The sequence below is a fragment of the Microbacterium sp. EB106-03-03-XG65 genome, assembly GCF_058791955.1.
Map to the genome: position 1 here is coordinate 1781630 of NZ_JBYTEB010000001.1, position 111752 is coordinate 1893381.

General features: G+C 67.7%; 106 protein-coding genes (1 of these 106 cut by a window edge). 52 read left to right on the forward strand and 54 right to left on the reverse strand.

Going from position 1 to position 111752, the window contains the following annotated elements; translation table 11 throughout:
• On the reverse strand, positions 1-412 hold the 5' end (the start) of the coding sequence (locus tag AC3WS6_RS08320) for a hypothetical protein (protein WP_492500570.1). 1667 nt of this gene lie to the left of the window's left edge; the window shows 412 of its 2079 coding nt (coding positions 1-412); the start codon lies at positions 410-412; its stop codon lies off the left edge, out of view.
• Between the two features lie 109 nt (positions 413-521).
• Here AC3WS6_RS08320 and rfbA point away from each other — a divergent pair, with 109 nt between their 5' ends.
• The 9 genes from rfbA (at position 522) to AC3WS6_RS08365 (ending at position 12790) form a co-directional block, all read left to right on the forward strand.
• Entirely contained in the window at positions 522-1394 is an 873-nt protein-coding gene (gene rfbA / locus AC3WS6_RS08325) for a glucose-1-phosphate thymidylyltransferase RfbA (protein ID WP_492500571.1), read from the forward strand.
• Positions 1391-2389 (forward strand): dTDP-glucose 4,6-dehydratase, encoded by a 999-nt coding sequence (gene rfbB, locus AC3WS6_RS08330; protein ID WP_492500572.1) that lies wholly within the window; start codon positions 1391-1393, stop codon positions 2387-2389. The genes rfbA and rfbB overlap by 4 nt, the downstream gene beginning before the upstream one ends.
• Positions 2390-2394: 5 nt before the next feature.
• Positions 2395-3810 (forward strand): dTDP-4-dehydrorhamnose reductase, encoded by a 1416-nt coding sequence (rfbD, locus tag AC3WS6_RS08335; protein ID WP_492500573.1) that lies wholly within the window; start codon positions 2395-2397, stop codon positions 3808-3810.
• Positions 3807-5933 (forward strand): acyltransferase family protein, encoded by a 2127-nt coding sequence (locus AC3WS6_RS08340; protein ID WP_492500574.1) that lies wholly within the window; start codon positions 3807-3809, stop codon positions 5931-5933. Before rfbD ends, AC3WS6_RS08340 begins: the two co-directional genes overlap by 4 nt.
• 102 nt (positions 5934-6035) lie before the next feature.
• Positions 6036-8078: an acyltransferase family protein gene (locus tag AC3WS6_RS08345; protein WP_492500575.1), complete on the forward strand. Its 2043-nt coding sequence runs from the start codon at positions 6036-6038 to the stop codon at positions 8076-8078.
• An 89-nt stretch (positions 8079-8167) separates the two neighbouring features.
• On the forward strand, positions 8168-9304 hold the full coding sequence (gene glf, locus AC3WS6_RS08350; RefSeq protein WP_492500576.1) for a UDP-galactopyranose mutase: 1137 nt from the start codon (positions 8168-8170) through the stop codon (positions 9302-9304).
• Between the two features lie 11 nt (positions 9305-9315).
• On the forward strand, positions 9316-11220 hold the full coding sequence (locus AC3WS6_RS08355) for a glycosyltransferase (RefSeq protein WP_492500577.1): 1905 nt from the start codon (positions 9316-9318) through the stop codon (positions 11218-11220).
• A 44-nt stretch (positions 11221-11264) separates the two neighbouring features.
• The gene (locus AC3WS6_RS08360) at positions 11265-12056 is read left to right on the forward strand and encodes an ABC transporter permease (RefSeq protein WP_492500578.1); all 792 of its coding nucleotides are present in this window, start codon (positions 11265-11267) and stop codon (positions 12054-12056) included.
• Complete coding sequence (locus tag AC3WS6_RS08365) at positions 12056-12790, forward strand: ABC transporter ATP-binding protein (RefSeq protein WP_492500579.1); 735 nt, start codon at positions 12056-12058, stop codon at positions 12788-12790. Before AC3WS6_RS08360 ends, AC3WS6_RS08365 begins: the two co-directional genes overlap by 1 nt.
• Before the next feature lie 34 nt (positions 12791-12824).
• On the opposite strand, the gene AC3WS6_RS08370 is transcribed toward AC3WS6_RS08365, so the two are convergent.
• The 4 genes from AC3WS6_RS08370 to AC3WS6_RS08385 form a co-directional block, all read right to left on the reverse strand.
• Entirely contained in the window at positions 12825-13469 is a 645-nt protein-coding gene (locus AC3WS6_RS08370; RefSeq protein WP_492500580.1) for a hypothetical protein, read from the reverse strand.
• 5 nt (positions 13470-13474) lie between these two features.
• A complete protein-coding gene (locus AC3WS6_RS08375) occupies positions 13475-14431 on the reverse strand; it encodes a glycosyltransferase family 2 protein (protein WP_492500581.1) in 957 nt (318 codons plus the stop codon).
• 101 nt (positions 14432-14532) lie between these two features.
• Positions 14533-15831 carry an O-antigen ligase family protein gene (locus AC3WS6_RS08380; RefSeq protein ID WP_492500582.1) on the reverse strand — a complete coding sequence of 433 codons (1299 nt, stop codon included), beginning with the start codon at positions 15829-15831 and terminating at the stop codon, positions 14533-14535.
• Entirely contained in the window at positions 15828-17243 is a 1416-nt protein-coding gene (locus AC3WS6_RS08385; RefSeq protein ID WP_492500583.1) for an O-antigen ligase family protein, read from the reverse strand. The genes AC3WS6_RS08380 and AC3WS6_RS08385 overlap by 4 nt, the downstream gene beginning before the upstream one ends.
• Positions 17244-17329: 86 nt before the next feature.
• Here AC3WS6_RS08385 and manA point away from each other — a divergent pair, with 86 nt between their 5' ends.
• The 4 genes from manA (at position 17330) to AC3WS6_RS08405 (ending at position 23396) form a co-directional block, all read left to right on the forward strand.
• The gene (gene manA, locus AC3WS6_RS08390) at positions 17330-18469 is read left to right on the forward strand and encodes a mannose-6-phosphate isomerase, class I (protein WP_492500584.1); all 1140 of its coding nucleotides are present in this window, start codon (positions 17330-17332) and stop codon (positions 18467-18469) included.
• Positions 18470-18618: 149 nt separating this feature from the next.
• Positions 18619-18936 (forward strand): WhiB family transcriptional regulator, encoded by a 318-nt coding sequence (locus AC3WS6_RS08395; protein WP_201469374.1) that lies wholly within the window; start codon positions 18619-18621, stop codon positions 18934-18936.
• 78 nt (positions 18937-19014) lie between these two features.
• Positions 19015-22020: a glycosyltransferase gene (locus tag AC3WS6_RS08400; RefSeq protein ID WP_492500585.1), complete on the forward strand. Its 3006-nt coding sequence runs from the start codon at positions 19015-19017 to the stop codon at positions 22018-22020.
• On the forward strand, positions 22017-23396 hold the full coding sequence (locus AC3WS6_RS08405) for a DUF5719 family protein (protein ID WP_492500586.1): 1380 nt from the start codon (positions 22017-22019) through the stop codon (positions 23394-23396). Before AC3WS6_RS08400 ends, AC3WS6_RS08405 begins: the two co-directional genes overlap by 4 nt.
• Positions 23397-23426: 30 nt before the next feature.
• On the opposite strand, the gene AC3WS6_RS08410 is transcribed toward AC3WS6_RS08405, so the two are convergent.
• Entirely contained in the window at positions 23427-23768 is a 342-nt protein-coding gene (locus AC3WS6_RS08410) for a metallopeptidase family protein (protein WP_492501471.1), read from the reverse strand.
• A 162-nt stretch (positions 23769-23930) separates the two neighbouring features.
• On the opposite strand from AC3WS6_RS08410, the gene AC3WS6_RS08415 reads away from it, so the two are divergent.
• On the forward strand, positions 23931-24137 hold the full coding sequence (locus AC3WS6_RS08415) for a DUF3499 family protein (protein WP_492500587.1): 207 nt from the start codon (positions 23931-23933) through the stop codon (positions 24135-24137).
• Here the strand turns inward: AC3WS6_RS08415 and AC3WS6_RS08420 are convergent.
• Positions 24112-24942, reverse strand: a complete 831-nt coding sequence (locus AC3WS6_RS08420; RefSeq protein WP_492500588.1) for an RDD family protein — start codon at positions 24940-24942, stop codon at positions 24112-24114. The two genes, AC3WS6_RS08415 and AC3WS6_RS08420, sit on opposite strands and share 26 nt — an antisense overlap.
• Before the next feature lie 16 nt (positions 24943-24958).
• Here AC3WS6_RS08420 and AC3WS6_RS08425 point away from each other — a divergent pair, with 16 nt between their 5' ends.
• Positions 24959-25951 (forward strand): stage II sporulation protein M, encoded by a 993-nt coding sequence (locus AC3WS6_RS08425; protein ID WP_492501472.1) that lies wholly within the window; start codon positions 24959-24961, stop codon positions 25949-25951.
• 12 nt (positions 25952-25963) lie between these two features.
• On the opposite strand, the gene AC3WS6_RS08430 is transcribed toward AC3WS6_RS08425, so the two are convergent.
• From AC3WS6_RS08430 to AC3WS6_RS08450, 5 genes are all read right to left on the reverse strand, one after another.
• Positions 25964-27271, reverse strand: a complete 1308-nt coding sequence (locus AC3WS6_RS08430) for a DUF58 domain-containing protein (RefSeq protein ID WP_492500589.1) — start codon at positions 27269-27271, stop codon at positions 25964-25966.
• Positions 27272-28195, reverse strand: a complete 924-nt coding sequence (locus AC3WS6_RS08435; RefSeq protein WP_492501473.1) for an AAA family ATPase — start codon at positions 28193-28195, stop codon at positions 27272-27274. It lies immediately after the preceding gene.
• A gap of 82 nt (positions 28196-28277) precedes the next feature.
• Positions 28278-29471 carry a DUF4350 domain-containing protein gene (locus AC3WS6_RS08440; RefSeq protein ID WP_492500590.1) on the reverse strand — a complete coding sequence of 398 codons (1194 nt, stop codon included), beginning with the start codon at positions 29469-29471 and terminating at the stop codon, positions 28278-28280.
• Positions 29468-30109 carry a DUF4129 domain-containing protein gene (locus AC3WS6_RS08445; RefSeq protein WP_492500591.1) on the reverse strand — a complete coding sequence of 214 codons (642 nt, stop codon included), beginning with the start codon at positions 30107-30109 and terminating at the stop codon, positions 29468-29470. Before AC3WS6_RS08445 ends, AC3WS6_RS08440 begins: the two co-directional genes overlap by 4 nt.
• On the reverse strand, positions 30106-31461 hold the full coding sequence (locus AC3WS6_RS08450) for a glycerophosphoryl diester phosphodiesterase membrane domain-containing protein (RefSeq protein ID WP_492500592.1): 1356 nt from the start codon (positions 31459-31461) through the stop codon (positions 30106-30108). The genes AC3WS6_RS08445 and AC3WS6_RS08450 overlap by 4 nt, the downstream gene beginning before the upstream one ends.
• A gap of 96 nt (positions 31462-31557) precedes the next feature.
• Here AC3WS6_RS08450 and mtrA point away from each other — a divergent pair, with 96 nt between their 5' ends.
• From mtrA to hpf, 5 genes are all read left to right on the forward strand, one after another.
• Positions 31558-32238, forward strand: a complete 681-nt coding sequence (gene mtrA / locus AC3WS6_RS08455; protein WP_201469383.1) for an MtrAB system response regulator MtrA — start codon at positions 31558-31560, stop codon at positions 32236-32238.
• 7 nt (positions 32239-32245) lie between these two features.
• On the forward strand, positions 32246-33928 hold the full coding sequence (mtrB, locus tag AC3WS6_RS08460; protein ID WP_492500594.1) for an MtrAB system histidine kinase MtrB: 1683 nt from the start codon (positions 32246-32248) through the stop codon (positions 33926-33928).
• A complete protein-coding gene (locus tag AC3WS6_RS08465) occupies positions 33925-35643 on the forward strand; it encodes an LpqB family beta-propeller domain-containing protein (protein ID WP_492500595.1) in 1719 nt (572 codons plus the stop codon). The genes mtrB and AC3WS6_RS08465 overlap by 4 nt, the downstream gene beginning before the upstream one ends.
• 104 nt (positions 35644-35747) lie before the next feature.
• On the forward strand, positions 35748-36440 hold the full coding sequence (locus AC3WS6_RS08470) for a ComF family protein (RefSeq protein WP_492500596.1): 693 nt from the start codon (positions 35748-35750) through the stop codon (positions 36438-36440).
• Between the two features lie 92 nt (positions 36441-36532).
• Entirely contained in the window at positions 36533-37189 is a 657-nt protein-coding gene (gene hpf / locus AC3WS6_RS08475) for a ribosome hibernation-promoting factor, HPF/YfiA family (protein ID WP_492500597.1), read from the forward strand.
• A 67-nt stretch (positions 37190-37256) separates the two neighbouring features.
• Here hpf and AC3WS6_RS08480 read toward each other — a convergent pair whose 3' ends face one another.
• Complete coding sequence (locus AC3WS6_RS08480; RefSeq protein WP_492500598.1) at positions 37257-38597, reverse strand: coiled-coil domain-containing protein; 1341 nt, start codon at positions 38595-38597, stop codon at positions 37257-37259.
• A gap of 61 nt (positions 38598-38658) precedes the next feature.
• Entirely contained in the window at positions 38659-39261 is a 603-nt protein-coding gene (locus tag AC3WS6_RS08485; protein WP_492500599.1) for a PadR family transcriptional regulator, read from the reverse strand.
• Positions 39262-39424: 163 nt separating this feature from the next.
• Between AC3WS6_RS08485 and secA the strand changes: the two genes are divergently transcribed.
• Both secA and AC3WS6_RS08495 read left to right on the forward strand, forming a co-directional pair.
• On the forward strand, positions 39425-42235 hold the full coding sequence (gene secA / locus AC3WS6_RS08490; RefSeq protein ID WP_492500600.1) for a preprotein translocase subunit SecA: 2811 nt from the start codon (positions 39425-39427) through the stop codon (positions 42233-42235).
• Between the two features lie 70 nt (positions 42236-42305).
• Positions 42306-43532, forward strand: coding sequence for a pyridoxal phosphate-dependent aminotransferase (locus AC3WS6_RS08495; RefSeq protein WP_492500602.1), 1227 nt, complete (start codon positions 42306-42308; stop codon positions 43530-43532).
• Here AC3WS6_RS08495 and AC3WS6_RS08500 read toward each other — a convergent pair.
• Both AC3WS6_RS08500 and AC3WS6_RS08505 read right to left on the reverse strand, forming a co-directional pair.
• Complete coding sequence (locus AC3WS6_RS08500; protein WP_492500603.1) at positions 43456-44694, reverse strand: CpaE/TadZ family protein; 1239 nt, start codon at positions 44692-44694, stop codon at positions 43456-43458. The genes AC3WS6_RS08495 and AC3WS6_RS08500 overlap by 77 nt on opposite strands.
• Entirely contained in the window at positions 44691-45314 is a 624-nt protein-coding gene (locus AC3WS6_RS08505; protein ID WP_492500604.1) for a CpaB family protein, read from the reverse strand. The genes AC3WS6_RS08500 and AC3WS6_RS08505 overlap by 4 nt, the downstream gene beginning before the upstream one ends.
• 97 nt (positions 45315-45411) lie before the next feature.
• Here AC3WS6_RS08505 and AC3WS6_RS08510 point away from each other — a divergent pair, with 97 nt between their 5' ends.
• The gene (locus AC3WS6_RS08510; RefSeq protein ID WP_492500605.1) at positions 45412-45690 is read left to right on the forward strand and encodes a helix-turn-helix domain-containing protein; all 279 of its coding nucleotides are present in this window, start codon (positions 45412-45414) and stop codon (positions 45688-45690) included.
• Here the strand turns inward: AC3WS6_RS08510 and AC3WS6_RS08515 are convergent.
• Entirely contained in the window at positions 45678-46283 is a 606-nt protein-coding gene (locus AC3WS6_RS08515) for a hypothetical protein (protein WP_492500606.1), read from the reverse strand. The two genes, AC3WS6_RS08510 and AC3WS6_RS08515, sit on opposite strands and share 13 nt — an antisense overlap.
• A gap of 125 nt (positions 46284-46408) precedes the next feature.
• On the opposite strand from AC3WS6_RS08515, the gene AC3WS6_RS08520 reads away from it, so the two are divergent.
• Positions 46409-46795: an Rv3235 family protein gene (locus AC3WS6_RS08520; RefSeq protein WP_492500607.1), complete on the forward strand. Its 387-nt coding sequence runs from the start codon at positions 46409-46411 to the stop codon at positions 46793-46795.
• 24 nt (positions 46796-46819) lie between these two features.
• Positions 46820-48301: a sensor histidine kinase gene (locus AC3WS6_RS08525; protein ID WP_492500608.1), complete on the forward strand. Its 1482-nt coding sequence runs from the start codon at positions 46820-46822 to the stop codon at positions 48299-48301.
• Positions 48302-48370: 69 nt separating this feature from the next.
• On the opposite strand, the gene AC3WS6_RS08530 is transcribed toward AC3WS6_RS08525, so the two are convergent.
• Positions 48371-48619: a WhiB family transcriptional regulator gene (locus AC3WS6_RS08530; RefSeq protein WP_017203224.1), complete on the reverse strand. Its 249-nt coding sequence runs from the start codon at positions 48617-48619 to the stop codon at positions 48371-48373.
• A gap of 233 nt (positions 48620-48852) precedes the next feature.
• Here AC3WS6_RS08530 and AC3WS6_RS08535 point away from each other — a divergent pair, with 233 nt between their 5' ends.
• Complete coding sequence (locus AC3WS6_RS08535; protein WP_492500609.1) at positions 48853-49236, forward strand: hypothetical protein; 384 nt, start codon at positions 48853-48855, stop codon at positions 49234-49236.
• Positions 49237-49251: 15 nt separating this feature from the next.
• Here the strand turns inward: AC3WS6_RS08535 and bcp are convergent, their stop codons facing one another.
• The 3 genes from bcp to aroA are packed head-to-tail and all read right to left on the reverse strand — an operon-like array spanning position 49252 to position 52127.
• Positions 49252-49725, reverse strand: a complete 474-nt coding sequence (gene bcp, locus AC3WS6_RS08540) for a thioredoxin-dependent thiol peroxidase (RefSeq protein WP_492500610.1) — start codon at positions 49723-49725, stop codon at positions 49252-49254.
• A gap of 9 nt (positions 49726-49734) precedes the next feature.
• Positions 49735-50805 (reverse strand): ribosome small subunit-dependent GTPase A, encoded by a 1071-nt coding sequence (gene rsgA, locus AC3WS6_RS08545; protein WP_492500611.1) that lies wholly within the window; start codon positions 50803-50805, stop codon positions 49735-49737.
• Entirely contained in the window at positions 50802-52127 is a 1326-nt protein-coding gene (aroA, locus tag AC3WS6_RS08550; protein WP_492500612.1) for a 3-phosphoshikimate 1-carboxyvinyltransferase, read from the reverse strand. Before aroA ends, rsgA begins: the two co-directional genes overlap by 4 nt.
• A 69-nt stretch (positions 52128-52196) precedes the next feature.
• On the opposite strand from aroA, the gene AC3WS6_RS08555 reads away from it, so the two are divergent.
• From AC3WS6_RS08555 to AC3WS6_RS08565, 3 genes are read left to right on the forward strand one after another with little or no spacing between them, the layout of a single operon-like run.
• Positions 52197-52859: a sigma-70 family RNA polymerase sigma factor gene (locus AC3WS6_RS08555; RefSeq protein WP_201469401.1), complete on the forward strand. Its 663-nt coding sequence runs from the start codon at positions 52197-52199 to the stop codon at positions 52857-52859.
• Positions 52856-53101: a zf-HC2 domain-containing protein gene (locus AC3WS6_RS08560; RefSeq protein WP_042541911.1), complete on the forward strand. Its 246-nt coding sequence runs from the start codon at positions 52856-52858 to the stop codon at positions 53099-53101. Before AC3WS6_RS08555 ends, AC3WS6_RS08560 begins: the two co-directional genes overlap by 4 nt.
• A gap of 34 nt (positions 53102-53135) precedes the next feature.
• Positions 53136-54440, forward strand: coding sequence for a GNAT family N-acetyltransferase (locus AC3WS6_RS08565; protein ID WP_492500613.1), 1305 nt, complete (start codon positions 53136-53138; stop codon positions 54438-54440).
• An 86-nt stretch (positions 54441-54526) separates the two neighbouring features.
• On the opposite strand, the gene AC3WS6_RS08570 is transcribed toward AC3WS6_RS08565, so the two are convergent.
• On the reverse strand, positions 54527-58207 hold the full coding sequence (locus tag AC3WS6_RS08570; RefSeq protein ID WP_492500614.1) for a multifunctional oxoglutarate decarboxylase/oxoglutarate dehydrogenase thiamine pyrophosphate-binding subunit/dihydrolipoyllysine-residue succinyltransferase subunit: 3681 nt from the start codon (positions 58205-58207) through the stop codon (positions 54527-54529).
• 160 nt (positions 58208-58367) lie between these two features.
• Here AC3WS6_RS08570 and guaB1 point away from each other — a divergent pair, with 160 nt between their 5' ends.
• The 3 genes from guaB1 to AC3WS6_RS08585 all read left to right on the forward strand — a co-directional run bounded on the left by guaB1 (position 58368) and on the right by AC3WS6_RS08585 (position 62339).
• Entirely contained in the window at positions 58368-59822 is a 1455-nt protein-coding gene (guaB1, locus tag AC3WS6_RS08575) for a GMP reductase (RefSeq protein ID WP_492500615.1), read from the forward strand.
• Positions 59823-59964: 142 nt separating this feature from the next.
• Positions 59965-61281 (forward strand): hemolysin family protein, encoded by a 1317-nt coding sequence (locus AC3WS6_RS08580; RefSeq protein WP_492500616.1) that lies wholly within the window; start codon positions 59965-59967, stop codon positions 61279-61281.
• Positions 61278-62339, forward strand: coding sequence for a hemolysin family protein (locus AC3WS6_RS08585; protein ID WP_492500617.1), 1062 nt, complete (start codon positions 61278-61280; stop codon positions 62337-62339). The genes AC3WS6_RS08580 and AC3WS6_RS08585 overlap by 4 nt, the downstream gene beginning before the upstream one ends.
• Positions 62340-62408: 69 nt before the next feature.
• Here the strand turns inward: AC3WS6_RS08585 and AC3WS6_RS08590 are convergent, their stop codons facing one another.
• Positions 62409-63476 carry an NADH:flavin oxidoreductase/NADH oxidase gene (locus AC3WS6_RS08590; protein ID WP_492500618.1) on the reverse strand — a complete coding sequence of 356 codons (1068 nt, stop codon included), beginning with the start codon at positions 63474-63476 and terminating at the stop codon, positions 62409-62411.
• Between the two features lie 56 nt (positions 63477-63532).
• Here AC3WS6_RS08590 and AC3WS6_RS08595 point away from each other — a divergent pair, with 56 nt between their 5' ends.
• The 5 genes from AC3WS6_RS08595 to AC3WS6_RS08615 are packed head-to-tail and all read left to right on the forward strand — an operon-like array spanning position 63533 to position 67825.
• A complete protein-coding gene (locus tag AC3WS6_RS08595; protein ID WP_492500619.1) occupies positions 63533-64369 on the forward strand; it encodes an NAD(P)H-hydrate dehydratase in 837 nt (278 codons plus the stop codon).
• Positions 64370-64392: 23 nt separating this feature from the next.
• A complete protein-coding gene (locus AC3WS6_RS08600) occupies positions 64393-65607 on the forward strand; it encodes a hypothetical protein (RefSeq protein WP_492500620.1) in 1215 nt (404 codons plus the stop codon).
• Between the two features lie 3 nt (positions 65608-65610).
• The gene (locus AC3WS6_RS08605) at positions 65611-65943 is read left to right on the forward strand and encodes a thiamine-binding protein (RefSeq protein ID WP_492500621.1); all 333 of its coding nucleotides are present in this window, start codon (positions 65611-65613) and stop codon (positions 65941-65943) included.
• Between the two features lie 9 nt (positions 65944-65952).
• Positions 65953-67170 (forward strand): MFS transporter, encoded by a 1218-nt coding sequence (locus AC3WS6_RS08610; protein ID WP_492500622.1) that lies wholly within the window; start codon positions 65953-65955, stop codon positions 67168-67170.
• A gap of 28 nt (positions 67171-67198) precedes the next feature.
• Entirely contained in the window at positions 67199-67825 is a 627-nt protein-coding gene (locus AC3WS6_RS08615) for an NUDIX hydrolase (RefSeq protein WP_492500623.1), read from the forward strand.
• Here AC3WS6_RS08615 and metX read toward each other — a convergent pair.
• The 3 genes from metX to AC3WS6_RS08630 all read right to left on the reverse strand — a co-directional run bounded on the left by metX (position 67822) and on the right by AC3WS6_RS08630 (position 71202).
• Positions 67822-69030 carry a homoserine O-acetyltransferase MetX gene (gene metX, locus AC3WS6_RS08620; RefSeq protein WP_492500624.1) on the reverse strand — a complete coding sequence of 403 codons (1209 nt, stop codon included), beginning with the start codon at positions 69028-69030 and terminating at the stop codon, positions 67822-67824. The genes AC3WS6_RS08615 and metX overlap by 4 nt on opposite strands.
• Before the next feature lie 118 nt (positions 69031-69148).
• A complete protein-coding gene (locus AC3WS6_RS08625; protein WP_492500625.1) occupies positions 69149-70471 on the reverse strand; it encodes a bifunctional o-acetylhomoserine/o-acetylserine sulfhydrylase in 1323 nt (440 codons plus the stop codon).
• Between the two features lie 140 nt (positions 70472-70611).
• Entirely contained in the window at positions 70612-71202 is a 591-nt protein-coding gene (locus AC3WS6_RS08630; protein ID WP_492500626.1) for a TetR/AcrR family transcriptional regulator, read from the reverse strand.
• A 32-nt stretch (positions 71203-71234) separates the two neighbouring features.
• Between AC3WS6_RS08630 and AC3WS6_RS08635 the strand changes: the two genes are divergently transcribed.
• Genes AC3WS6_RS08635 through AC3WS6_RS08650 form a run of 4 tightly spaced genes read left to right on the forward strand, consistent with a single transcriptional unit; the run spans position 71235 to position 74330 of the window.
• Positions 71235-72185, forward strand: a complete 951-nt coding sequence (locus AC3WS6_RS08635; RefSeq protein ID WP_492500627.1) for a DMT family transporter — start codon at positions 71235-71237, stop codon at positions 72183-72185.
• Between the two features lie 26 nt (positions 72186-72211).
• Positions 72212-72994: an SDR family oxidoreductase gene (locus AC3WS6_RS08640; RefSeq protein ID WP_492500628.1), complete on the forward strand. Its 783-nt coding sequence runs from the start codon at positions 72212-72214 to the stop codon at positions 72992-72994.
• A gap of 3 nt (positions 72995-72997) precedes the next feature.
• Entirely contained in the window at positions 72998-73708 is a 711-nt protein-coding gene (locus tag AC3WS6_RS08645) for a uracil-DNA glycosylase (protein WP_492500629.1), read from the forward strand.
• Positions 73709-73712: 4 nt separating this feature from the next.
• Positions 73713-74330, forward strand: a complete 618-nt coding sequence (locus AC3WS6_RS08650) for a GNAT family N-acetyltransferase (RefSeq protein WP_492500630.1) — start codon at positions 73713-73715, stop codon at positions 74328-74330.
• A 19-nt stretch (positions 74331-74349) separates the two neighbouring features.
• Here AC3WS6_RS08650 and AC3WS6_RS08655 read toward each other — a convergent pair whose 3' ends face one another.
• The 6 genes from AC3WS6_RS08655 to AC3WS6_RS08680 form a co-directional block, all read right to left on the reverse strand.
• Complete coding sequence (locus AC3WS6_RS08655) at positions 74350-75144, reverse strand: ABC transporter ATP-binding protein (protein ID WP_492500631.1); 795 nt, start codon at positions 75142-75144, stop codon at positions 74350-74352.
• On the reverse strand, positions 75141-76001 hold the full coding sequence (locus tag AC3WS6_RS08660) for an ATP-binding cassette domain-containing protein (RefSeq protein ID WP_492500632.1): 861 nt from the start codon (positions 75999-76001) through the stop codon (positions 75141-75143). Before AC3WS6_RS08660 ends, AC3WS6_RS08655 begins: the two co-directional genes overlap by 4 nt.
• Entirely contained in the window at positions 75998-76864 is an 867-nt protein-coding gene (locus AC3WS6_RS08665; RefSeq protein ID WP_492500633.1) for an ABC transporter permease, read from the reverse strand. Before AC3WS6_RS08665 ends, AC3WS6_RS08660 begins: the two co-directional genes overlap by 4 nt.
• A complete protein-coding gene (locus tag AC3WS6_RS08670; RefSeq protein ID WP_492500634.1) occupies positions 76864-77811 on the reverse strand; it encodes an ABC transporter permease in 948 nt (315 codons plus the stop codon). The genes AC3WS6_RS08665 and AC3WS6_RS08670 overlap by 1 nt, the downstream gene beginning before the upstream one ends.
• A gap of 16 nt (positions 77812-77827) precedes the next feature.
• Positions 77828-79342 (reverse strand): ABC transporter substrate-binding protein, encoded by a 1515-nt coding sequence (locus tag AC3WS6_RS08675; RefSeq protein WP_492500635.1) that lies wholly within the window; start codon positions 79340-79342, stop codon positions 77828-77830.
• Between the two features lie 93 nt (positions 79343-79435).
• On the reverse strand, positions 79436-80356 hold the full coding sequence (locus AC3WS6_RS08680; protein WP_492501474.1) for an alpha/beta fold hydrolase: 921 nt from the start codon (positions 80354-80356) through the stop codon (positions 79436-79438).
• A gap of 171 nt (positions 80357-80527) precedes the next feature.
• On the opposite strand from AC3WS6_RS08680, the gene AC3WS6_RS08685 reads away from it, so the two are divergent.
• The 3 genes from AC3WS6_RS08685 to AC3WS6_RS08695 are packed head-to-tail and all read left to right on the forward strand — an operon-like array spanning position 80528 to position 82239.
• A complete protein-coding gene (locus tag AC3WS6_RS08685; protein WP_492500636.1) occupies positions 80528-81004 on the forward strand; it encodes a carboxymuconolactone decarboxylase family protein in 477 nt (158 codons plus the stop codon).
• On the forward strand, positions 81001-81735 hold the full coding sequence (locus AC3WS6_RS08690; protein WP_492500637.1) for a tyrosine-protein phosphatase: 735 nt from the start codon (positions 81001-81003) through the stop codon (positions 81733-81735). The genes AC3WS6_RS08685 and AC3WS6_RS08690 overlap by 4 nt, the downstream gene beginning before the upstream one ends.
• A gap of 33 nt (positions 81736-81768) precedes the next feature.
• Positions 81769-82239, forward strand: a complete 471-nt coding sequence (locus AC3WS6_RS08695) for an SIP domain-containing protein (protein WP_492500638.1) — start codon at positions 81769-81771, stop codon at positions 82237-82239.
• On the opposite strand, the gene AC3WS6_RS08700 is transcribed toward AC3WS6_RS08695, so the two are convergent.
• The 4 genes from AC3WS6_RS08700 to AC3WS6_RS08715 all read right to left on the reverse strand — a co-directional run bounded on the left by AC3WS6_RS08700 (position 82197) and on the right by AC3WS6_RS08715 (position 86387).
• A complete protein-coding gene (locus AC3WS6_RS08700) occupies positions 82197-82676 on the reverse strand; it encodes a Fe-S oxidoreductase (protein ID WP_492500639.1) in 480 nt (159 codons plus the stop codon). The two genes, AC3WS6_RS08695 and AC3WS6_RS08700, sit on opposite strands and share 43 nt — an antisense overlap.
• Complete coding sequence (locus AC3WS6_RS08705) at positions 82673-83476, reverse strand: arginase family protein (RefSeq protein ID WP_492500640.1); 804 nt, start codon at positions 83474-83476, stop codon at positions 82673-82675. The genes AC3WS6_RS08700 and AC3WS6_RS08705 overlap by 4 nt, the downstream gene beginning before the upstream one ends.
• Before the next feature lie 66 nt (positions 83477-83542).
• Positions 83543-84286 carry a PspA/IM30 family protein gene (locus AC3WS6_RS08710; protein WP_201469425.1) on the reverse strand — a complete coding sequence of 248 codons (744 nt, stop codon included), beginning with the start codon at positions 84284-84286 and terminating at the stop codon, positions 83543-83545.
• A 55-nt stretch (positions 84287-84341) separates the two neighbouring features.
• Positions 84342-86387 (reverse strand): TPM domain-containing protein, encoded by a 2046-nt coding sequence (locus AC3WS6_RS08715; protein ID WP_492500641.1) that lies wholly within the window; start codon positions 86385-86387, stop codon positions 84342-84344.
• Positions 86388-86509: 122 nt separating this feature from the next.
• Here AC3WS6_RS08715 and AC3WS6_RS08720 point away from each other — a divergent pair, with 122 nt between their 5' ends.
• The 5 genes from AC3WS6_RS08720 to AC3WS6_RS08740 all read left to right on the forward strand — a co-directional run bounded on the left by AC3WS6_RS08720 (position 86510) and on the right by AC3WS6_RS08740 (position 90526).
• Complete coding sequence (locus tag AC3WS6_RS08720; protein ID WP_492500642.1) at positions 86510-87349, forward strand: DUF3097 domain-containing protein; 840 nt, start codon at positions 86510-86512, stop codon at positions 87347-87349.
• A gap of 43 nt (positions 87350-87392) precedes the next feature.
• Positions 87393-88118 (forward strand): tRNA (guanosine(46)-N7)-methyltransferase TrmB, encoded by a 726-nt coding sequence (gene trmB / locus AC3WS6_RS08725; protein ID WP_492500643.1) that lies wholly within the window; start codon positions 87393-87395, stop codon positions 88116-88118.
• A gap of 47 nt (positions 88119-88165) precedes the next feature.
• The gene (locus AC3WS6_RS08730; protein ID WP_492501475.1) at positions 88166-88963 is read left to right on the forward strand and encodes a CPBP family intramembrane glutamic endopeptidase; all 798 of its coding nucleotides are present in this window, start codon (positions 88166-88168) and stop codon (positions 88961-88963) included.
• Between the two features lie 28 nt (positions 88964-88991).
• On the forward strand, positions 88992-89384 hold the full coding sequence (locus AC3WS6_RS08735) for a DUF1304 domain-containing protein (RefSeq protein WP_492500644.1): 393 nt from the start codon (positions 88992-88994) through the stop codon (positions 89382-89384).
• A gap of 65 nt (positions 89385-89449) precedes the next feature.
• Positions 89450-90526: a DNA polymerase IV gene (locus tag AC3WS6_RS08740; RefSeq protein WP_492500645.1), complete on the forward strand. Its 1077-nt coding sequence runs from the start codon at positions 89450-89452 to the stop codon at positions 90524-90526.
• Positions 90527-90543: 17 nt separating this feature from the next.
• Here AC3WS6_RS08740 and AC3WS6_RS08745 read toward each other — a convergent pair whose 3' ends face one another.
• The 10 genes from AC3WS6_RS08745 to aztB all read right to left on the reverse strand — a co-directional run bounded on the left by AC3WS6_RS08745 (position 90544) and on the right by aztB (position 98580).
• Positions 90544-90945: a RidA family protein gene (locus tag AC3WS6_RS08745; protein ID WP_492500646.1), complete on the reverse strand. Its 402-nt coding sequence runs from the start codon at positions 90943-90945 to the stop codon at positions 90544-90546.
• A gap of 54 nt (positions 90946-90999) precedes the next feature.
• Positions 91000-91977, reverse strand: a complete 978-nt coding sequence (locus AC3WS6_RS08750) for a zinc-binding dehydrogenase (RefSeq protein WP_492500647.1) — start codon at positions 91975-91977, stop codon at positions 91000-91002.
• Positions 91978-92021: 44 nt separating this feature from the next.
• A complete protein-coding gene (locus AC3WS6_RS08755) occupies positions 92022-92444 on the reverse strand; it encodes an organic hydroperoxide resistance protein (protein WP_492500648.1) in 423 nt (140 codons plus the stop codon).
• Positions 92445-92469: 25 nt separating this feature from the next.
• Positions 92470-92898: a MarR family winged helix-turn-helix transcriptional regulator gene (locus tag AC3WS6_RS08760; RefSeq protein WP_053095719.1), complete on the reverse strand. Its 429-nt coding sequence runs from the start codon at positions 92896-92898 to the stop codon at positions 92470-92472.
• A 91-nt stretch (positions 92899-92989) separates the two neighbouring features.
• A complete protein-coding gene (locus AC3WS6_RS08765) occupies positions 92990-93790 on the reverse strand; it encodes a hypothetical protein (RefSeq protein ID WP_492500649.1) in 801 nt (266 codons plus the stop codon).
• Between the two features lie 146 nt (positions 93791-93936).
• The gene (locus tag AC3WS6_RS08770) at positions 93937-94239 is read right to left on the reverse strand and encodes a hypothetical protein (protein WP_492500650.1); all 303 of its coding nucleotides are present in this window, start codon (positions 94237-94239) and stop codon (positions 93937-93939) included.
• A 93-nt stretch (positions 94240-94332) separates the two neighbouring features.
• Positions 94333-95541 (reverse strand): zinc metallochaperone AztD, encoded by a 1209-nt coding sequence (gene aztD, locus AC3WS6_RS08775; RefSeq protein ID WP_492500651.1) that lies wholly within the window; start codon positions 95539-95541, stop codon positions 94333-94335.
• 31 nt (positions 95542-95572) lie between these two features.
• Entirely contained in the window at positions 95573-96490 is a 918-nt protein-coding gene (aztC, locus tag AC3WS6_RS08780; RefSeq protein WP_492500652.1) for a zinc ABC transporter substrate-binding protein AztC, read from the reverse strand.
• Positions 96491-96493: 3 nt separating this feature from the next.
• On the reverse strand, positions 96494-97738 hold the full coding sequence (locus AC3WS6_RS08785; protein WP_492500653.1) for an ABC transporter: 1245 nt from the start codon (positions 97736-97738) through the stop codon (positions 96494-96496).
• Between the two features lie 32 nt (positions 97739-97770).
• The gene (aztB, locus tag AC3WS6_RS08790) at positions 97771-98580 is read right to left on the reverse strand and encodes a zinc ABC transporter permease AztB (protein ID WP_492501476.1); all 810 of its coding nucleotides are present in this window, start codon (positions 98578-98580) and stop codon (positions 97771-97773) included.
• A gap of 115 nt (positions 98581-98695) precedes the next feature.
• Between aztB and aztA the strand changes: the two genes are divergently transcribed.
• On the forward strand, positions 98696-99373 hold the full coding sequence (gene aztA / locus AC3WS6_RS08795) for a zinc ABC transporter ATP-binding protein AztA (protein ID WP_492500654.1): 678 nt from the start codon (positions 98696-98698) through the stop codon (positions 99371-99373).
• 10 nt (positions 99374-99383) lie between these two features.
• Positions 99384-101012, forward strand: a complete 1629-nt coding sequence (locus AC3WS6_RS08800; RefSeq protein WP_492500655.1) for a DHA2 family efflux MFS transporter permease subunit — start codon at positions 99384-99386, stop codon at positions 101010-101012.
• Positions 101013-101057: 45 nt separating this feature from the next.
• Here the strand turns inward: AC3WS6_RS08800 and AC3WS6_RS08805 are convergent, their stop codons facing one another.
• From AC3WS6_RS08805 to AC3WS6_RS08830, 6 genes are all read right to left on the reverse strand, one after another.
• Entirely contained in the window at positions 101058-101549 is a 492-nt protein-coding gene (locus AC3WS6_RS08805; RefSeq protein ID WP_492500656.1) for a DUF1269 domain-containing protein, read from the reverse strand.
• A 107-nt stretch (positions 101550-101656) separates the two neighbouring features.
• Complete coding sequence (locus AC3WS6_RS08810) at positions 101657-103090, reverse strand: PepSY-associated TM helix domain-containing protein (RefSeq protein ID WP_492500657.1); 1434 nt, start codon at positions 103088-103090, stop codon at positions 101657-101659.
• Positions 103091-103102: 12 nt separating this feature from the next.
• On the reverse strand, positions 103103-104332 hold the full coding sequence (locus AC3WS6_RS08815) for a Dyp-type peroxidase (RefSeq protein ID WP_492500658.1): 1230 nt from the start codon (positions 104330-104332) through the stop codon (positions 103103-103105).
• Positions 104332-104865, reverse strand: coding sequence for a copper chaperone PCu(A)C (locus AC3WS6_RS08820; protein WP_492500659.1), 534 nt, complete (start codon positions 104863-104865; stop codon positions 104332-104334). The genes AC3WS6_RS08815 and AC3WS6_RS08820 overlap by 1 nt, the downstream gene beginning before the upstream one ends.
• Positions 104866-104876: 11 nt before the next feature.
• Positions 104877-105461: a copper resistance CopC family protein gene (locus AC3WS6_RS08825; RefSeq protein ID WP_492500660.1), complete on the reverse strand. Its 585-nt coding sequence runs from the start codon at positions 105459-105461 to the stop codon at positions 104877-104879.
• Positions 105462-105618: 157 nt separating this feature from the next.
• On the reverse strand, positions 105619-106191 hold the full coding sequence (locus tag AC3WS6_RS08830; RefSeq protein ID WP_492500661.1) for a hypothetical protein: 573 nt from the start codon (positions 106189-106191) through the stop codon (positions 105619-105621).
• Positions 106192-106683: 492 nt separating this feature from the next.
• Here AC3WS6_RS08830 and AC3WS6_RS08835 point away from each other — a divergent pair, with 492 nt between their 5' ends.
• Entirely contained in the window at positions 106684-108969 is a 2286-nt protein-coding gene (locus tag AC3WS6_RS08835; protein ID WP_492500662.1) for a KAP family P-loop NTPase fold protein, read from the forward strand.
• A gap of 175 nt (positions 108970-109144) precedes the next feature.
• Here AC3WS6_RS08835 and AC3WS6_RS08840 read toward each other — a convergent pair whose 3' ends face one another.
• Both AC3WS6_RS08840 and AC3WS6_RS08845 read right to left on the reverse strand, forming a co-directional pair.
• On the reverse strand, positions 109145-109318 hold the full coding sequence (locus tag AC3WS6_RS08840; RefSeq protein WP_492500663.1) for a hypothetical protein: 174 nt from the start codon (positions 109316-109318) through the stop codon (positions 109145-109147).
• Positions 109302-111716 carry a P-loop ATPase, Sll1717 family gene (locus AC3WS6_RS08845; protein WP_492500664.1) on the reverse strand — a complete coding sequence of 805 codons (2415 nt, stop codon included), beginning with the start codon at positions 111714-111716 and terminating at the stop codon, positions 109302-109304. Before AC3WS6_RS08845 ends, AC3WS6_RS08840 begins: the two co-directional genes overlap by 17 nt.
• Between the last annotated feature and the right edge of the window lie 36 nt (positions 111717-111752).

Below are 111752 nucleotides of genomic sequence, written 5' to 3' on the forward strand. Positions count from 1 at the left end.
TGGCCGCGGACTCGTTGCCCGACCCCTGGTAGCCGTTGCAGTACTGGTCGGCCGCACGGTTGGGGGTGTTCTGACGGTAGTCCTTGAGGCAGACGTAGCCGGAACGGCACGACGCCACCTTCGACCGGAAGAACGAGTCGATGCTCGCTGCGCTCATCGTCGAGCTGTCGAAGAAGACCTCGTTCGAGATGATCTTGCCGGCACGGAAGCCGTCGGTGATCAGCGCCTTGACGGGCGATGCGGCGCGCGCGGCCGGGGCGGTCGTCGAGAAGCCCGCCGTGACCGATGCGTCGACTGTCGGGGCCGTCGCGCTCGCCGGGCTGGCGACGAGCAGAGAGACGGCGAAGGTGACGGCGGCGGTGCTCGCGAGGAGCGCGCGCAGGCGAGAGCGTGAGGACGTGGGGCGGGTCACACTGCCCATTGTGACGGAAAGACACTGATGATGCCACTGTGATTGATGTGAAGCAAGTCAAGAATCGGCGTGGCCGAACCTCGCAGCCGGGATGTGGCACGATGTTGGGGTGAAAGGCATCATTCTCGCGGGCGGCTCCGGAACTCGACTTCATCCCATCACCCTGGGTGTGTCGAAGCAGCTGATTCCCGTCTACGACAAGCCCATGGTCTATTACCCGCTGTCCACGCTGATGCTCGCGGGCATCCGGGACATCCTGGTGATCACGACCCCGCACGATGCCGCGCACTTCGAGCGGCTGCTCGGCGACGGCTCTCAGTTCGGCATCAATCTCACGTTCGCTCAGCAGCCGTCTCCCGACGGTCTCGCCCAGGCCTTCACGATCGGCGCCGACTTCATCGGCGACGACAGCGTCGCACTGGTGCTCGGCGACAATCTGCTCTACGGCCCCGGCCTCGGCAACAAGCTGCAGCGCTTCGGTGACATCGATGGCGGCGCGATCTTCGCCTACTGGGTCGCCGAGCCCGAGGCATACGGCGTCGTCGAGTTCGATGCCGACGGCACCGCGGTGTCGCTCGAGGAGAAGCCCGCGCAGCCGAAGAGCAACTACGCGGTGCCCGGTCTGTACTTCTACGACAACGAGGTCGTCGAGATCGCTCGCAACCTCGAGCCGTCGGCGCGCGGCGAGTACGAGATCACCGACGTCAACCGCGCCTATCTCGAGCGCGGCAAGCTGCAGGTCGAGGTGCTGCCGCGCGGCACGGCCTGGCTCGACACCGGCACGTTCGACCAGATGACGGATGCCGCCGAGTACGTGCGCACGATGGAGCGACGGACCTCGCTCAAGATCGGAGTGCCGGAAGAGGTCGCGTGGCGACAGGGCTTCCTGTCCGACGACGAGCTGCGTGTGCGGGCTGAGAAGCTCGTGAAGAGCGGCTACGGCGCCTACCTGCTGGATCTGCTCAAGAGAGGGAACGCATGACCCGCCTGCTCGTGACGGGAGGTGCCGGATTCATCGGATCCAACTTCGTGCACTATGTCGTCGAGAACACCGATTACGACGTGACCGTGCTCGATGCGCTCACCTACGCCGGCAACCGCGACTCGCTCGCAGGTCTGCCCGAGGACCGCGTGCAGTTCGTGCAGGGTGACATCACGGATGCCGAGCTCGTGGACCGGCTGACCGAAGAGGCGAATGCCGTGGTGCACTATGCCGCGGAGTCGCACAACGACAACTCGCTGCACAGCCCGCGCCCCTTCCTCGACACGAACATCATCGGCACCTACACCCTGCTCGAGGCGGCTCGTCGTCATGATCGTCGGTTCCACCACATCTCGACCGACGAGGTGTACGGCGACCTCGAGCTCGACGATCCTGAGCGTTTCACCGAGCAGACCCCGTACAACCCCTCGTCGCCGTACTCGTCGACCAAGGCCGGCAGCGACCTGCTCGTGCGCGCCTGGGTGCGCTCGTTCGGTGTCAAGGCGACGATCTCCAACTGCTCGAACAACTACGGCCCGTATCAGCACGTCGAGAAGTTCATCCCGCGTCAGATCACGAACGTCATCCGCGGCATCCGTCCCAAGCTGTACGGCGCGGGGGAGAACGTGCGCGACTGGATCCACGCCAACGACCACTCCTCGGCGGTCCTCACGATCCTCGAGAAGGGCCGCATCGGCGAGACCTACCTGATCGGCGCCGACGGCGAGCGCAACAACAAGGACGTCGTGGAGCTCATCCTCGAAGGCATGGGACAGCCGCGAGACGCGTACGACCACGTCACGGACCGAGCCGGGCACGATCTGCGCTATGCGATCGACTCGACGAAGCTCCGCACCGAGCTCGGCTGGACGCCGCAGTTCGAGGACTTCGAATCGGGGCTCGCGGCCACGATCCAGTGGTATAAGGACAACGAGTCCTGGTGGGCGCCGTCGAAGGACTCGACCGAGGCCTTCTACGCGTCGAAGGGACAGTAAGCGGCGTGGGCGACATCGACTTCGGCAAAAAGCTGGGCGTCACCGAGACCGGGATCCCCGGACTCGTGGTGTTCGATCTTCCCGTGCACGGCGATTCCCGCGGCTGGTTCAAGGAGAACTGGCAGCGCGAGAAGATGACGGCGCTCGGTCTGCCCGACTTCGGGCCGGTGCAGAACAACATCTCGTTCAACGACGCGATCGGCACGACCCGCGGCATCCATGCGGAGCCGTGGGACAAGTGGGTCTCCGTCGCGACAGGACGCATCTTCGGCGCGTGGGTCGACCTGCGCGAGGGGCCGTCGTTCGGGGCCGTGTTCACGACCGAGCTCGATGCATCGAAGGCGATCTTCGTGCCCAGGGGAGTGGGTAACTCCTATCAGACCCTCGAAGCCGACACCGCCTACACGTATCTGGTGAACGATCACTGGTCGCCCGATGCGTCGTACTCGTTCCTGAACCTCGCCGACGAGACCGCCGCCATCGACTGGCCGATCCCGCTGGCAGACGTCGAGATCTCCGCGAAGGACCTCGCGCACCCCCGCCTCGCGGACGTGACGCCGATCGCTGCGAAGAAGATCCTGGTCGTGGGTGCTGGCGGTCAGCTCGGGCGCGCGCTGCGCGAGGAGCTCGGCGACGCTCCGCACGTGGAGTGGACGACCCGCGCCGAGTTCGATCTCGCAGATGCAGACGTCCGAGCCGCGCGACGCTGGCGCGACTACGAGGCGATCGTCAACGCCGGTGCCTATACGGCTGTGGACCTGGCGGAGACCGCGGACGGGCGTCGTGACGCGTGGGCCGCGAACGCCGCAGGTCCCGCTCGGCTGGCGGCGATCGCGGCGGAGTTCGGGGTGACGCTCATCCACGTGTCGAGCGACTACGTGTTCGACGGCACCGCGGAGCGTCCGTACCGCGAAGACGACCCGACCTGCCCGTTGGGGGTCTACGGACAGTCGAAGGCTGCGGGCGACCTCGCCGTGAGCACGGCTTCGCGTCACTACATCCTGCGCACCTCCTGGGTGATCGGCGACGGCAAGAACTTCGTCCGGACCATGGCGTCGCTCGCCGAGCGCGGCATCGATCCGAAGGTGGTGGACGATCAGCGAGGTCGGCTGACATTCGCATCCGAGATCGCACGCGCCATCGTTCATCTCCTCGACACGCATGCGCCCTACGGGACGTACAACGTGACCGGGAGCGGCGATGAGCGCACGTGGGCCGAGATCGCGAGCGACATCTTCGCGATCACCGGTGCAGATCGGACACGGGTCTCCGGGGTGAGCACCGCCGAGTACTTCGCGAACGCCGATGGTCCTGTGGCTCCTCGCCCGCTGAACAGCGTGCTCGACCTCTCGAAGATCGAGTCCACCGGGTTCACTCCGCGCGACGCGAATGAACAGCTCGAGGAGTATCTGAGGTCGTGACCGCGCCCGCCTCGGCGGTCTCGATCTCTCGAGTGTCGGCGCGCACCGGCAGGTTCCGCACCGACATCCAGGCGCTGCGTGCCGTCGCCATCGGCCTTGTGGTGCTCAACCACCTGTGGCCGGAGCAGATCACCGGCGGCTACGTCGGTGTCGACGTCTTCTTCGTCATCTCCGGATTCCTGATCACCGGACATCTGCTCTCGGAGCTCGACCGCACCGGCCGGGTCCGCCTCGCAGCGTTCTACGCTCGGCGGATCCGGCGGCTGCTGCCGGCGGCGCTCCTCGTGATCCTCGTCACGTTGATCGGAGTGTGGGCGCTGCTTCCGTTCACACGATGGACGGACAACGCCCTCCAGTCGTTGGCGAGCGTGTTCTACGTCGAGAACTGGACGCTCGCATCGCTCTCTGTGAACTACTCGGCTCACAATGCGGCGGCAAGCGCCGTGCAGCACTACTGGTCGCTGTCGGTCGAGGAGCAGTTCTACCTCGTGTGGCCGCTCCTCGTGCTGGGGGCCGCCATGGTCGCAGCTCGGCGGGACGCGACGGGAGAGCGCAGGCGATTCGTTCTCGGGGCCGTCTCGGCGGTCGCAGTCCTGTCCTTCGTCGCGGCGGTGATCTACACAGCGGACTCGCCGGCGCAGGCCTACTTCGTCACCTTCACTCGCGCGTGGCAGTTCGCGGTGGGTGCGGCGATCGCGTCGATTCCCGTCGCGCTCTTCGGCCGGCTCAATGCGCTGGCCGCATCGGCCCTCGCCCTCGCGGGGTTCGGGGGGATCGCGGTGGCGGCATTCGTCTTCGGTCCGCAGACTCCATACCCCGGTGTCGCGGCGCTGCTCCCGGTCGCGGCGACCGCTGCGGTGATCGTCGCGGGCACGGGGCGCCGTGCGCCTCTGCTCGTGGTGTCCGCCGTCATCGATGCTCGTCCGGTGCAGTGGCTCGGAGACGTGTCGTACTCGCTGTATCTGTGGCACTGGCCGCTCATCGTGCTCACGCCCTTCGCCATCGGGGCGCCGCTGTCGTGGTGGTCGCGCCTCGGCATCCTGGTTCTGGCGCTGATTCTCGCGTGGGCGAGTCGGCGATGGGTCGAGACGCCGGCGCAACGCGCGCCGTGGTGGCGGCCGGTTCGTCGTGCGTACCTCGGCGGGGCCGCGATGATGGCCGTCGTCGCGCTGCTCTCGGCGGTGCTCCTGATCGCGGCGTCCGCTCGCGATGCTGCCGCCGAGGACGCCGGTCCGCGCGGCGGGTCATGTCACGGAGCCGCCGCCCTCGTCGACGCTACGGGTTGTGATCCGTCGGTCGCCGTGTCGGATCCGGTCGTGACGAGGTCCGATGCGTACTTCGAGCTCGCTCCCGAATGCGGCGATCTCAGTTCCCGACTCGTGTTCGACGGCCGCGAGACCACCCGCGAGTGCGATTTCTCTGAGGAGGGTCGGGGTCCCCGCGTGTGGTTGGTGGGCGACTCGCACGCCGAGCAGTGGCAGGCGGCACTCTTTCCGATCGCCCGAGATCAGGGGTGGCGACTCACGATCAGTTCGTTCCCGGGATGCCCCCCGGCCGATGTGGCGTTCATCGGTTTCGATGCCGCGTGGGGGCCGGTGGACTACACGCGCTGTCGTGACTGGGCGGCGGCGCTCACCGACCAGCTGGTCGCCGAGAAGCCGGATCTCGTCGTGACGTCGATGGCGGCGCGGCAGCAGCTCGTCGATGACGGCAGCGGCCGCGCGCACGACGACCAGTTCGTCGACGGCCTCAGGAGTACCTGGGCGCGTTGGACCGGCGCGGGGATGTCGGTGGTGGCGATCGCCGACACGCCCCTGAACGGAGACGTTCGCGATCTCGACTGCCTCGTGCTGAACCCCGCCGAGCCGCAGGAGTGCGCAGTGCCGAGGGAGAGGGCGATCCCGCCCGACCCGGTGGCGCTCGCCGCGGAGCAGCCACTGCCGGGCCTCTGGCAGGCAGACCTCACGTCGCTCCTGTGCGATGACGACGACTGCTTCGCGGCGGTCGGAGGAGTGCCGGTCTACTACGACGCCGACCATCTGAGCGGCTCGTATGCCGAGACCCTCAGCGATCGCCTGCGCGCGGTCGTGGATCAGGCGCTGGGCGCTCCCGTCGCCCCGTGACCAGCCAGTAATCCAAAATTCTGGGATAGTCTCGGGACGAGTCTCCGTCTGCCCGAACAGACGAGGCCCCTTGCCCGACGACGTCTGAACGAGGTGTTCGGAGTGCCCACGACAGGAACGGCTGCGACGCCGCGGACGGTGTCGGAGCGATATCGCGCCGACATAGACGGCCTGCGCACGCTCGCGATCGTGCTCGTCGTCGTGTACCACGTGTGGCTCGGGCGAGTGTCGGGCGGAGTCGATGTCTTCCTGATGATCTCGGCGTTCCTGCTGACCGGGTCGCTTTCCCGACGTGCAATCGACGGCACTCCGCTGGCGCTGGGCTCGTTCTGGAGCCGCCGATTCCGCCGACTCGTCCCGGCCGCTGCGGTGACGTTGCTCGCGGTGCTCGGCGCGGCCTATGCGTTGATGCCGCCGACCCAGTGGCCGAGGATCTGGACCGAGACGCTCGCAAGCCTCTTCTACGTCGAGAACTGGCACCTCGCGTTCTCGGAGGTCGACTACTACGCCAGGGACAGTGCCGAGACCAGCCCGCTGCAGCACTTCTGGTCGCTGTCGATCCAGGGTCAGGTGTTCCTGCTCTGGCCCGTGCTGATCGGTCTCGTCGCGGTGCTGCTCCGCCGCAGGCGTCATCTCATCCGCCCGACCCTGGTAGCGGTGTTCCTGGTCATCTTCGTCTGCTCGCTCTGGTTCTCGATCGTCGAGACCCGAGGGGCTCAGGCCTTCGCGTACTTCGACACACGCACCCGCCTCTGGGAGTTCGCGGCAGGTTCGCTCCTTGCGCTTCTCCTTCCGGTCGTCCGGCTGCCGGCGGTGGTCGCCGCGGTGCTCGGCTGGGCCGGTGTGGCGGGGATCGTCCTCTGCGGGATCGTGCTCGACGTGCGCGGCGGCTTCCCGGGATATCTGGCGCTGTGGCCGGTGCTGTGCACCGCTGCCGTGATCGTCTCCGGAGCGGCCCCGCAGACGCGGGGAGGTCCGGCGGCGCTCCTCGCATCCAAGCCTCTGGCGTCGCTGTCGAGCGACGCCTACGCCCTCTATCTGGTGCACTGGCCGATCCTGGTCATGTGGATGGTCGCGACCGAGACCGACCGCGTCGGCGCCTGGGAAGGGCTGCTCATCGTCGGGGCGTCCTTCCTGGCAGCACGACTGCTGTCTCGGGCCGTCGAACGCCCTCTTCGGGGTCCGTCGCGCACTGACCGCGCCACGGCTCTCCGAGGGATCGCCGTGGTCGCAGCGTCCGTCGTGCTCGTCGCCGGTGCGACGGGTGGCTGGCGGTGGAGCGAGCAGCAGCGTGCCGCCGAGTTCGCGGCGGCAGCGGAGGATTCGGACTATCCCGGCGCGACGCAGGTCGAGTCGGCGTTCGACATCGCGGGCACCGACGCCCCGATGATCCCGTTGGCGACCGACCTGAACTCCGAGTGGGCGGCGGTGGGGCCCGCGTGCGAAGGGCGGTTCGAGCCCTCGTCAGCGGTGCTCAAGGACTCGTGCAATCAGAGCGTCGACGCGGACGAGGCGGCCGCGCGGGTGCTCGTGATCGGCGACTCGCATGCACAGCAGCTCTCCGCGCCGCTGATCGCGCTCTCGGAGGAGCGCGATCTCGCTGTCCTCACGCTGCTGCGAGGGGGGTGCACGGTGGGTCTGTTCGAAGAGTCGCGCAACGCGTCTCAGGAGTCCTGTGAGCCCTGGGTACGTGCGTCGCTCGACTATGCGGCCGACATCCGCCCCGATGCGGTCTACATCGTCATGACGCGTGCCGACGCCGACGAACCCGAGCGTCTGCTCGACGGCATCGATGAGGCGGTCGAAGCACTGCGGGCCGCGGAGATACCCGTGATCGGGGTGCGCGACAACCCGCGGTTCTCCTTCGACATGTTCGAGTGCGCGACCGACGACACGACCGTGTGCGATGTGCCGAGGGAAGACGTCCTGGCCGAGGAGAACCCGGCCGAGGCGTTCTCGGATGTGATCACGGTCGTCGATTTCACACCGTGGCTGTGCCCCTGGGACATGTGCCGCGCCACGATCGGCAACATCGCGGTCTACATCGACGACAACCACCTCTCTCGCACCTACGCCCGCACCCTCGCCCCTTTCCTCGACAGAATTCTGGCCGAATCCGCCCAGGTGGCCCTGCCCTCAGCATGATCGCAACTCGCGCCAGCTAAAATGTGGAGGCGCGTGCCTCTGCAGGTGCGTCGAAAGTCTTGTCGGTCAGCATCAGGAAAGTTGCATCAATGGATCTCCTCGTCGTCGGGTCGGGCTTCTTCGGGCTCACCATCGCTGAACGCGCAGCTGCCGCAGGCCGCAAGGTGACGGTGATCGACCGTCGTCACCACATCGGAGGCAACGCCTACAGCGAGAACGAGCCGGAGACCGGGATCGAGGTGCACCGCTACGGGGCGCACCTCTTCCACACCTCGAACCCCACGGTGTGGGAGTACGTCAACCGCTTCACTTCTTTCACGAACTATGTGCACCGCGTGTACACGAACCACAACGGCGTCGTGTTCCCGCTGCCGATCAACCTCGGCACGATCAACCAGTTCTTCAACGCCGCGCACTCTCCGGATGACGCCCGGGCACTCATCACCGAGCTCGCGGGCGAGTTCGACCCGAAGGACGCGCAGAACCTCGAGGAGCGCGGCATCGGCCTGATCGGCCGCCCCCTGTACGAGGCGTTCATCCGCGACTACACCGCGAAGCAGTGGCAGACCGATCCCAAGGATCTCCCGGCCGAGATCATCAGCCGGCTTCCCGTGCGCTACACGTACGACAACCGCTACTTCAACGACCGGTGGGAGGGACTCCCCACCGACGGCTACACCGCCTGGATCGAGCGCATGGCCGATCACGAGAACATCGAGGTGAAGCTCGATGTGGACTTCTTCGATGAGTCGCAGCCGCTCAACAAGAAGTCGACGGTCGGTCAGGTTCCCGTGGTCTACACCGGACCCGTCGACCGCTACTTCGACTACGCGGAGGGGGAGCTGTCGTGGCGCACCCTGGACTTCGAGGAGGAGGTGCTGCTGACCGGCGACTTCCAGGGCACTCCCGTCATGAACTATGCGGACGCCGACGTGCCGTACACGCGCATCCACGAGTTCCGTCACTTCCACCCGGAGCGCGAGGACCGCTACCCCAAGGACAAGACGGTCATCATGCGCGAATACTCCCGGTTCGCCACTCGTGACGATGAGCCGTACTACCCCGTGAACACGCCGACCGACCGTGCCGGGCTCCTCGCGTACCGCGAGCTGACCAAGGGGGAGCACGACGTGCACTTCGGTGGACGCCTCGGCACGTACCAGTACCTCGACATGCACATGGCCATCGGCTCTGCGCTGTCGATGTGGAACAACGACCTGGCCTGACGGGAACCGCAATGACTGAGAACACCAGCACGGGCTTCGTCGCCGTCAATCACACCGTCTTCCCGACCGAGGGCGTCGCCGAGGTCTCGGCGCTGTACGTCGACACCGGCTCCGGTGACGGCTCGCAGCCCGGCGAGGCGTACGAGATCGTCGGACGCCGCAGCATCAAGGTCTACGCTCACCGACGTGTCTCGCTGAGCACGTACTTCAACGCCTTCCCGGCGAGCTACTGGCAGCACGGGACCAAGGTCCGCTCGGTGCGCCTCGTCGCCACGGTCGAGGGCAAGGGCCTGATCTCGGTCTACAAGTCGAGCGCGCGCGGCCGCGCATCGGCACTCGCATCGAAGTCGTTCTCGGATGAGACCGTGGCCTTCGACCTGCCGATCACGTCGTTCATCGATGGCGGCTCGTACTGGTTCGACATCGCCGCGGGCAACTCCGACGCGACTCTGGTCAGCGCCGAGTGGCAGGTGGCGATCCCCGAGGGGTGGACGCCAGGAAAGACGACCGTCGGCATCACGACCTTCAATCGTCCGTCGTACTGCCTGAATCAGATCATCGCCGTCGGCCAGAACGAGCATGTCCACGAGGTCCTCGACCGCGTGATCGTGGTCGATCAGGGAACCGACCTCGTCTCCGACCAGCCCGGCTTCGCCGAGGCGGCGGCCCAGCTCGGCGACAAGCTCGAGATCCTCCGCCAGCCGAATCTCGGTGGGTCGGGCGGATTCTCCCGGGCCATGCTCGAATCGCTCTCCTCGGAGGAGAGCCGGTACGTGCTGCTTCTCGATGACGACGCGATCTCCGAGCCGGAGGCCATCGTCCGCGCCGTGCGTTTCGGAGACTTCGCCGTGACGCCCACGATCGTCGGCGGAGGAATGCTCCACCTCGACGACCGCTCTGTCCTGTACACGCAGGGCGAAGTATGGGATCAGCGGAAGTCGTGGATGCGCCCGTCGGGCGCCAGCGAGTACGACCACGACTTCGCGGAGGAGCCGCTGCGCGAGACTCCTGAGCTGCACCGCTACCTCGGCGCGGACTTCAACGGCTGGTGGATGTGTCTCATCCCCACCGCGATCCTGCGCGAGATCGGTCTCTCGTTGCCCGTGTTCCTCAAATTCGACGACATCGAGTACTCGCTTCGGGCGCGTGAGCACGGCTATCCGACCGTCTGCCTGCCCGGAGTGGCGGTCTGGCACATGGCCTGGCACGACAAGGACCCCACGCGCACGTGGGAGGAGTACTTCATCCATCGCAACCGCGTGATCACGGGGCTCCTGCACTCGCACGTGCCCAATGGCGGCATCCTTCCCCTGCACTCGTTCCTCGGTGACATCAAGCTGCTCTTCATGCTGCAGTACTCGGCTGTCCGACTGCGGCATGAAGCGCTGCGCGATGTCATGCGCGGTCCCGGGGCGCTCCCCGAGATGCTCCCCGGCAAGCAGGCGGAGATCCGCGAGATGCGGACCGCGTACATCGACTCGAAGGTCGTGGAGGATCTCTCGGCGCTCCCTCCGATCCGACGTTCGTCGGTCGCGATCCTCGGGGGCGTGCGCAAGCCGACCAACCCGGTCGCGGCGCTCATCCTCGCGGCGCGGGTCGGCGTGCGACAGCTCGTCATCAAGCAGTCGCCGGGCAGCCGTCGCAATCCGGAGCGCATCATCCCGGCTCAGGACATCAACTGGTGGCGCTTCGCCGACATCGATTCCGCACTCGTGACGTCTCCCGACGGCCTCGGCGTGGCGTGGTATCAGCGTGACCGCGCATTGATGCACCGCTTCCTCTGGCGCAGCATCCGGCTGAACCTCCGGCTCGCGCGCGGCTGGAAGAAGCTCTCGTCCGACTATGCGGTCGGCACGCCGAAGGTCACTTCGCCCGAGCAGTGGCGGAAGACCTTCGAGAGCGTCCAGCAGGGCTGAGCCTCGCCCGCGGGCTGGGCGCGCGGTCTGATCACAGGAGTCACATGAGCGGTTCGACGGTCGGGGAGCCCGGCACGCCTCGGCGATATGCGCATTCGCTGTGGCTGCTGTCGGCGCGCGACCTGAAGGTGCGCTACGCCACGAGCTTCCTCGGCTACCTGTGGTCGATCCTGGATCCGCTCGTGATGAGCGCGATCTACTGGTTCGTGTTCACCCAGGTCTTCCATCGCAGCGTCGGCGAGGATCCGTACATCGTGTTCCTGATCGTCGCGCTGCTGCCGTGGGTGTGGTTCAACTCCTCGGTCGGCGACTTCACACGCGCGTTCCGCAAGGACTCGCGGCTCGTGAAGTCCACCGCGATCCCTCGCTCGATCTGGGTCAACCGCATCGTCTTGAGCAAGGGGATCGAGTTCCTCTTCTCGTTGCCCGTGCTGGTGCTGTTCGCGGTGTTCAGCGGAGCGACCGTGAGCTGGTCGCTGCTGTGGTTCCCGGTCGCGATGGTGATGCAGGTCGTCCTCCTCGTGGGACTGGGGCTGCTCGTCGCGCCGCTGTGCGTGCTCTACGCCGACCTGGAGCGCACGACGGCGCTCGTGCTCCGTGCGCTCTTCTACGCATCGCCCGTCATCTACAGCTTCGGCGACCTGCCCGCGCCGTTCCACACCATCGGCGCGTTCAATCCGCTGGCCGGGATCTTCACTCTGTACCGTGTGGGGTTCTTCCCCGATCTGTGGGACCCCGTGCCCGTGCTGATCAGCGCCATCATGTGCGTGCTGATCCTCGCGCTCGGCATCTGGACCTTCCGCGCGCTCGAGCGCCCCGTACTCAAGGAGCTGTGATGCCGGCTGCAATCGAGGTCTCGGGACTCGGCGTCCGCTTCCGTCGCAACCGCCGAGGGCGTCGCAACTTCAAAGACCTCTTCGGGGGAGCATCGCGACGCTCGCGTCCGGGGGAGTTCTGGGCGCTGCGCGACGTCAGCTTCTCGGTGCAGCCCGGCGAGTCCATCGGAGTGGTCGGTCGTAACGGCCAGGGCAAGTCGACGCTGCTGCGACTCGTCGCGGGTGTGCTGCTCGCAGACGAGGGAACCGTCGCGGTGAACGGGGGAGTCGCCCCGCTGATCGAGATCACCGGAGGATTCGTCGGCGACCTCACCGTGCGCGAGAACGTGCGTCTGACCGCGGGGCTGCATGGGATGGGCCGGGAGGAGATCTCGCGACGCTACGACGGCATCATCGCCTTCGCAGAACTCGCCGGATTCGAGGACACCCCCTACAAGCACCTGTCGAACGGTATGAAGGTGCGCCTCGCATTCTCGGTCGTGTCCCAGCTCGACGAGCCGATCCTGCTCGTCGACGAAGTGCTGGCGGTGGGCGACAAGGCGTTCCGCGACAAATGCTACAAGCGCATCGACGAGCTGCTCGCCGAAGGGCGCACGCTGTTCTTCGTCAGCCACAACGAGAGGGACCTGCGCCGTTTCTGCACGCGCGGACTGTACCTCGACAAGGGCTCGCTCGTCCTGGACGCACCGATCGCCGACGTGCTCGATCGCTACAACGCGGACTACAACTCCTGAACCCCGCCGAGGGGTGTCTGCCCTCGAACGCCGCTCAGAGCCCTACGAGGCTCCGCACTTCCTCGGCCGCTGACAGCGCCGACGACGCGGCACCCGAGGAGTCCCCGCCCGCTTCGGCGGCTGACCGGAGATCGCTCAAGGCCTGCGCGTAGGCGGCGACCGCGGCGTGCCAATCCGACTCGATCGAGGCCGGAGGAGCGGACTGGGACAGTCGCTGTGCGTCGTTCTGCAGGGTGTCGACGACGTCGACGGCATCCTGTCCGCTGGTTCCGCTCACGATGTCGAGACCGGTCAGCGCGTCGTCGAGCCACCCCTGCACGGTGTCGCGGAACACGCCCACGCTGGGGTCGGCGGGAGGCGGCGGCGTCGTGATCGGGGTCATCGTCGGATCCGGCGTCGGGGTCGGAGCGGCGGTCTCCGTCTCAGACGGGGACGGAGACGGCGACGGGGTCGCTGTCGCGCTGGCGGTCGGCGAGGCGGATGCGGACGGCGAGGGCGTCGGCGAGCCGCTCGCACCCGGCTCCGCGGCGTCGCCGCGGGGCAGCAGGAAGAGGAGCAGCACGGCCGCGACGACGAGCGCGGCGACGGTGAGTCCCACGATCAGCCAGATACGGCCGCGATTGCTCGGCTTCGGGGGCAGCGGCGCCCAGCGCAGTTCCGGCTGCTGCTCGTCAGTCATCTGCCTCAGCCCTCCAGGGGTGCCATCGGCTGCCAGGAGCGGTCGCGACTGATCCGAGCGCCCTCCTTGAGCCCGCGGAACAGGTTGCTGGTGCCGCGCACGGTGCGCTCGACGAAGACGAGGCGGATGAGTTCCTTGGCGAACGTCATCGCCGTGCCCAGGCCGAACAGCACCGGGTTGTAGACGTGGTGCACCCGGTAGTAATTCTTGATGTAGGCGCGGTTTCGCATGATGTAGAAGCGGTACGCATTGCTCGAGGCGTTCATGTGGCGGATGCCCATGTCCCACTGCTTGATCTCGCGCGTGCGACGAAGCACGAACTCGTCGACGATGACGGCCGTCGTCTTGCGGGACGCGAGCCAACCGTACATCTGGTCATCCCAGTAGATGAAGAACCGGGGGTCGGGGAGTCCGATCTGCCGGACGATCGAGCGATGGATGAACATCCCCTCGAAGCATCCGCTGTTCATCTCCTTGTAGCCGGAGGCGTCGAAGCCAGACGGGGCGAACGGGATCGGGATGCCCATCCGCTCGGCGATGCGGTACTGCCAGTAGAACTCGCTGCCGTCGTAGTCGTAACGGCGCCCCTGGATGCTCTTGAAGCGCGGTGCCCATGCACCCATCTTCGCGAGTCCGTCGGGCACGACCTCGACGTCGTCGTCCATCATCCAGATCCACTCGGAACCGAGTTCGTATGCGGTGCGCATGCCCTCGCTGAACCCACCCGACCCGCCCGTGTTCGTCTCCAGGCGGCGGTACACGAGTTCCATGCCGAGACGCGGGCGGAACGCCTCGACGACCTCGGTCGTGTCATCGGACGAGGCGTTGTCGATGATCACGACGTGCCCCGGTGCAGGTTCCATGGCCGCGATGCTCTCGAGGAGTCCGGTCAGGAGATGCGAACGGTTGTAGGTGACGATGACGATCGTCGCGGACGCCGGTTCGAAGGGGACGTGTGTCACGAGGTGAGATCTCCGGAAGCTGTGGGCCCCGCGGGTCGCCGCGAGCTGACACCAGCCTACCTGGCGTAGTTCGGAATCCTCCGAGGGCGCGAGGGATCGCCTCAGTACTCGGACCGGAGCGTCGGGATCGCCCCGGTGTGCGCCGCATCGATGTTCTCGCGCCAGGATCGTGCCTGTCCCGCTCGGAGGGCGCACAGCACGAGCATGAACCATCCCGCGCCCTCGATCGTGAAGCTCTCGAACATGGACTCGACGGCCAAGGTCACCAGCATCAGCGGGGTCCACGCGTAGACCACGGACCGCCGCACGCTCGCGACCAGCCAGGAGCGGACGAGGGCGATTCCTCCCAGCAGGAGGAAGAGCACGAGTCCCGCGGAGCCGATCTGCAGCAGCACGTCGAAATAGGCGTTCAGGGCGCTCTGGTGTCGATCGTCGAGCTGGAAGTTGATGAACGTGAAGGGATACTCGCCGCGCGCCCAGGAGCCGAACCATCCCCACCCCTCGATCGGCTTCAGCGCGACGAAGTCGAGGATCTTGTTCCACAGCGTCGCGCGGATCGAGAAGTCCGAGCCGGCGTTCATCAGCGCGATGATCGAGTGCCTGAGCAGGAATGCCGCGGAGAGAGCGAGCGCAACGAGCACGCCGAGGACCCATTGCACGAGCGACCGTCGTTCGGGCGGAGCATGCCGCACGATCATGAGAGCGACGGCGACGGTGCCCACGGCGGCGGCGAGCACGAGCACGGTCGGTGACGCCGACAGGAACGCGAGCAACAGGGCGAGGCCCATCGAGGGAACGGCGATGCGCGCGCTGAGGGATTGCGATCGCCACTCGACGAAGAAGGTGATGAGCGCGATGACGGTGACGAAGCCGAGCATGTTGCGACTGCCGAAGATCCCCTGCACCGGACCGCCGACCGCCAGATCGCCCTGGATGCCGAGGAACACGAAGGGGACGTCGAGCAGAACCCCGGAGAGGATCTCGAGTCCCAGTGAGAGTGCGAGAAGCGCGCGCAGTGTGTCGCCGAGCGCGCGCACCGTCTGAAGGGTGTCGCGGATGTGACCCACGGTGATCGCGAGCAGCGCGAAGGAGAGAAGTTCCAGCCAGCCGAAGAACGTGTCGCTCTTGTCGGTCGTCCACACGATGCTCACGAGTGCCCAGGCCAGGAAGGCGAGCAGCGACGAGGGAGCGATCCGCAGCGCCGACAGCTCATCTCGGCGCACCCACAGGATGCCGAGGCCGAGCACGCAGAGGCCGCCGATGATCGTCGCGATCGTGACGCGCGAGGTCATCCGCTCGATGAGGTACGACCCGAAGACGGCAGCCAGGACGGCGATGGTGAAGGCGCGCGCCAGCTCTGCAGAACCGAGCAGCCGACCGAGACGGCGTCCTGGCGTCACGGAACCCGCCGCGCTCTCTCGCCGCGCTCGATCACGCGTTCGCGCTCGCCGACGCCGACGAGGGGCACCGCCTTGATCTTGAAGGACAGCAGGATGAGGAGCATCCACCCCCACAGCATGATCGGTGTGGACTCGGTGAGCCCCTGCACGAGCAGCACGACGGTGAAGAGGCTGGGGAGCAGAGTCAGGGGGGAGTAGCGCCGGTCTGACTGCAGGTCCCATCGCGGCCGGTCGACGGCGAAGAACCACGATCGCCAGAGCAGGCTGAGGTACGCGACCGCCATGAGGGCGACCCCTGCCACTCCGAGCTGCATCAGCACGTCCAGCCACATGTTGTGGGCGTGGAAGACGGTGATGCCGTGATCCTCGATCCACCCCGCGAAGGCGGGATCGAACGGGACCCAGGGGCTCGAGAAACCGTTGCCGAACAGCGGATGCTCGGCGGCGCGCTCGAGAACCTTGTCCCAGATCTTGTCGGAACGCCCGGTGAGGTCGGTGCTGCGACCGAGCAGACCGAGCAGCGGCTTCTGCAGCAGCCACACGGCGGCACCGATGACCACGGCGCCGCCGATGAAGATCACGTAGAGCCGGGTCCGCGCGCCCGGGGTGGTCGTGCGCCGCATCAGCAGCGCGACGACGAGAACCACGACGGCAGCCGCGGCGCACGCGAAGGCGGTGGCGGATCCTGCTCGGACGAAGAAGAATGCGGCGAGCAGTGCCCACAGGGCCAGGGTGGTGCGCCAACGCACGCGTGCGGCGAAGAGCACGCCGAAGGTGATCATCGCGAACAGGCCGATGATGGCGAGAAGGTTGGAGTTGCCGACGATGCCCTGGATGCGGTCGCCGTCGAAGAGGTTTCCCCTGACCCAGTACCAGTGCGGATCGATGTCGCCCTCGGGCCTGTCGAAGAAGTTCGGCAGGATCGGCTGCTGAACCACCAGCGCGACCCAGAGCTCGAGCGCGAGCGACAGGCCGAGGATCCATTTGAACGCGGATGCGAGGGCACGGACGATCTCGTGCCAGGTGAGCACGTGCACGATGAACAGTGCGGTGATCGTCACGGTAGCCAGGAGCAGCCAGGTGAGGAGCGTGGCGCCTCGCCACTGCGACCAGGCGACCGACACGAGGGCGAGGGCCGTATAGCCCATCGCCGCCCACGGGAGCCGGCGCCAGGCGAACGGCTGCGGCCGGCCGCGCGAGATCATCGGGATGCCGATGGCCAGCGTCGTCAGCAGGAACACGGCGAGCGTCACGACCGCGCCGATCTCGCCCACGAGGTTGTACACGGCAGAGTGCGCGAATGTCGCGATCAGCATCAGGATGATGTAGCCGCGCAGCATCAGATGCCCCGTCGACTCGCGTTCGGGTGCGCGAGGAGGGGCGGAGACCGGGTGCTTCGTGTACTGCGCCATCGCGTTCAGGCTACAGCGCGCCACCGCCCGTGCGCCTGATGGCGGGCCGATGGCAGTGCGAGGTCGCCTGCCCATACGCTGGAGGCATGCTCCTCAGCCTCTCCAACGTGCCCCGTGACTACGCCTGGGGGTCGCACACCCTCATCGCCGAGCTGGAAGGTCGGGCGCCCGCCGTCGCTCCGGAGGCGGAGGTGTGGTTCGGGGACCATCCCGGCGACCCGGCCGACGTGCGAGACGGCGGCACGCTCGATGCGGTGACCGGCGGCACGCTGCCCTACCTGTTGAAACTGCTCGCAGCTGCGTCTCCGCTGTCCATCCAGGTCCACCCGACGATCGCCCAGGCGCGGGCGGGCTGGGAACGCGAAGCGGGACTCGACGCCGCCGACCCCGCGCGGAACTACCGCGACGACAATCACAAGCCCGAGCTGATCGTCGCCTTGAGCGACCGTTTCGAATCGCTGAGCGGACTCCGGTCGGTGAGCGACACGCTGCGGTTGCTCGGATCCCTCGACGGGAACCCCGGGGTCACGACGCTCGCCGAGCGGCTGTCCCGCGGCGACGAGGCGCTGCGCGACACGCTCGGATGGCTGCTCTCCGGCGACGCCCAGGCGGAGGTCGACGATGTCATCGTCGCTGTGCGCGGCGCCGCAGCGGCGGATGCGGGGGAATGGCAGACCACGCTCCGCGCCGTCTCCGCGATCGCAGACGTCTACCCGGGAGACCCGGGTGTCGTGGTCGCCCTGTTGATGAACCATGTCGTGCTGCGCCGCGGGGAGGGGATCTTCCTCCGCGCCGGCCTTCTTCATGCGTACATCTCGGGCCTCGGCGTCGAGATCATGGCCGCGAGCGACAACGTGCTGCGGGGCGGTCTCACACCCAAGCGCATCGACGTGGACGAGCTGCTGGCGGTCGTCGACGCGACTCCCACCGAGGTACCGATCCTGCGGCCCGAGCAGGCGGGGCCGGTCACCCACTACGAGGTGCCGATCGACGACTTCTCGCTGAGTCGTGTGGTTCTGACGGGGGCGGAGGTCGTCGTTCCCGTGGCAGGACCCACCATGATCCTCTGCACTGCCGGCCACGTCAGCGTGCGCGGGGCCGCGGGGGAGTCGATCACGATCGAGGTCGGCGCCGCGGTGTTCGCGAGCGACGACGAGGGCGACGTCACCGTGTCGGGCGACGGCGAGGTCTTCGTGGCCGCCCCGGGCATCCGACGGGACGTCTGAGGGGCATCGCGACACGCCGTGCGGAGGTCAAGAACCTTCAAGATCGGATTGAGGGTTTACGATCCGCGACTTGACCGCAGCGAATCACACGGGTGTAATTAGTCATGCACGGCCCGCCGAGGGGGCGGAACAATGGGTTGGAGATCGAGATGACGGGTTACCGTTCTGAAGTGCCGGAGAACTGGTTCGTCGATCCCATCAACCTGGGGGTTCCCGGGGTCCGCAAGCCGGAGTCCGACGACGACAACGCTCTCGCCTGGCAGACCGACGCTCTGTGCTCGCAGACCGATCCCGAAGCCTTCTTCCCCGAGAAGGGCGGTTCGACGCGAGACGCCAAGCGGATCTGCACGTCGTGCGACGTCCGCGGAGAATGCCTCGAGTACGCGCTCAACAATGATGAGCGGTTCGGCATCTGGGGCGGCCTCTCCGAGCGCGAGCGCCGCAAGCTCAAGCGCCGAGCGAGCTGACCTCGATCGCACCGCTTCGGGGCCACGCCGGGTCCACTGCTCCCGCGTCCGTCGCACCCCGCATAGGCTGACCAGGTCATGCCAGCCCGAGTTCATGCCATCGTCGTGGCGCGCCCCGGTTCTTCCGCTCGCGCGCAGCTCCTCCGCACTCTGGATGCTCTGCGATCCCAGAGCACGCCCCCCGCAGCCATCACCCTGGTGATGTGCGGAGACGCGATCACGGCCAGAGAGAGCGAGACGGTCGCGGCGACCGTCGAGGGCATCATCGAGGCCAGAAGCAGCACATCGTTCGCGGACGCCGTCCGGCTCGCCGCTCCACGAGTGGCCGAGGGGAGCGCGGTCTGGCTGCTCGCCCACGACACCGCGCCGCACCAGCGCGCTCTCGAGCGCCTGGTCGGCACACTCGAGCGTTCGCCTTCGGCGGCCGTCGTCGCACCCAAGCTCGTCCACACCGACAACGATCGGGAGATCGTGTCCCTCGGCGTGAGCATGACCGTTCTGGGGCGCTCTGTCGAGCTCGCGGCCGGCGAGCTCGATCAGGGGCAGCACGACGGCACGGACGACGCCCTCGCGGCGGACGTGCGCGGACTCCTGATCCGCGGTGAGGTCCGCGGTCATCTGCTTCCCGACCCGGCGCTCGCCGGCGCGGACGAAGGCCTCGATCTCGGCGTGCGTGCGCGCCTCGGCGGCGGTCGCGTCGTGCTCGTCCCGTCCGCACGCATCTCGGTGTCGCCGGATGGCCCCGCCTCGCTCCCCGTGGGGCGCGGACGCCGCGCGTACGTCACTCGGGTCGCGCAGCTGCACAGGCGACTCGCCTACGCCCCCGCGGTCGCGGTGCCGCTCCACTGGATCGCCCTCCTTCCGCTCGCGCTGTGGCGATCGGTCACGGATCTCATCGGAAAGCGCCCTGAGGCGGTCGTGCCCGAATGGGCGGCTGCCCTCACCGTCATGCTCCGCATGGGAGCCATTGCACGATCGCGCCGAGCGATCGCGTCGTTCCGATCGTCGAGCTGGTCGAGCATCGCGCCGCTTCGCGTCAGCCACCACGATCTGCGCCGACGGCTGGACGACGGGCACGGCAGTGAGCGCGGCGCAGCCAGCGGACTGCACTTCTTCTCGGGTGGCGGTGCCTGGGCGGTCCTCGGCGCACTCGTGGTGAGCGTCGCGACATTCACGAGTCTTCTGGCGTGGCCCGTGATCGGGGGCGGGGGGCTGCTTCCGCTGCGCACCACCGTCGCGGCGCTCTGGAGCGACGCGGCGTGGGGGCTCCGCGGCCTCGGCGTGGGTGTCGTCGGACCGGCCGACCCGTTCTCTGCGGTGCTCGCGGTCCTCGGATCGCTGTGGCCCGCGGGCCCCTCCTTTACGCTGGTCCTGCTGTGGATCCTGGCTCTGCCGCTTGCGGTGCTGGGCGGATGGTTCGCGGCCACGCGAGTGACCGATCGATCAGGTCTGCGGATCTTCGCCGGCATCGTCTGGGCGCTCGCACCGACATTCTTGGCGGCGCTCATCGACGGTCGTCCGAGCGGCGTTCTCGTGCACCTGCTCCTGCCGTGGCTGTTCCACGCTGCTGCGGTCGCCCACAGATCCTGGGGTGCTGCCGGCGCCGCGTCCCTGCTCTTCGCCGCCGTGGCCGCGTGCTCGCCGTCTCTCGCCCCTGCGCTGCTCGTTCTCTGGATCATCGCTCTGGGCATCACCCTCGGCAGTGCACGCTTCCGCGGCGCGGTCCGACTCCTGTGGGTGCCGGTGCCCGCAGCCGCGCTCTTCGCACCGCTGGTCATCTGGCAGCTCCAGCAGGGGAGTCTCGTCGCCGTGCTGGCGGACCCGGGCCTGATCTGGGTCGGCTCGCAGGCCACCGCGGATGCCGCCGGTCGGCTGGCTCTCGCGTCAGGGTTCCCCTCCACCGACTTCGCCGGATGGTCGGCGTTCCTCGGGCCGGTCCTCGCACCGTGGGCAGGGGTGCTGCTGGCGCCGCTCGCGATTCTCGCGCTCCTTTCCGCGGTCGCCCCTCGCTGGAGGGCCGGGGTGACGCTGCTCGTCGTCGCCGTGAGCGGCTTCGCCACGGCATTCCTCTCGGTCGGAGTGACGGTGTCCTTCGCCCAGGGGGCCGGGGTGGCGATCTGGCCGGGTGCGGGGCTGAGTCTGGCGTGGATCGGCCTGACCGGGGCGGCTCTGGTCGCCTTGGACACCGCGCTGACCGTGCCTCGGGCTCGACTCGTCAGCGCGGCGGTCGCCGGTCTGGCCGTGGCGGTCTGCGCGATTCCCGCGCTGGCGGCATTCCACCTCGATCGCACCGCGCTCACCGAGGGACCGGATTCATCGTTGCCGGCGTACATCGCGGCTCAGGCCGTCGATGACCGTCCGATCGGAACGCTCGTGCTCACACCGCAGAACGATGGTGGACTCGCGGCCGAGGTCGCGTGGGGAGCCAGCGAGACGCTCAGCGCCCAGACGACCATCCTCTCCACGGCCACGGAGATACAGGGCACCGACATCACGACTCTCGCGGTCGATCTGCTGTCGGCGCGTGACTTCGACGCAGCGACCGAACTGGGTGAACTCGGCGTGGGCTATGTGCTCCTCGCCGAGCTCTCCGGCGGCGAGTCGGATCGTGCTCGCGCGTTGCACACGGCTGCCGTGACATCGCTGGATCAGCGGGCGGGATTCGTGCAGGCGGGAACGACCGACAGGGGTGTGCTCTACCGACTCGAAGCGGATCCTGCGGATCGTGCACCGCTGTCCGCCGGACAGCAGGCCACGGCACGGCTCGTCGTCACACTCCAGCTGGTTCTCGTGCTCGCTGCTCTGCTGCTCTCGTTGCCGACGAGGGCATCGCGCCGCGCGGCTCGTGCTCGGTCGAGGATCGTGGGCCGGGCTCCCGACGAGCCGCTCGTGCTCCCCCGACACATCGACGAGCGCGACGATGAGCACGCCCCGGTGGCAGCGACGGCGGCAGTCCCGCAGACGACGTCCGAGGCTCCCGCTCCGCAGACCGAGGACGACGAGTCCGGCGGCGCGGAAGGCGTGACGGACGCTCCCGCGCCGGACTCCGCGCGGGCAGAGAACGGCAGGGGAGAGAGCCGATGACCGAGACCCGTACGTTCCGTCTCGTCGCGACGAGTGCGCGGCTTCTCACCGGAGCCGTGGTGGCCGCGGCGTGCGTCGTCGGCATCGTCCTGGCCATCCCTGCGCAGTGGCCGACGATCACTCATGACGCGGCTCAGGCCGACGTCACTCCGCTGCCGGGAGACACCGTGCTGGTGTGCAACGGCGACTTCCGCGCGATAGGACGGAACACCGCCGATTCGCTCCAGATGGTGCCCGCGGCCTCGCCACAGCTCACGGTCGATGGCTCCGCGGGAGCACCGATGTCCTCGCTGTTGAGCGTCGACGACCTTCAGGGGAGCGGCGGGGTGCAGAAGCTCACCGGCCAGGTCGAGGGGCGCATCGCACCGCTCGTCGGAGCGACCGAGTCGGTGAGTCTGGCGGAAGCCGATCTCTCGGGCTTCGCCGCAGCGCCGTGCCGCCCTGCGACGGCGGAGTCATGGCTGGTGGGTGGGACCGTCGAGACGGGTTCCGAGGATCTGATCGTCCTGACGAACCCCGGCGCAGTGCCGTCGACGGTCTCGCTCGTCGCATTCGGCTCGGTGCGCGGCTCGACCTCTGTGATCGTGCCGGCCGAGTCTCAGGTCGCGTTGCCGCTGACGTCGCTCGCGTCGGGCTCTGACCTGCCCGTCGTGCGGGTCACTGCGACGGGTTCGCCCGTGCGAGCCGTGCTGCAGTCGTCACAGATCCGGGTTCTCGATCCCGTCGGTTCCGATCTGCAGGACGCCGTCGCTGGGCCGCAACGACGGCCGGTGATACCGGGCGTCGAGGTCTTCGAGAGCGATGGGGACAACTCCCGCATGGCGGTTCTCCGGATGCTCTCGCCCGAGGCGGACGCGCAGGCGACCGTCACGGTGCGCGGCGTGGGAGAGACAGTCCCGTCTAGCGAGTTCACGGTCGCGTTGACTGCCGAGCAGCCGCTGGAGATGTCGCTCTCCGATCTCGCTCCTGGCCTCTACACCGTCGAGGTGGATGCGGACGAGCCGGTGCTGGCGGGGGTGCGCGTGCAGGATGGAGCCGGCCCGCAATCCGACTTCGCCTGGGTGACGCCGGCGCCTGAGCTCGATGACGCGGTGCTCGTCGCAGTGCCCGCAGGACCGGCTGCATCGCTGATCCTCGTGAACGACGAGGAGACCGACACGACGGTCGAGGTGGGACCCATCGGGGGCGATCAGGTGGAGTCCGTGGTGCCGGCGGGGTCGTCGATCACGGTCGACGTCGATGCAGAGACCGTCTACTCACTGACCCCCTCCGGTCCTGTGCATGCGCAGGTCTCGATGACCGGGCCCGGTGCGCTGGCGGCCTGGCCGGTATGGCCCACGGCGGGGGCCCAGCAGAGCATCACCGTCTACCCCTGAACTTCGGAGGAGACGGAGGCGGCGGCCGCGTCAGTGTTCGTGCCCGCCGAGATCCCACGGCTCACGGCCGACGTACTCGGCAGCGGCTCTGAACACGGCGCTCTCGATCGCCATGCGCCGATGAGCACCGTCATCGTGTCCGGGTGGCAGCAGGCGCTCGATAGGCAGGCGGAAGAGCACGATTCTTCGCCGCTCGCGGTCCAGATACCAACGCGGCACCTCATCCACGGTGTCGAACGACGGCATCGCCCCGATCTCGAATCGCACGTCCTGCAGTTCGGGCCAGGTGCCGCGCAGGAACTCGACTGCCGTGCCCACCGTGAGATCGAATCGGTCGATACGGCCGTCGAGTGGGGCGAGGGGCGGCCGCACGACCTCACTGCGTCCTACTCGGCCATGGCGCCCGTGGCGCGCACCCCGACGCGGGGCGGGGGCGGGGGAGCGGCGAGGCATAGCGAAAGTCTAGGCGCTGTCCACGAGGAGCGTCGGCGCGGCGTGCGGACTCGAGACGGTCATGGTCGTAGCGTTGCGTCAATGGACGGAAGACTCTGCTCGAAGGTGGGCTGCGCCCGCGAGGCGGTGGCGACGCTCACGTACGATTACGGCGACCAGATGGCCGCCCTCGGTCCGCTCGGCATCGCGAACCATCCGCACGCTCACGACCTCTGCGGCCCGCACTCAGACCGCCTTTCCGTCCCGGCGGGCTGGATGGTGATCAGGCACGAGGCCCTTCGGGCGTGACGCCGATTCGACGCCCTGTCAGCTTCTCAGCGCGGTGGTCCGCGAGACGCAGCGCGCGTGTCTCACGCTCGCGACGCAGCACGGTGATGCCGATGAGGATCTGCTCGGGGGGAGCAGCGGGAATCGGGGAGACGAAGGGCGAGGCCTCCGCCATCAGGGCATGTGCGACGCGGTCTCGCGCGCCAGGCACCATTCGCGGTGCGCTCTGCAGGAACTGCGAGATCCGTCGGGCGAGGCGGTCCGGAAGTCGCGCCACGTCGGCGATCTCAGCCCATCCGGCCAGCAGCGGTGGCATCACCGGCACGCTCGGGACGAGACGGGGGGTGCGGACCCGTTGACTGTAGGTGCCTGCGACCATGTCGCCCAGTCGCTGTGACCGTGCGGTGAAGGCGCCCGACAGCACCGCCACGCTGCCCAGGGTCATGTAGATCTCGAGAACGCCGAGCAGTGCGCGGATGAAGGCATGACGAAAGCCGGTGGCCCCGCCGTCGATGCGCACGATGCGTCCGCCCACCGCCAGCTTGCCGAGACTGCGGCCCTTGAGCGCCACCTCCATCGTGATCGGCAAGACGACGAAGCAGACGACGATCGACACGACCAGGGCTATCCGGTCGGTCGTCTCATCGAGAACTCCGAGGTCTGCCAGCCAGACACGGAGGAAGACCGTGAGCAAGAACACGCAAAGGCCGACGAGCATGTCGATGATGGCGCCGGCTGCTCGGAGCACGAACCCGATCGGCTGCACGTCGATCGCGACGGCCTCGCCGGACAGCACCTCGTCGGACGTATCGAGAGGGGCAGACATGAGTACAGTAAATCAGGTGGATGCCGATGCGCTGACCGATGCACGCCGAGCCGAGTGGGAGCGGTTGGATCATCTCAGTCGTGCCCGGCTCGACGGCGCGGGAGTCGACGAGCTCATCGTGCGATACCGGGCTGCATCTGCGGATCTCGCAGAGATCAAGACGTCCGTGGGCGATTCGCCGCAGGGGGCGTACCTCTCGACGATCCTGGTGCGGGCCCGGTTGCGTCTCACCGGTGCGTCGGACAGCATCCTCACTCAGACCGCGCGATTCTTCTCCCAGCAGCTGCCCGCAGCGCTCTACCGGCTGCGGTGGACGACGCTCGTGATCGCCGTGTCGTTCATCGCGGTCGCCGTCGGCACCGCTGCATGGATCGCATCCGACCCCGCGCTCATCGCCACCCTGGGGCCCGCCGATGCGCTGGCGCAGTACGCGGATGAGAGCTTCACGAGCTACTACACGGAGAACCCGGCGGCGGTCTTCATGGGGATGGTCTGGACGAACAACGCGTGGATCGCGCTGCAGTGCGTGCTCTTCGGCATCACCGGGATCTGGCCCATCAATGTCCTGGTGCAGAACGCCATCGGGCTGGGCACATCCGGTGCCGTGATGGCCGCGCACGACAAGGCCGACGTGATGCTCCTCTACATTCTGCCGCACGGCATGCTCGAGATGACCTGCATCTTCGTCGCGGCCGCAGGTGGTCTGCACCTCTTCTGGTCGTGGGTGGCCCCGGGCGACCGTTCGCGCGGCGAGTCGCTCGCCGCCGAAGGCCGTTCGCTCGCCACCGTCGCGATCGGGCTCGTCTTCGCGCTGTTCCTCGCCGGACTCGTCGAGGGGTTCGTGACCGGATGGTCGCTCCCATGGCCCCTCAAGATCGGAATCGGAGCCGCGGCCCTCGCCGTGTTCCTGATCTACATGGTGGTCATCGGAGGCCGAGCGTATCGCCGCGGTGAGACCGGCGATCTGACCGAGTACGAGGCCGGTACGCCGCGCCTCGTCGCAGGCTGACGACCGGGCGCATCAGAGTCGACCGGCCGCCTTCAACTCGAGGTACCTGTCCGCGATGCGAGGCGGCAGAGACTCGGGGTCGGCTGCGATCGCCTCTCCGCCGGCGCGACGGATCGCGTCGGCGACGTTCTCCGCATCACGCATCGTCCGCTCCGCCGCGGCCGCCAGATAGACGTCCTCGCGCGAATCGCGTTGTCGAGCGAGCGTCGCGATCCCGTCGTCGGTGACCGACCCGACGAGGATCGATGTCGCCCGTGAGGCATCGGGAAATGCGCCGAGAAACCCGCGTGCCGACTCCGCAGCATCCTGTGCGGTGAGGACCACGATCAGCGCAGGGCGCGTCGTGAGGGTGCGCACCGCTGCGAACGCGCTCGGCCAGTCCGTGTCGACGAGACGCGCGTGCACCGGGGCCATCGCGTCGGTGAGCGCGGGCAGCAGCGCGGCACCCTCGACCCCGGTCACGCGAGCACGCACGACGCGGTCGAACATGAGCAGGTGCACGTGGTCACCGGCCCGAGCCGCAAGGGCGGCGAGGAGCAGAGAGGCCTCCAGCGCGGCATCGACGCGAGTGCCGTCTCCGACGCGCGCGGCGGCTGTGCGTCCCGTGTCGATGATGATGACCACATGACGATCGCGCTCCGGACGCCACGTGCGCAGCATGGTGGTTCCGGCTCGTGCTGTCGCGCGCCAGTCGATCGAGCGGACGTCGTCGCCGCGGACGTACTCCCGCAGCGAGTCGAACTCCGTGCCCTGCCCGCGTACCTGGATGCTCGTGTTGCCGTCGAGCTCGCGCAGGCGGGCGAGCCGTGAGGGCAGATGCTTGCGGGAGGAGAAGGCGGGGAGCACCCGGATCGCACCGCGCACATGATGTCGCGACTGACGGCCGGCGACACCGAACGGTCCGCGCGAACGGATCACGACGAACTCGCTGACGAGCTCACCTCGACGACGTGGCTGCAGCGCGAGCGACACTCGTCGACGTTCGGCCGGCGGCACGGTGACGCTCTGCCGGGCCCGGCCGGCGCCTGCGGTCGGCTGCCAGGCATCGCGAAGCACCGCATGCAGAGTGCGCGCGCCGTGATTGTGCAGCGCCACGCTGACCGACACGAGTTCGCCGAGGCGCACTCGTGCCGGCACTCCGCGACTGACGGTGACCGCGCGCGGGTTCGGAGCCACCAGGACATCGACGACCACGAGCACGACGCACACCCCGACCCACCCGCCGAGGACGAGGTAGGGCGGATAGCCCGCGAGCCCGGTGAGGGCCAGCGGGACGATGCCGACGGCGAGTGCGACAGCGAGACGGCCTGTGACGAACACCTAGATCGGCACCCGGGTCTGCTGCACGACCGATGTGAGCACGGCATCCGCTGACACACCCTCCATCTGCGCATCGGGGCGCAACTGCAGGCGGTGTCGCCACACCGGAACCAGCATCGTCTGGATGTGGTCGGGCGTCACCGCAGACGAGGCGTTCAACCACGCCCAGGCCTTGGCTGCAGCGAGGAGCCCGGTGGACGCACGCGGACTCGCGCCGAGTTCGATCGAGGGCGACTGCCGTGTGGCTCGCGCGAGATCCACGACATAGCCGAGCACGTCGTCGGTGACCTCGACGCGGGCGGCCGCTGCCTGGGCGGCGCGGATCTCGTCCGCGCTCACCGCGGCCTCCACCCCGGTGAGCTCTCGGGGCGAGAACCCCGAGGCGTGCCGGCGCAATACGGCGACCTCGGCGTCGCGTTCCGGCATCCCGACCACCAGCTTCATCAGGAAGCGGTCGAGCTGCGCCTCCGGCAGCGAGTACGTGCCCTCGTGCTCGATCGGGTTCTGGGTCGCCGCGACGAGGAACGGATCCGGCAGCTCTCGACTCGCGCCGTCCGCAGAGACCTGACGTTCCTCCATCGCCTCGAGCAGGGCCGCCTGCGTCTTGGGTGGAGTGCGGTTGATCTCGTCGGCGAGGAGGATGTTCGTGAAGACCGGGCCCGCCCGGAAGTCGAACTCCCCGGTGCGTGCGTCGTACACGAGCGAACCCGTGACATCGCCGGGCATCAGGTCCGGTGTGAACTGCACGCGCTTGGTGTCCAGTCCGAGGGCTCGCGCGAACGATCGCACGACGAGCGTCTTGGCGACTCCCGGGACTCCCTCAAGGAGCACATGGCCTCGCGCGAGCAGTGAGACCAGGAGTCCGGTCACAGTGCCTGCTTGGCCCACGACGGCTTTGTCGACCTCGGTGCGCACTCGATGCATCGCCTGACGCAGGTCGTCATCGGTGTAGTTCTCAGTGGTCACGTGATGTCCTCGGTTTCCGTTCTGACGTGGACGTCGGCGGTCATTCTCGCCCCTTCGTGTCGTGGGCTGCGGCCTCGACCGCGCTCTCGAGTTCGCTCAGCCTCCGCGCGAAGTCGACGAGCGCGGCGTCGTCGCCGGGGAGGGGGCCGGCGAGCAGTTGGTGCAGCGAACCGCGAGGGATGCGGAGCCTGTCCGAGGCCGCGTCGGCGACCTCGGGAGGGCTCGCCCGTTCCGCGAGTCCCAGTCGTCGCGCGAGGCGTCGCAGGCTGCCGTCCCGGAGCGCATCCGCAGCGTGCGCGGCGTCTCCCGCCTTGGCGGTGAGCCGCGCCCGTCCGTGCATGGTCTCGGACGCGCGCACCGTGACGGGGAGAGTCTCCTGCACGAGCGGTCCGAAGCGCTGTCCGCGCCAGAGCGCCGCGGCGATGCCGGTGAGCATCAGCAGCAGGATCGCCGGGGTGACCCACGGTGGGGTGAGCGTGCCGAGCGTCTCGGGCATCTCGCCCTCGATGTCGGAGTCCGCATAGCTTGGCACGTACCAGACCACCCGATCCGACTGTCCGAGCAGCGCGAGACCCAGAGCCGCATTGCCGTCTTCCGCGAGATACGCGTTGCTGAACAGTCGGGCCCCTTCCACGACCGCTCTCGTCGTGCCGTCGCGCTCGTCGACGAGCACGGCGGCCGCCTCGTCGCTGCCGAAGCAGGCCTCGACACCCTCCGACGGGACGAACAGCCGGTCCGGCCGGATCGAGCCGACGTCGGCAAATTCCGCGACGTCGCACTCGGCCGAGACCGGCGCGGAGTCCGGAGGTGCGTTGGTGCCGATGTCGAGGAGCGAGAGCAGGTGCGTGCTCGAAGAGAGGAAGACGACGCGGTCCGCAGGCTCGATGAGATCCATCACCGCCTCATCGCTGAGCGCGAAGGGGTTGGCCATCACGAGGGTCGTCTCGCCCTCCAGAGCCGCGCGGGCGTCGGCCCGCGACCGGTGCACCTCGATGTCGACGCCCTGATCTCTCAGGATCTGCGCGAGAGCCATGGTGCCCGAATCCCCGACGCCCTCCGGGTCGAGCGCACCGCGTCTGTCGGGCATCTGCACGCCGACCTGTGTGGCGACGAACACCCCGCCGAGCACGAGCGCGGCGATGACCGCCCATCCGCCCAGTGCCTTCAGGCGTCTGGAGTGCTTCGGTCGCTCTGCGGTGGACTCCACGGACGCGCGGTCATCGACGATCGTCATGAGCTCGCCAGCTCCGGTCGAGTGGCGACGAGCCGTTCGTCGGTCGCCGTGAGTTCGGAATAGCGTTCCCGCGTCGCCGGGTGACGCAGGTACCGGACATCGTCGAAGGACGCGGCCGATCCCTGCACCGCTCGGGCCTCTGCGGGGAAGACTGCCGAGATCTCCCGTGCGATCGACTGCGCGGTGGCACCGGGAGGCGGATCGATGAGATCCCGTTCGAGGAGGCCGCGCGCGAGTGCTCGGAAGCGCAGCACGGTTGCTCCGTCCCAGTCGCCCTCGCGAGCGCTCCGCTCGGCGTCGGATCGAAGCTGCGCCGCCGTGCGGTCGTCGTCTGCGCCGAGCAGAGCGCCGACCTGCCGGCGCACAGCCCGGGAGCGGCGTGGGCGCCCCCAGATGATCAGGGCTGCGATGAGAGCCGCGACGATGATGATGCACACCACGATGAGCGCGGACGGGCCCACACCGGCGCTGTTGTCGCTGCTGAACAGATCGGCGAGGAAGCGCCCGACGTCACGCGCGGCCAGATCGAACCAGGTGGGCTTCGCGTCCGCGTACCGGGGATTGGAGAGTTCCTCTTCCGCCCATCGGCGTGCCTCGTCGCCGTCCGGAATCAGCCCTTCGTCGAGACGGTGGATCATGCCGCTCCGTCACGGTGCGGTTCGGACTCCTCCCGCTCCACTGCCGCAGGCGGGGCGGGCGCGGGAGGCGCGGGCGGCGGGGTGTAGGCCGGGGGTGCGGGGTACTGCGGCGCGTGAGTCGGCGGCGCGGGGTACTGCGGCGCGTAGGACGGCGGCGCGGGATAGTACGGCTGCCCGGGGGAGGGCTGCGCGGGGGAGTACGGTGCGGGATAGCCCTGCGCAGGATCGTGGGGCACCTGGGTCATGAGCGCCCACTCGGGTACCTGCGTCGGAGGGGGCGCGCTGCTGACCGCACGCTCGGGGTCGACCGCGAAGGGATCACCCAGCTGGGCGTCTGTCCACCCGAGATCTCGGCGCTCGACATGGCTGAGGAGCGCTTGATCCAGCCCTTCGTAGCGCATGCGGCTGTCGAGGTAGACCAGCGTCCCCGCAGTGCTCTGCACCACGATCGTGATGGCCTGGAGCACGAGCAGCAGGATCTGCGGGGCCAGGAGCGCGAACACGAATCCGATGATCTCCGACGTGTCCATGGAGCCGGTCGGGGCGAGGATATTGCCCAACATGGCTCCGACGATCGACGCGGGCAGATTGACGAGCTGCATCGCGATGCCCATGATCGCGCCGATCAGGAAGGTGACTCCCCAGGCGACCCAGAACCGGCCACGGGTCAGGCGCCAGGAGCGCACGAGCGCCGCGCGGAGGGTGGCGCGCTCGAGCACGAGGATCGACGGAACGAGCAGGAGCTTCGTCGTCAGCCACACGACGAGCGGGATCGTCGCGACGAGTATCAGCGCGATCAGAATGACCACGCCCACGATCGCCTCGCCGGATCCTCCGAGGCCGCCGGCGACGAAACCCGCGATCACGAGGAAGATGATCACGATCACGCCGAAGATGAAGATGACCGACAGTGAGGCGAACGCCGCGAGCCTCCAGAACGAGGGGATCATCTTTCGCCAGAGCACTCCGAGCGAGGCCTTCACTCCGATCGAGGCGAATCCGATCTCCGCGGCGACGACCCCCTGCATGAGCGCGGTGAACGCGATCGAGGCGAGGCCGACGGCCAGGCCGGCCACGATGTTCATCGCGATCGTGCCGGCGAACACGGCCTCGAAATCGGCGGATGCAGGGGAGAGGGATTCGAGTCTGGTGAAGGTGGTGAGGAAGACGAAGCCCATCACGGTCGCGCTCAAGACGACGACCGCCAACTGGATGACCACTCCGAATCCGAAGAGCACCTTGGGGTTGTGGCGCAGTGCGGCGAAAGACCTGCCCAGCAACATCCCGAAGGTCATCGGATGCAGGGGGATGATGCCCTTCTTCGGGGCGGGGGTCCACGTCTGGCCGGTCACCGGCACTCCCTCCGTCGTGCGCACCCATCGTGTCACAACACTCGGGCGGCGTGCAGACATGAGTCTCGTGGTACTGAGTGCCATAAGGTAACAGTTATGACCTCACGCATTCTTGTGGTCGACGACGACATCGCGCTCGCCGAGATGATCGGTATCGTGCTCCGTACTGAGGGTTTCGAGCCGGTGTTCTGCGCTGACGGTGCGCGGGCAGTCGAGGAATGGCGCACCCAGCGCCCCGACCTCGTGCTTCTCGACCTCATGCTCCCGGGCATGGACGGCATCGAGATCTGCACGCGGATCCGTGCGGAGTCGGGTGTCCCCGTCATCATGCTCACCGCCCGCAGCGATACGGCCGACGTCGTGAGGGGACTGGAGGTCGGTGCCGACGACTACATCGTCAAGCCGTTCAACCCCAAGGAGCTCGTCGCTCGCATTCGCACCCGACTGCGTCCGACGCCGCAGACGGTCGGCGAGCAGCTGCGTGTCGGAGACCTCACGGTCGACGTCGATGCCCACGAGGTGCGGCGCGACGGTTCCCCCATCGCTCTCACGCCACTCGAGTTCCAGCTGCTCGTCGCCCTCGCATCGAAGCCGCAGCAGGTCTTCTCCCGCGAGATGCTGCTCGAGCAGGTGTGGGGCTACCACTACAAGGCCGACACGCGGCTCGTCAACGTGCACGTGCAGCGCCTCCGCGCGAAGGTCGAGCTCGACCCCGACAACCCGAAGATCGTGATGACGGTGCGCGGCGTCGGCTACCGGGCCGGGAGCGCCGGCTAGGCGCACGATGGCCGCGACGACAGCGACCACCACGGCGGTTGCGGTGCTCCGCGACTGGCGCGGCTGGCCGACGGTCCTGGGTGCGCTCTGGAGGCGATCACTGCGTTTTCGAACGCTCAGCATCACTCTTCTGCTCACGGCGACCGCGATCCTCATCACCTGTGTGACCATGGCCCTCGTCATCCAGAACGATCTGTTCGAGTCGCGCAAGAACGAGGCTCTCGAAGATGCCGTGCGTTCGGTGAACCTGGCTCAGATGACGCTCGATTCCGCTGCTCTGAGCGACGACCCCGTCGCGCTGCAGGAGCTGTGGGACAGTGTCCAGGCGGACCTGCGGCGATACTCGACGGCCGAAGGGTTCGCGGGGATCCGGGTCGACGACGCGGATGCCGATGCCGTCTCGCTCAACGGCTTCACGGCCGGTCTCAGCCTGAACACGATCAGCCCGGCCCTGCGCAATCGAGTCGTCCAATTCGATGATCGGCAGTCCTGGCAGTCGGTCTCTCTGGACATCGGCGGACGCGCGGTGCCCGGCATCATCGTCGGGCAGCAGCTACAGGTCCCCGAGGCCGGTCCGTTCGAGGTGTACTTCGCCTACGATCTCGCCGACGCCGACAACACACTCACTTTCGTGCAGCGCACGCTCTGGATCGCAGGGATCGGTCTCGTGGCGATCGTCTCGATCATCTCGTTCATCGTGGTGCGCTCGGTGTCGACGCCGATCGTCGAGGCAGCGGAGACGAGCGCCCGACTCGCGTCCGGCGACCTCGCCGTGCGCATCGATGTGCACGGAGAAGACGAGATAGCCACGCTCGGGCGGTCATTCAACGCGATGGCCGACAGCATCGAGGCGCAGATCAAGGAACTCGGAGAGCTGTCGCTCGTGCAGCAGCGGTTCGTCTCCGACGTCTCGCACGAGCTGCGCACGCCGCTCACGACGATCCGACTCGCGGCCGACATGCTCAACGACCAGCGCGACGAGTTCGATCCGACCACGTCGCGCACCACCGAGCTCCTGCACACCCAGGTGCAGCGGTTCGAGACGTTGCTCTCGGATCTGCTGGAGATCAGCCGCTACGACGCGGGCTCCGTGCAGCTGGAGTTGGAGGCGACCAGCCTCGCCCACGTCGCCGAGGACATCATCGAGCAGATGAAGCCGCTCGCCGATGAGCGAGGCAGCGAGCTGCGCCTCGTCGCACCCGGCGGGTACTCGCCGGTCGACATGGACCCGCGGCGCGTGCGCCGTGTTCTGCGGAACCTCGTCGGCAACGCCATCGAGCATGGTGAGGGGCGGCCGATCGTGGTGACGGTCGACAGCAACCAGCACGCGGTGGCCGCGGGCGTGCACGACTTCGGCCTCGGCATGGATCCGGCCGATGCGGAACGGGTCTTCGACCGCTTCTGGCGTGCCGATCCCTCCCGACAGCGCACCATCGGCGGTACGGGCCTCGGACTGTCGATCGCGCTCGGAGACGCGATGCTGCACGGCGGAACACTCGCGGTGTGGTCGCAACTCGGCGTGGGGACCAACTTCGTTCTCACTCTTCCTCGTCGCGGCGGTGCGGTCGACGGTCCCTCGCCCGTCTCACTGGAGCCGCAGGAGCCTGTCGGCGGACTCGGTGACGCGACCCAGCCGATCCGCCTGGCGGATGTCCCCGCGGAGCTGTTCGATGAACGGAGCCTGGAATGACGTCCCGCGTTCGACGTGTGCTCGGAGCGATCATCGCTGCAGCATCCCTGTTCCTCGTGACGGCCTGCACGGGGCTGCCGACGACCGGCGACGTGCAATCGGGCTTGGCGCTCGGTGCGTCTCCGGAGGACCCTGATCTTCTTCCTCTCGCTTCGGGGCCGATCGAGGGGGCGGGCCCCGCCGCGATCGTCGAAGGCTTCATGGTGGCTGCGATCACCCCGGCGGATAACTGGGAGACCGCGCGGGAGTTCCTTACGCCCGAGATGGCCGCGACCTGGCGTCCGAACACCGGCGTCTCCATCGACGTCAGCGCCGACACCCGATCGTTCACCACAGATCTCGACGAGGATGCGGAGACCGCCGACGGTGATGTCGCGGCTGTGCGGGTGCAGTTCGATCAGGTCGCGAGCGTCGACGGGACAGGGGCGTTCTCACAGGCCGCGAGCGCCTCCAACTCGGCCTTCGTCGTCACCCTGACCGACGGGCAGTGGCGGATATCCGAAGCACCCGACGGGATCGTGATCGACGAATCGCGGTTCCCGAGGGTGTACGGGAACTACGCGCTGCAGTACTACGACCAGACCTGGGAGCGCCTCGTCCCCGACGTCCGTTGGTTCCCGCGCCGGGTCACGATCGCCACGACGATCACGCAGTCGCTGATCGGCGGCGCCCCCAGCCCCTGGCTCGATCCTGCAGTGCAGAGCGCGTTCCCACCGGATGTCCAGATGGCGCGCGACGCCGTGCCGATCGATGCCGACCAGGTCGCGGACGTCGCACTGAACCGCGAGGCGCTGAGTCTCGACGCGACCACCCTCGCCCGAATGCGCACGCAACTGCAGGAGACTCTTGCCGAGGCGGGGGTGCAGATCAATCAGGTACGGTTCACCGTCGACGGTCGCGCTCTCGAGGCGGGTGTGGTCGAGATCCTCGACACGCCGTCCGACAGCGGAGGCATCGTGCTGAAGGACGGCGAGTTCGGAACGATCGTGGGCAACCAGATCGCCCCGATTCCCGGAGTGTCCGAGGAGATCCTCGGAATCACGCAGCCGATCCTGTCGATCGACGTCGCCGGTGACGACTCGCACGCGGCCATGCAGCTGGGCAACGGCCACATCTACATCGCGGGCGATGGCCGTGTCGATGAGCTGGATCCGCGGTCGCTCCTCGTGCGGCCGTCTCTCGATCCCTACGACTACACGTGGTCGGTTCCCTCGGATTCCCCCGCGGCGCTGCTCGCGATCGGCGACGACGTGGTGTCGCATCCCATCGCGGATGCCTGGCCGGAAGCCTCGGAGGTGTCTGCCGTCCGCGTATCGGCCGATGGTGCGAGGGTGGCGGCCGTCGTCGTGATCGGCGGCCAGAGGTGGGTCACCGTCTCGGCGGTGGTCCGCGACGATTCGGGCGTGCCGACCAGACTGGGCGAGACCGAGCGCGTCGCGCAGCTCGATGGTCCTGTCTCGGGGCTGGTGTGGCTGGGGTCCGATCGGCTCGGACTCCTGGTCGACAGGGAGGACCGGGTCGTCCTCACGCAGATCGTCGGAGGGACGGGGACCACCGAGTCCGCTCCGAGCGGGGCAGTGTCGATCGCGGGTTCGCGATCGGCGGCGGGCATCCGCGTGCTCGGAGCCGATGGAGCGGTCTACGCGCGAAGCGGATCTGCCTGGAGCGAGTTCACGGATGGAGTGATCATCCTCGCGACCCGGGCCGGTCGCTGACCGTCCTTCTGCACACGCGGCACGGATGCCGCGAAGTGCGCCGACACCGCGAGTCGCGAGCGTGAAGAGCCTGAAGAGGCCTCATCGACGACACAGAATCAGGGATGCCGCATCCGTCTCACCTCCGCGCACTCTCGTCGGAGCTGCTCGCCTTCCTGCTCGCCGCGACGTGCCCGGGGTGCGGCACGGCCGAGACCTTGCTGTGCGCCCGCTGTCGAGCAGACCTGCAGCCGTGCGTGATCGAGCGTCGGACACCTGAGGGGCTGCCCGTGTTCGCAGCGCTCACCTTCGAGTCGACTGCGGCGAACTGCATCCGACGTCTCAAAGACGGCGGCGAGACGCTGTTGGCGACACCGCTCGGTCCCGCGCTGAGGGCGGCCGTCGACGCCGCGCTGCTCGAGGTCTCGGATACCCGGCTGGAGACCGCGGTCGTACCCGTGCCGACATCAGCGAGTGCATTCCGCCGCAGAGGCTACCGTGTGCCGGAGCTGCTGCTCAGGAGCTCGGGAGTGAGACCGCACCGAGTCCTGGGGCCGTGGCGAAGTCGGAGCGATCAGCGCGGACTGGATGCCGTCGCGCGCGCAGCGAACGTGCGAGGAACCATGCGTGCGCGGCGCACAGGGGCTGGGGAGAGGGTGCTGATCGTCGACGACGTCATGACGACCGGCGCGACTCTCGATGAGGCGGCGTCCGCGCTGGCCGACGCCGGATTCGACGTCGTGGCGGCCGCCGTGCTCGCCGTGACGCCGCGACGCAGCGAACGCATCGTGAACGCACCGGAGACACGGAGCAAATGAACCGTGACATCCGCGCGCAGGCCGACTACGGTGGGGGTCTAAGGCGACCACGGTCCGCCCTTGGCCGGGAGGACCGGGACAAGGAGGCAGCAATGGAAACAAGCATCGTTGGCGTCGGAGTGGGTATCACCGATCGCTTCCGAACCGTTGTCGAGGAGAAGATCGCCAGGGTCCAGACATTCGCGTCTCGAGCGCAAAGGCTCGACGTGAAGGTCACGCACCGGGTGTACCGGAACGGCCGGGTGCCCGACGAGACGGTCGAGCTCACACTGATCGGCAAAGGCCCGGTGGTCAGAGCAGAAGCGACGGACGGTGACAAGTTCGTGGCTCTCGACCTCGCGGTCGACAAGATGTCCGAGCAACTGAGACGTGCCAAGGAGAAGCGCGTGGACGGGCGCCAGCACCCTCGCGGCGCACACTTCGAGAAGGGCAGCGGTGCCATCGAGGGCATCGATGTCGAGCCGGCGTCGGCCGACATCCTGCATGCTGTCGCCACGGGAAGCGTGCCGGTGCAGAACGACGAGGAAGAGACCTACTCGCCCGTCGTGATCCGCACGAAGAGCTTCGATGCGGAGTGGATGACCGTCGAAGAGGCGGTCGACCGGATGGAACTCGTCGGACACGACTTCTTCCTGTTCGTCGACGTCCGCTCCGATCACCCCAGCGTCGTCTACCGGCGCAAGGGATGGGACTACGGCGTCATCGCCCTGAGCACGCAGGCCCCGCCTGCAGAGGCACTCGCCTCCTGAGATCAGGAGCAGAGCAACGGCCCGGCCCCTGAGGGGGTCGGGCCGTTGCTCTGCAGAGCGTGCGCTCTCAGTCGAACATCCCGTCGAGAAGGCTGCCGATCACGAGGCCTCCGAGGATGCCCGAAGCGATGTCACCGCCGCCGCCTCCACGGCGACCGCCGCCCCATCCGCCGCCGCCCCATCCGTTGCCGCCGCCGCCCCAACCGTCATCCTGCGGCCGGGCCGAGTCGATGTCGCGCTGGGCCAGCTGCAGAGCTTCCGAGGCGAGATGAGCCACGCGTCGCGCGCTGAGGAGGGCCTGCTCGCGCGTGTCCTCCTCGGGCAGCAGGTCCGACAGATCCACCCGGAGGCGTTCCGCTTCGGCCAGGCGCGTCCGTGCATCCGCTCCGATCCACCCGCGGTGGCCCGCGATCAGACCGCGGGCGACGCCGAGCTGACGGTCGGCGTCGTCGATCGCGTGCTGCACCTGCTGGATGCTCGGGAGGGGGTTCTCGGCACGGTGGCGGGCTTTCGCGATCGCATCGTCGAGGGCGCTGTTCGCCGTGCGCAACTGGGAGAGCTCGGCGAACGGATCCCCAGGCGTCCCCGCCGGCGTCAGTGCGTTCAGCGCCTGCTGCAGGGCAGTGACGGCTGAGGTGACTGCTGGCGTCTGCGGAGCGGTCCTCGCCGCGACGAGGTCGCTCCGGGAGTCGGCGACGACCTCTGCCAACGTCGACTCGGCTCGAAGGGACTCGATCTCGAAGTCCTCGACGGCGTCGAGCAGAGACGACGCGCGCCGTGTCGCTTCGGTGGCCGTCTCGAGCGCGAGGTTGGCCTCTTCGTTCTGCTTGGCTGCGCGGCGGCGTTCCGACACGTCGGCTCCGTGCGTGGCGAACGCGATGAGCTGCTCGGCCTCCGCAGCGCTGGCCGTGATCTGGTGCATCGCCGAGTCGGAGTACCGCTCGGACAGGCGCGCGACCGTCTCGTTCGTGTGGGGGATGCGCTCGCTCAGTGCGGCCGCATCGGCCCGCACCTGCGCGATGATCTCAGGGGCTCGCCGCACCTTGGCGATGGACTCGGCGAGTTCGGATGTCTTCTCGTCGAGCAGGTCCTGTGCCCAATCGCAGAGCTGCACGATGCGCGCATTCCTCGTGCGGAGCTCTTCCGGCGTGTCCGGGATCTCGTCGTGGTTGAGCTGGTGCAACTGGAAGGCTTCGCGCAGATGCGTGCGCACGGCACTGAGAGCCTTGCGCAGGTCTCCGGTGAGCGACTCGCCCAACTCGGCTTCGGCGAATGCGAGCTCATCGGACGTCGAGCGGATCCGCTCGTCGGCGGCGACCAGGGACTGCTCCGCTCTGCGTGCCAGATCGGCATCCTGCGCCGCCAGTGCTTCCTGTTCACGCTTGCGTCTGCCCCATATGCCTGCCATAGCTCGATCCTAGTTTCCCGCGAGTGGCCTCTGGCTGTGCATCCGCTCCAGGCGAACGGGCTCAGGCGAGTGCCGCGTTCGCCGCTCCCGTCGGCCGCCCGCGCTTGGGTCTGTCGGTCGCGAGCTCGAGCGCGAGCGTGTGTCGCGGATGCTCTGCGAGCCGGGACTCCACGTGATCGAGCCAGCGCAGCTCGGCATCGGTGGTGAGGACCATCGAGTCCACGACGAGAGACCAGGCGAGGCCCTCGGGGCTGCTGTCGTCCTGCGAGGCCCGCATGCGGTGCAGTGATGCCAGATGCGCCTGGGACGCACCGCGCTGCGTGGCGATGACAGCGGCAGCATCCGAGCCGGGGAGGGTCGCGGCGATCGCCACCTTGATGGCGAGCTCGTCACGGGTGGCCTGTCCCCGTGTCACGGGAGACGACATCCATCGATCCGCCTCCAGGCGGCCGTCGTCGGTGATCTCCCAATACACGTGGCCGTGTGCGTCAGCCGCACCGCGGACGACGAGTCCGTCGCGTTCGAGTCGCTCGAGCGTGTTGTAGATCTGTCCGACATTCAGCGGCCACACCGATCCGGTGCGGCGGTCGAACTCGTGGCGCAGCTGATATCCGTAGCACGGCCCCTGCGCGAGGATGGAGAGCAGACTCTGACGCACTGACATGTCGACCTCCTGTGTCGACGATCAATATATACATACCGGGAAAACTTCGCCGTGAGCGCCATGCAGGCGACGTGCAGGTCACGGCCCGGTAACATGACAAGGTATGCCTGGTGCGCGCCCGAACGGTGGCGCTGCCGGAACCATCGACAGGGAGATGACATCTGTGGCCAATCCTCTTGAGAAGCTGCTGCGCGCCGGCGAGGGGCGGGTCATCCGTCGCCTGAACCAGGTGGTGAAGGCCGTCAACGCGCTGGAAGAGGACATCTCCAAGCTCACGGACGACGAGCTGCGCAACGAGACCGTCGAGCTCCGTGCCCGCTACACCGCTGGTGAGACGCTCGACCAGCTCATGCCCGAGGCGTTCGCCGCCGTGCGGGAGGCGGCCAAGCGCACGCTCGGCATGCGCGCGTACGACGTGCAGATCATGGGCGGTGCCGCCCTCCACCTGGGCAACATCGCCGAGATGAAGACCGGTGAGGGCAAGACCCTGGTCGCGACGTTCCCCGCCTATCTCAACGCGATCGCGGGCGAGGGCGTACACGTCATCACCGTCAACGACTTCCTCGCGAGCTACCAGGCAGAGCTCATGGGGCGCGTATATCGCGCACTCGGGATGAAGACCGGCATCATCGTGTCCGGCCAGACCCCTGCCGTGCGCCGCGAGCAGTACGCCGCCGACATCACCTATGGAACGAACAACGAGTTCGGCTTCGACTACCTCCGCGACAACATGGCGTGGCGCAAGGAGGACCTGGTACAGCGTGAGCACTTCTTCGCGATCGTCGACGAGGTCGACTCGATCCTCATCGACGAGGCGCGTACCCCGCTGATCATCTCCGGTCCGTCATCGGGCGAGGCCAATCGCTGGTTCGCGGAGTTCGCGAAGATCGCCCGCACGCTCGAAGCAGGCGTCGACTACGAGGTCGATGAGAAGAAGCGCACGGTCGGCGTGCTGGAGCCCGGCATCGAGAAGGTCGAGGACTACCTCGGCATCGACAACCTGTACGAGTCGGCGAACACACCTCTGATCTCGTTCCTCAACAACTCGATCAAGGCGCTCGCTCTCTTCAAGAAGGACACCGACTACGTCGTCATGAACGACGAGGTCATGATCGTCGACGAGCACACCGGCCGCATCCTGGTCGGGCGTCGCTACAACGAGGGCATCCACCAGGCCATCGAGGCCAAAGAGGCCGTGCCTGTCAAGGCTGAGAACCAGACGCTCGCCACCGTCACGCTGCAGAACTACTTCCGGCTGTACGACAAGCTCGCCGGGATGACAGGTACCGCCGAGACCGAAGCCGCCGAGTTCATGTCGACGTACAAGCTCGGCGTGATCCCCATCCCGACCAACAAGCCGATGGTCCGCAAGGACCAGTCGGATCTCGTCTACAAGAACGAGACGGCGAAGTTCGCTCAGGTCGTGGAGGACATCGCCGAGCGTCACGCGAGCGGGCAGCCGGTCCTGGTCGGCACGACCAGCGTCGAGAAGAGCGAGTACCTGTCGCGTCTGCTCGCGAAGAAGGGCGTCAAGCACGAGGTGCTCAACGCGAAGAACCACGCGCGCGAGGCTGAGATCGTCGCGCGAGCGGGTCGTCTCGGAGCCGTGACGGTCGCCACCAACATGGCCGGACGAGGAACCGACATCATGCTCGGCGGAAACGCCGAATTCCTCGCCGTGCAGGACCTGAAGAGCAAGGGTCTCGATCCTGTCGAGACTCCTGAAGAGTACGAGATCGCATGGGATGAGACCTACGAGGCCATGAAGGCCGTCGTCTCGGAAGAAGCAACCAAGGTGATCGAGGCCGGGGGCCTCTACGTGCTCGGCACCGAGCGTCACGAGTCGCGTCGCATCGACAACCAGCTGCGAGGTCGATCAGGTCGTCAGGGCGATCCTGGCGAGAGCCGCTTCTACCTGAGCCTCACGGACGACCTGATGCGTCTGTTCCAGTCGGGGGCGGCCGAGGCGATCCTGGCTCGCACCAACTTCCCCGACGACGTGCCGATCGAGTCCGGCCTCGTGTCGCGCGCGATCCGCAGCGCTCAGTCGCAGGTCGAGTCGCGCAACGCCGAGATGCGCAAGAACGTCCTCAAGTACGACGACGTCCTGAACCGCCAGCGCGAGGCGATCTATGCCGACCGTCGTCACATCCTGCAGGGTGACGACATCGCCGACCGGGTGCAGCATTTCATCGAGGATGCGATCAGCGGCGTCGTGCGCGATCACACCGGCGAGGGCCACAACGAGAGCTGGGACTTCGACGCGCTCTGGACCGAGCTCAAGACCCTGTATCCCGTGAGCGTCACGATCGACGAGGTCGTGTCGGAGGCGGCTGACCGCAAGGGCGGCATCACGGCGGACGGGCTGACGCGCGAGCTCCTCTCGGACGCGAAGATCGCGTACGAGACGCGCGAGGAGTCGCTCGGCGAGGCAGCGACCCGCGAGCTCGAGAGGCGCGTCGTCCTCCAGGTGCTCGATCGTCGCTTGCGCGACCACCTCTACGAGATGGACTACCTCAAGGACGGCATCGGCCTTCGCGCGATGGCGCAGCGCGACCCCCTCATCGAGTACCAGCGTGAGGGCTACGCGATGTTCCAGTCGATGATGGGGCAGATCAAGGAGGAGTCCGTCGGGTACCTCTACAACCTCGAGGTCGAGGTGCGTCGTGCCGCCGATTCGCAGGTAGCCGAGGTCGAAGCCAAGGGGCTGTCCGACGGCGGAGCAGACCAGCGGCTCGAGTACTCCGCGGCGAACGACGCCGGCGAAGTCGAGGTTCGCGACGACCGCGGTCAGGTGCAGCAGGCTGCCACGGAGAAGCTCCGCCAGGCGGCTGCCGCACGTCAGGCTCCCGCCGAAGAGGCGGAGCCCGATGCGGCAGGGGCCCGTGGCGCCTTCGGTCAGCGCACCGACGCCCCGGCGGCTCCGGCGGGGAATCGCGAGCAGCGACGGGCTCAGGGCAAGAAGAAGAAGTAGCGCCCGTGCGTGGAAAGAGGGGCTGATCCAGGGGGATCAGCCCCTCTTTCGCGCATTGTAGGCTTGCTCAATGACACCAACGCGCCACTTCGACCAGTCGTCGAAGCTCAAGAACGTCCTGTACGAGATTCGTGGAAACACACTCGTCGAGGCGGCGCGGCTCGAAGCCGAGGGACATCGGATCCTCAAGCTCAACACGGGCAACCCGGCGATCTTCGGATTCGAAGCTCCGCATCAGATCGTCCACGACATGCTCGCCGCTCTCCCCACGGCGCACGGCTACAGCGACAGCAAGGGCATCGTCTCGGCTCGTCGCGCCGTCGTCAGCCGGTACGAGGAGATCGAGGGATTCCCCCGGTTCGGCCCGGAGGACGTGTTTCTCGGCAACGGGGTCTCGGAGCTCATCACCATGACGATGCAGGCACTGCTCGACGAGGGGGATGAGGTGCTGATCCCCGCGCCGGACTACCCGCTCTGGACAGCGATGACGAGTCTGGCCGACGGCACGCCCGTGCACTACCTCTGCGACGAGGACAACGGGTGGCAGCCCGATCTCGAGGACATCCGATCGAAGATCACTCCGCGCACGAAGGCGCTCGTGATCATCAACCCGAACAACCCGACCGGGGTCGTGTATTCGCGAGAGGTTCTCGCGGGCATGGTGCAGATCGCGCGCGAGCACGAACTCCTTCTGCTCTCCGATGAGATCTACGACCGCATCCTGTTCGACGGTGCCGCTCACATCCCGACGGCGACACTGGCGCCGGACCTGCTCTGCTTGACCTTCAACGGCCTCTCGAAGACGTATCGAGTGGCGGGATACCGTTCCGGATGGCTTGCGATCACCGGGCCGCAGGATCACGCCAAGGGGTTCCTCGAGGGGATCAACCTGCTCGCCTCGACCCGGCTCTGCCCGAATGTGCCCGCCCAGCATGCCGTGCAGGCAGCCCTCGGGGGAGTGCAATCCATCGACGCGTTGATCGGCCCCTCGGGAAGGCTGCACGAGCAGCGGGATGTGGCCTGGGAGGGGTTGGAGTCGATTCCCGGAGTCTCGTGCGTCAAGCCGATGGGGGCGCTCTACGCCTTCCCCCGACTCGACCCGAACGTGCACGAGATCCGCGACGATGCGAAGCTGGTCTACGACCTCTTGGTGTCCGAGCACATCCTGCTCGTGCAGGGAACGGGTTTCAACTGGCCCGCCCCGGACCATCTGCGACTCGTCACCCTTCCTGAGCCGCGCGTCCTCGCCGAAGCCGTGGAGCGGCTCGGGAACTTCCTCTCGAGCTACCGGCAGTAGCGTCGGTCAGCGCGGGAGTGCGTTCCTGAGCAAGGGCCCGCACAGCGGCGACGAACGACGAGCGTGGTGTGACGTCGGTCATCGGGCGCGCATGCAGCAGCGAGGCGTCGGCGGCACGCAGGTCGAACGGCAGGAATGAGACGTCGGTGATGCCGGCGAACCGCTCGAGGGTACGCCTGATCTGCCCCCTCGCGTCGAGGCCGAGTGGTCCCGGGCGCAGACGGTTCACCACCACGCGGATCGGGGCCGGAGCGGTCAGCCTGCGCAGTTCCGCGTGATCACGGAGGAAGCGACTGATGCCCAGAGGGTCGGCGGACGCGAGTGCCAGGATCTCGTCGGCCTCTGTGAGCGTCGCCGAGGTCGCCGCGTGACGCCGAGGACCGGCAAGATCGTACGTGGCCTCGTCATCGGCGTCGAAGGCGCTCGACACGTCGACGATCGTCTCTTCGGCCCACGTCCGGCAGGTGCGAAGCGTGCTCTGCAGGCGGCTCGCGGAGAGCTCGGGCCACCGACTGGGGCGGTTGATGCCGCCGAGCACCTCGATCTGACCCGCACCGGTCTCGAGCCTCGTGGCGAGACGCGACAGCTCCGCCCCGTCGAGAGCGCCGAGCTCGGCCCTGCGGCACGCGGCTGCGATGCCGGGCTCGTCGTCGCTCAGTCCGAGCAGGAGCGCGAGCGAAGGGGCGACGGTGTCGGCATCGACGAGCGCGGTCCGTCTGCCCACCCGTGCGAGCTCCACGGCCAGCTGGATCGCCAGGGTCGATCGCCCCGGCGCTCCTGCCGGGCCCCAGACGGCGACGACACGATGCGGCGACGACTCCGGCTGCGCTGAGGGGCGCGGCGGATCCGTCTCCAGCGCCATCGCCACCTCCCACCCTCCGGCGTCGGCGGGAAGCATGCTCATGAGCCCGTAGCGCCCGAGCAGTCTGCTCTCACCGTCACCGAGCGGGACGATCCGCACGCCCGCGCGATCGCACGCGGCGACGAGTGCGGGAGTCAGGACGCCCCGTGTCGCCGTGACGATCGCCGCATCCACCCCCGCTGGAAGAGGCAGCAGCGATGTCGGCGACACGACGGCTGCCACGTGGATCCCCTCGAGCTCGAGCTCGGCGGCGAGGGTCGAGGCGCGCGGCTCTGCCACCGCGACGATCACCGTGGTCATCGTGCGGTGCCGACCGGCACGACGGAGAGCGCAGAACCCCCGGTGATCGCCGCGAGTACCGCCGGGACGTCAGTGCGGTCGATCACCACCTCGGCGACGGCGCCGTTCGATGCGAGCATGCCTTCGGATTCCGTGACGGCGGCCACGACGACGTCCGCGACGAGCAATCGAGGCGGCTCGTATGTGGTGCGGGCCTGGTCGACAGGTGGAGCGTGCCAGACCTCGACGACATCACCCGGTGCGAGATCGCCGGGGAGTCCGGTGGTGCTGTCGATCACGATCGTGGTCGTCTTGACGGAGTCGGCGTCGGCCGCCGCATCCTGCGGAAGGAGCTCGCCCCGGGTGATCGTGCGCGTGGCGACCTGCCCAGGGGAGAGGTCGTGCGGTGTCAGATACTCTCCGGTGGCTGCGCCGAGGTTGACGTCGACCACCTGAAAGTCGGCGGACACGAGCGCCTCGCCGACGACGATGGTCCGGTTCGCCTGCAAGACAGGGTCGGCTGCGGTCGATGAGGAGACGACGAGCCAGACGCCGCCGATCGATGCGGCCACCAGCACCAGCCCGATCAGAAACCGGAGATCGCCCCAGAAGGCACGTCGAGAGCGAGGCATCAGGTCCATGCCGTCATCGTCACAGAGATCGGTGGCGGACCGCGCGAGTTATCCACAGCGGGCTCGTGCACGGGGCAGTCTGCGGAGGTGGGGGGAGAATGGACGCATGTCCGATGCCTCGATGCCTGTCCAGCGATTCCTCGCACCCGCGCAGGTCGCCGAGCTGCTGTGCATCCAGGTGGACGAGGTCATCGACCTGATCTTCGCAGGGCGGCTGCGTGGCTCGAAGCTGGGGTCACCCGCGCGTTGGCGGGTCGAGGAGTCGAGTCTCACCGGGTACCTCGCTGAGCAGTCCGAGGAGGCTCGTCGCATGGCGCTGTGGCGCCAGGCCAACGAGGCCAGCTTTCCGGAGGTGTGGGGCACGACCCACGCTCACGGCGTCTGAGCACCCGCGGTCTGGATCGAGGCGATCGCCGCGAACGGGATGACGCGAAAGCTCTGAACCGCGCCCGCCATCCGCGCAACGCCGGGATCATGGAGCGCCAGGTCGAAGTGATCGGCTCCGGCCCTGTCGACAGTCCCGTGAAGATCCACTCCGTTCGTGACGATGATCCGCACAGGGACGCGCCGCCGCGCGAAGTCTCGCAGGACGAAACCCAGCGTCATGCGCTCTCGCAGCGCCGTGGGCGTGGGGGCGCCGTCGTCGAGACTCGCAAGGAGCAGACCATGATCGACGCTCATCCCCAGGATGGCGTGGAGGGGGATGATCCGCATCGCGCGCGGCGATGACGGCTCGCCGTCCGTGACGATCGCCGCCAGCCAGTCGGCACCCAGGGACTGCAACCGGACCCGAATGCGGTGGCCGGGCAGATCGAGCGTGGTCGCCGCCGATTCCGTACAGAGCACGCGAAGCCGCGTGCGCAGCTCGAGGCGCGAGATGCGCAGGCGCTCCGACTCGGCGTCGAGCGCAGCCCGCTCGCTCTCCCACTCGGCGGCCAGCTGACCCTCGAGGCTCTCGAACATCCGATCCCAATGCACCCGCCCACCGTAGGACACCTCCCTCTCGGCGTACGAGTTATCCACATTCCTTCGGAGAACGGGCGAATCGGCCCGTGATCGACTGCTCTACTGGGCGCTGTCCACCCCGATCGAGAGTGCCGCCGATGACGCTTCATGAGTATTTCGCACCGCAGCCGACGCCCCGGGCCGAGCTCCCGGACCCGCATCCGCTTCTGCGAAGTCTTACTCAGGGCGTGCTCGAGGTTCTCGCCGGGGTCCGAGAAGTCGACCAGCTCGCTCGGTGGTTCAGCGAAGATGCGTACCGCAGTCTTGTGACGAGAGCGAACCTGTCGGCGAGGGCGCGCAGCGCGAGGGGGGTCTCGCCTGCGCGCCCGACTTTCACAGTCCTCTCGATCCGCGTCACCGAGCCGGCCGACGGCAAGGTCGAGGCGGTGGTGATCGTTGCGGGGCCGGGACGCACCCGCGCCGTCGCGATCCGTCTCGAGGGTCTCGATCGCCGCTGGCGCACCACGTCGCTGGCGATTCTGTGAGCGGAGTCGTTCTAGGCTGGTGGGGTGTCAACCCTCAGCGACCTCGCCCATGCACAGGGCCTCCTGGCCGACAACGACGTCGAATGGCTTCATCGCCTCGCCGGCGACGGCCAGCTCCTCGCCGACCTCGCATCGGCTGACATCGTCGTGTGGGTGCAGACCGACGACGGATCGTTCGTCGCGGTGGCGCACGCGAGGCCGAGCGGCGCGGCGACGCTTTTCTACCGCGACATCGTCGGCGAGCGCGTACGTCCGCAGTGGCGCACGCAGGTGCAGGGAGCGTTCGAGGCCGCGGAGATCGTCGATTCGTCCTCGCCCGATTGGTTCGAGGAGACCCCGACCCGGGTTCGCGCGGTTCCGATCGTGAGCGCCCGTCCGAGTGGTCAGGCACCGAAGGTGATCGGCGTGGTGACGCGCCACACGAACCTCGGCGAGGCCCGCACGCCCTCGCGTCAACAGATCACCTTCGACGAATGCGCGAACGACCTGTTCAGGATGATCGCCGACGCGAGCTTCCCTGACCTCGCCGCGCCGACCTCGCCGCGACGTGGCGCTCCCCGCGCGTCAGACGGCCTGATCCGCATCGACGTCGATGGAATCACGACGTTCGCGAGCCCCAACGCGCTCTCGGCTTTCAACCGTATGGGATTCGACGACGAGCTCGAAGGCGAGTCTCTCGCTGAGGTGACGACCCGCCTCGTCCCGCCGTCGAGGCAGGTCGACGAGTCGTTGCCGGTCGTCGTCACAGGCAGAGCGCCCTGGCGGACGGACATCGAGGCGCGTGGCGTGACGGTCTCGCTGCGTGCGATCCCGCTGAAAGATCACGGCACTCGCATCGGGGCGATCCTGCTGTGCCGTGACGTGTCGGAACTGCGGCACCAGGAGCAGGAGCTGATCACGAAGGACGCGACGATCCGGGAGATCCACCACCGCGTCAAGAACAATCTCCAGACTGTGGCGTCGCTGCTGCGCATCCAGGCTCGCCGCACGCATTCCGACGAGGCTCGGGATGCCCTCACCCAGGCGATGCGCCGAGTGGATTCGATCGCCGTCGTGCACGACACCCTTGCGCAGGGGCTCACGCAGAAGGTCGACTTCGACGAGGTCTTCCACCGCGTCCTCAAACTGGTCGCAGAAGTGGCCTCCGCGCCGAACACGCGCGCTCGCACCCAGTCGACCGGTCGGTTCGGCGTGCTGCCGAGCGAATACGCGACGCCTCTGGCGCTGGCGCTGACCGAAGTCGTCACGAACGCCGTCGAGCACGGCCTCGCCGGGCAAGAGGGAATCGTCACGATCGATGCCGCCCGCACCGAGGAGAACCTTCGGGTGACCGTGCGTGACACCGGTCATGGTCTTCCCGAAGGGCGCATCGGTCAGGGATTGGGGACGCAGATCATCCGCACCCTGATCCAGGGCGAGCTGAGCGGATCCATCGAGTGGCATGGCAGCGAGGGCGAAGGAACAGAGGTCGTGATCGACATCCCCCTTCGCTGGCTCACGAAGTAGCTCGCCGACAGCGCTCTCGATACACGAAGAAGCGGGCCGAGACGATTGTCTCGGCCCGCTTCTTGTGTGTCAGGAGGCGCGACGCGCGCGCGCTGCGCGGCGCTTGAGAGCGCGGCGCTCGTCTTCGGAGAGGCCGCCCCAGACGCCGGAGTCCTGGCTGGTCTCCAGGGCATACTGCAGGCAGATCTCGGTGACCGTGCAGGTGGCGCAGACGGTCTTCGCCTTCTCGATCTGGTCGACGGCCGGACCGGTGTTCCCGACAGGGAAGAACAGCTCGGGATCGACAGTCAGGCAGGCGGCCTTATCGCGCCAGTCCATGGGGGCTCCTCGGTGTGGATTTCAAGAGATGTCGCAGCGCGACTCACTCGGATTTCGGGTGCAGATCGGGTTCAGCTACCCTGTATGAGATACGGACGGATGCCCGCATTTGTGATGCGGGCGCGAAGCCCGCCCCACGCCGCTGTGGGAGCACATGACGCTGTCTATTCTGTTACATGAAACCGGCGAAATCAAGGGTTTCGATCGTTCTCATTCGATTCTCAGGAGACATCGTGCGTTCACCAGGCCTCGCATTCGCTGCCGCTGCGCTCCTCGCTGCAGAAGGCGTGGCACTTGCCGTGTTCGCCCTGATCGAGCTGGTGGGTCTGGGAGCAGGCGACGCCTCGTCCTTGCCGACCGCCCTCGCACTCATCGTGCTCACGGTGCTCGGAGCTGTCGCTCTCGTCGCATTCGCGATCGGCGCGCGCGCGGGTCGTTCGTGGGCGCGGTCAGGGGGCGTCGTCTTCCAGGTGCTCGCGGTGGCGCTCGCGCTCGCGTCGCTCACGCTCCAGCCGATTCCCTGGCTCTTCACGTTCGCCGTCGGGATACCCGCGGTGCTCTGCTTCGGCCTGCTCATCGCGAGCACGCGGGCCGAGAACGAGCGCCCCGCCGAGTGACGCGACGGCCTCGGGTCAGGAGTCGATGCCGAGCTGCTTGCGAAGACGCGCGACGTGTCCTGTGGCCTTGACGTTGTACTGGGCGAGAACGATCGATCCGTCTTCATCGATGACGAACGTCGAACGGATGACGCCCTCGACGACTTTGCCGTAGTTCATCTTCTCGCCCCAGGTTCCGTATGCCGCGTGCACGGCATGGTCGGGATCGCTGAGAAGGGTGAACGTGAGCCCGTCCCGATCGCGGAACGCTGCGAGTTTCGCGGGCTCGTCGCGCGATACGCCGATGACCCGGTATCCGGCACCCTGCAGCGAGGAGATGCTGTCGCGGAAGTCGCATGCCTGCGTGGTGCACCCGGGCGTCATGGCCGCGGGATAGAAATACAGCACGACCTTCTGCCCGCGCAGGTCCGACAGGCGCACTGTCGTGCCGTCCTGGTCGAGCAGGGCGAAGTCGGGGGCAGCGGTTCCGGTTTCCAAGCGCACAGTCACCTGTTCAGCCTATCGGCCGGGCGTCTGCTCGGCCTTGTCGGCGAATGTCTGCAGCAGTCGTTGCAATGAGTCCAACCGCGCGAGCTGAGTCTCGCTGAGTTCGCCCCGATCAGCCGCCTCGATCAGAGCGCAGTCTGGCGCGTCGGGGAGGTGCGTACACCCGCGCGGACATTCCTCGGCGATCTCGGCCAGCTCGGTGAACGCGGCCAGGATGTTCTCGGGCTGCACGTGTCCCAAGCCGAACGAGCGCACACCGGGCGTGTCGATCACCCAGCCCGCACCTTCGGGACCCTCGTAGCGCAGCGACACCGTCGATGACGATGTGTGGCGGCCTCGTCCGGTCACCTGATTCACATGTCCGGTGGCACGGAGCGCGCTCGGGACGAGGGCATTGACCAGTGTGGACTTGCCGACACCGGAGTGGCCCACGAAGACGGTCGAATGCCCCACGAGCGCTGCGCCGATCTCGTCGACGGGCATCTCGTCCTGCGCACTCGTGAACACGCGCAGATCGAGCCCGTCGAAGTGGGCGAGGAAGTCGCTCGGGTCGGCGAGGTCGGTCTTGGTGACGACGAGCAGAGGGCGGATGCCTGCGTCGAGGGCAGCGACCAGGTACCGATCCACCAGGCGCGCGCGTGGCTCCGGATCTGCTGCGGCGACGACGACGAGCATCTGGTCGGCGTTCGCGACGATGACGCGCTCGACCTGGTCGGTGTCATCGGCGCTGCGGCGGAGCAGCGACGTGCGGTCGACGATCCCCACGATGCGGCCGAGCGTGCCTTCTTCACCCGTCGTGTCGCCCACGACGCGGGCCTGATCACCCGTGACGATCGGGGTGCGACGCAGTTCACGTGCCCGCGCCGCGGTGATCGCGTGCTCATCGGGGGTGTCTTCGCCCATCAGCACGGCGTATCGCCCACGGTCGACCCCGAGCACGCGTCCGATCTGCGCATCGTCGTGCGCGGGTCGCCGCTTGGTGCGTGGGCGATTGGCCTTGGGGTTGGGGCGAGTGCGGAAGCTGCTCTCGTCGTACTCGTCGAAGTCGCCCTCGAGGTCGTCGGAGTCGTCGAGCCAGCTCACGCGGATTCGCCTCGCAGCATCCGCTCCCACAGAAGAGTGAATTCCGGGAGGGTCTTCGCCGTGGTGCCGATGTCATCGATCTCGACCCCGGCGACGCGGAGCCCGATGAGTGCCCCGGTGGTCGCCATACGGTGATCGTGGTAGGCCGCCCAGGAGCCTCCGTGCAAGGGGCGGGGAATGATGCGCAGGCCGTCGGGCAGCTCCTCGGCTTCGCCGCCGAGAGCGCGGATGTCGGCGATGAGTGCGGCGATGCGATCCGTCTCATGGAGTCGGATGTGCCCGATCCCGCGGATCGTCGTCGGCCCGGATGCGAATGCGGCGAGTCCCACGAGCGTGGGGGTCAGTTCGCTCGCTGCGGAGAGGTCGATGTCGAGGCCCCGGATCTCGGTGCCGGCCTTGACCGTGAGGATGCCGCTGTGGCGCCCGACGTGCGCGCCCATCGCCTGCAGGATCTCGGGCAGCAGGGCGCCGGGCTGCGTCGAGTGCACCGGCCACCCGGGAATCGAGACGGCCCCGCCGGTCACCAGGGCGGCGGCGAGGAAGGGCGCCGCGTTCGAGAGATCCGGCTCGATGTGGATCTCTTTCGCGCGAGGAACGCCCGCTTCGACGAGCCACTCTCCGGTGGCCGGCCGTTCGATGCGGATGCCGCGTCGGCTCAGGGCCTCGATCGTCATGTCGATGTGGGGCAGGCTCGGGAGCCTGTCTCCGATGTGGACGAGATGCAGTCCCACGTCGAATCGGGGGGCGGCGAGGAGAAGGCCCGAGACGAACTGGCTCGACGCCGACGCATCGATCTCGACGCGCCCGCCGCGGATGCGTCCGTGACCGCGGATCGTGAAGGGAAGCGCCCACGTGCCCTCGTCGTCGATGTCGACGCCGAGGTCTCGCAGTGCGCTGATCAGCCCGCCCATCGGGCGATGGAGCGCGGTCTCGTGAGCGGTGAGGTGCACATCGTGCCGTGCAAGGCCCGCCAAGGGGGCGATGAAGCGCATCACCGTGCCGGCCTGGCCGCAGTCGACCGTGGTGCCGCCTTCGAGCCGCGCGGGGGTCACCACGAGATCGGGGCCGAACTCTCCGTCGCCGTCGACCTCTTCGATGCCGACGCCCAGAGCGCGCAGCGCGTCGACCATGCGGCGCGAGTCATCCGAGTGCAGAGGGGCGATGAGGCGTCCCGGACCGTCGGCGATGGCCGCGATGATGAGCTCACGATTCGTGAGCGACTTGGAACCCGGAACGGTCACCGTGGCGCTCACGGGAGACGATGTCGTCGGCGCCACGTAGGCGCCCTGGACAGGGGAGGGGGAATACCTGTTGGCGCTCATCGGTTCCCACCTTAGTAAACGTGAGTCGCCGCCTGACCGAATGGCGTGTACTCGCGAGGAGGAGAGAGAATGCTCGACACGTTGGAACGCGAGTTCGCAGACGTCGTCGGCCTAGACTGGCCGGTGATGGATGACACCGCAACCGCAGACACGGTCAGCGATCCTCGACGCGAATTCGAGGAACAGGCGATCCCGTTCATGGATCAGCTGTACGCCGCCGCCATGCGCATGACCCGAAACCCTTCCGACGCCGCGGATCTCGTACAGGAGACCTTCGTGAAGGCGTACGGCTCGTGGTCGACCTTCGCGCAGGGCACGAATCTCAAGGCCTGGCTCTACCGCATCCTGACGAACACGTACATCAACATCTACCGCAAGAAACAGCGGGAGCCGTTCCAGGGGACGATCGACGAGCTCGAGGACTGGCAGCTCGGCGGAGCCGAGTCGACGACCGCCTCCCACGGGAGATCGGCCGAAGCGGAAGCGATCGACCACATGCCGGCATCCGTCGTCAAAGATGCGCTGCAGGCGGTACCGGAGGACTTCCGGCTGGCGGTGTACCTCGCAGACGTCGAGGGATTCGCGTATCAGGAGATCGCGGACATCATGAAGACACCCATCGGCACCGTGATGAGCCGTCTGCATCGAGGCAGGCGGATGCTGCGGGAGCTGTTGGCCGACTACGCCGCAGAGCGGGGAATCTCCGCGGCCGACCCGAGGAGCAGGAAATGACCGATTGCGGCTGCGACAAGGCCCGAAAGGATCTGGAGGAGTACCTCCGCAACGAAGTGTGCAACACCGAGCACACCGAGATCCGCGAGCATCTGGAGAACTGTCCCTCGTGCCGCGATGAGGCGCTGGTCGCGACGACACTGACAGAGGTCGTGGCGAGGGCGTGCAAGGAGACGGCTCCCGAGGAGCTGCGTGATCAGGTGTTCGCCCGGTTGCGCGAGGTCCAGGCCGCCCAGCACTGAGTCCGCCCTGAGTCCTGCCCCGTAGTGTGGGTGCATGACCGTGATCGACTTCCGTGCCCTTCCCGCCGATTCCGAGTCCGCTGCGCGACTCGCAGCGGAATCGCTGACGTACAGGGTCCTCGACACTGCGGATCCGACGGCATCCGAGCTCTTCCAGCGTGCTACTGCGCGCGGATTCCTCGGGGGCGAGCCGACGCCCGAGGCACTGCGATTCGGGCGGTCCGCTCTCGAGGCCAGGCGCAACATCGGCGTGTACGACGAGGCATCCGGCGCGGACTCGCGTCCGGTCGCGACGATCGACTCCTGGGTCACGCCGGTCACCCTTCCCGGAGGTGCGAGCCTGCCGATGTGGGCGATCAGCGGGGTCACGGTCTCGGCCACGCACAGGCGTCGCGGGATCGCTCGCGCACTCCTCGAGGGCGAGCTGCGTGCAGCTGCGTCAGCGGGTGTGCCCATCGCCGGGCTCACCGTCTCGGAGGCGACGATCTATGGTCGCTACGGCTTCGGTTCGGCGCTGCCGGTGGCGCGCTTCACCGTGGACACTCGCAGGGCCGGATGGGCTGGCCCCGCCCTGCCGGGTTCCTTCGAGTACATCGAGGGGGAGACTCTCGCCGCAGAGCTCGGCGCCGTGCACGAGCGTGCGCGCCACTCGCGCCCGGGACAGATTCCCGGGTGGAAGTCGCGCTGGGACGGGATGGCGGGGCTCTCGCCGAGCGACCCGGATCGCGACAAGGTGCGCGGCGTGCGGTACCGCGACTCCTCAGGAGCGGTGCACGGAGTGATGGCTTTCCGGCTGAGCGAGCGCAGCGGGTCGTTCCGCTTCTCGCTGCAGATCTCGCTTCTGACCGCCGACACCGCTGAAGCCCGCGCGGCCCTCTGGCAGTTCGCTCTGCAGCACGACCTCGTCGATGAGGTCACAGCGGACCTCCGCCCCGTCGACGATGCGCTTCCCTGGCTCGTCCGCGATCAGCGCGGCGTGACTCAGACCGTGCACGACCACGGATGGCTGCGCATTCTCGACGTGCGAGCAGCGCTCGAACAGCGCCTCTACTCGGGGCCGCTCGATGCGGTCTTCTCGGTGAACGATGCGCTCGGCTTCGCGGCCGGAACCTGGCGACTCACGGTCGATGACCGCGGACGTGGCTCGGTGTCGAATGCGGAGGGACGGCCCGCAGACGTCGAGCTCGATGTGTCGGCGCTGTCGGTGATCTACGCCGGAGGAGTGCGGGCGTCGACTCTGCAGGGTGCCGGTCGTCTGGATGCCTCTGCCGAGGTCGTCTCTGCTCTGGACCGGGCCTTGCTCTCGTCGCCGGCCCCGTCGCTGGATATCTGGTACTGACCGAGCACGAACGCTCGACGTCGACCCGCACGACGAACGAGAAGAGGGGGCCTCGATCACCGAGGCCCCCTCTTTCGTCGTCGTGGTCAGTTGATCGTCAGCGCATCGCGCAGCAGCTTCGCCTGCTCGGCCGCATGCACCTTCGACGACCCGGTCGCGGGAGAAGCCGAGGCCGGTCGGCACACGGTGCGGAACGACCGGTCTCCGGGCACATCGGCGAACGCGAGTGCCAGGAACGGCCATGCGCCCTGGTTCTCGGGCTCTTCCTGAACCCACACCAGCTCGGCGTTCGGGTACGAGTCCGTGATGGCCTTCAGACCGTCGATCGGCGTCGGGTACAGCTGCTCGAGCCTGACCAGCGCGATCTCGGGGTTCGGGTTCTTCTCGAGCTCGGACTTGAGATCCCAGTGGACCTTGCCCGAGTGAACGAGCACGCGCTTCACGGTAGAGCGATCGAGACCTCTGGCGTCGTCGATCACGGGCTCGAAACGACCCTGGGTGAACGCGTCGACGGGGCTCGTCGCACCGCGAAGGCGCAGCATGGCCTTCGGGGTGAAGACGATGAGCGGCTTGCGCGGACGGGCATACGCCTGACGCCGCAGCAGATGGAAGTACGACGCAGGAGTCGACGGACGTGCGACGATCATGTTCTCCTGCGCGCACATCTGCAGGAAGCGCTCGATGCGCGAGGACGAGTGATCCGGCCCCTGACCCTCGTAGCCGTGGGGGAGGAGCAGAGTGACGCTGGACTGCTGTCCCCACTTCTGCTCGGCCGCCGAGATGTACTCGTCGATGACCGACTGGGCGCCGTTGACGAAGTCGCCGAACTGCGCCTCCCACAGCACCAGCGCTTCGGGCGCCTCGACGGAGTAGCCGTACTCGAAACCGAGCGCGGCGTACTCGCTGAGGAGCGAGTCGTAGACGAAGAAGCGCCCCTGCGACTCCGACAGATTCGACAGCGGCAGCCACTCCTGACCGTTCGCGCGATCGTGCAGGGTCGCGTGGCGCTGCACGAACGTGCCGCGGCGCGAGTCCTGGCCGGCCAGACGAACCGGCGTGCCCTCGACCAGGAGAGAACCGAAGGCGAGCAGCTCGCCGAAGCCCCAGTCGATGTTGCCGTTGCGACTCATGTCGAGGCGCTTCTCGAGCTGCTGCTGCAGCTTCGGGTGCACCGTGAATCCTTCGGGCTTGTTGACGAATGCGTCGCCGATCAGCTGGATGACCTCGTTCGAGACGCCGGTGATCTCGGGGGCACCGACCTGCTCGTCGAGCGGAGGCAGATCCTGTGAGATCGGCGTGGTCCCGGTCTCTGCGGCATGCGTCTCGGCGAATGCGATCTCGAGGCGGTTCTGGAAGTCGGCCTTCGCCTCGTCGTACTCCTCCTCGGTGATGTCTCCGCGACCCACGAGCGACTCGGTGTACAGCTTGCGCACCGAGCGCTTGGCCTGGATGAGGTCGGTCATGAGCGGCTGGGTCATCGACGGGTCGTCGCCCTCGTTGTGACCGCGACGGCGGTAGCAGACGAGGTCGATCACGACGTCGCGGTGGAAGCGCTCGCGGTACTCGAAGGCGAGCTGAGCGACGTGGATCACGGCCTCGGGGTCATCGCCGTTCACGTGGAACACGGGCGCCTGGATCGTCTTGGCCACATCGGTGGAGTAGACCGAGGTGCGCGAGTCGTTCGGGAGCGTCGTGAATCCGACCTGGTTGTTCACGACCACGTGGATCGTGCCGCCGGTGCGGTATCCCCGCAGCTGCGACATCTGCAGAGTCTCGACGACCACACCCTGCCCTGCGAACGCCGCGTCTCCGTGCACGAGGATCGGCAGCCAGGCGAAGGTGCCGATGGGCTTGCGGTCCTGCTTGGCGCGCACGATTCCCTCGAGCACACCGTCGACGGTCTCGAGGTGCGAGGGGTTCGCGGCCAGGTAGACCGGGAGCTCCGACCCGTCGTCGGCGATGAACGTGCCCTCGGTGCCGAGGTGGTACTTCACGTCGCCCGAACCGCGCCGGTTGCCCGGCGTCTGGATGCCCTCGAACTCCTGGAAGACCTGGCCGTAGGTCTTGCCGGCGATGTTCGTGAGCACGTTCAGTCGTCCGCGGTGGGCCATGCCGATGGCAGCACCTTCGAGGCCCGCGGTCGCCGCACCCTGCAGGATCTCGTCGAGCAGAGGGACGAGCGACTCGCCCCCTTCAAGGGAGAACCGCTTCTGGCCGACGAACTTCGTCTGCAGGAACGTCTCGAACGCCTCAGCCTCGTTGAGCTTGCGCAGAACGCGCAGCTGCTCGTCGTGGCCAGGCTTCTGGTACTTGACCTCGACCTTCTCCTGGAACCACCTCCGCTGCTCGGGGTCCTGGATGTGCATGTACTCGATGCCGAGAGTGCGGCAGTACGAATCGCGGAGGACACCGAGGATGTCGCGGAGCTTCGCGACCCGACGTCCGCCGAACCCACCCGTGACGAACTCACGGTCCAGATCCCAGAAGGTGAGGCCGTGGCTCTCGATCTCGAGGTCGGGGTGCGAGCGCTGCACGTACTCGAGCGGATCGATGTCTGCCATCAGGTGACCGCGCACGCGGAAGGAGTTGATCAGCTCCTGCACGCGGGACTGCTTGTCGACGCGCTCGGCGAGGTCGACCGCGATGTCGGGGTTCCAGCGGATCGGGGAGTACGGGATGCGCAGAGCCGCGAAGATGTCGTCGTAGAAGCCGCGCTGACCGATCAGCAGCTCGTGGACCTTCTTGAGGAACTCTCCGGAGCCGGCACCCTGGATGACGCGGTGGTCGTAGGTGCTGGTGAGCGTGATCGTCTTGCCGATCGCGAGCTCGTTCAGCGTCCGCTCGCTGGCTCCCTGGAACTCGGCCGGGTACTCGAGCGCGCCCGCGCCGATGATGCAGCCCTGCCCCTTCATGAGGCGCGGCACCGAGTGCACGGTGCCGATTCCTCCGGGGTTGGTCAGCGAGACCGTGGTGCCCTGGAAGTCGGCCGCGGTGAGCTTGTTGTTGCGCGCTCGCGTGACCAGGTCTTCGTAGGCGACGAGGTACTCGCTGAACGACATGGTGTCGGCGCGCTTGATGCTCGGGACCATGAGCGCCCGCGTGCCGTCGGGCTTGGGCAGGTCGATCGCGATACCGAGGTTCACATGCGCCGGAGCGACGACCGACGGCTTGCCGTCGATCTCGGCGTAGAAGACGTTCTGGCTGCGGAACTCGTCGAGCGTGCGGATCAGCGCCCATCCGATGAGGTGGGTGAAGCTGATCTTGCCGCCGCGCGTACGCGCCATGTGGTTGTTGATGACGATGCGGTTGTCGATCATCAGCTTGGCGGGAACGGTGCGCACACTCGTGGCCGTCGGGACGGTCAGCGACTCGTCCATGTTGGCGGCGAGAGTCTTGGGGAGCCCGCGGAGGGGCGTGATCTTGTCTTCCTCAGCGGGGTCCGTCGCCTCCTTCGCGGCAGGCTTCGGCGCCTGTGCGGGGATGGGGGCGGCCACGGCCGGCTTGGTCGTGGTGCGGGCCACCGGCTGTGCTCCGATGACAGGGATCGGCGCAGTCACCGGGTGTGCGCTCTGGTCGGCCGCCGCTGCGGGGGAGGCGGCAGGTGCTGCGCCGGTGGCGGCATCGGACTGATACTTCTCGAGGATCGGCCACCACTCCTTGTCCACAGAGTCGCGATTCACCTTGAACTGCTCGTAGAGCTCTTCGACGAGCCACGAATTGGCTCCGAACCCCCCGTCGCCCCCGACGCCGGTCACCTGGTTCGACACTCTCGATCGCCCTCTTTCATCGCTGAATCTCACATGTGCACACCGCGACGCAGGATGCGTTTCGGGTCCGCACACTCTCGAGCAACAAGCCTAACGTGTTTCCTCGCGCAATCGTCCAGGCGGAGTGCCGTCTCGCACTCGATCTGAGTAGCGTGGGGGCATGGAGTTCTCCGGTGAGTCGCCCACAGTCGATCTGACCTATTCAGACGTGTTCCTCGTTCCGCGCCGCTCGGCGGTGACCAGCCGGCTCCAGGTCGATCTCGCTCCGCAGGACGGCACCCCGGCGACGCTCCCGCTCGTGGCCTCGAACATGAACTCGGTCACCGGTCCGCGCCTCGCGGCCGTGCTCGCCCGACGCGGAGGCCTCGGCGTGCTGCCGCAGGACATGCCGCTGCAGGCGCTCGATGCGGCGATCCGCGATGTCAAGGCGCAGCCGGTCCTCTGGGACACTCCGATCGTGCTCCCTCCGAGTGCCTCCGTGGCTGATGCCCTGCGTCTGTTTCCCGCCGCGCCCGGGCACGGGGTCGTCGTCGCTGCGGGCGACCCGCCGTACTCCGTGGAGCGGATCCTCGGCGTCCTCCCCGCGACTCGCCTCGCGACGGCACTGCCCGACGCGCAGCTCGGCGACCTGGTGCACGCCGGCACGCCGTCTCTCGACGCCGACGACATCGGCTCCGAGCGCCACGCGTTCGACGTCATCACGGAGGCGGACGTCGAGATGGTCACGATCGTGCACCACGGCCATCTCGTCGGCACGCTGAGCGCGCGCAGCGCTCTGCGCTCGACTCTTTACGGCCCTGCCCTCGACGCCGACGGGCGACTCGCTGTCGCCGCGGCGGTCGGGATCAACGGGGATGTCGCGGCCAAAGCCCGTGCGCTCGTCGCTGCCGGTGTCGACGTGCTGGTCGTCGACACCGCTCACGGGCATCAGGAAGGCATGCTCCGCGCGCTCTCCGATGTCGCATCATTGAATCCCGGTATTCCGATAGTGGCCGGCAACATCGTGACGGCCGACGGCGTGCAGGACCTCGTCGAGGCAGGGGCGACGATCCTCAAGGTCGGTGTGGGTCCCGGAGCGATGTGCACGACGCGCATGATGACGGCCGTCGGACGACCGCAGTTCTCGGCTGTGCTCGAGACCGCGCAGGCGGCCCGCGAGCTCGGAGCGCATGTCTGGGCGGATGGCGGCGTGCGCTATCCGCGCGACGTCGCCCTGGCGCTCGCCGCGGGGGCGGCCTCGGTCATGGTCGGCTCGTGGTTCGCGGGCACGATCGAAGCCCCGGGGGAGCTCCAGACCGACTCCGAAGGACGCATCTTCAAAGAATCGTGGGGCATGGCGTCGACCAAGGCGGTGCAGGCCCGCTTCGGACGCCTGGACGCATACGAGCGCGCCCGCAAGGAGCTCTTCGCAGAGGGCATCTCGTCGTCCAGGATCTACCTCGACCCGTTGCGTCCGGGTGTCGAGGATCTTCTCGACATGATCACCTCGGGAGTGCGCTCCTCGTTCACGTATGCGGGTGCTGATTCCGTTCCCGAATTCCACGAGCGCGCGCTGGTCGGACTGCAGTCGGCTGCGGGATACGAAGAAGGCAAGGCACTGCCGGTCAGCTGGTGAGCCTTTCGCTCAGCTCGAACCTCACGTGCCCCGCGAGCCCGCGGCGCGTCGCGATCCCGTAGAATCGGCACACTATGGACGACCCTCCCAGTTGCAGTAGATCGCCCCACCGCTCGCCTCTCGAATCCGAGGGGACACACTGATGGACTACATCCTGTTGGGCGTGGGGCTCCTGCTCACGATCGGCACCGGACTCTTCGTGGCGAGCGAGTTCGCTCTGGTCAATCTGGACCGAGCCGACCTCGAGGCACGCCAGGCCCGCGGCGAGTCCCGACTCGCGATGACGATCGGTGCTCTGCGCCACACCTCGACCCATCTGTCGGCCGCTCAGCTCGGCATCACACTCACGACGCTTCTCACGGGTTACACGATGGAGCCCGCGCTCTCGAACCTGCTGCGACCGACGCTCATCGCCTGGAGATTCCCGGACGCGGCGGTCGCGCCGATCGCGACGGTCGTCGCGATGGTGGTGGCGACAGCACTGTCGATGATCCTCGGTGAACTCGTGCCGAAGAACTTCGCCCTCGCGCTCCCTCTCGCGACGGCCAAGCTCGTCGTGCCCTTCCAGGTCGCGTTCACCACGGTGTTCAAGCCCGCGGTCGTCGTGCTCAACGGCAGTGCGAACGGCGTGCTGCGCAGCATGGGGATCGAGCCCAAGGAGGAGCTCTCCGGGGCACGTACGGCGGAGGAGCTCTCGTCTCTCGTGCGCCGATCCGCCAGCGCCGGCGTGCTCGAGGCCGACACCGCGACACTGCTGGATCGCACCTTGACCTTCTCGCGACTGTCGGCTGCCGACGTGATGACCGCGCGTCCGAGCATGCACGCGATCGCCGCGGGGGACTCCGCCGACGACGTGATCCAGCTCGCCCGCCGCACGGGGCACAGCCGGTTTCCCGTGTACGACGACGACTTCGACGACATCACCGGCGTCGTGCACCTCAAAGCGGCGATCTCGGTGCCCCGCGAGCGACGAGCCGAGGTGCCCGTCGGAGCTCTCTCGACCGAGCCGCTGCGTGTCCCCGAGACCGCGCACGTCGACAGTCTCATCACCGAGCTCCGGGCGCGTGGGTACCAGCTCGCCGTCGTCGTGGACGAATACGGCGGCACCGCCGGTCTGGTGACGCTGGAGGACCTCGTGGAAGAGATCGTCGGCGAGGTCGTCGACGAGCACGACCGGATGAGGGCGGGTGTCGTCGTGGGACGGGACGGCGTGACCTTCCCTGGCGAGCTGCGTCCGGATGAGTTGCGCCGCAGGGCCGGTGTGGATGTGCCGGAGGGCGATGTGTACGACACGGTCGGCGGCTACGTCATGAGCGTCCTCGAGAGGGTGCCCGTCGTCGGCGACGAGGTTCCTCTCGACACGGGCACGCTGCAGGTCGTGCGCATGGACGGACGCCGGGTGGATCGGGTGCGATACGTCGCGACCCCGCACAGCGCGGATGAAGGAGTGACCCGATGAACGATTGGGCAGGTATCGCCTGGCTCGTGGTGCTCCTCGTCGCGAACGCGTTCTTCGTCGGCGCCGAGTTCGCCGTGATCTCGGCCCGCCGCTCGCAGATCGAGCCCAAAGCAGAGCAGGGCTCGCGAGCGGCGAAGACGGCGTTGTACGCCATGGAGCACGCGACGCTGATGCTCGCGACATCGCAGCTCGGAATCACGATCTGCTCGCTCCTCATCCTGAACGTGTCGGAGCCTGCCATCCACCATCTGCTGGCGGCTCCGCTGCACGCGTTGGGCTGGTCGGACGGCGTCGTAGACGGTGTCTCGTTCGCCATCGCGCTGCTCGTGGTCTCGTTCCTGCATGTGGTGTTCGGCGAGATGGTGCCGAAGAACCTCGCGTTCTCGGTGCCCGATCGCGCGGTGTTGCTGTTGGCGCCGCCCCTCGTCTGGGTCTCGAAAGCGTTCATGCCCGTGATCTGGGTGCTCAACGCGGCCGCGAACGGCGTTCTCCGCCTGTTCCGCGTGGAGCCCAAGAACGAGGCCGCGTCGACCTTCACGCTGGAGGAGGTCGCGACGATCGTGGATCAATCACGGCGCGAGGGCGTGCTCACCGACACGGTGGGCGCCGTCGCGGCTGCGGTCGAGTTCACGGACAAGAAGGCGCGAGACGTGGCGGTGCCGCTGAGCGACCTCGTGACGCTTCCCGAGAGCACCACCCCGGACGACATCGAGAAGGCCGTGGCGCGCTACGGCTTCTCGCGCTACGTCATCGTCGATGACGAGCATGCACCGGTCGGGTACGTGCATCTCAAGGACATCCTCCGGGCATCCGACGGTCCGGACCCTGCCGCCAAGCTGTTCGAGCCGCTGCCGTCGAAGCGGATCCATCACATGGTCCCCGTGCAGGAGGACACGGATCTCGAGGATGCGCTCGCCGTCATGAGGCGTGCGGGCCGCCACCTCGCGAAGGTCCGTGACCACAACGGCGCCACCACGGCCGTGCTGTTCCTCGAGGACATCCTCGAAGAACTGGTCGGCGAGGTGCAGGACGCGACACGTCGAGTCCGCGGACACTGACACCGCGCACAGAGAAGCCCTCCACTCGTTCTGAGAGGAGGGCTTCTCTGTGCGTGCCGCGGGCGCGGGTCAGCGCCAGTGCGCCCGCTCGTACTGCGGCGGCCAGGCGATCTCGGCGCCGAGTTCATGAGCCGCCCGCAACGCGAAGTGCGGGTCGCGCAGCCATTCGCGGCCCGCGAAGATCGCGTCGGCGGCTCCCTCTTCGAGCACGTGCTCGGCCTGCTGCGCGGCGGTGATGAGTCCGACGGCCGACACCGGGATCCGGCCACCCTGGCGGACGACTGCCGCAAGAGGAACCTGATACCCCGGATGCACGCTGATCTGCTGGTGCGCGACCAGCCCGCCGCTCGAGACATCGATGAGGTCGGCCCCGCGCTCGGTCGCCCAGCCGGCGACGACAGCCGCTTCCTGCTCATCGAAGCCGCCGTCGGCATGGTCGGTCGCCGAGATGCGCACGAACACGGGCACGGACTCTCCGGCGACGGAGCGGACGGCATCGATGACGCGCAGCAGCAGACGGGCCCGATTCTCGAGGGACCCTCCGTAGTCGTCGTCGCGCAGGTTCGACAACGGTGACAGGAACTGGTGCAGCAGGTATCCGTGCGCCCCGTGGATCTCGAGCACGTCGAAGCCCGCCTCGAGCGCGCGGCGGGCCGACGACGCGAATGCCTCCACGACACGGTCGATCCCCGCGGAGTCGAGCTGCTCCGGGGGCGCGAAACCCTCGAAGGCCACGGCAGAAGGCGCGTGCGTGGTCCATCCGCCCTCGAACGCGGGAACGGAACCCCGGTCGTCGGCCCACGGCCACCACGTCGACGCCTTGCGACCGGCGTGCGCGAGCTGGATGCCGGCGACGGCCCCTCGCGCATGGATCGCCTCGACGATCGGCGTCCAGGCGTCTCGCTGCTCGTCGTTCCAGAGTCCGGCGTCTCGGGGAGAGATCCGTCCCTCGGGAACCACCGCGGTGGCCTCGGCGACGATCAGCCCGGCTCCGCCGGAGGCGAACTGCGCGAGATGTGTGTGGTGCCATTCCTGCACGACGCCGTCGACGGCGCTGTACATGCACATGGGAGAGACCCAGAGTCGGTTGCGGAAGACGGTCGAACGGATGCTCATCGGAGAGAAGAGGATGCTCACCTCTCCGACGTTACCGTCGCGGGAGCAGGGGAGGGCCGGGCGACTAACGTGGAGTCATGCCCGACGCACGTGATTGGTCCCGAGATGATTCCGCACCTCTCGTGCGGGCGCCGGGGCCATCGGACGACAAGTACTCCCGCGGCGTCGTGGGGCTCCGCACCGGATCGTCCGCGTATCCCGGAGCGGCCGTGCTCGGGGTCGAGGCGGCGTGGCGCGCAGGCGCGGGGTTCGTGCGATTCATCGGCGAGGGACGCGCGGCCGACGCGGTGATCGCGCGACGGCCGGAGACCGTCGTGTCCGCACAAGCGGAAGGCGCGCGGGTCGGAGCGTGGGTGATCGGCTCGGGGACGGATCCGGCGGCGAGGAGCGATGCGGACGAACGCGAGCTGCGGGGCATCCTCGACGGGGAGGTTCCGGTCGTGGTCGATGCCGGAGCTCTGGATCTCACGCCCGACGCCACGGCGCCCCTGCTGCTGACTCCCCACGGCCGTGAGTTCGAGCGGTTGCGCGACCTCATCGGTCTGCGGCCGGAGCCCGACAGGGCGAGAGCGGCGTCGGCGATGGCGGTGGCGCTCGGGGCGACCGTGCTGCTCAAAGGCTCGGAGACGCTGATCGCCTCTGCCGAGGGAGCGGTGTTCAGGGTGAGCGCCGGAACCGGGTGGCTCGCGACAGCCGGAACGGGGGATGTGCTGGGCGGTGTGCTCGGCTCGCTGCTCGCCGCGAACCCCGATGCCCCCATCGCGGAGGCGGCCGCGTCCGGTGCCTGGCTGCACGGACATGCCGCCCGCATCGCATCGGCGACGGACGGCGACGGGGCCGGCCTCGGGCATCCGATCCTCGCACTCGACGTCGCGGAGGCGCTTCCCCGCGCGATCGCGGACCTCCTCGCGTGAGTCGGCGAGGAGCGACGAACGTCGTGGTCCTGTGGTGTGCGTTCCTCGCCGTGCACGCGATCGTCGCGGTCTCCGGGTGGATCTTCCCGAGCCAGCCCATGGGCGACGTCGTGCTCGTGTACGAGCCGTGGGCGTCGTCGGCGCTGAGCGGCGGCCCTGTCGTCGGCGTCTCCGAGGCATGGGTGTACCCGCAGCTCGCCCTCGTGCCGATGCTGCTCGCGAAGGTGATCTCGTTGCCCCTGGTGGCGTCGATGGGCGCCTCCGGGGCGTATCTGGTCGCCTGGGCGGTGCTGGTCACGGTGCTCGACGCGCTCGCGTTCGCCGCGCTGAGCGGACGTTCTGCATCCCCCCAGCGTCGGGCGGGGGCGTGGTTCTGGGTTGCGGCTCTGCTTCTGCTCGGACCGATCGCGATGTATCGGATCGACGCGATCGCGGTGCCGCTGGCAGTGGTCGGCGGACTGTGGCTGACACGGCGTCCTGCCGTCGCTGCCGCCCTGCTCACGATCGGCGCCTGGATCAAGATCTGGCCGGCGGCCCTGGTCGTCGCGGCGGTCGTCGCCTCACGGCATCGCATGCGTGTTCTCCTCACCGCTGCCGCAGTGACGGCGGGCGTCATCGGAGTGCTCATGCTGTGCGGTGCCGACACCGAGATCTTCGGATTCCTCACGGCGCAGACGGGGCGAGGCCTGCAGATCGAAGCCGTCGCGGCGACCCCGTTCCTCTGGTCCGCGGTCATGGGTGCGGCGACGATCGAGTACAGCTTCGAGATCCTCACCTTCCAGATCGTCGCTCCGGCCGCTGAGCCCGTCGCCGCCGTGCTGACCCCGCTCATGGTCGTGCTCGTCGCGGCGCTCACGGCCCTCGGCGCGGTCAAGGCGATGCGAGGGGCATCCTTCTCGCGTCTCTTCCCGCCCCTGGCCTACTCACTCGTGCTCGCGCTGATCGTGATGAACAAGGTCGGTTCGCCGCAGTTCACGACCTGGTTGATCGCGCCGGTCATCCTCTGGTTCGTCCTGGACCGGACGCGGGCGGCGGTGCCGTCTGCGACAGTGCTGGCCCTGTGCATGCTGACCTGCCTCGTGTATCCGCTGATGTACGACGCCCTCCTGCGCGCAGATCCGCTGTCCATCGTGGTGCTGACCATCCGCAACCTCCTGCTCGTGGCCGGCCTCGTCATCGGCATCCGCGCCGTCGTCCGGGTACCGGCGACATCCACAACCACCGACACCAGGGAGTGACTCATGCTGATCGCCTTCTCCGTCGCGCCGAGCGGCGCCCCCGCAGACGGCTCCGACCGCTCTGATGCGTCCGTGCACGACGCGGTCGCCGCAGCGGTGCGCGTCGTGCGCGAATCCGGCCTGCCGCACCGGACCACCAGCATGTTCACCGAGATCGAAGGGCCCGACTGGGACTCGGTCATGGACGTCGTCAAGCGCGCGACGGAGGCGGTGATGCCGTTCGGCTCCCGTGTGTCGCTCGTGCTCAAGGCCGACATCCGTCCCGGGTACTCGGGAGAACTGGATGCGAAGATCGAGCGGCTCGAGTCGGCGATCGAGGAGCAGGACGGCCGGTAGACTCGTCGAGTGAATCCCTCGACTGAATCGAGGGGTGCGGCGAAGTGGGCGCTCCTCTCCCTCGCCATCGGCAGCTTCGGCATCGGCATGACCGAGTTCGTGATCATGGGCCTTCTGCCCGAGATCGCCTCGGAGCTGCTGCCCACCCAATGGGCCGCGAGCCCGGAAGATGCGCTCAGCCAGGCCGGCTGGCTCATCTCGCTGTATGCGCTCGGTGTCGTCGTGGGTGCCCCGACGATCGCCGGTTTCGTCGCGCGCTTTCCTCGGCACCGGGTGATGATCGGCCTCGCTGTGGCGCTGACGGTGTTCAACGCCCTCACCGTGGTGCTGCCGACCTTCGAGCTCGTCGGAGCGTCGCGATTCCTCGCCGGTCTGCCGCACGGCGCCTACTTCGGGATCGGCGCGCTGGTCGCAGCCGACGTCATGGGCCCAGGCAAGCGGGCCAAGGGTGTGGCGTTCATCCTCACCGGCCTCACGATCGCCAACGTGGTGGGTGTGCCGTTCGGCACGTTCCTCGGCCAGCAGTTCGGGTGGCGTGCGGCATTCGCCGTGGTCGCGTTCGTCTTCGCGATCGCCACGCTCTGCATCGTGTTTTTCGTGCCGGAGCATCCTGGGTCACCCGGTCGCACGATGCGGGAGGAGCTGGGAGTGTTCCGCATCCCCCAGGTCTGGTTCGCACTCGGCATCGGGGCGATCGGATTCGGCGGCTTCTTCGCGGTGTACAGCTACATCGCGCCCCTCGTCACCGAGGTGTCGGGATCGCCCGAGTGGATGGTCCCGATCGTCCTCGTTCTGATGGGGTTGGGGATGACCGGCGGGAACATCGTCGGCGGACACCTGGCGGACATCGATCTGCGGCGCACCCTGCTGATCGGCCTCGCCGTGCTGGCCCTGGTGCTCGGTCTGCTCGGAGCACTGTCGTTCTGGATCGTCACACTCTGCCTCCTCGTGTTCGTGGTCGGGTTCGTGTCGTCGGTCCTCAGCCCGACGATCCAGACCCGGCTGATGGATGTCGCCGGCGACAACCAGTCCATCGCCGCGGCGCTCAATCACTCCGCGCTCAACATCGGCAACAGCCTCGGCGCATTCCTCGGCGGCGTGGTGATCGCCGCGGGATGGGGATTCACCGCCCCGTCGTGGACCGGTGCGCTCCTCGCCGTCGCGGGTCTCGTGATCGCGCTCGTGTCGTATCGGCTCGACGCCCGGAGAGCGGTCGTCTCGTCCTGAACCTCGGCCCTCGTCGTAGAGTGACGAGATGAGCGCCCCCGACGAGTTGCCGATAGCCGGTACCGTCGTGCTGCTGCGCCGAGGCGGGAGAGGCGTCGAGGTGCTGTTGATCCGGCGACCGACTCGCGGCTCGTTCCCCGGTGCCTGGGTGTTTCCGGGCGGCAAGGTCGAGAGCGAAGACCGCGTGCCGGGGGCAGCGGAGGTGGAGGATGCTCGGCGTGCAGGCGTGCGCGAGACCTTCGAAGAGGTCGGGCTTTCGGTCGTCGGGCCGATCAGATCGCTGTCCCTCTGGCAGCCGCCGCCGGACGCGCCGGTGCGGATCCGTACGTGGTTCTTTCTCGCCGAGGCCCCCGCCGATGCGCCGTTGGTTCTCGCCCCGGACGAGGTAGAGGAGGCCGCATGGGTCACGCCCGCTGCGGCGCTGCAGCGTCATGGCACAGGGGAGTGGACGCTCTTCCCACCGACCTGGGTCACGCTCCACCGCCTGAGTCGCCACGAGACGGTGAGCGACGCCCTCGAGGCTGTCGGCACCCCGGAGACGTACTCGACCCGCATCGAGCGCACGGATGCGGGCACCGCCTTCGTCTGGGACTCTCTGCGGCTCGAGGCGGGCGTGCTGCCCTGGCGGATCAGCGAGCGAGAGCGTGGCACCTAGGCGGCGAGCAGCCTGCGCAGGTGGCCTCCCACCGCCTCGGTCTCGATGAGGAAGCCGTCGTGGCCGAAGTCGCTCGCGAGCACGACCGCCTCGTTGCCGTCAAGGGTGCGGGGTATGCCGCGAGCGATGCGATGCTGGCCGTCGATGGGGAACAACCGGTCGCTGTCGATGCCGAGCACGAGCGTGGTCGCCGTGACCGAGCGCAGCGCCTCCTCGACGCCGCCCCTGTCGCGCCCCACGTCGTGGGAGTTCATCGCCTCGACGAGCGTGACGTAGCTGTTCGCATCGAACCGGCGGGTGAATTTGTTGCCGTGGAAGTCGAGATACGACTCGACGGCGAAGCGTCCTCCGTGGCCGAGAGGTGACACACCCGACTGCCACGAGCGCTGGAAGCGCTGGTTGAGCTCGATCGGGCTGCGGTAATTCAACAGAGCCATGCGGCGGGCGAGCGCGAGGCCACGATGGGGCCCGTCGCCGTCGGCGAGGTCGTAGTACTCGCCTCCCTGGAAACGAGGATCCATGCGGATCGTCTCGAGCTGCACGGTGTTGAGCGCGATCTGATCGGCGGTGGTGATCGGCGGTGACGAGAGCACGGCCAGTCGCTGTACTCGCTGCGGGTGCATGACGGCCCACTCGAGCGCATGCATCCCGCCCATCGATCCGCCGATGACTGCGGCCCAGGAATCGATGCCGAGAGCATCGGCCAGGCGTACCTGCGCCGCGACCTGATCGCGGATCGTCAGGTACGGAAAACGAGACCCCCACTCGTATCCCGACGGGGCGATGCTGGCGGGCCCTGTGGATCCCTGGCATCCGCCGAGCATGTTCGGCGCGATCACGAACCAGCGGTCGGTGTCGAGGGGGGCACCGGGACCTGCGACGTCCTCCCACCAGCCGGCGGTCGGGTGTCCGGCGCCCGCGCTGCCCCGCACATGACTGTCGCCGGTGAGCGCATGCAGCACGAGGATCGCGTTGTCGCGTGCATCGTTCAGTTCGCCCCAGGTCTCGAAGGCGAGGCGGATGCCGGGGAGTTCTGCTCCGCTCTCGGTGCGGAAGGCGCCGAACGACGCGAAACGCCTGTCGCCTGCGGGATCCCCATCCCGCCAGGCGCCCGTCGCGGGTGGGCGTGCACGGAGAAGACGCACGTCGGCCTCCGTCACGGGCGCTGAAGGCACCGTGTCCTCGGAAGTCGTCTGCCAGTCCATGGTTCCATTCTCGCCTGGTCGGTCGCGGCTCGGACGAAGGTTACGCCTGTGTGCGCCGCGTGAACGCAGAAGCGCCCCGGACCGGAGTCCGGGGCACCTCTGTCGTCACGAGGGTGAATCAGGCGCGGGCGGCCTCCGACACGCGACGCGCGGCACCGAGCGCCTCGTCGAGGTCTGCCTTCAGGTCGTCGACGTTCTCGATGCCGACCGACAGGCGCACGAGGCCGGGCGTGACGCCGGCGGTGAGCTGCTGCTCGGGGGTGAGCTGAGCGTGGGTGGTCGATGCCGGGTGGATCACGAGAGAGCGCACGTCGCCGATGTTGGCGAGGTGGCTGAACAGCGACAGGCTGTTGACGAACTCGCGACCGGCTTCGACGCCGCCCTTGAGCTCGAACGAGAGCACGGCGCCGACACCCTTGGGCGCGTACTCGTTCGCCTTGGCGTACCAGGGCGAGGAAGGCAGGCCCGAGTAGTTGACAGACGCGACGTCGTCACGACCGTCCAGCCATTCGGCGATCTCCTGGGCGTTCTGCACGTGACGCTCGATGCGGAGAGACAGCGTCTCGATGCCCTGGATGAGGTTCCAGGCGCTCTGCGGGGCGATCGCCGAACCGAGGTCGCGGAGCAGCTGCACACGTGCCTTGATGATGTAGGCGAGCGGGTCTCCCACCGCCGCCGTGTAGCTGGCGCCGTGGTACGAGGGATCGGGCTCGGTGAGACCGGGGAACCGCTCCACGTTCTTCGACCACTCGAATGAGCCGCCGTCGATGATCACTCCGCCGATGGTCGTGCCGTGACCCCCGAGGAACTTGGTGACGGAGTGCACGACGATGTCGGCGCCGTGCTCGAACGGGCGGATCAGGTACGGCGTCGCGATGGTGTTGTCGACGATCAGCGGCACGCCGCCCTCGTGGGCCACGTCTGCGACGGTGCGGATGTCGAGGATGTTGATCTGCGGGTTGCCGATGGTTTCGGCGAAGAACAGCTTCGTGTTGGGGCGCAGCGCGCGGCGCCACTCTTCGGGGTCGTCCTGGTTCTCGACGAAGGTGACCTCGATGCCGAGCTTCGCGAGCGTGTACTTGAACAGGTTGTACGTGCCGCCGTAGATGGAGCTGGACGACACGATGTGGTCGCCCGCCTGGGCGATGTTCAGGACCGCGAAGGTCGACGCCGCCTGGCCGCTGGAGAGGACGAGGGCGCCGGTGCCCCCCTCGAGCGCCGCGAGGCGCTGCTCCAGGACGTCCTGGGTCGGGTTCTGGATGCGGGTGTAGATGTTTCCGAACTCGGCCAGTGCGAACAGGTTGGCCGCGTGGTCGGCGCTGTCGAACACGTACGACGTGGTCTGGTAGATCGGCGTGGCGCGGGCCTTGGTCACGGGGTCGGGAGCAGCGCCGGAGTGGATCTGCTTGGTCTCGAAACGCCAGGTCTCGGGTGCGGACATGTGTTCCCCCTGGAACTGTTGGAAGGTCGATACGGCTGATGCCGTTGCAGCGAGAGTACGGAACATCCGTCCCTGTCAACAGTCGGAGGGAAATGTGACGTAACGAACCCGAGGGTTTCTCGGCAGCGAGAACCCTGCCCTCACGCCTGTGCGAGCAGGGTGGCGGCCCAGGTGCGAGCGACCGAGAACGGCTCGGCGAACGTCGCCATCCCCACGGTGACGATGGCGCCTTCGTAGAGCAGCATCATCGCCTTCGCCGTCGCTTCCGGGTCGCGCAGGCCCGCCTCCGAGCAGAGCTCGCGGAACACGTCGAGCAGCCAGGTCTTCTGTCTCGAGACCTCAGGGAACACCGGATGCTCATCGTTCCCCTCGCCGATCTCGGCCCGGGCATTGATCGCACTGCACCCTTTGGGGCTGTTCTCGCCCGACCACGAGATCGCGGCATCGAAGATCGCGAGTATCCGGTCGGGTCCCGGCGCGGGTACTCGCGCGAGCTCTGCCGCCACGTGCTCGCGCCAGCGTGCATCCCGGTGCTGCAGGTACGCGACCACGAGGGCCTCCTTCGACCCGAAGCGGTCGTACAGAGTCTTCTTCGTGACGCCGGCGGCTTCGGCGATCGTGTCGACGCCGACCGCGTGGAGGCCGTGCTCGTAGAAGAGCCGAGATGCGGCGTCCAGCACGCGTCGACCCCCGGGGGTCAGGGGAGCGAGCTCGGGAACGGGCGAGGTCATGTTCCGACTATACCAATCTGTATAGTCGGAGGATGAGTAAACAGATCGGTATACTTTCGCGCTCGGTGACCGTCGTCGCCTGCGCCCTGTTCATCGCGACCTGGAGCTCGGGCTTCATCATTCCGGCCTTCGCCACCGTCGAGGTCTCGCCGCTGACCCTTCTGGTGTGGCGATTCATGCCCCTGTCTGTCGTGCTGCTCGCAGTGACTCTGGCCTCGGGGCGGCTCGAGGGGATCAGCGTGCGTGATCTGCGCGCGCAGGCCACCGTGGGGCTGTTCGCGCAGTTCGGATACTGCATCGCCGTCTACGGAGCGGTGGCCGCCGGCATCGCGACCGGAACCGTCGCCCTCATCGACGCCGTGCAGCCCCTCGTCATGGCCGCACTCGTCGGACCCGTGCTGGGGCTGCGCGTCCGAGGCTCCCAATGGATCGGGCTGGGCATCGGGGCGATCGGGGTGCTTCTCGTCGTGCAGTCTCAGCTCGGCTCGTCGGCGGCGAGTCCTCTGGCCTATCTGCTGCCGGCAGCGGCGATGGGGTGTCTCATCGTCGGCACGCTCCTGCAGCGCCGATCAGAGGTCGCAGGCAGCGTGATGGCGACGCTGACGATCCATGTGACGGTCACTGCCGTGATACTCCTCGTGATCACGATCGTCACGGGAACGCTGGTCCCGCCCGCCTCGGCGACCTTCTGGCTCGCCGTGCTGCTGACAGCCGTGTTCCCCACCGTCGCGGCATACGGCCTGTACTGGTGGCTCCTGCGGCGCGTGGGCATCACGGCGTTGCAGGCACTGCTGTTCCTGATCGCGCCCGCCACCTCTCTCGCTGGCGGCGTTCTGCTCGGCGAGGCGGTCACGGTGGTCACCGGCGCCGGGTTCGTGCTCTGCGGCGTCGGTGTCGCCATCGTCCTTCTCGGCGAACGACGCGCCGACCGGGCGGCAGCATCGGCTGCAGAACGCGACCCGGCGGTGCCGGATGCGCGATGACGGGCGGAACATCGTACGGTGGAGGCATGGCTAACAGGCGTGCAGTGGTGACAGGTGCGAGCTCCGGGATCGGGGAGGCGACGGTTCGTGCGCTGCGAGCCCGAGGATGGGACGTGGTCGGGGTGGCGAGGCGCGCCGACAGGCTCGCTGCGCTGTCGGCCGAGACGGGGGCGTCGACCATCGCATGCGACCTCACGGATGCCGAGGCAGTGGCAGCGCTCGTCGACGAGTTGCGCGCCTCCGGGCCCGTGAACGCGCTGGTACAGGTCGCCGGCGGTGCGCGCGGCACCGATCGAGTGGAAGACGCGTCGATCGATGACTGGAAGTGGATGTACGACGCGAACGTTCTCTCCAGCCAGCGTCTCGCGGCGGGTCTGCTGCCGCTGCTGCGTCTGGCGGCTTCGTCCGACGGGCATGCCGACACGCTGTTCGTCACATCGACCGCGGCACAGGTCGCGTATGCCGGTGGTGGCGGGTACAACGCCGCGAAAGCCGCGGAGTCGATGCTCGTTCACGCGCTGCGTCTCGAGCTCAACGGCGAGCCGATCCGGGTCTCGGAGGTCGCGCCTGGGCTGGTGCACACCGAGGAGTTCACGCTGAACAGATTGAGGGGCGACAAGGTCGCGGCCGAAGCGGTGTACTCGGGCGTGGAAGAGCCGTTGGTCGCCGCTGACGTCGCCGACGTGATCGCCTATGCCTTGGACGCGCCGAGCCACGTGAACCTCGATCTGATCACGATGCGTCCGGTCGCCCAGTCGGCGAACCACCTGCTCGCCCGCGGTCCGCTGCGCGTGCGTCCGATCGACTGACGCATGACCGCACGCACTCTCGCGCAGCTCGCGGACGAGGGGACGATGGATCGGGGCTGGGCCGAGGCGCTGGCTCCTGCGCAGGACGTGATCACCGAGCTGGGCGAGCGGCTGCGAGCCGAACAGGCCGCCGGGCACGGCTACCTGCCCGCGGGAGAGCACGTGCTCCGAGCGTTCAGCCGGCCGCTCGCCGATGTGCGGGTGCTGATCACGGGACAGGACCCGTATCCGACACCGGGGCATCCGATCGGGCTGTCGTTCGCAGTCGACCGCGACGTGCGACCGCTGCCGCGCAGTCTCGTCAACATCTACCGGGAACGGGAGAGCGACCTCGGCATCCCGCCCGCCCCGCACGGCGACCTCACCGCGTGGAGCGATCAGGGCGTGCTCCTGCTGAACCGGGTGCTGACCGTGCGCCCCGGGCAGGCCGCGTCACACCGGGGATGGGGGTGGGAGAAGGTCACCGAGCTCGCCATCCGTGCGCTCGCCGCCCGAGAGCAGCCGCTCGTCGCTGTGCTGTGGGGCAACGACGCCGCGAAGCTGCAGCCGATGCTCGGTTCCACTCCGGTGATCGTCTCGGCACACCCGTCTCCGCTCTCTGCGAGCCGTGGCTTCTTCGGCTCTCGGCCGTTCTCCCGCGCGAACGATCTGCTGGATCAGCTCGGTGCGACGCCCGTCGACTGGCGCGTCGACGGTGAGCTGCCTTTAAGCTGATCGCATGCAGTTCGAGCCCGGTGACCGCCGCCGCGTGCTGCCGCGCCACCTGCGCCCGCAGCCGGCCCTCGAGGTGTTCTCCTATTCGATCCGCGCGGCGCGGTCGGCAGACCTCCCGCACGTGCGCGAGATCTACAACCATTTCGTCAGCAACTCCGTCGTCACTCTCGACGAAAGACGCAGCAGCATTCCGTACTGGCGCGACAAGCTCGCGCTGCTGAACAGACTCGAGCTGCCGTTCCTCGTCGCCGTCTCGCCCGCGGGTGCGGTGATCGGCTACGCGCTCGCGCAGCCCTGGGCGGGCAAGAATGCGTACCGGTTCACGGTCGAAGACTCGATCTACCTCGGCCCGGGCGCCGGCGGCAAAGGTCTCGGAGCCGCGTTGCTGCAGGCGTTGATCGACGCGTGCGAGAAGCTCGGCATCCGCGAGATGGTGGCGGTCATCAGCGACACCAAAGCCGAGGCCTCCATTCGTCTGCACACGAAGCTCGGGTTCGTCGAAGCAGGTCGCATGGGTCGAGTGGGACACAAGTTCGGTCGCGACCTCGGCACCGTCTACATGCGGCGCGCCCTGCATCCGGTGCGCAGGCGTCGTCTCTTCGGCTCGGCCGCGGCGCGCTGAGGCCCTGCCGCCCCGTTACTCACCCCTCGGCGGCGGGGATGACGGGGATCGCCGCGAGCAGCTTCCGGGTGTAGTCGTGCGTGGGATGCAGCAGCACGTCGGTCATCGTGCCGCGCTCGACGATGCTTCCGTCCTTCATCACCACGACCGTGTCGCAGAGGTTCTGCACGACCCCGATGTCGTGCGACACCAGCACGAGAGTCAGATCGGTCGTGCGTCTGAGCTCGATGAGGAGTTCAAGGATCTGCGCCCGCACGGTCACGTCGAGCGCGGAGAGCGGCTCATCGCCGACCAGGATGCGGGGGCGATGCGCGATCGCCCGCGCGAGCGCGATGCGCTGGCGCTGCCCGCCCGAGAACTCGTGCGGATACCGGTCGGCCATGTCGGGCTCGAGACCGACATCCGTGAGCACTTCCCGGATGCGCGCTGCATGATCGCCCTCGATGCGCAGCGCCCGGAGAGGCTCTCGGATGATCTGTCCGGCCGTCATCCGGGGGTCGAGCGATGCATACGGATCCTGGAAGACGAGACCCGTCTGACGGCGCAGCCAGTGCAGCGACGTCGCCGGAGCGGCCGCATTCACCGCCCGGCCGCCGACCATGACGCTTCCGGCTGTCGGCCGGTCGAGACCCAGCAGCAGGCGCACGAGCGTCGACTTGCCTGACCCCGACTCTCCGATGATGCCCAGCGCCGAGCCCTCGGTGATGTCGAGATCGGTCGGCGCGAGCGCTGTCTGCACGCGCGCCCTGCCGAAGACCGAGCTCCTCGGCAGGGCGAAGTCGCGGCGCAGTCCGCGCGCCTCGATCAGGCTCATCGTGCATCTCCGTGAGGACGCCACACCGTCGCCGTGGCGTCGCGCAGAAGCCCCTGTGTCACGGGCGACGACGGAGCGGTCAGGAGAGTGCTCACCGACGCGTTCTCGACGACGCGTCCGTGCTCGAGCACGACGCCCTGTGTGGCGACCTGTGCGAGCACGGCGAGGTCGTGGGTGATGAACGCGAGTGACATGCCCTCTTCCTCGACCAGCCGCAGCAGCAGAGCCAGGATCTCCGCCTGGATCGTGACATCGAGGGCCGTGGTGGGCTCATCGGCGATGAGGAGGCGGGGGCGGCAGGCCAGGGCCATAGCGATCGCCACCCGTTGACGCTGTCCTCCCGAGAGCTGATGCGGATACCGGTCGACGATGCCTGCAGGGTCGGGGAGGCGCACGCGCGCGGCCTCTTCGATGGCCCGTTCGCGCGCTTCGCGTCGACCGATGCCCTCATGGATCCGGACGGACTCTGCGATCTGCCTGCCCACCGTACGGATCGGATTCAGTGCGGTACGGGGCTCCTGGAACACGATTCCGATCTCGTCGCCGCGGAGCCTCGCGAGCTCACGATCGGGGAGACCGATGAGTTCCGTGCCCTCCCAGCGGATGCTGCCCGAGGCCTGCGCCCCCTCGGGCAGGAGCCCGAGGATCGCCAGCGCCGTGAGCGATTTGCCCGAACCCGACTCGCCGATGAGGCCGATTCGGCTGCCGTCGGGCACGTCGAACGAGACGCGATCGACGACTCGTCGCCCGTCGATCTCCACGACGAGATCCCGGACCTCGAGACCGTCTGACTGTGCCGTCCGTGCATCGGACACGCCCGCCGGACGGCGTTCTGCAGACGAGGATGAGCGCGTCATGAGACCACCGCCGGGATGTGGGTTTCGGCTGAGCGATGCCGCAGGGTCGGGTCGGTGGCCTCGCGGAGTCCGTCGCCGAGCAGATTGAGGGCGAGCACCGTGATGGTGATCGCAAGTCCCGGCCAAATCACCGAGAGCGGGTGCACGCCGATGTACCGCTGCAGATCGGACAGCAGCAGGCCCCAGCTGGGCTCCACGACCGAGGCGCCGAAACCGAGGTACGACAGGCCCGCTTCGGCGAGCACTGCGACCGCCATCGACCACGACAGCTGCACGATGAACACGGGTGCGACGTTCGGGAGCAGATGGCGTGTCAGGCTCTGCACGCTCGTGACCCCCGCCGCACGGGCAGCCACGATGAAGTCGCTCTGCTGCACTCGGCGCAGCTCGGGCCGGGTGACGCGAGCGATGTTGACGCCGAAACCGATGCCCACCGACCAGATCACGACCCACAGCGAACCACCCCACACCGAGGAGATCATCATGGCGATCAGCAGCACGGGGAACGCGATGAGGATGTCGACGAGCACGGCGACCGTCTCGCGCAGCCATCGCGCGGTGAGAGCGCCGAGGGCGGCCAGAGCGACGCCCACGAGCGTGGCGATGACGCCCGCTCCGATGCTGACGAAGACCGTCGTCCGCGCGCCCGCCATGAGCACGCTCAGGATGTCGCGACCGGTGTCGTCGGTGCCGAGCAGATGCGGCCAGCCGGGCGTCGACCACCGGGCGCGGACATCGGAGTACTGGGGGTCGAACGGTGTCCAGAACATTGAGACGAGCGCGACCGCGGCGACGATCGCAACCACGAGCATCCCGAATCGTCCGGTGGGCGTCTGCCAGAGCCGTACGAGCCAGCGGGGCATCAGGCCTCCCTCTGTCGAGGATCGATCGCGCGGTGGAGCAGATCGACGAGGAATCCGACGACCAGCACGAAACCCGTGAGCACGAGCAACTCGCTCTGCACCTTCACGAGGTCGCGGGTTCCCACGTCGGCCACCAGCATCCGGCCGATGCCGGGAAGCGTGAAGAGCTGCTCGATCACGACTGCGCCGACGATGATCCCCGCGACCTGCAGACCGAGCACCGTGATGATCGACAGGCCGACGGCGGGGATCCCGTGCGAGATCAACGCTCGATTCCTGGTGAGTCCTTTCGCGGCAGCCGTGCGCACGAAGTCCTGGCTCGCGGCCTGGAGGGTGGCGCTCCGGACGAAACGCATCAGCATCGCACCCTCGACGATCCCGATCGTGAGAGCCGGCAGCAGCAGGGCCTCGATCGCCTTGCCCGGCGTACTCCATCCGGTGCGGGGAAAACCCTGAGGGGGCAGCCAGCCGAGCCAGACCGAGAACACCACGATCAGCATCATGCCCGCCCACACCACCGGAACCGCTGCCAGAGTCTGTGCGCCGACGGTGAGCGCCGTACCGCCGCGGCGTCCGCGGCGGAGAGCGGCGAGGATGCCGAAAGGCACGGCGATGAGCACGGCGATCACGAGTGACATGATGCCCAGCGGCACGGTCACCTGGGCCTTCTCGAGAAGCTCGTCGCCGACAGAGGCGCCCGAGAGCAGCGAGGTGCCGAGGTCGCCGCGGAAGAGTCCGCCGATCCACTCGACGTATTGCGCGGACAGCGGGCGGTCGAGCCCGAGGGACTCGCGCAGCGCCTGCACCTCGGCGGGCGACGCCTGAGTGCCGGCGATGAGCTGTGCGACGTCTCCGGGGAAGACGCGCAACGTCAGGAAGATCAGAACGCTCGACACGAGGAGCCCCGCGATGAGCAGGGCCCCTCGGACGAGTACGTAGCGGATCACGAGTGACGGATCGCCGTCACTTCTCTGCGGCGACCGTGACGCCGGCCAGATCGAGGCGCGAGTTGATCGAATCCTCGGGGAAGCCCGAGACCAGGGGGCTCACCGCCGTGATCGTCGCGCCGTTGTACAGCCAGTCGGCAGCATGGTCCTCGGAGACGATCCGCGCGGCCTCGGCCAGCAGGTCTGCCGAGGCGTCGGGGTCGACTTCGGCGAGAGCCTGCGTGTACAGAGCCTGGACCTCGGCGTTGTCGTAGCCGAAGTAGTACTCGGGGTCGGCGAAGTTGCCGAAGTCGCGAGGCTCGACGTGCAGCACGAAGCTCAGGTCGTAATCGTGATTGGTGTACACGTCCTCCAGCCACGCGGGGAACTCGACGGAGTCGACCTTGAGCGTCACGCCCACCTTCTGGAAGTCCGAGATGAGCACCTTGGGCACGGTCGTGCCGTAGAACGTGGGGATCGTGAGCGTCAGCTCGAGGTCCTCCTGGCCGGCCTCGGCGAGCAGTTCCTTGGCCTTCTCGGGATCGTACGAGATCACGTCGGAGAGATCCTCGTATCCCGGGTCGAGCTCGGGGATCGGTCCGTACAGTGCCGTTCCCGAGCCGACGGCCTCGATGAGTGCCTCGTGATCGATCGCTAGGCGGAGGGCCTCACGCACGCGCACATCGTCGAGCGGCGCCTTGGCGTTGTTGAAGGCCAGGGTCGCCTTGTCGGTCGTTCGGCCCGTGGTCAGTGTGAAGGAGTCCTCGAGCTGGGGGGCCAGGTTGGGGTCCACGGCGGTGAGCACCTGAACGCCGCCGTCCAGCGCCGCGTTCACTCCGGCCGAGAAGTCGGGGATGTACTGGAACTCGATCTCGGCCACTCCGGCCGGCTCGCCCCAGTAGGTGTCGTTGCGTGCGAAGGTGATCGCGTTGCCCTTGCTCCACCGGCTCAGAGTGAAGGGCCCCGTGCCGTTCTCCGCCGTCTTGAGGTCGGTGGTGTCACCGGTCTGGAACACGAGTCCCGCGGGCCCCGTCAGAGAGAACAGGAAGTTCTGGTTCGGGGCGCTCAGCACGATCTGCACCGTGGCCGGGTCGGGGGCCGTGATCTGCGTGACCGAGGCGAACTCCGCATTGCCCTGCAGCGTCGCGTCCGTGCGCACGGCCTCGTATGACGAGACGACGTCGGCGGACGTGAGCGGCGTGCCGTTGTGGAAGGTGATGCCCTCGTTCAGCGTGAACGTGTAGGTGAGGCCGTCGGACGACACCTCGTAGTCGCTCGCGAGGCGAGGAACGATCTCGTTCTCCTCGTCACGGCTGACCAACCCCTCGTAGATGTTGTCGATCAGGATCTGCTCGAGAGCAGCGCCGCTCGTGCGGCGGATGTCGAGGTTGGTGGGTTCGAGGACGAGACCGACCTGCAGCGTGGCGTCCGGGTCGGGATCACCGACCGGGGTGGTGGACTCGGGCTCGGCGGTGCCCGTGCAGGCGCTGAGGATGACGGCGCTCGCCGCGATCACGGAGATCAGCGCGAGACGTCGCGTGCGTCGGAACATGAAGTGTTTCCTCTCGGGGCGGCGATTGCTGTGTGCCGGTGGAACGAGCCTAGGGAAGAACGGGGGAGGAGGGCGCGGATTCGGAATGAATCGTCACAGTGCGGATGCCGCCCTCGAGATCAGCGCGGCGAGCTGCACAGGGGCGGTCTCCTGCACATTGTGCGTCGCGTCGACGATGACGACCTCGGCGTGCGGGAGCCGCCTCGCGAACTCCTGCGCGTCCGCGGCGCTCACGAACCCTCGCTCGGCGCGCACCAGAGTCACCGGGACCGAGGTCAGCGCAAGATCGTCCCAGCCTGTCGCGCTCACGGGCGAAGGCGCGTCGGCTCCGCCGGGGGCATGCGCGGCGAGAGTCTGAGCAGCGAGGTGAGCGAAATGGTGCTTCCATTCGATCCGGCCATCGGAGCGCACGCGGGTGTTCAGAAACACTCCGCGCTCCGTCTCGGGCCGTGTTCCGCCGAAGCCGAGTGACATCGCACGCTCGACAAGCTCGTCCCGCGTCTCGAAATCGGTCGGTCCTGCGTAAAACTCGCGCAGGGCAGCCGGACCTGCGGAGGTGTCGATGCCGGGGGTGATGTCGATCACGAGCAGTTCCGCGACGAGATCAGGCCGGTGTGCCGCGAGCGCGGCGGCGGTCAGGCCCCCGAGGGATTGGCCGACCACGAGCTGGGGTGCGTCGGTCCACGCGTCGAGCGCGTCTGCCACATCGAGGGCGAGGTTGCGGGGCGAGTAGTCCGCATCATCGCGCCATGAGGAGTCTCCGTGTCCGGCGAGGTCGATCGCGATCACCGGCATGCCGAGGGCGAGCACGGTCGTGTCCCAGGTGTGGGCATTGAGTCCGGCTCCGTGAAGCAGCGTGATGTGCGGCGATCCCGCGCCGTAGCGCAGCGCGCTGAGACGCCGGCCGTCGGGCAGGCTGTGGGTCACCCGCTCGACCGACGGAGGCTCGACTCCGAGCACTTCGGCCTGCGCGGGGAGATAGCTGAACTCGGAGTTGTCGATCGCCACCTGGATATTCTCCCTGGCATGACGGTTCGCGAGAAATGCAAGACCATAATGCTAAGCCTGAAGCCCAATCTGCCTCACGTTTTGTTCACCATATGCGCGTCGTGCCGGTTGAAACGCATTTCGCTAGCGAGGAACGTGTTCAGCTCGCGGCGTGCATGACGGAATATCATGGGACCCATGAGCGAGACGCGAGTGCACCTCTCCAAGACCGAGCCTGCGGCCTATCAGGCACTCGATGCCTTCGCGCGAACGGTCGGCACGATCTGTGCAGACAACGGCATCGACGACCGGCTCAAAGAGATCGTCATGATCCACTGCTCGCAGCTCAACGGATGCAGCTTCTGCACCCGCCTGCATGCCGATCGGGCGCTCGCCGCCGGGCTCGACACCGACACACTCATGCAGATCGCCACATGGCGGGAGAGCGGCGTGTTCAGCGAGCGGGAGCGCGCCGCGCTCGAACTCGCCGAGGCATTCACCTTCATCGCGGAAGGGGGCATCGCCGACGACGTGTACGACCGCGTCGGCAGCGTCTTCACCGAGAAGGAGTATGCGGCGCTGAGCTGGGCGTGTGTGTCGATCAACGCCTTCAACCGCATCGTCGTCGCCGGCCGGTACCCCGTTCCCCCGCGCGAGCGGAAGGAGCAGGCGTGACCGTTCTCGATGTCGAGGGCGTCACGAACGTTCGTGACGTCGGCGGAATGCCGGCACGGGGAGGCCGTATCCGCTCGGGAGTGCTTCTCCGCTCCGGGCAGCTCTCGGGAGTGAGCACCTCTGGCGCAGAGACGGTACGCAGGGTCGTCTCGCACATCGTCGATCTGCGAGATGGCGAGGAGGTCGCTGCGGAGCCCACGGAGATCCCCGGACCGGACACGACGCATCTGCCGCTGTTCCTCGGTTCGGTGCGGTCGTTCTTCGAGAACGACACGAGTCTGGGGGACCTCTATCTGCACCTGCTCGAAGAGAGTGGCGACCGGCTCGTCGAAGCCATCCGCATCATCGCCAAGGGAGACCCGACTCTCGTGCACTGCACTGTGGGGAAGGATCGCACAGGGGTCACTGTCGCGCTCGCGCTCGCCGCGGTCGAGGCCGACCGTGAGGCGGTCATCGCGGATTACGCACTCACCGAGTCGCAGCTGCCGCCTGAGCGATCACGCAACATCGTCGCGTATCTCCGTTCGCGGCACCCCGAGGCTGTGCACGCCGTCGCGCTCGCGACGGAGTCGCCCGCACCGGTGATGCGCGCACTTCTCGAGAGCGTCGACGCCCGCTGGGGCTCAGCAGCCGACTACCTGCGGGCCAACGGCATGACGGATGCCGAGCTGATCGCGCTGCGTGAGGCTCTCGTCGAGCCCTCTCCGAATTCGGAGCGCGACCAAGGTTAGGCAACCCTTCGCCTGGTGTATCATGGACACATCATGAGCACCTCCCTCGACACCCGCAGCACGCGCGCAGAGCGCCGTGCCGCACGTCGCCGTGCACATCACCTCGTGACGGCGGATGAGAACTCACTGCTCGAACTCGAGACGTTCCTCGCCACGCTGCCGCTGTGCGCCTCAGGCCGAGTGTTCATCGAGGTGCCCGAGGCCGCCGACATCACGGCGATCGATGCACCCGCACGAATGACCGTGACCTGGCTCGCACGTTCCGAGCGGTCGGGCGCCGTCGGCTCCGGACGCTCCTGCTCGCAGGGCCAGGCTCTGGCGCGAGCGACATGCGCCTGGGCAGACGAGATGCTCTGCGATGCTGAGCTCGAGACGAACATCACGCTTCTCGGGGGCTATCTCGGCACGGCAGACATCGTCGATCACCTGACGGGTGCGCTCGGGATCTCGCCGTCGACGATCTACGCTCCCGAGCGATTCGGGCTGCTCTCCACCGACCGCTGAGTCCGGGGGCGCCGCACGTAGTTGCCGTCTTCCAGCCCGGCCTCGATCTCGAAGCGGTTGCGCAGCGGGTCACGTCCGGCGAACAGGTACAGCACGGGCAAGAGGGCACCGTAGCGGAGCCACTGAGCCTTGTGCACGGCTTCGTGCCGCAGGACGGCGTCGGTGGGTCGCGTATCGCCCGTGAGGAAGCATCCGCCGACGCACACGCCGCCGCGGTTGAACGTCCACCGAGGCATGCCGCGGAAGATCCAGAGTCCCGCGCGCCGCTCGACAGGGCCGGTGCTCCAGAGCGATCCCCAGAGCCAGCCCACAGCCGTACCCCACCAATAGCCCAGGCGGGTGAGGGGGGAGCGGAGGAGGAATGAGGGGATGCGGCGATCGAATCGCCGGCCCCGGGCGAGGATGAGCTCGGCGGTCTGACGCCACTCGTCGTTCACGCGACCGCCCCGATCAGCCGCAGCAGGGCACCCAGGTCGTCGACCGCGTCCGCCGGCGAACGGGGCGCGAAGCCGGCGATGGTCGCGCCGGCCAGCGGAACGCGTTCCCGCAGAGCGCGGATCGCGGCGCTCACTGCGGCGGGCGAGAGTCCGAAGGGCACCGCGGAAGACACTCCCGCGAACTCCGCGGGGTCGAGCACATCGACATCGATGTGCACCCAGACTCGGCGGGCTCCGGTGGCTGCGACGGCATCGGCGAGAGCATCGATGCGCTCCAGGTCCTGCACGGACAGCTGAACGAGATCGTCGACGACCTCGACCTCGGCGTCGTCCAGATTGCGCATGCCCACGGCGACCACCCGATCCCGGGGTACGCCCGGTGACAGGGCGAGCTGCGGCTCGCCTTCGCCGAGGACGGCCCGCAGTGCCATTCCCGAGAAGGCGCCGGATGGCGAGGTCTGCGGGGTGTGCAGGTCGCCGTGAGCGTCGAACCAGACGACAGCGACGTCGTCGGTCCCGCCGGGAAGAGCGGCGAGAGCGGCGACGGTCACGCTGCAGTCGCCGCCGATCACGACAGTCCCCTCGGTCGCGACCGCCGCGACCTGCTCGCGCGTGCGAAGCAGGGAGCTCAGCCGCCGAACGCCTGTTCCGAGTGACTCGCCAGCCTCGACGGGCACGTCGAGCACCGTGGTCGCTGCACGGGGAAGATCGCCGGCGATCGCGGACGCGCCGTCGGTCAGCAGCATCGCGCGGGCGGCAGGGGATCCTTGCCACTGCGGGACGACGAGGAATCGCACCATGGTGCCTCCAGCTGTGAAAGAGCGGATGCCCCGGAGCACTCGGCTCCGGGGCATCCGCCCGAGGTGTCAGGACCCTTCGATCGCTCCACGGGGAGCGGAGCCGCCGGCCTTCAGCTCGGCGAGACGAGCCTCGACCTCGGTGAGCTCACCGAGGTCTTCCAGGCTCTCGAACTGAGCATCGAGGCTCGACGCGGCAAGCTCGATCTTGCCCTGGGCAAGGGCCTCCTGACGGCGGACCTTGTCTTCGAAGCGACCCAGCTCGCTGGTCGGATCGAGCACGTTGATCGACGAGACGGCATCCTGCACCTTGGTCTGCGCCTCGGCGACCTTGGCGCGGGCGAGCAGCTCGCTGCGCTTGTTCTTGAGCTCGCCGAGCTTGTCCTTCATGCCGTTGAGGCCGGACTTGAGCTTGTCGACGATCTCGGTCTGCGCGGCGATCTGCGGCTCGGCGCCGGTGGCCTCGCGCTCGGCGCTGATCTGGCGCTGGAGCGCGATCTTGGCGAGGCTGTCGAACTTGTCGGCGTCTGCCGCGTTGCCGCTCGAGCGCATCTCGTCGGCCTTGCGGCTCGCGGCGAGAGCCTTGTTGCCCCACTCGGTGGCCGACTGGACGTCTTCTTCGTGGTCCCGCTCGAGCAGGCGAAGGTTGCCGATGGTCTCGGCGATCGCAGACTCGGCATCGGCGATGCTGTTGGTGTAATCGCGAACGAGCTGGTCGATCATCTTCTGCGGGTCTTCCGCGGAGTCGAGCAGTGAGTTGATGTTCGCCCGGACGAGGGTCGAGATACGTCCGAAGATGGACTGCTTGGTCATGCTGTGTTCCTTTCAGAGGGTCGGAATCGATGTCTGGGAGTCGTGGCGCGTGGTGTCAGAAGCGGCGTCCTCCGGAGCGGCCGCTGCGGCCGCTGGAGCGGCTCCCGCCTCCGCCGCCGAAGCCGGAGCTGCGGAATCCGCCGCCGCCGCTGGAACGCCAGCTGCTGCTGCGCGAGGAACCTCCGCCTCCGCCGCCGGAGAGGAGTCCGCCGATGATCCCGCCGAGGATGTCACCGCCGATGCCGGAGCCCCCGGAGGTGGACCCTCCGCCGAAGATGCTGCCGCCTCCTCCGCCCCAGCCGCTGTCGTACCGGCCCGGGTTCATGGCCTCGACGTCTGCCTGCGCGGAAGCGGTGGCCTGTCGGGCGAGATCGAGCGCACGTCCGGCTTCGGTGAGTGCCGCGTCGGGATTCGAGGACCTCAGGCTCAGGGCCTGCGTCAGAGTCGCGTCGGCCTGCGACAGACGGGTGCGGGCGGTCGAGCCCACTGTGCCGCGTCGAGTCTCGATGTATTCGCGCGCGGCGCGGATCTCGGAGCCGGCCTGCGTCAGAGTCTGCTCGAGCAGCTGCTGGGTGCGCCGCGCACGTTCTGCCGCCTGGGTGCCCTGCGCGATCGCGGCGTCGATCTGAGCGTTCGCCGCGCTGAGTGCCTCGAGCACCCGCTGCGGGCTGCGGGATGTTCCTTCGAGGGCTGCCTGCGCGCTCTGCAGCTGCTGCGCCGTGGCGGCGGCGACCGCACCGATCGCACCTGCGGCATCGGGGAGCTGCTGTGCGGCGGCGATGTCGGTCTGCAATTCGGCCACCAGCGCCCGCGCCTGGGACTCGATGCGGGAGAGCTCGGCTCCGAGCGCGGTGATGGCCTCGACCAGCTGCGTCGCCTGGGCGACCGACTGCTCGGCCGTACGGATCGCGAACGCGGCCTCGCCGGTGCGGCCGGCGGCGATCGCCTGCTGCGCCGCCTCGAGAGAACGATCGGCGAGGGCGGCTCGCTCGTCGGCCTGGCCGGGGTTGTCCGCGACTGTGCTCAGCGCGGTCGCGTCGTAGACCGCAGAGAGCTGAGCCAGCGATGATGCGGCACCCGCGAGAACGGGTGCGAGCGCTGCTCGTTCGCCGCGGACCCGCTCGAGCTCCTGCGGCGCGTTCTGCTCGAGCCTGCGAAGTGCGTCGAACGCCTCGGTGTTCTCATCGAGGACCTCATCGATCTCGTCGCACAGCCGGATGATGCGGATATGCCAGGCGCGGCGATCGTGGACGGTGTCTTCGATCTCGTCATCGAGCTTCTGCTTGAGATCGAAGGCCTCCGACATCTTGGCCCTCGCGGTCTCGAGAGCTCCGCTGAACTCCGAGGTCGCGGCATCGCCGAACTGCGCCACGGCGAAGCCGAGCTCTTCTCGGCTCGAGGTGATCGCATCGTCGGCCTGCACGAGTGCGGCACCCGCCTGCGTCTGCACCTGCTCGTCGGTGAGGGTCGAGAACGGATCGTTTGGATCCGGCTTCTCGGGCATGGCCCCGCGTCGGCGGATCTCAGCGGCGCGGCGCGAGCGGCGCACGAGAGCGATGATCAGCCACACGATCAGACCGAGCGCGATGACGGCGGCCGCGATCAGAGCGGCTCGCACAGCGCCTGCGCCGCCGTCGCCCTCGATCTCGTCTGCGGCGAGGACGATCATCCCCTCCCAGTCCTCCTGTGCGGCGAGGCTCTGGATCTTGTCTTCCACGTCGTCGAGCTTGCTGTCGCTCAGCGGGCCGTCGGGCGCTGCCGAGATGTAGTAGCTGCGTCCGTCCACGGCGATCGCGAGCAGATACTGCTCGGAGCCGAGGTTGTTGTTCTCGGCGACGGTGTCGGCCCAGGCGACGTTGTCGGACGGTGCGGTGAAGTCGTCGACCAGGACGACGAAGAGGTCGGAGGACGAATTCTCACTGAGGGTCTGGAGTCGCGCCTCGACGGCATCTTCCTGGCTCGGGCTGAGGACGTCGGCGTCGTCGGTCACGTATCCCGAGTCGAGCGTCACCGGTTCGGTCGCCGATGCGGCCGAGATCGAGAACGTTCCTGCGGCAGCGGCCGCAGTCAGTGCGGCCAGCGCCAGCCACCGTGTCTTCATCGTCTTCCCTCCGACCGGCAGCCGAGCCCCATGCAACGAGTCTATGCACAGAGTCCGACACGCGACAGGTTCCGCGAGGGGATGGCCGTTCGCCCTCAGCGGAGACACATACGCTGGATGGCATGGACGACAGGTACGGATCGGATGTGCTCGCTGCCGGCTGGAAGGAGCGGGTCGCCAAGCCGGTGCCGCAGGTCGCCGCCGAGCTCGATCTCGTCGTCGAGGTCGCGCAGGACGGATTCTGCGGAGCGGTCACGCGAGTGCAGGGCGGCAACGTCGAGCTCGAGGACAGGGTGGGGCGCAAGCGCCTCTTCCCCCTCGGCGGGGGTTTCATGATCGACGGGTCTCCCGTGCGCCTCACGGTTCCCGCCGCGAAGGAGCAGGGGCTCCGACGCACGGCATCCGGATCGTTCGTCGCCGCGGACCAACGGGCCAGGGTCGCGCTCCCCAGCCGCATCCTGGTGGAGGGCAAGCACGATGCCGAGCTCGTCGAGAAGGTGTGGGGGGCGGATCTGCGTGCCGAGGGCGTGGTGGTCGAGTTCCTGCAGGGTGTCGATCTGCTCGACGAGGTGCTGGCGGCAGAGCCTCCCAGCGCATCGCGCCGATACGGGGTCCTCGTGGATCACCTCGTGCCGGGTTCGAAGGAGTCGCGCCTGGCCGACGCCGTCGCCCGAGGTCCGCACGGGAGGCATGTGAAGATCGTCGGCCACCCCTTCGTCGACGTCTGGCAGTGCGTCACCCCGCGAGCGCTGGGAATCGCGAAGTGGCCCGAGATACCCCGAGGCACCGACTGGAAGACAGGCATCTGCCGCGCGTTCGGCTGGCCCTCCGAGACGCAGGCGGACACGGGCCTCGCATGGCAGCGCATCCTGTCGAGGGTGCACACCTACCGCGACCTCGAGCCTGCGCTCCTCGGCCGGGTGGAGGAGCTGATCGACTTCGTCACGGCGCCGGCCTCCTGATCGCCGGTCGGTGGCGCTCACTGCCGCCGACTACCCTGGAAGCATGCCCGAACCCCGCACCTTCCGCGACGAACCGGTCTCTTTCGTGCGCCGCAGCGGCCGGATGTCCGACGCTCAGGAGCGCGCTTTCGACGAGCTCGGACCGCACTATCTGCTGGACGTGCCTCGCGATGTCGCCTGGACCTCTGTGCACCCCGAAGCGCGTCTCGATCCGGCCGCCGAGTACGGCCGGGACGCCGATCTGTACGTCGAGATCGGCTCGGGCCAGGGGCACGCGATCGTCGCTGCCGCCGCATTGCGTCCCGACGACGACTTCCTCGCGGTCGAGGTCTTCCGAGCGGGCCTTGCCAGGACGATGCTCGATGCCGACCGCGAGGGCGCTCGCAACGTCCGTGTCGTCGAGGCGAACGCGCCGGAGGTGCTGTCGTCGTATCTGCCGGAGGCGGCCGCGGCCGAGGTCTGGATCTTCTTCCCCGACCCGTGGCACAAGAAGAAGCACACCAAGCGCCGTCTCGTCCGCCCCGGTTTCGCCGACTCGGCCGCCCGTGCACTCCGCGACGGAGGTCTGCTCCGACTCGCGACCGATTGGGAGGACTACGCACTGCAGATGCGTGAGGTGCTCGACGCCGAGCCGCTGTTCGAGCGCGCCTTCGACGGTGACTGGGCAGAGCGATTCGACGGCCGCGTCATGACGGCCTTCGAGCGCAAGGGCATCGCGAAGGGCCGCGACATCCGCGATCTCGTGTATCGGCGGAAGTCGCGCGCGTGACCACCGCGCAGCGCACCCCGGTGACCTGGCCGGCGGTCGTCTCGGCGATGCTCGTCTGCGCTGCGGCTCCGGCGTTCTTCGTGGCGCAGATCCCGTGGTCGGGCTGGGCCCTGCTGGCGCTCGGGGTGGGGAGTGCCTGGCTCGCGGAGCGACGCGAACCTGCCCGTGAGACGGGGGAGGACCGTCATCCCTCGCTCACCCGGGATCTCTCGCTGATCGCTCTCGGCATGCTCATCGTCAGCATCATCCCGCTGGCGGCGGAGCTCGACAACCTCGCGATGCTGCGGTTCACGCTCGCGCTCGGCGGCGCGGTCGCCGTGCCCTACCTCGTCTCCCGCTTCGTCTTCCGCGACAGGGCGATCAGCTTCCCCTGGCGGGCGCACCGACGCTGGGGCGGTCTGCAGTGGGGCTGGCTGGTGGCGGTGCTGGTGCTCGGCTGGCTCATTCTGCCGTTCTACTTCATCACGAGCGGCGTCTACCAGAATTGGCCGGTCGTCGACTCGCCCGACCTCATCGCCCGACTGTTCGTCGGCGTCGGCGCGGTGGGCATCTGGGACGAGCTCTTCTTCATCTGCACGGTCTTCGCGCTGCTGCGCAGGCACTTCCCTGACGCGCTCGCCAATGTGCTGCAGATGATCGTGTTCGTCTCGTTTCTCTGGGAGCTGGGCTATCGCGAGTGGGGGCCGCTCCTGACGATCCCCTTCGCGCTTCTGCAGGGGTTCATCTTCATGCGCACCCACTCGCTCGCCTACGTCGTGACGGTGCATCTGCTCTTCGACGCCGTGGTGTTCGGCGTGCTGGTGCACGCCCACAACCCGGGGCTGCTCCCGATCTTCCTGATCTAGAGCGACGGACAGTCGATACGATCGAGTCATGCTCATCGTCGGACTCGTCCTCGCCGCGGCTGCCGCCGCCTTCCACGTCTTCATCTTCGCGCTCGAGTCGTTGAAGTGGACCGAGCCCGAGACGCGGAAGATCTTCGGCGTCGCGAGCGAGGCCGACGCCCTCACGACGAAGGCGCTCGCCTTCAACCAGGGCTTCTACAACCTGTTCCTCGCGCTCACCGCGCTGCTCGGCGTGGGCTTCGTGATCATCGGCCTCACGACGGTGGGACTGACCCTCGTCTTCGCCGGCACCGGCATGATGCTCGCAGCAGCATTGGTGCTGATCCTCTCCGATCGCACGAAGGCGCGGGCCGCGGTGATGCAGGGCACGCTGCCGCTTCTTGCTGTGATCACGACCGCGATCGCAGTCTCGATCCGCTGAGTACCGTGAGGCGCTGATCAGGGCCGAGGGGTGACATCTCGTGCGTCACAGGCCACACTCGGTGCATGACCGACTGGGTGCTGCACGTCGACATGGATCAATTCATCGCTGCGGTCGAGGTGCTGCGCCGACCTGAGCTCGCAGGACTGCCTGTGATCGTCGGCGGACGGGGTGACCCGACCGAGCGGGCCGTCGTGTCGACGGCGTCGTACGAGGCGCGCGAATTCGGCATCGGATCGGGGATGCCGTTGAAGATCGCGGCACGCAAGGCACCCGAGAACGCGGTGTTCCTGCCGGTCGATCACGAGGCGTATGAAGCGTCGTCGGCCGAGGTGATGTCGACGTTGCGCGCACTGCCGGGGGTGGTGCTCGAGGTGATCGGCTGGGACGAGTGCTTCCTCGGTGTGACCACGGACGACCCTGAACCGGTGGCGCGCGAAGCTCAGAGCGCGGTGCTCGGGTCGACGGGACTGCACTGCTCGGTCGGCATCGGCGACAACAAGGTGCGGGCCAAGATCGCCACCGAGTTCGGAAAGCCTCGCGGAGTGTTCCGCCTCACGGGAGAGAACTGGTTCGAGGTGATGGGAGCCAGGCCGACTCGGGCCCTGTGGGGAATCGGCCCGAAGGTGCAGAAGCGGCTCGCCACCCACGGCATCACCACCGTGCGGGAACTCGCTGACGCGGACGAGGAGGAGCTCGTCGCGGAGTTCGGTCCGCGCATGGGCGTCTGGTACCACGGTCTGGGGTCGGGCCTCGGGCCGGCGGTGGTCGACAGCACCCCGTGGGTGGCGCGCAGCCACAGCCGCGAGACGACCTTCCAGCAAAATCTCACGACGGCCACGGAGGTCGAGGCGGCGTTGCGCGATCTCGCGGGGCAGGCCTTCGACGACTGTGCTGCCGAGGGGCGGTCGGTCGTGCGCGTGCACCTGAAAGTGAGATACGCGCCGTTCGAGACCAAGACCCTCGGGCGCAAGCTGCCTGATGCGACGGCCGAACGAGAAGCGGTCATCGAGGCGGCACTCGCGCTGGGCGCCACGCTCGATCGCGACAGAGAGATCCGACTGCTCGGCGTCCGGGCCGAGATGGCGATGCCCGAAGGCGGCGACTCCGCCGAGCGCACGCCCGTGCGCGGCAGGATCTGAGCGGTCGCAAGACTCCGTCAATCGCGCATGACGGCGGCGATCGCGCTCACCTCGATCAGCGCTCCCGGGACGCCGAGACCCGCGACCAGGGCTGCCGTCACGAGCGGAGGGGCGCCGTCGCGGGCGAGCGTCGCTGCGACAGCCCCATAGGCGGCGCGAAGATCGGCATCCTGGTGGATGTAGATCGTCCAGCTGATGACATCGTCGAGGCTCGCGCCCGCTGACTCGAGGGCGATGCGAGCGTTCTGGACGGCTCGGAGGGACTGCTCTGCGGCATCCGTCGAGACGAGCGCGCCCGTCTCGTCGACGCCGTTCTGGCCGCCGACGTGGACCGTCGTGGCCCCGGGCGGGACGACGGCGACATGGCTGAAGGCGGGGCTCACGACGAGTCCCGCCGGCTGTGCGAGTGTGATCTCCATCTGCCGAGTGTGCACCCGGCCGCCGACATCGCCGCGGCCGGGTGCACTCCGGGCTCAGAACTGCAGGAGCACCTTGCCCACCCGGCCCGCGGTGTTGCTCGCGCGCACTGCCTCGGCGGCATCCGCCGCATCGAAGACGCCGGCGACGGGAAGGGTCAGGGTGCCGTCGCTCACGCGCTGGATCAGCTCCCCGAACAGGGCGCCGCGGGTGCCGGCATCCATGGTCTGTATCACCTTGCTGCCCCAGAAGCCCTTGACGGTCGCCTGCTTGAAGATGACGTCGCCCGAGGCGATCTCCATCGTGGGGGAGTTCATCGCACCGAACGCGACGAGCGTGCCGCCCTCGCCGAGGAGCGACAGCACGTCGCCGGCCGACGAGCCGCCCACCGAGTCGATGCCGAAGGCGATGTGCGCGCCCCCGGTGATCTCGGCGATCTGCTCGCGCCACCCCTCCGCATCCGTGGAGACGACGTTGTCGATGCCCTGCTCGCGCAGCTCGTCGACTCCGGCCGAGCGACGCACGAGCCCGATGACGTTGACGCCACGGGCGGCACCGAGCTGTGCGAGCATGCGACCGACCGCGCCGTTCGCCGCGTTCTGGACGATCCAGTCGCCCTCCTCCGCTCCCAGGAACTGCAGCAGGCTGATGGTGCTGAACGGCATCGAGACGAGCTGCGCCGCGCTCTCGTCGCTGAGCGACTCCGGCACGGGGATGAGGCCGGCGGCGTTCGCGACGACGTATTCCGCCCAGGCGCCGAACGTTCCACCCGTCGCGACCCGCTGACCGACGGAGAGGTTCTCGACACCTTCGCCCAGCGCATCCACGATGCCGAGAGCCTCGGTGCCGGATGCCGCGGGGAGCTCGGGCTTGAAGCCGTAGGTGCCGCGGATCGTCCACAGATCGTGGTTGTGGATGGGGGAGAGGACGATCCGCAGTCGGACCTGGCCGGGGCCGGGCTCGGGCGTGGGACGCTCGGTGACGGTGAGGACCTGCTCGGGATCGCCGAAGGTGTCGTGGGTGAGTGCGCGCATGAATGTCTCCTTGTGGGATCGGTCGTGGTGAATGCGGGAACGGATCAGTCGTCGGAAACGGTGATCGAGACGTCGATGTTGCCCCGCGTGGCGTTGGAGTACGGGCAGACCTGGTGAGCGGCGTCTGCGAGCGACTGCGCCTGCTCGCGCGGCAGGTCGGGGATGACGACCTCGAGCTGCACGGCCAGGCCGAAGCCGCCGTTGCCGTTGGATCCGATCTGCACTCGGGCGCCGACCGACGAATCGGTGATCTTCACCTTCTGCGCGCGTGCGACGGTCTGCAGGGCGGAGTGGAAGCACGCGGCGTAGCCGGCGGCGAACAGCTGCTCGGGGTTGGCGCCGTCGCCGCTGCCGCCCATCTCCTTCGGGATGGCGAGGTCGAGGTCGAGTCGGCCCTCGCCCGTGGTGACGCGGCCGTTGCGGCCTGCTCCGGTGGCGAGTGCTTCTGCGGTGTAGAGAGCGTCCATCGTGTGGACTCCTTCCGGGTTGGGGTCAGTCGGCGAGCTGCAGGCGCGCGGTGAGCTCCTGCAGCTCGGTGATCAAGCGGTGACGCTGGTCGTCGTCCTGCATGCCGGCGAGAGCGGCGATCTTCGTGTGGACCGGAGCGACCTCGGTGCGCAGAGCCATGCCGGTGTCCGTCAGCCGCACGGTGACGACCCGTTCATCGGCCGAGCTGCGGGCTCGTGCCACGTAGCCTGCCTGCTCGAGGCGTCGAACGAGGGGAGAGAGGGTGCCCGAGTCGAGCTGCATGGCGTCGCCCAGTGACCCGATGGTCTGCTCGCCCTCCATCCAGAGGATGGCGAGCACGAGGTACTGCGGGTACGTCAGACCCCAGGGCGCGAGGAGCGCGCGGTACGCCTGCGTCGTCGCGCGGGCGGCGGAGTACAGCGAGAAGCACACCATCTCATCGGTCACGGCCATGCCGTAAGTATTGCACTCAATTAGGTTGTGCACAACTTAATTGCGGGGAGACGGGGCACCCGGGGCGCCGAGGCCCCGGGTGCGCGCGCCGTCAGTCTCGGGCCATCGCGGCGGCCAGATGCGCTTCGAGGTCCAAGTAGGCATCGTCCGCGATGTCGAACACCACCTGGGTGATCTCGCCTCCGGCGAAGTCGAATCCGTAGCCGTACAGAGACGAGACGGGGTCGGCGCTGTCGCGGCCGATCGTCAGTCCCTCGCCGCAGAGCGAGAAGTGCCCGAGCACCGTGCGGATCCTGCCCTCGGCGACCTGCTCCTCGTCGATGTACAGCTTCAGTGGACCCACGCCTTCCCGATGCTCGCCCGCGCCCTCCTTGACGAACTCCGCGCCGATGATGTGCCGCCCCGAGGTCGGTGCCGGCGCGGAGACGCGATCCTCCGGCGGGATGCCGAGGAAGTTGTACAGGTAGTGCACCTCGCCGTCCTTCACGACGAGTGCGTGCCCGCCGAATCGAGAGCCGTGCGCGACGATGACGCCTTCGGTCTCAGGAGTGAACTCGACCTCCGCCGCGATCTTGTAGGAGACGCCGTGGACATTCGCCGCCGAACGCTCGGGCACTTCGCTCGTGTCGGGGTAATAGATGAACCGGCCGGACGGGGGAGCGGGCTGGTGGAACTCCATCGCGATGAAGGTCTCGAAGTCCTTCGGATTCCCGAGCACCTGCAGGTCGTTGAGGGGCAGGACGAGGTTCGCCTCCGCCTCCTGCATCCAGAGACCCTTGAGTTCGTCGAGCTTCTCGGGATGCTCCGCGGCGAGGTCGTGGGACTCGGCGCGGTCGACATCCGAGTGGTAGAGCTCCCACTGGTCGTCGTCGAAACGGCCGCGTCCGCTCACCGGACCGTGGACCGTGACGGCCTTCCAGCTTCACCTCTCCCCTTGCCGACAACATCTCCGGGAACGTGATCGGTCTCGTCCTCGGCACCCTCTTCCGCTACTTCACGTATCGGTTCCTGGTCTTCCGCACTCCTCAGGAGGCAACATCATGACCTCGCCCACATCGTGACGTACCGATGGCCCAGCCACGCGACGCCGGTCGCCACGGTCACCGGGATCACCTTCACCCAGATCACCTGGCCGGGCATCACGGTCATTCGGAGCAGGTTGTATCCGCCGACGTCGACGACGAAGGCGATGGTCCCACGCCGCCGAAAGTGGCGAGCTGCGGGATTGCCGCTCGCAGCGTGGCGGCGAGCCGGGACAGCAGGAGTGATGGCGCGGAGGAGGTGAGCGTCATACAACCGGTTCGGAAGCATCCGGAATGCGGATTGGATTTCACCGCCCATCAGCGAAATATTGGTCGACGCTTTCCAGTGACAGGGCGGGGTGGGAGCACACGCTCCCACCCCGCCCTGTCGGCGTCGGTCTGCCTCGAAGGATCAGCCCGCCGCGGGGGCGAGCTCGTTCGGAGTGACGTCCAACTCGGTGCTCGCCACGACCTCGCCCGTCGTCAGATCGACGGCATGCACGCTGTTCGCGGCGGGCTCGGTGACGTAGGCGACGTCGCCGGCGACGACGATCGCGGGGTGCGGATCCTGCCACTCGACCGGGCTCTCCCACGCCTCGACGACCGGGAAGCTCTCGGTGACCTCGCCCGTCTCGGGGTCGAGCACGTGGATGGAACCGTCGGAGGCCAGGATGTACGCGAGGTCGTCCGGACCGCGAACCACGTCGCGGAAGGTGTACTCGACGCCCTCCGGCAGGTCGACGACCTCGTAGGTCTTCGCCGCGGTGTCGATCAGCGTCACCGCACTGAGAAGGTAGCCCTCGGCATCCGGATCGCTCTTGTAGTCGCCGACGATGATCGGGCTGGTCTCGCTGACCCAGGCGTTGCCCATGCGACCGTACGGCTGATCCGGCGCGTCGAGCTTGGTGATCTGTCCGTCGGTGTACAGCAGCGCACCGTCCTCGCAGCCGAAGACGACAGCCTCGTTCGCGGCCGTGCCCTCGCCGTGCACGCCGGGGCACTGATCCGACGACGCGATCTCGGTACCGTCCGCGTCGCTCACGACGATCCCGTCCCGCCCGTCGGCGTTGCCGACCGTGGTGAGGAAGGTGCCGTCTTCGAGCAGCACCGACACCCCGTGGTGGGCTTCCACGCCGTCGATCGTGCGCGTCTCGGGAAGCCCGTCGGCGCCGGTGAGGTCGGCGGTCTCGAAGATCGTGGTGTCGCTCGTGCCGTCGGCATACAGGATCGTCTTGTCCGCGTGCCGCACGACGTGTCCGGGGGTGTCGGCGGCGAACACGTCGTCGGTGAGCGCCGGCTCGTCCGGGGAACCCGCCCCGGTGTCGAGCACCTGGAACCCCTCGCTCATCGTGACCATCACGTGACGGTCGTCGCCGGCCTGATTCAGGCGGGTGAAAGGCTCGGACTCGAAGTCGGCGACGGTCTCGAGGGTCTCGCCGTCGAGAACGAGGATGCCGCCCTCGTAGGAGAGGGCGAGGCGCGGGCCGGCCTCGGCCGCCGACGCGTCGTCGGCGGTGGGAGCACTGCCGGTGTCGGTCGCCGTCGAGCACGAGGCCAGCGCGACGACGGCGCCGAGTGCCAGGGCGCCCAGGGACGCCCTGCGCAGAGGAGATGTCTTCATTCCGCATCTTCTTTCTTCTTGGTGGGAGGTCTCACGGCGTGAGACCCGAGACGATGCGCTCGGTGTTGACGCGCATCATGGTCAGGTAGTCGGGCGCCCCGCCGTCGTCGTCGGTGAGCGACTCGGTGAACAGCTCGGTGACGTCGACGTGCACATCGGCTTCGGCGGCGAGGGCCTGCACGAGCCGGTCGGGCGAGGACGACTCGGCGAAGATCGTCGGCACTCCGGTCTGTTCGACCGCATCGACGAGATCGGCGAGGTCGGATGCGGAGGGTGCCGCGAGAGTCGTGCCGCCCGGGATCACGGCGCCCACGACCGTGAAGTCGAAGCGCTGAGCGAGGTAGCCGAACACGTGATGATTGGTGACGAGCGCGCGGCGATCGTCGGGGATCGTGGCGAACGCGGCGCTCATCTCATCGTCGAGAGACAGCACAGCGGTGCGGTATTCGGCGACGCCCGCCGACAGCGCGTCGATGTCGACCCCGTCGATCTCGGCCAGCGCGGGTTCGAGCGCATCGACCACGTCGATCATGCGCGCAGGGTCGGTCCAGAAGTGCGAGTCCGGCATCCCGGAGGCATCGCCCGTGCTGTAGTCGAGGACCTCGATCGCGTCGCCGGCAGCGAACAGCGGCACGTCGGTCGCCGCCGCCGCGTCGAGGTGCTGCTGCAGCCCCTCTTCGAGGCCGAGCCCGTTCGAGACGATCAGATCCGCACTTCGCAGGCTGGCCGCCTCCTGGGCGGAGATCTCGAACGAATGCGGGTCGGCGTTCGGCTTCATGAGGGTCACGACCCGCGCCTGGTCGCCGACGATCTCGCCGACGACGTCGCCGAGGATGTTCGTGGACACGATGACCAGCGGTCGCTCATCGTCGTCCGCCGCGCAGCCGGCGAGCGGGAGGGCGGCGAGACCGAGCACGGTGACGACCGCCAGGAGACGAGTGAGGCGCATGGGTCAGCGTCCCGTCTCGGCGACGAAGGCCGGTTCTGTGGCGGTGTCGAAGGTGCGGGCGATGCGCGCGCCGTCGGCGTAGTCGATCTCGTATAGTCGGCGCTCCGCGGGGGCGCTGAGGTAGGCGCGGTGCTGGTCGGCGATGAGCGTCGGCGACATACTGCTCGAGAGGGAGTCGGCGACCAGTGGTGGGGTCTCGGCGAGCAGAGACCCGTCATCGGCACTCAGCACGAGCATCCGGCCGTCCTGAGCGAGTGCGAGCAGGTGGCCGGCCTCGTCGTCGACCGCCGTCACCTGCGCGAGCGGCACGGAGGAGGCGAGCAGCGTCCACGTGCGCGTGCGGGTGTCGAGCAGGCGTATGTCGGTCGGTCCCGCGAGGGCTGCGACGGTCGGTCGCCCCTCGCGGTTGTCGAACGATGAGATCGTCGACGGCGTCGCACCCGCAGGGTGCGGGATGTGCTCGACGATCAGTTCGCCACCGTCGACGTGCGCGAGCACTGCACCGTCGGCGCATCCGATCACGGCCCCGACGCGCGTCGTGATGGTGCCCGAGGGGGTCGCGCACGGGTGCTCGAGCCCTGTCGGTTGTCCGCCTGCGTCGTAGCCGGCGACGGTCGTCGCTTCACCGCCGTCGCTCCGGGTCACGAGGGCGAACGATCCGACGGGCACGACGAGGCCGTCATGCGGTTCGCGTTCGAGTCGGAACAGCTCGTGGATCTCGCCTCGCGACAGGGCCTCGGTGTCGAGCAGCACGGCATCGCCGGACCCGGCGAACGAGATCCCCGTGCCACCCGACGTGGAGCTGTTCGTCGTGGCGATCGTGGCCGCACCCTCGCCGGGAACCTTGCCCAGCAGCTCGGGTGCGGCCCGGTAGTAGTGGAAATGGTCGACGTGATCCCACGTCCAGACGCCGCTGTCGACGATCTCCACGCCCTCTGCGGAGTCCGCGAAGAGGTAGCGCCCGTCCGTCGTCATCGCCGTCGGCGGAGTCACCGTGCCGAGCTCGGTGACGCTCTCGTCGAGAAGGTCGAGGTGGGTCACGAGACCGTCCGTGTCGATCGTGGTGAGGCCGAGGCGTGGCTCGGCGAGCTCTTCGGCACCGACGATCGCGCCGTGCCCGGCTTCGCTGGCAGCGGTGCCCGGAACGGGGGTCTGATCTGGCGTCGTCTCGCCCGCGCAGGCAGCCAGAGTGAGAGCGAGAGTTCCGAGGGCTGCGAGGGTGGAGAGGGCTTTGCTTCGGGAGGGCACAGTGACCTTTCTGGCGGGGGAGGAGGGAAGAGTCATCGGGACAGCACGGGTTCCACAGCACGGGGCGAACGACGGATACCGCCCACCACTCGCCGCGTCGTCCACGACGCGCCGGTGAGCAGGATGGCCGCGGCGGCGACGGAGGCTCCGGCGGCGGTGGCGAGGTGCCACGAGGCGAGGAGGCCGAGCGCCACGGCGGCGACGCCGAACACGCACGCGAGCAGCATCCGGCTCGGGATGCGCGTCGTCCACTGCCCCGCGGCGACTGCCGGCGCGAGCAGCAGGCCCACGACGAGCATCGAGCCGACCGCCTGATACGACGCGACGATCGCGAGGGTCACCAGCCCGACGAGCGCGGCCTGGGCGAGTCGCGGGCGGAGCCCGAGAACGGATGCGATCCGCGTGTCGAATGCCAGAGCGACGAAAGCTCGGTGGCATGCCGCCGCCGTGACGACTCCCACGGCTGCCGCTGCGGCCAGGATCAGCAGGTCGCTCTCAGTGATGGCGAGGATGTCGCCGAACAGGATGGCGGTCGCGTCTGTGGCGAAACTCCCCGAGTGCGAGATCACGATGACGCCGAGTGCGAGCATCGAGACGAAGAGCAGGCCGATGCTGGTGTCGTACGAGAGGCGTGCCCGACGCTGCAGTGCGCCGATGCCCACGCTCATGGCGATCGCACTCAGCGCACCGCCGACGAGCACAGGAAGCCCCGCCACGGTGGCGAGCGCGACGCCGGGGAGCATTCCGTGCGCGAGTGCCTCGCCGAGAAACGCCATGCCGCGGATCACGACCCAGGTCCCCACGATTCCGCACAGCACCGCGACCAGGGCGCCACCGACCATGCCGCGTTGAACGAAGTCGAAGGCGAACGGGGCGAAGACGAGGGGGAGCGGATCTGTCACATCTCCCGACCCTAGCCGTTACTGAGAATGATTATCAAACTCGTATAGTGGAGACATGACAGTTCACGCTCTCGAGATCTCGCCGCTCGGCGTCCTGACAGGCATCCACGTCGCCTATCGAGGGAAGGACGTCCTGCGCGGGGTGGATCTCGTTCTGCAGCGCGGTGAACTGCTGGTGATCGCGGGCCCGAACGGAGCCGGCAAGTCGACGCTGCTCGAGGTGCTCGCCGGAGTGCGTGAATCGCGCGCCGGCGAGCGGCGGGTGAACGGCGCGCTCGCACTCGTTCCGCAGCGCACCGCGATCTCGGAGCGGCTCCCTGTCACGGTGCGCGACGTCGTGAGCGTGGGGGTGTGGGGGCGACTCGGATGGTGGCGTCGGCCGGACGCCGCCGCGCGAGAGGTCATCGATCGGTCGATGGCGCGACTCGACATCGGCCCGCTCGCGTCCGATCCCTTCTCTGCGTTGTCCGGCGGCCAGCAGCAGCGCGCGCTGCTCGCGCAGGGCCTCGCCCGATCTGCCGATCTGCTGCTGCTCGACGAGCCGACCACGGGGCTCGATGTCGAGAGCGCGGTGCTGATCCGCTCGGCCCTCCGCGACGAGGTGAGCCGTGGGGTCGCCGTCGTCTGCGTCTCGCACGACACGGCGCTGCTCGGGGACGCCGATCGCGTCGTTCGACTTCAGCGCGGAGTGGTGGTGGCGACAGCCGACCCGCCCGCGGATTTTGCTAGCTAAGCTAGTAGTCATGGAACGATACGAACGGCTGCGCTGGGCGGGACTGGTCTTCATCAGCATCGCGGTGTCGCTGATCATCGTCGATTCGACGATCGTCAACGTCGCGATACCGGCGATCGTCGATGATCTCGGCATCACCTCGACCGAAGTCCAGTGGGTGCAGGAGTCGTACACCCTGGTGTTCGCGGCTCTGCTGCTGGTGTTCGGCACCCTCGCCGACCGATTCGGTCGACGACGGGTGATGATCATCGGCGTCGTCGCGTTCGCTGCGTCTTCCGTGCTCGCGGCGTTCGCTCCCGACGGCGGCATGCTCATCCTCGCCCGTCTGATGCAGGGCGTCGGAGGAGCGATGATCCTGCCCACGACCCTGTCGATCATCAACGCGACCTTCCGCGGACGAGAGCGGGGCATCGCGTTCGCGGTGTGGGGCTCGACCATCGGCGGCATGGCCGCCGTCGGTCCGCTGCTCGGCGGATGGCTGACGACGGCGTTCTCGTGGCGATGGGCGTTCGGCATCAACATCCCGCTCGGGATTATCATCGTGATCGGCGTCCTGCTGACGGTCGGCGAATCGCGGGGCGACCGCACCGCGAAGATCGACGTCGTGGGAGCCCTCCTGTCGGTCGTGACGATGGCGAGCCTCGTCTTCGGCCTGATCGAGGGACGCACCTACGGATGGTGGCTGGTCGACCAGCGGCCCCGCATCGGAGACTGGACCTGGCCGCTCGATCTGTCGCCCATCCCGTTCGCCTTCGCTGTGGCGATCGTGGGACTCATCGGCTTCATCGCCTGGGGCGTGCATCGCGAACGGCGGGGGCGTCCGACGCTGCTCGCACTGCGGCTGTTCTCGATCCCCTCGTTCCGCAACGGCAACATCGCGGCCACCGTGGTCTCGCTGGGAGAGTTCGGCATCATTCTGGCCCTGCCGCTGTGGCTGCAGTTCGTGCTCGGCTTCGATGCGCTGCAGACGGGCCTGCTGCTGCTCGCCCTCGCCGGCGGGTCGTTCGTCGCCAGCGGCGCGGCGGGTGCGACGAGCGGGAAGATCGCTCCGGTCTGGGTCGTCCGCGCAGGACTCGTCGCCGAGATCATCGGAGTGGCCGGCGTCGGGTTCGTCATCGCCCCGGGGGCCTCGTGGGTGCCCCTCGTGCCGTTCCTGTTCGTCTACGGTCTCGGTGTCGGGCTGGCCACGGCGCAGCTGACCGGCGTCGTGCTGGCCGACGTGCCGGTGGCCGAGAGCGGTGCGGCGTCGGGGACGCAATCGACGTCGAGGCAGCTCGGTGCGGCGCTCGGCGTGGCGGTTCTCGGCACGGTGCTCTTCACGAGCACTGCCGGCATCCTCGATTCCTCCCTCGATGCTCGCGGCGTGCCTTCTGAGCAGCGAGACCGGATCGTCTCGTCAGTCGTCGACAGCGCCGGGGCCGCGATCAGCGGACTCGATGCACAGCCCGGGATGTCGGAGATCGCCGAGGACGCGAAGTCCGCGTTCTCCGACGGCACGCGGTTCGCCGCATGGACGGCCGCCGGGTTCCTCACTCTCGGGCTCTTCTCGACGATCTCGCTCGGCGCCACCTCGAGAGTCCGGCGTGAGGAAGACGAGCAGGACTCGGCCGCCACGACGACCACGACCAGGGACGACTGAGCGGCGACGGCCGGGCGCCGTGTCGTCGCGGCGCCCGGTGTCGGATCAGCGAGCGTCGAGATCGTGGATCAGTGCCTTCTCATCATCCTCCGACAGCGAGGTCTGCACGACGGTGCCGTTGTACGGCGCGAGCGCAGCCGCGAACTTGTCTTCGGTGAGCTTGATCGCGTAGATCACGACGGCGGACTTGCCTGCGCTCACGGTCGACTTCACCCGGTCGCGGAACTCCGCATCCAGCCCGGTCTTGTCGAGTCCGGCAAAGAGCGCCCCGAAGAGACCGCCGAAGATGAGGCCGGCGAACGGCACGAAGAAGAGGATGCCGATCAGCGCTCCGAACAGAGCGCCGCCCGCGGCACCAGCGCCCACCTTGCCCGCGGTCGCGGGGTACTCGACCTTGGTCTTCCCCTCGCCGTCGACCTTGACCAGCGCGAGACCCGAGAGTTCGACCACGAGGTCGCCCTGCAGCTCCTGCACGCGGTTGTAGGCGGCCTCCGCGTCGGTCTCGGAGTCGTATGCGATGACGATGAGGTCAGCCATGAGTGTTCCTGCTTTCAGTCGAATGGGTGCGCTCCGCGTGAGACACCCGGAGCGCGAAGTGATCGACTTCAGGATGCTCGCGTCGGGCGCCGCGCACATCGGGGGGCTCACCTTCGTGGGGTGAGCCCCCGAGACCGGCTGCGAAGCGTCCACCGGAGTACGACATCCACGACGATGAACCCGAGGAGCGTCCACCCGACCAGGGGGAGCCAGACGCCGACGAGAACGGATGCGGCGGCGACTGCGACGACGCCCCACCAGGGCGCTTCACGGAGCGCCGGGGCAGGCGGGCGGCCCACGACGCGGGTGGTGTCTCCGCCAGGTCGGCGCTTCCACCACATGAGGTAGCCGAGGACGACCATGCCCGTGAGTGCGATGGCGATCACGAAGAGCACGATCTGGTTCGCGAGCCCGAACATGACCCCCATGTGCAGGTTCACGCCCCAGCTGGCGAGCTTGGCGGGGAGCGAGAAGTCGGCGAAGTCGACGCGATCGACGACCTGCATGGCGCTGCCGTCGACGGCCAGGGAATCCCCTTCCGTGGGGAAGCTGGTCTTGATCTCGCGGACCGTCCAGGCCGTGCCAGGTTCGGCGGGCGGCTTGATCTCGACCTGTCCCGTGTTGATGTTCTCGCGCTGCGCGATGGCGAGGATCGCGTCGAAGGTCGCCGGATTCGCAGCTCCCGTCGGCGCGTTCTGGGCGCCGTGGTGGTGGGCGTGCTCGTCGGCATCCGCGGCCTGCCCGTCGAGGGCCGTGCTGACCGATGGTGTGCCCCAGTCGAGGGAGGCGCGCACGCTGCTCACGTTGGCCCCCGCGTACTGGGACCAGGTGATGCCGGTCGCGGAGAGGAACAGCGCACCGAGCAGAACCCAGATGCCGACCGAGGCGTGCCATCCGAACAGGCGACGGGAGCCGGTGTGGGTGCGATTCGGACGGAGGAAGTCCTTCTTGGCGCGTGCTCTGCGGATGCGCGTGATCCAGAGGGCGAGGCCGGCGACCGCGACGATTCCGAGCCATGATGCGGCGAGCTCGCTGTAGAGGCGTCCGGCGTCGCCGAGGTGCAGATTGCGGTGCAGGTTGCTGATCCAGGTGCGCAGGGGCGTCGAGCCGCTGGTGCCGTAGACGATGAGATCGCCACGCACCTCTGCGGTGCCGGGGTCGACGAAAACGGCGCGGGACTCGCTGGGCTCGAGGCCTTCCTCGGCGTACATGATGCGGGTCGTGTCGCCGTTCTCCGGCGCGGGGCGCACGGCGAACAGGGTCGCGTCGTCGCCCATGTAGTCATCCGCGGCGTCGATCTGCGCGGCGAGGGTGAGGGTGGTGTCCGTCTTCGGCGCGTGGAGCTCATGCGCATAGACGGCTTGTTCGAGCTGCGGGGTGAGCGCGTAGAGAGCGCCGCTCAGGGCGGCGACGACGATGAACGGCCCGACGAGGATGCCGGCGTAGAAGTGCAGCCGAAGGAGCAGAGGGCCGAACCAGCCGCGGCGGCTTGCACCATCCGCAGAGGAAGGCGGCGGTGTGGGTGTAGGGGTGAGGGTCACAGGATGCGGCTTTCAGGAGAGGAGGGTGTCGCCGATGAATCCGCCCTCGCGGCATCCGGGCGGAACGGCGAAGACGGCAGATCCGAGGGGGGTCGTCCACTCGTTGAGCAGGTCGAGCTCGTCAAGGCGCTGCTGCATGGGCGTGAACTGGCGGTCGATATCGGCTTGGAACGAGACGAAGATGAGGCCGGAGTCGGAGACCTCGGCGCCGGCCGGACGCTCGTCGTAGTTGAAGGCGCGGCGGAAGATCCGCTCGGAGCCGTCACCCCGGGCACGGCGGATGTGGGCGAACTGCGGGATCACGGGAAAGCCGATGGCCGTTGTCGCTTCGAAGTCGGGTTCGTCGAATTCCTCGGTCCCGGTCAGAGGTGCCCCGTTCGCCAGGGTCCGGCCGATCGAGGCGTCGCGACCGCTGCGGTCCAGTCGATCCCACTTGTCGAGATCCATGCGGATGCGACGCACCACCATGCCGGTGCCGCCGGCGAGCCAGCCGTCCGTCTCGGTCCAGACCACCTGGTCGAAGTCCGTCGTCCCCGGTTGCGGATTCGTCGTGCCGTCGACCTGGCCGAACAGGTTGCGCATGGTGGTGCCCGGCCGCTCCGTGCCGTACGCACGGCGGAACCCCTGTTGAGTCCAGCGGATGTCGGCGAACCCTCGAGCATCCTTCAGCAGCATCCGCGTCGCGTGCGCGACCGTGAGCGGGTCGTCGCCGGCGATCTGCAGCAGCAGGTCGCCGTGGGAGAACTCCGGCCGCAGCTGGTCCACCCGGAACGCGGGCAGCGGTGCGAGCCAGGCCGGACCCTGCACGCCGGCTCGCGTCACGAAACCGGGGCCGAAGCCGAACGTCACGGTGAGCCGCGCCGGTGAGAGCGCGAGCTCGGGTTCGGAGTCGGCGAGGGCAGGCGTGCCCTGGGTGAGCCGCGCTGCGTCGTCGGTGAGGATGCGCATCAGGCGCGTGAGCGCCTCGCGGTCGACGTCGGCATGCAGGTCGAGAGCGACGAAGACACCGTGCGCCTGGGCGGCGGTGTCGATCCCGGCCTGGTGCACGCCGAAGTACGGCACGACCTCGTCACCGTTCATCGGCGTCGCTGTGGGGGCGGGGTCAGGGGTCTGACGGTTCAGGGCGAGGTCCACTCCGACCGCCGCGACCGCGCCGACGCCGGCGACAGCCCCTCCGAGGAGGAACTGCCGCCGGGTCGACCCGGTGCGACGGGAGCGGGCGCCCTCAGCGGGCGCGGGCATCAGTGATCCATGCCTTCGTGCTCGTCGTCCGACTCGTAGTTCTCGTTCGCGCCCGAGTAGTCCTTGACCGGAGCGGTGAACTCGTACGTGGAGTCATCGGAGAACGTGAGCGTGAAGGTCGCCTCATCGCCCGCCTTCAGCGGGGCGGTGAGATCCATGAGCATGATGTGGTTCGCGCCCGGTTCGAGGGCGAGCTCGCCGCCCCCGGGGATCACGAAGCCGCCTTCGATCTCGCGCATCACCATCTCACCGGACTCGTTCTCGACGGTCTCGTGCAGTTCGAGCGTGCTCGACGCATCCGACGTCACGGAGACGACAGTCACGTCGTCCGCGCCGTCGTTGACGAGAGAGCCGAACGCGGCTGACATGCCCTCTTCGGCGGACTTCACCCACGAATCGTGGATCATGACGACGTCGCCCGCACGAGCGCGCTCCGTAGCGGCGGGGGTGGCCTCGGCCGCGCAGCCGGTCAGTGCCAGCAGTGAGACTGCGACGACCGCGAGGAGCCGCGGGACGGGATTCTTGGTGTTCATGGTGTTACCTCTCAGAGATCTGCCGCGGGGTCGCTGGTATCCGGCGTCGCGGCGGCCGTCCGGGGACGGCGAAGGATTCGGACTACGACGAGAAGGGCGACAGCGAGCGCTGCCCCGATCCCGCCGACGAGCAGAAGCCGGAGGGCGCCGCTCGACTCGTCTGCGATCTGATCTGTGCTGGACGTCGGCGCTTCGACCGACGACGATCCGCCGGAGCCGGCGCTCGCCGGTGCCATCGGCTCGGCGTTCCCGACGGTGAACGGGATGACCCCCGAGATGGGGTGCCCGTCCTCCGAGACGACCTGCCACCGCACCTGATACCCCGCCTCGGGCATGTCCGGTGTGAGTTCGGCCGTCACTTCGCTGCCGTTCACCGTCACGACTCCCGACGCCCAATCGGTGCCGGCATCGTCGACGACGAGGACCACAGCGCCCGTGAGCGTTTCGTCGAGCACGAGGAGCTCGCCGGAGAAGGTCAGCGAGACGCTCGAAGGAGCGTCGGCAAGCCGCTCCCCGTCAGACGGGGTGCTCGACAGCAACTGGTCGTGGGCAGATGCCGGCACCGCCGTCGCGACGACCGCGACGGTGGCGAGCATCAGCCCCGCCGCGATTCTGCGGAAAGGGGACATGAAGAAGGGGCCTCTCGACAGGCGCCATGGAGGCGCCGATTCCTGCGAACGGTTCTGCGCGGGATGTGCGCAGAACACCGCGCCGCGCCGATATCGCGGCGCGGGCGGACGGGATCAGATCAGATCAGATCGCCGGGCGAACGGGAGGCGCGCGACCGCGCAGAGTCGCCAGATGCGGCGAGGCCGCCCTCAGTGTGAGGAGGAAAGCGCCGCGGAGTCGGCGAGGGGAGCGGACCGGAGCGGCGATGACGCTCGCAGAGATGCGTCGCCGCAGCCACCGCACCGCCTGAGCGGCGAGCGCGCGAGACGCGTGCACCAGCTGCTCGCCCCAGCGGAGCGCGGCGATGGTCACCAGCGCCGCCGCGAGGTGGCCCATCCACATCGACCCGTCGGCGACGACAGCATCCGCGACGCCGATACCAGCCGGCATCGAGAGCGGGGCGCCATGCACGTGCGCAGGGACAGAGACGCCCGGGGGAGTGACCGTACCGAGCACGAACAGCATGTGGAACAGGAACTGACTGATCCCGACCGAGACCGCGAGACGGGGAAGTGAGAGCCTTCTGCCGGCGAGCATGACGCACACCATGGTCGACAGCATCCACGGGACGAGGATGCCGAGTGGGCCGGGCATCTGTCCGCCACCCGAGACGTGGCCCGCGAGAGCGACGAAGATCGCGAGGGTTGACGAAGCCAAGCCGCGAATGACGGCTGGCCTCCGGGACTCGCTCACCCCTTCAGTCTGGCATGACGCGACCGCGTCCCCGGGAGAAGCCGAGCAGCAACGAGAGAAGCCGCCTGGAACCAGGCGGCTTTTCTCGTACTTGGGGGTAACGCGTACGTATTCACATACGATCCGCGTACAACCCGATGTGGGTTGTACGCATAAGGTGGTTTGCCGCGTGATTGCGGGGCCCCAGAACGCTGCCGGCAGGGGCAATCCTCTGCACGGGTCTCGCTAATCCTCTACTCCCGTTCTTGCTGCGCTCGGGGCAGTATCGCGGCTGCGGCAAAGTTGAGCGTGCCGCGGATTCCAATGATCCATCGCTTGCACTTCTCCGCCGGGCGCCAGCTCAGGTGAGTGGCTCACATCTGCGTTCGAGTGACACGTGGCAACGGCGGCCATGTCACCTTGCGCCGCGGTGTCGGTAGCGCGTGCGCTCCCCGCCGGATGCGCCATCATGGGTCCATGAGTGAGGATGTTTCGGCCCGACGCCGCAGTTTCCGTGAGTGGTGGCTTCTCATCTGGGGGTATGAAGCTCGGAGAGCGGTTGAGAGTGGTCGAGCATCCTTCGTCGACGGGGACGACGGCACTGAGGAGACCAGATCCTGGTTGACCGATGACGCGGACCGGTCGCTCGCCCCGAAAGGAGGGCGAGCTGACTTTCTGAATCGTGCTTGGGAGATCATCGACGAAGGGAGAGTTCAGAAGTTCTCGGTCGTCTTCGGTCTCGTGGGCCCATGGGGATCAGGAAAGTCGTCCATGCTTGATTGGTTTCGAGAGAAAGCCGGCGAAGAGCCCGCCGAGCATGACGCGGAAGCGTGGAATGTCCTGACCTTCAATCCATGGGACTTTCCGGACTCGTCGGCTCTGCAGCTCGGGTTCTTCGCCGCGCTTCAAAGTAGTTTCGGGTCGAGCAAACTCGATTCGGCCCGGAAGGTGGTCAGTGAACTCGGCGTCGCGGTCGCCCCGCTCACCGCGGTGACAGCGGCGTGGGGACTCTTCGATGCAAGCAAGATCGTTGAGAACAGCGCCAAACTTCTTGGCGGGAATCACAGCGTTGACGCCGCACGGCGCAAGCTTGTGAAGATTCTCGAGCAAGCGAAGACGCCAGTCCTCATCATAATCGATGACCTGGATCGTATCTCGGCCGACGAGCTGCTGCTCACTCTGAAGTTGATTCGACAACTCGGCCGTCTGCCATACGTCCACTACCTCCTCTCCTACGACGAGTCGACCATCCTTGATGTCCTGACCCGCACGAGTCTCATCGGCAGCGGTGAGGTGGGGCGAGCGCGTGAGTACATGGAGAAGGTCATCCAGGTGCGCTTCGATGTTCCTCAACTGCGACCGGACGACGTCCTCGAACTCGCGAACACACACCTGCGTGAACTCGGGGACGCCACCGGTCACAGTCTTGGCGAAGAACAACTGGAGCGGTTCTCGACGGCGTACTTCGGATTCATGGCAGACCGACTATCCACTCCGCGTTCCATTCGGCGATTCTTCGCCCAGGCGCGCCTGCTTTCGCCGCGACTCCTTGGCGAGCTTGACCTCTCAGACTTTCTCGTATTGACGTGGCTGCGGACATTCGAGCCCGGTGTATACGCGCTGTTGCAACGCCGTCGCAAGGACCTGATCGGCGATGCCGTCACGTACGGTGGTTCCCGCGATGCCGCCGAGCTCGAGCGGCAACGACAGAAATCTCGAGAGACGTGGAACCTGTCGCTGCGCAACGCCGGTACGCGCGAGGAGGACCTCGCGCATGTGCTTAGAGCGGTCAGTTCGATCTTCCCTCGTCTTTCGGACGCGGTGAACTCCAGTACTGAAGATTCGATAGCGAAGCACCCACGGATCGCCCACGAGGAGGGCTTCGACCGGTACTTCACTGCCGGGATCTCCGACCGCGACATCGCCGACTCGACGGTGAGAAAGGCGGTCGCTGACATGGAAGCGGGGTCAGGGAAGAACTCAGTGGCGGTCGTCGAGACGACGATAGGTCTGCTCGAGATTCGTGCTCTCACTACCTCCAAGCTCATTCGCGCCGCGAAAGAGACATCAATCAGCGCGCCGGAGACCTTTGCTTGGCTCGCGAAGATTTACAACGAGGACTTGGCACAGACGGATCCGCTGAGGTCGACGTACCGCATCGAACAACTGATCTCGGACCGTCTACGTGAAATGCCGTCGGAAGCTGCTCTCGCTGCTCTTGACGCCGTCGCGACCGAACGCGGAGGGATTCTTGTGGCGAACACCGTCAACAAAGCTACCTACAGCCCGCAGGCTGGCACGAACGTTCTAGAACTGACCGTCGCGATTCAGAACTTGGTCACCGCTTCACTGCGGATAGCGATCTATGCAGAGGGAGCGACCATCGATCACATGTCCTGGAACCTTTGGAATTCGGTACTGGCTTGGAAGCACCTAAGTGCAGAAGGGTTCCGGAACTGGCTCCTCGAGGAAAAGTCGGCGCGCGGCGACATTGCAGCCTTGGCATTCTTTGTCAGCCTCACTCAGACGATGGGATCCACTCGCGAAGTGCACCTCGAACGGGTGAACCTGCAGGAAGCCTCGGAGTACTTCGATCTGATTGAGTTGAAGCACAAGCTCAAACAGGAGATCTCCGCCGCACCCCCCATCGATATCGGCTCATTTTCCGATACACCTGACACCCCGGAGAATCGGCGGCTGGCTGTGCTGAACGCTTTGAAGACGTGGGAAGCGCAACCCGTGCGAGCGGCCGAAAGCCGATGACAGGCAGATGAGCGTCGAGGGATAATTCCCGTACTCGCCGCTAGTCGCGTGGGCGCGTTTTGGTTCCCTGGATGGCGACTCGCAATCCAAACTCGAACTTTCTCTCGAATCAGTCCTGGAACTGTCGTGCGGCCGTGCGCAGAAGCCTAGCGGGACCGTTGGTTGAGTAGGGGTATCAATGCCTCATCGACGATGCTCGAAGTCGGCGCCCGAGAGCGTGCCCTGTGATGTGAGGCAGGCTGGTGAGGAGTCCGACGACGACCGCGAGGTCCTTCGACCCCATGGGCCATTCGGGGTCGGTCGGCTTCAGCACGGCCGCTTTCACGGCTCCGCTAGTGCTGGGAATCATCGTCTTCGTGCGTCTCAGACGAATCGCTGCTGTCGGAACCCGGGGCGGGAGCCTCGCCAAGATGAAGGTCGTCGTCGCGGATCTCGAGATAGTTCCGAAAAGCTGGGTGTACTCGGTATCGGATGGTTGTGTGTGCGCGTTGTGCGAAGCGCCTTGCAACTTTCTCCTGTCGGCGGGCGTTTACGCGACCCTCAACATACTTGAACTCGCCTGGGGCTACCTCAATCCCAAGGAAAGATGTGCGCATCAGCCAGTTCAAGATCTCCTCGATGTCGCCGGAAGGCTCCAAGAGGTTCCGCAGCTCCTCTTCGCCAACCGTCGCGGAGGCACCCGCGAACTCATAAAGCGCTTCTTCTAGGTCAAACTCCTCGGAGTCGCTCTCTACTACCAGTGCATCGAAGGCGAACTTCGAATACTGGGCTTCGGCGAAAACTATGTCCTGAGCCTCAATCAGTCGGTGGCGACGGTTGATCGCTGTCGTGAGGGCAGCGTTCGCGAAGAAGATCAGATCCCGCGGTCGAGGAAGAGTCCGCCAGAGTATGTAGTCGCGGGTGGGCTCTCCCCGAACCTCGGAGGTGAAGAGGCCTTTCCAAAGCGAAAGCGGTGTGTGCTGCTTTTTCCGGTTTCGATTCGCCTCGAAACGCTCATCCAGAACTCGGGTAAGTAACTCCGAGTCTTGCCAGTGCACGGCCAAAACCCGAATCTTGTCCGGTTCTCGGGCGTGCGCCGCTACCTTCTCGTAAATGTCCGCACGAAGAAAAACGGTGAGCGTGAGGTTGTTCCCGTTGGTCCCCCCGTTCGAGCTCCGTTGGAACTCGCGTTCCAGAGATCCCACGGTGGTCAGGAGCGCCAAGATGAACCGAGCCATCACCCCGTAGTTGGCGCCATGCTCCCAAGCCTTGTCCAAGTTGTCGATCAGCACCGCGACCCGGTCGAACTGGTGAGTAACCGCTTGGGTCAACTTGCGCAGATTGCCTAGCCGGTGCGAGCGGAGCTCCCGGGCGATGAATTCGCGATTGCTTTCCCCCTCACGTTGGTTGCGGAGCTCGAGCCGGGTGACCGCATTCTCAAGACGCGATGCGAGGTCGTCGCTCGTATCGACTTCTAGCGCGTCGAGTTCTGCGGCGAGCGCTTGCGTCGCTGCGTTCGAGCCGCCCGCCGCGGCACTTTGTTGGCTAAAGCGGACAGCATGACAAGCGATTTCTGTGTAGAGGAGGTACGACCACAACGCGTGCAGCACGTACTCAGAGTCAGCGCCAAGCGTTTCGGCAAGTGCGACGAGGCCAGCAAGCTCATAGCTCGAAGGTTTCACTGATACGACGAGGTTTCGTCGATCCTTTCGCAGGTCGTCTACAGCCTGCAACATCGTTGCCGTCTTGCCGGTGCCCTTGCGCCCGACGAAGACTTTCGCTTCGCCTCGCATGATGCTCGCGAACTCGCTCGTATTGATGAAGTAGTCGCTGAGTTCCTCGCGTTCATACTCGGCAACGTACTGGCCGAATGTAGACAGCGGGAGCTCTACGTCCAGAACCAGTCTGCCGAGTCTCTTGCGGCCCCCAGCCTCGGCGGGCAGCGTGTTCAACCAGTTCTCGACATGGTCTACGAGCTTCGCGGTGGTGGGATAGACGTACAGGAGGTCGCGATAGTCAAGCGGAGCGCGAAAGCCTTGCTCCGCTACGAGAAGGATCGGGATCTCTAGCCCATGAGCGAATCCAGCGAGGAAGCTCGCGCGAGCGTTGTGCTCGATGCTTCGGACCCGGTTCGGGGCGAGGAGATGGAAGATCGCAGCGGATGAGCGGTATATCTCTCGTGCATAGAACTCAAGAGGCGCGAGCCCCAAGTCATCCCCGCTGCCCAGCAACTTAATATCCCGCCGGCGCTCGAGGATACGCTCCAGCGTGGTCGCAGCCTGAAACCGTATCGGGAGGGACGGGGCGAACACCGCGTCTTCCTCTTTCGGTTTTGCGCCAGCGATCAAGCCTGCCAAGAGGTTCGGGCTTTCGGAGTCTCTCTTAGTGAACCAATGGCTGACGAGCGCATCTACGGACCCGCCGTAATCGACGCGGCCGATTGACCCGAGAAGGGCAATCTCACCCCAGAGGCGGGTTGCGTTCCCATCGGTCTCGTCGAGGAGCAGGTACAGGTGTTTGTTCCTCCCCAGGGCGTACCCCGCCTCGAAGAGCACATTGCTGTTCATCGAGCTGATCTCTGCGAATAGAAAGTTCGCGTTGTCGATTTGCTTACAGATCTCCTCAATCAGGATCTTTCCGGAGGGGTTCATTCCCTGCCACCCGCTCGCATCCACGCCTTGGGAAGAGAGCTCTTTGATCGAGTCGCGCATAGTCTCCGCGCGTAGCGCAGACTCGCTTCCGTATGCGAAGAAGATATCTGTTCCCATGACCAGACTCTGCCATAAGGCTCAGCCATTCTGCGG

What these genes read in the sequence shown, in the direction of transcription:
- AC3WS6_RS08640 (WP_492500628.1), top strand. Translation starts at nt 72,212, where the DNA reads ATGGCTAACAGGCGTGCAGTGGTGACAGGTGCGAGCTCCGGGATCGGG.
- AC3WS6_RS08650 (WP_492500630.1), top strand. Translation starts at nt 73,713, where the DNA reads ATGCAGTTCGAGCCCGGTGACCGCCGCCGCGTGCTGCCGCGCCACCTG.
- AC3WS6_RS08770 (WP_492500650.1), bottom strand. Translation starts at nt 94,239, where the DNA reads ATGGGCGGTGAAATCCAATCCGCATTCCGGATGCTTCCGAACCGGTTG.
- AC3WS6_RS08435 (WP_492501473.1), bottom strand. Translation starts at nt 28,195, where the DNA reads ATGCATCGAGTGCGCACCGAGGTCGACAAAGCCGTCGTGGGCCAAGCA.
- AC3WS6_RS08530 (WP_017203224.1), bottom strand. Translation starts at nt 48,619, where the DNA reads ATGGACTGGCGCGATAAGGCCGCCTGCCTGACTGTCGATCCCGAGCTG.
- rfbB (WP_492500572.1), top strand. Translation starts at nt 1,391, where the DNA reads ATGACCCGCCTGCTCGTGACGGGAGGTGCCGGATTCATCGGATCCAAC.
- AC3WS6_RS08580 (WP_492500616.1), top strand. Translation starts at nt 59,965, where the DNA reads ATGGACTACATCCTGTTGGGCGTGGGGCTCCTGCTCACGATCGGCACC.
- AC3WS6_RS08820 (WP_492500659.1), bottom strand. Translation starts at nt 104,865, where the DNA reads ATGAACACCAAGAATCCCGTCCCGCGGCTCCTCGCGGTCGTCGCAGTC.
- AC3WS6_RS08645 (WP_492500629.1), top strand. Translation starts at nt 72,998, where the DNA reads ATGACCGCACGCACTCTCGCGCAGCTCGCGGACGAGGGGACGATGGAT.
- AC3WS6_RS08485 (WP_492500599.1), bottom strand. Translation starts at nt 39,261, where the DNA reads ATGTCAGTGCGTCAGAGTCTGCTCTCCATCCTCGCGCAGGGGCCGTGC.
- AC3WS6_RS08845 (WP_492500664.1), bottom strand. Translation starts at nt 111,716, where the DNA reads ATGGGAACAGATATCTTCTTCGCATACGGAAGCGAGTCTGCGCTACGC.
- AC3WS6_RS08395 (WP_201469374.1), top strand. Translation starts at nt 18,619, where the DNA reads ATGACGGGTTACCGTTCTGAAGTGCCGGAGAACTGGTTCGTCGATCCC.
- AC3WS6_RS08705 (WP_492500640.1), bottom strand. Translation starts at nt 83,476, where the DNA reads ATGGTGCGATTCCTCGTCGTCCCGCAGTGGCAAGGATCCCCTGCCGCC.
- AC3WS6_RS08500 (WP_492500603.1), bottom strand. Translation starts at nt 44,694, where the DNA reads ATGACCACGGTGATCGTCGCGGTGGCAGAGCCGCGCGCCTCGACCCTC.
- aztC (WP_492500652.1), bottom strand. Translation starts at nt 96,490, where the DNA reads ATGCGCCTCACTCGTCTCCTGGCGGTCGTCACCGTGCTCGGTCTCGCC.
- AC3WS6_RS08695 (WP_492500638.1), top strand. Translation starts at nt 81,769, where the DNA reads ATGAGCACCTCCCTCGACACCCGCAGCACGCGCGCAGAGCGCCGTGCC.
- trmB (WP_492500643.1), top strand. Translation starts at nt 87,393, where the DNA reads ATGCCCGAACCCCGCACCTTCCGCGACGAACCGGTCTCTTTCGTGCGC.
- AC3WS6_RS08505 (WP_492500604.1), bottom strand. Translation starts at nt 45,314, where the DNA reads ATGGACCTGATGCCTCGCTCTCGACGTGCCTTCTGGGGCGATCTCCGG.
- AC3WS6_RS08815 (WP_492500658.1), bottom strand. Translation starts at nt 104,332, where the DNA reads ATGCCCGCGCCCGCTGAGGGCGCCCGCTCCCGTCGCACCGGGTCGACC.
- AC3WS6_RS08665 (WP_492500633.1), bottom strand. Translation starts at nt 76,864, where the DNA reads ATGCCCCGCTGGCTCGTACGGCTCTGGCAGACGCCCACCGGACGATTC.
- AC3WS6_RS08565 (WP_492500613.1), top strand. Translation starts at nt 53,136, where the DNA reads ATGACCGTGATCGACTTCCGTGCCCTTCCCGCCGATTCCGAGTCCGCT.
- AC3WS6_RS08840 (WP_492500663.1), bottom strand. Translation starts at nt 109,318, where the DNA reads ATGATTCCCAGCACTAGCGGAGCCGTGAAAGCGGCCGTGCTGAAGCCG.
- AC3WS6_RS08660 (WP_492500632.1), bottom strand. Translation starts at nt 76,001, where the DNA reads ATGACGCGCTCATCCTCGTCTGCAGAACGCCGTCCGGCGGGCGTGTCC.
- aztB (WP_492501476.1), bottom strand. Translation starts at nt 98,580, where the DNA reads ATGGTCGGTGGCGCCCTGGTCGCGGTGCTGTGCGGAATCGTGGGGACC.
- mtrA (WP_201469383.1), top strand. Translation starts at nt 31,558, where the DNA reads ATGACCTCACGCATTCTTGTGGTCGACGACGACATCGCGCTCGCCGAG.
- aztD (WP_492500651.1), bottom strand. Translation starts at nt 95,541, where the DNA reads ATGAAGACATCTCCTCTGCGCAGGGCGTCCCTGGGCGCCCTGGCACTC.
- AC3WS6_RS08710 (WP_201469425.1), bottom strand. Translation starts at nt 84,286, where the DNA reads ATGACCAAGCAGTCCATCTTCGGACGTATCTCGACCCTCGTCCGGGCG.
- AC3WS6_RS08735 (WP_492500644.1), top strand. Translation starts at nt 88,992, where the DNA reads ATGCTCATCGTCGGACTCGTCCTCGCCGCGGCTGCCGCCGCCTTCCAC.
- AC3WS6_RS08370 (WP_492500580.1), bottom strand. Translation starts at nt 13,469, where the DNA reads ATGACTGACGAGCAGCAGCCGGAACTGCGCTGGGCGCCGCTGCCCCCG.
- AC3WS6_RS08555 (WP_201469401.1), top strand. Translation starts at nt 52,197, where the DNA reads ATGCTCGACACGTTGGAACGCGAGTTCGCAGACGTCGTCGGCCTAGAC.
- AC3WS6_RS08605 (WP_492500621.1), top strand. Translation starts at nt 65,611, where the DNA reads ATGCTGATCGCCTTCTCCGTCGCGCCGAGCGGCGCCCCCGCAGACGGC.
- AC3WS6_RS08740 (WP_492500645.1), top strand. Translation starts at nt 89,450, where the DNA reads ATGACCGACTGGGTGCTGCACGTCGACATGGATCAATTCATCGCTGCG.
- AC3WS6_RS08625 (WP_492500625.1), bottom strand. Translation starts at nt 70,471, where the DNA reads ATGTCCGCACCCGAGACCTGGCGTTTCGAGACCAAGCAGATCCACTCC.
- AC3WS6_RS08835 (WP_492500662.1), top strand. Translation starts at nt 106,684, where the DNA reads ATGAGTGAGGATGTTTCGGCCCGACGCCGCAGTTTCCGTGAGTGGTGG.
- metX (WP_492500624.1), bottom strand. Translation starts at nt 69,030, where the DNA reads ATGGACTGGCAGACGACTTCCGAGGACACGGTGCCTTCAGCGCCCGTG.
- AC3WS6_RS08445 (WP_492500591.1), bottom strand. Translation starts at nt 30,109, where the DNA reads ATGATCCACCGTCTCGACGAAGGGCTGATTCCGGACGGCGACGAGGCA.
- AC3WS6_RS08730 (WP_492501475.1), top strand. Translation starts at nt 88,166, where the DNA reads ATGCTCGTCTGCGCTGCGGCTCCGGCGTTCTTCGTGGCGCAGATCCCG.
- aztA (WP_492500654.1), top strand. Translation starts at nt 98,696, where the DNA reads ATGACAGTTCACGCTCTCGAGATCTCGCCGCTCGGCGTCCTGACAGGC.
- AC3WS6_RS08405 (WP_492500586.1), top strand. Translation starts at nt 22,017, where the DNA reads ATGACCGAGACCCGTACGTTCCGTCTCGTCGCGACGAGTGCGCGGCTT.
- glf (WP_492500576.1), top strand. Translation starts at nt 8,168, where the DNA reads ATGGATCTCCTCGTCGTCGGGTCGGGCTTCTTCGGGCTCACCATCGCT.
- AC3WS6_RS08750 (WP_492500647.1), bottom strand. Translation starts at nt 91,977, where the DNA reads ATGCGCGCACTCACCCACGACACCTTCGGCGATCCCGAGCAGGTCCTC.
- AC3WS6_RS08420 (WP_492500588.1), bottom strand. Translation starts at nt 24,942, where the DNA reads ATGTCTGCCCCTCTCGATACGTCCGACGAGGTGCTGTCCGGCGAGGCC.
- AC3WS6_RS08755 (WP_492500648.1), bottom strand. Translation starts at nt 92,444, where the DNA reads ATGGACGCTCTCTACACCGCAGAAGCACTCGCCACCGGAGCAGGCCGC.
- AC3WS6_RS08510 (WP_492500605.1), top strand. Translation starts at nt 45,412, where the DNA reads ATGTCCGATGCCTCGATGCCTGTCCAGCGATTCCTCGCACCCGCGCAG.
- AC3WS6_RS08745 (WP_492500646.1), bottom strand. Translation starts at nt 90,945, where the DNA reads ATGGAGATCACACTCGCACAGCCGGCGGGACTCGTCGTGAGCCCCGCC.
- mtrB (WP_492500594.1), top strand. Translation starts at nt 32,246, where the DNA reads ATGGCCGCGACGACAGCGACCACCACGGCGGTTGCGGTGCTCCGCGAC.
- AC3WS6_RS08440 (WP_492500590.1), bottom strand. Translation starts at nt 29,471, where the DNA reads ATGACGATCGTCGATGACCGCGCGTCCGTGGAGTCCACCGCAGAGCGA.
- AC3WS6_RS08415 (WP_492500587.1), top strand. Translation starts at nt 23,931, where the DNA reads ATGGACGGAAGACTCTGCTCGAAGGTGGGCTGCGCCCGCGAGGCGGTG.
- hpf (WP_492500597.1), top strand. Translation starts at nt 36,533, where the DNA reads ATGGAAACAAGCATCGTTGGCGTCGGAGTGGGTATCACCGATCGCTTC.
- AC3WS6_RS08595 (WP_492500619.1), top strand. Translation starts at nt 63,533, where the DNA reads ATGCCCGACGCACGTGATTGGTCCCGAGATGATTCCGCACCTCTCGTG.
- AC3WS6_RS08400 (WP_492500585.1), top strand. Translation starts at nt 19,015, where the DNA reads ATGCCAGCCCGAGTTCATGCCATCGTCGTGGCGCGCCCCGGTTCTTCC.
- AC3WS6_RS08560 (WP_042541911.1), top strand. Translation starts at nt 52,856, where the DNA reads ATGACCGATTGCGGCTGCGACAAGGCCCGAAAGGATCTGGAGGAGTAC.
- AC3WS6_RS08470 (WP_492500596.1), top strand. Translation starts at nt 35,748, where the DNA reads ATGCCGCATCCGTCTCACCTCCGCGCACTCTCGTCGGAGCTGCTCGCC.
- AC3WS6_RS08465 (WP_492500595.1), top strand. Translation starts at nt 33,925, where the DNA reads ATGACGTCCCGCGTTCGACGTGTGCTCGGAGCGATCATCGCTGCAGCA.
- AC3WS6_RS08760 (WP_053095719.1), bottom strand. Translation starts at nt 92,898, where the DNA reads ATGGCCGTGACCGATGAGATGGTGTGCTTCTCGCTGTACTCCGCCGCC.
- AC3WS6_RS08520 (WP_492500607.1), top strand. Translation starts at nt 46,409, where the DNA reads ATGACGCTTCATGAGTATTTCGCACCGCAGCCGACGCCCCGGGCCGAG.
- AC3WS6_RS08685 (WP_492500636.1), top strand. Translation starts at nt 80,528, where the DNA reads ATGAGCGAGACGCGAGTGCACCTCTCCAAGACCGAGCCTGCGGCCTAT.
- AC3WS6_RS08655 (WP_492500631.1), bottom strand. Translation starts at nt 75,144, where the DNA reads ATGAGCCTGATCGAGGCGCGCGGACTGCGCCGCGACTTCGCCCTGCCG.
- AC3WS6_RS08800 (WP_492500655.1), top strand. Translation starts at nt 99,384, where the DNA reads ATGGAACGATACGAACGGCTGCGCTGGGCGGGACTGGTCTTCATCAGC.
- AC3WS6_RS08360 (WP_492500578.1), top strand. Translation starts at nt 11,265, where the DNA reads ATGAGCGGTTCGACGGTCGGGGAGCCCGGCACGCCTCGGCGATATGCG.
- AC3WS6_RS08365 (WP_492500579.1), top strand. Translation starts at nt 12,056, where the DNA reads ATGCCGGCTGCAATCGAGGTCTCGGGACTCGGCGTCCGCTTCCGTCGC.
- guaB1 (WP_492500615.1), top strand. Translation starts at nt 58,368, where the DNA reads ATGGAGTTCTCCGGTGAGTCGCCCACAGTCGATCTGACCTATTCAGAC.
- manA (WP_492500584.1), top strand. Translation starts at nt 17,330, where the DNA reads ATGCTCCTCAGCCTCTCCAACGTGCCCCGTGACTACGCCTGGGGGTCG.
- AC3WS6_RS08355 (WP_492500577.1), top strand. Translation starts at nt 9,316, where the DNA reads ATGACTGAGAACACCAGCACGGGCTTCGTCGCCGTCAATCACACCGTC.
- AC3WS6_RS08715 (WP_492500641.1), bottom strand. Translation starts at nt 86,387, where the DNA reads ATGAAGACACGGTGGCTGGCGCTGGCCGCACTGACTGCGGCCGCTGCC.
- AC3WS6_RS08385 (WP_492500583.1), bottom strand. Translation starts at nt 17,243, where the DNA reads ATGGCGCAGTACACGAAGCACCCGGTCTCCGCCCCTCCTCGCGCACCC.
- AC3WS6_RS08805 (WP_492500656.1), bottom strand. Translation starts at nt 101,549, where the DNA reads ATGGCTGACCTCATCGTCATCGCATACGACTCCGAGACCGACGCGGAG.
- AC3WS6_RS08585 (WP_492500617.1), top strand. Translation starts at nt 61,278, where the DNA reads ATGAACGATTGGGCAGGTATCGCCTGGCTCGTGGTGCTCCTCGTCGCG.
- AC3WS6_RS08630 (WP_492500626.1), bottom strand. Translation starts at nt 71,202, where the DNA reads ATGACCTCGCCCGTTCCCGAGCTCGCTCCCCTGACCCCCGGGGGTCGA.
- AC3WS6_RS08495 (WP_492500602.1), top strand. Translation starts at nt 42,306, where the DNA reads ATGACACCAACGCGCCACTTCGACCAGTCGTCGAAGCTCAAGAACGTC.
- AC3WS6_RS08720 (WP_492500642.1), top strand. Translation starts at nt 86,510, where the DNA reads ATGGACGACAGGTACGGATCGGATGTGCTCGCTGCCGGCTGGAAGGAG.
- AC3WS6_RS08480 (WP_492500598.1), bottom strand. Translation starts at nt 38,597, where the DNA reads ATGGCAGGCATATGGGGCAGACGCAAGCGTGAACAGGAAGCACTGGCG.
- AC3WS6_RS08825 (WP_492500660.1), bottom strand. Translation starts at nt 105,461, where the DNA reads ATGCTCGCCACCGTCGCGGTCGTCGCGACGGCGGTGCCGGCATCTGCC.
- AC3WS6_RS08675 (WP_492500635.1), bottom strand. Translation starts at nt 79,342, where the DNA reads ATGTTCCGACGCACGCGACGTCTCGCGCTGATCTCCGTGATCGCGGCG.
- aroA (WP_492500612.1), bottom strand. Translation starts at nt 52,127, where the DNA reads ATGAGCGCCAACAGGTATTCCCCCTCCCCTGTCCAGGGCGCCTACGTG.
- AC3WS6_RS08635 (WP_492500627.1), top strand. Translation starts at nt 71,235, where the DNA reads ATGAGTAAACAGATCGGTATACTTTCGCGCTCGGTGACCGTCGTCGCC.
- AC3WS6_RS08615 (WP_492500623.1), top strand. Translation starts at nt 67,199, where the DNA reads ATGAGCGCCCCCGACGAGTTGCCGATAGCCGGTACCGTCGTGCTGCTG.